Source organism: Winogradskyella undariae (assembly GCF_013285155.1).
Classification (GTDB): domain Bacteria; phylum Bacteroidota; class Bacteroidia; order Flavobacteriales; family Flavobacteriaceae; genus Winogradskyella; species Winogradskyella undariae.
The window spans coordinates 346,029-461,371 of sequence record NZ_JABTEL010000003.1 but is presented as its reverse complement, the minus strand read 5'-3'; the positions used below and the strand labels follow the sequence as shown (position 1 = coordinate 461,371).

104 protein-coding genes, 1 tRNA gene and 3 pseudogenes (2 of these 108 cut by a window edge) are annotated in these 115,343 nt (G+C 32.0%); 53 read left to right on the top strand and 55 right to left on the bottom strand.

Annotation, left to right across the window (positions count from 1 at the left end; translation table 11 throughout):
• Together HSX10_RS06495 and HSX10_RS06490 are read right to left on the bottom strand one after the other, a co-directional pair.
• On the bottom strand, nucleotides 1-949 hold the 5' portion of the coding sequence (locus HSX10_RS06495; protein ID WP_173587387.1) for a type IV toxin-antitoxin system AbiEi family antitoxin. The gene continues 47 nt to the left of window position 1, outside the view; the window shows 949 of its 996 coding nt (coding positions 1-949); it begins with the start codon at nucleotides 947-949; its stop codon lies beyond the left edge, outside the window.
• A 454-nt stretch (nucleotides 950-1,403) separates the two neighbouring features.
• Nucleotides 1,404-1,709, bottom strand: coding sequence for a hypothetical protein (locus tag HSX10_RS06490; RefSeq protein ID WP_173587386.1), 306 nt, complete (start codon nucleotides 1,707-1,709; stop codon nucleotides 1,404-1,406).
• Nucleotides 1,710-2,082: 373 nt separating this feature from the next.
• On the opposite strand from HSX10_RS06490, the gene HSX10_RS06485 reads away from it, so the two are divergent.
• Entirely contained in the window at nucleotides 2,083-2,616 is a 534-nt protein-coding gene (locus HSX10_RS06485; protein WP_173587385.1) for an RNA polymerase sigma-70 factor, read from the top strand.
• Between the two features lie 170 nt (nucleotides 2,617-2,786).
• Here the strand turns inward: HSX10_RS06485 and HSX10_RS06480 are convergent.
• The 23 genes and pseudogenes from HSX10_RS06480 to HSX10_RS06370 all read right to left on the bottom strand — a co-directional run.
• Nucleotides 2,787-3,122, bottom strand: a pseudogene (locus HSX10_RS06480) (DUF5712 family protein); the annotation flags it as partial.
• 4 nt (nucleotides 3,123-3,126) lie between these two features.
• Nucleotides 3,127-3,519 carry a BfmA/BtgA family mobilization protein gene (locus HSX10_RS06475; RefSeq protein ID WP_173587384.1) on the bottom strand — a complete coding sequence of 131 codons (393 nt, stop codon included), beginning with the start codon at nucleotides 3,517-3,519 and terminating at the stop codon, nucleotides 3,127-3,129.
• Nucleotides 3,520-3,916: 397 nt separating this feature from the next.
• Nucleotides 3,917-4,090, bottom strand: coding sequence for a hypothetical protein (locus HSX10_RS06470; protein WP_173587383.1), 174 nt, complete (start codon nucleotides 4,088-4,090; stop codon nucleotides 3,917-3,919).
• Between the two features lie 35 nt (nucleotides 4,091-4,125).
• Nucleotides 4,126-4,506: a DUF6876 family protein gene (locus tag HSX10_RS06465; RefSeq protein WP_173587382.1), complete on the bottom strand. Its 381-nt coding sequence runs from the start codon at nucleotides 4,504-4,506 to the stop codon at nucleotides 4,126-4,128.
• 77 nt (nucleotides 4,507-4,583) lie between these two features.
• Complete coding sequence (locus tag HSX10_RS06460; RefSeq protein WP_034043616.1) at nucleotides 4,584-4,937, bottom strand: single-stranded DNA-binding protein; 354 nt, start codon at nucleotides 4,935-4,937, stop codon at nucleotides 4,584-4,586.
• Between the two features lie 507 nt (nucleotides 4,938-5,444).
• The gene (locus HSX10_RS06455; RefSeq protein WP_173587381.1) at nucleotides 5,445-5,990 is read right to left on the bottom strand and encodes a hypothetical protein; all 546 of its coding nucleotides are present in this window, start codon (nucleotides 5,988-5,990) and stop codon (nucleotides 5,445-5,447) included.
• A 16-nt stretch (nucleotides 5,991-6,006) separates the two neighbouring features.
• Nucleotides 6,007-6,168 (bottom strand): hypothetical protein, encoded by a 162-nt coding sequence (locus tag HSX10_RS06450; protein WP_173587380.1) that lies wholly within the window; start codon nucleotides 6,166-6,168, stop codon nucleotides 6,007-6,009.
• 245 nt (nucleotides 6,169-6,413) lie between these two features.
• The gene (locus HSX10_RS06445) at nucleotides 6,414-8,210 is read right to left on the bottom strand and encodes a ParB/RepB/Spo0J family partition protein (protein WP_173587379.1); all 1,797 of its coding nucleotides are present in this window, start codon (nucleotides 8,208-8,210) and stop codon (nucleotides 6,414-6,416) included.
• Between the two features lie 452 nt (nucleotides 8,211-8,662).
• Complete coding sequence (locus HSX10_RS06440; RefSeq protein ID WP_173587378.1) at nucleotides 8,663-10,615, bottom strand: heavy metal translocating P-type ATPase; 1,953 nt, start codon at nucleotides 10,613-10,615, stop codon at nucleotides 8,663-8,665.
• A 55-nt stretch (nucleotides 10,616-10,670) separates the two neighbouring features.
• A complete protein-coding gene (locus HSX10_RS06435; protein ID WP_173587377.1) occupies nucleotides 10,671-11,087 on the bottom strand; it encodes a Fur family transcriptional regulator in 417 nt (138 codons plus the stop codon).
• 2 nt (nucleotides 11,088-11,089) lie between these two features.
• Complete coding sequence (locus tag HSX10_RS06430) at nucleotides 11,090-12,295, bottom strand: efflux RND transporter periplasmic adaptor subunit (RefSeq protein ID WP_159018049.1); 1,206 nt, start codon at nucleotides 12,293-12,295, stop codon at nucleotides 11,090-11,092.
• 4 nt (nucleotides 12,296-12,299) lie between these two features.
• A complete protein-coding gene (locus tag HSX10_RS06425) occupies nucleotides 12,300-16,634 on the bottom strand; it encodes a CusA/CzcA family heavy metal efflux RND transporter (protein ID WP_173587376.1) in 4,335 nt (1,444 codons plus the stop codon).
• Between the two features lie 119 nt (nucleotides 16,635-16,753).
• Entirely contained in the window at nucleotides 16,754-17,065 is a 312-nt protein-coding gene (locus HSX10_RS06420) for a DUF6660 family protein (RefSeq protein ID WP_147677779.1), read from the bottom strand.
• Nucleotides 17,066-17,128: 63 nt separating this feature from the next.
• On the bottom strand, nucleotides 17,129-18,232 hold the full coding sequence (locus HSX10_RS06415; protein WP_173587375.1) for a DUF4238 domain-containing protein: 1,104 nt from the start codon (nucleotides 18,230-18,232) through the stop codon (nucleotides 17,129-17,131).
• A 7-nt stretch (nucleotides 18,233-18,239) separates the two neighbouring features.
• Nucleotides 18,240-19,922 (bottom strand): hypothetical protein, encoded by a 1,683-nt coding sequence (locus HSX10_RS06410; RefSeq protein ID WP_173587374.1) that lies wholly within the window; start codon nucleotides 19,920-19,922, stop codon nucleotides 18,240-18,242.
• A complete protein-coding gene (locus tag HSX10_RS06405) occupies nucleotides 19,919-21,499 on the bottom strand; it encodes a hypothetical protein (protein ID WP_173587373.1) in 1,581 nt (526 codons plus the stop codon). Before HSX10_RS06405 ends, HSX10_RS06410 begins: the two co-directional genes overlap by 4 nt.
• Nucleotides 21,500-21,758: 259 nt before the next feature.
• Nucleotides 21,759-21,831: transfer RNA gene (locus HSX10_RS06400), tRNA-Met, on the bottom strand.
• Between the two features lie 171 nt (nucleotides 21,832-22,002).
• Nucleotides 22,003-22,839 (bottom strand): leucine-rich repeat domain-containing protein, encoded by an 837-nt coding sequence (locus HSX10_RS06395; protein WP_173587372.1) that lies wholly within the window; start codon nucleotides 22,837-22,839, stop codon nucleotides 22,003-22,005.
• Between the two features lie 130 nt (nucleotides 22,840-22,969).
• Nucleotides 22,970-23,152 carry a CPXCG motif-containing cysteine-rich protein gene (locus HSX10_RS06390; RefSeq protein WP_173587371.1) on the bottom strand — a complete coding sequence of 61 codons (183 nt, stop codon included), beginning with the start codon at nucleotides 23,150-23,152 and terminating at the stop codon, nucleotides 22,970-22,972.
• Between the two features lie 11 nt (nucleotides 23,153-23,163).
• Nucleotides 23,164-24,480, bottom strand: a complete 1,317-nt coding sequence (locus HSX10_RS06385; protein ID WP_173587370.1) for a TolC family protein — start codon at nucleotides 24,478-24,480, stop codon at nucleotides 23,164-23,166.
• Nucleotides 24,470-27,667 (bottom strand): efflux RND transporter permease subunit, encoded by a 3,198-nt coding sequence (locus HSX10_RS06380; RefSeq protein ID WP_173587369.1) that lies wholly within the window; start codon nucleotides 27,665-27,667, stop codon nucleotides 24,470-24,472. Before HSX10_RS06380 ends, HSX10_RS06385 begins: the two co-directional genes overlap by 11 nt.
• Nucleotides 27,667-28,800, bottom strand: coding sequence for an efflux RND transporter periplasmic adaptor subunit (locus HSX10_RS06375; RefSeq protein ID WP_173587412.1), 1,134 nt, complete (start codon nucleotides 28,798-28,800; stop codon nucleotides 27,667-27,669). Before HSX10_RS06375 ends, HSX10_RS06380 begins: the two co-directional genes overlap by 1 nt.
• A gap of 76 nt (nucleotides 28,801-28,876) precedes the next feature.
• Nucleotides 28,877-30,787 carry an ABC-F family ATP-binding cassette domain-containing protein gene (locus HSX10_RS06370; protein ID WP_173587368.1) on the bottom strand — a complete coding sequence of 637 codons (1,911 nt, stop codon included), beginning with the start codon at nucleotides 30,785-30,787 and terminating at the stop codon, nucleotides 28,877-28,879.
• Between the two features lie 112 nt (nucleotides 30,788-30,899).
• On the opposite strand from HSX10_RS06370, the gene HSX10_RS06365 reads away from it, so the two are divergent.
• A complete protein-coding gene (locus HSX10_RS06365; RefSeq protein WP_173587367.1) occupies nucleotides 30,900-31,301 on the top strand; it encodes a DUF983 domain-containing protein in 402 nt (133 codons plus the stop codon).
• Here HSX10_RS06365 and HSX10_RS06360 read toward each other — a convergent pair whose 3' ends face one another.
• The 8 genes from HSX10_RS06360 to HSX10_RS06325 form a co-directional block, all read right to left on the bottom strand.
• Entirely contained in the window at nucleotides 31,302-32,345 is a 1,044-nt protein-coding gene (locus tag HSX10_RS06360; RefSeq protein ID WP_173587366.1) for an NAD(P)/FAD-dependent oxidoreductase, read from the bottom strand.
• A 146-nt stretch (nucleotides 32,346-32,491) separates the two neighbouring features.
• Nucleotides 32,492-33,403 carry a type IX secretion system ring subunit PorN/GldN gene (gene porN, locus HSX10_RS06355; RefSeq protein ID WP_173587365.1) on the bottom strand — a complete coding sequence of 304 codons (912 nt, stop codon included), beginning with the start codon at nucleotides 33,401-33,403 and terminating at the stop codon, nucleotides 32,492-32,494.
• 61 nt (nucleotides 33,404-33,464) lie between these two features.
• A complete protein-coding gene (gene porM / locus HSX10_RS06350) occupies nucleotides 33,465-35,045 on the bottom strand; it encodes a type IX secretion system motor protein PorM/GldM (protein ID WP_173587364.1) in 1,581 nt (526 codons plus the stop codon).
• Between the two features lie 50 nt (nucleotides 35,046-35,095).
• Nucleotides 35,096-35,737, bottom strand: coding sequence for a type IX secretion system motor protein PorL/GldL (gene porL, locus HSX10_RS06345; RefSeq protein WP_173587363.1), 642 nt, complete (start codon nucleotides 35,735-35,737; stop codon nucleotides 35,096-35,098).
• Nucleotides 35,738-35,815: 78 nt separating this feature from the next.
• Nucleotides 35,816-37,162 (bottom strand): T9SS ring complex lipoprotein PorK/GldK, encoded by a 1,347-nt coding sequence (gene porK, locus HSX10_RS06340; RefSeq protein ID WP_455433257.1) that lies wholly within the window; start codon nucleotides 37,160-37,162, stop codon nucleotides 35,816-35,818.
• A 165-nt stretch (nucleotides 37,163-37,327) separates the two neighbouring features.
• Nucleotides 37,328-38,494 carry a formimidoylglutamase gene (locus HSX10_RS06335; RefSeq protein ID WP_173587361.1) on the bottom strand — a complete coding sequence of 389 codons (1,167 nt, stop codon included), beginning with the start codon at nucleotides 38,492-38,494 and terminating at the stop codon, nucleotides 37,328-37,330.
• Nucleotides 38,495-38,500: 6 nt separating this feature from the next.
• Entirely contained in the window at nucleotides 38,501-41,044 is a 2,544-nt protein-coding gene (gene topA, locus HSX10_RS06330) for a type I DNA topoisomerase (protein WP_173587360.1), read from the bottom strand.
• A gap of 324 nt (nucleotides 41,045-41,368) precedes the next feature.
• Nucleotides 41,369-42,157 carry a hypothetical protein gene (locus HSX10_RS06325; RefSeq protein WP_173587359.1) on the bottom strand — a complete coding sequence of 263 codons (789 nt, stop codon included), beginning with the start codon at nucleotides 42,155-42,157 and terminating at the stop codon, nucleotides 41,369-41,371.
• A gap of 213 nt (nucleotides 42,158-42,370) precedes the next feature.
• On the opposite strand from HSX10_RS06325, the gene miaB reads away from it, so the two are divergent.
• The 9 genes from miaB (at nucleotide 42,371) to HSX10_RS06280 (ending at nucleotide 51,554) form a co-directional block, all read left to right on the top strand.
• Nucleotides 42,371-43,816, top strand: coding sequence for a tRNA (N6-isopentenyl adenosine(37)-C2)-methylthiotransferase MiaB (miaB, locus tag HSX10_RS06320; protein WP_173587358.1), 1,446 nt, complete (start codon nucleotides 42,371-42,373; stop codon nucleotides 43,814-43,816).
• A gap of 5 nt (nucleotides 43,817-43,821) precedes the next feature.
• Complete coding sequence (locus HSX10_RS06315) at nucleotides 43,822-45,249, top strand: hypothetical protein (protein WP_173587357.1); 1,428 nt, start codon at nucleotides 43,822-43,824, stop codon at nucleotides 45,247-45,249.
• A gap of 3 nt (nucleotides 45,250-45,252) precedes the next feature.
• Nucleotides 45,253-46,524, top strand: coding sequence for a sigma 54-interacting transcriptional regulator (locus tag HSX10_RS06310; RefSeq protein WP_173587356.1), 1,272 nt, complete (start codon nucleotides 45,253-45,255; stop codon nucleotides 46,522-46,524).
• Nucleotides 46,525-46,641: 117 nt separating this feature from the next.
• Nucleotides 46,642-47,145: an LptE family protein gene (locus HSX10_RS06305; protein WP_173587355.1), complete on the top strand. Its 504-nt coding sequence runs from the start codon at nucleotides 46,642-46,644 to the stop codon at nucleotides 47,143-47,145.
• Nucleotides 47,146-47,149: 4 nt separating this feature from the next.
• Nucleotides 47,150-48,097 (top strand): DUF8458 domain-containing protein, encoded by a 948-nt coding sequence (locus HSX10_RS06300; RefSeq protein WP_173587354.1) that lies wholly within the window; start codon nucleotides 47,150-47,152, stop codon nucleotides 48,095-48,097.
• Nucleotides 48,098-48,099: 2 nt separating this feature from the next.
• Nucleotides 48,100-48,432, top strand: coding sequence for a preprotein translocase subunit SecG (secG, locus tag HSX10_RS06295; protein WP_173587353.1), 333 nt, complete (start codon nucleotides 48,100-48,102; stop codon nucleotides 48,430-48,432).
• Nucleotides 48,433-48,601: 169 nt separating this feature from the next.
• A complete protein-coding gene (locus HSX10_RS06290) occupies nucleotides 48,602-48,877 on the top strand; it encodes a co-chaperone GroES (protein WP_173587352.1) in 276 nt (91 codons plus the stop codon).
• Nucleotides 48,878-48,964: 87 nt separating this feature from the next.
• Entirely contained in the window at nucleotides 48,965-50,593 is a 1,629-nt protein-coding gene (groL, locus tag HSX10_RS06285; RefSeq protein WP_173587351.1) for a chaperonin GroEL, read from the top strand.
• 109 nt (nucleotides 50,594-50,702) lie between these two features.
• Nucleotides 50,703-51,554 (top strand): phosphatase PAP2 family protein, encoded by an 852-nt coding sequence (locus tag HSX10_RS06280; protein WP_173587350.1) that lies wholly within the window; start codon nucleotides 50,703-50,705, stop codon nucleotides 51,552-51,554.
• 34 nt (nucleotides 51,555-51,588) lie between these two features.
• On the opposite strand, the gene HSX10_RS06275 is transcribed toward HSX10_RS06280, so the two are convergent.
• From HSX10_RS06275 to xrtF, 7 genes are all read right to left on the bottom strand, one after another.
• Nucleotides 51,589-52,524, bottom strand: coding sequence for a YeiH family protein (locus tag HSX10_RS06275; RefSeq protein ID WP_173587349.1), 936 nt, complete (start codon nucleotides 52,522-52,524; stop codon nucleotides 51,589-51,591).
• Between the two features lie 73 nt (nucleotides 52,525-52,597).
• Nucleotides 52,598-53,482 (bottom strand): LysR substrate-binding domain-containing protein, encoded by an 885-nt coding sequence (locus tag HSX10_RS06270; RefSeq protein ID WP_173587348.1) that lies wholly within the window; start codon nucleotides 53,480-53,482, stop codon nucleotides 52,598-52,600.
• 117 nt (nucleotides 53,483-53,599) lie between these two features.
• A complete protein-coding gene (locus HSX10_RS06265) occupies nucleotides 53,600-53,956 on the bottom strand; it encodes a heavy-metal-associated domain-containing protein (protein WP_173587347.1) in 357 nt (118 codons plus the stop codon).
• A gap of 97 nt (nucleotides 53,957-54,053) precedes the next feature.
• A complete protein-coding gene (locus tag HSX10_RS06260; RefSeq protein ID WP_173587346.1) occupies nucleotides 54,054-56,294 on the bottom strand; it encodes a TonB-dependent receptor in 2,241 nt (746 codons plus the stop codon).
• Between the two features lie 68 nt (nucleotides 56,295-56,362).
• On the bottom strand, nucleotides 56,363-56,776 hold the full coding sequence (locus HSX10_RS06255; RefSeq protein ID WP_173587345.1) for an HYC_CC_PP family protein: 414 nt from the start codon (nucleotides 56,774-56,776) through the stop codon (nucleotides 56,363-56,365).
• A gap of 50 nt (nucleotides 56,777-56,826) precedes the next feature.
• Nucleotides 56,827-57,255 (bottom strand): exosortase F system-associated membrane protein, encoded by a 429-nt coding sequence (locus HSX10_RS06250; RefSeq protein ID WP_173587344.1) that lies wholly within the window; start codon nucleotides 57,253-57,255, stop codon nucleotides 56,827-56,829.
• Nucleotides 57,248-57,799: an exosortase family protein XrtF gene (gene xrtF, locus HSX10_RS06245; protein WP_173587343.1), complete on the bottom strand. Its 552-nt coding sequence runs from the start codon at nucleotides 57,797-57,799 to the stop codon at nucleotides 57,248-57,250. Before xrtF ends, HSX10_RS06250 begins: the two co-directional genes overlap by 8 nt.
• Nucleotides 57,800-57,913: 114 nt before the next feature.
• Between xrtF and HSX10_RS06240 the strand changes: the two genes are divergently transcribed.
• Nucleotides 57,914-58,369: a GAF domain-containing protein gene (locus HSX10_RS06240; protein ID WP_173587342.1), complete on the top strand. Its 456-nt coding sequence runs from the start codon at nucleotides 57,914-57,916 to the stop codon at nucleotides 58,367-58,369.
• Between the two features lie 14 nt (nucleotides 58,370-58,383).
• On the opposite strand, the gene HSX10_RS06235 is transcribed toward HSX10_RS06240, so the two are convergent.
• Nucleotides 58,384-59,637 (bottom strand): ABC transporter permease, encoded by a 1,254-nt coding sequence (locus HSX10_RS06235; RefSeq protein WP_173587341.1) that lies wholly within the window; start codon nucleotides 59,635-59,637, stop codon nucleotides 58,384-58,386.
• Nucleotides 59,638-59,850: 213 nt separating this feature from the next.
• Here HSX10_RS06235 and purH point away from each other — a divergent pair, with 213 nt between their 5' ends.
• The 6 genes from purH to rodA all read left to right on the top strand — a co-directional run bounded on the left by purH (nucleotide 59,851) and on the right by rodA (nucleotide 67,151).
• A complete protein-coding gene (gene purH, locus HSX10_RS06230) occupies nucleotides 59,851-61,380 on the top strand; it encodes a bifunctional phosphoribosylaminoimidazolecarboxamide formyltransferase/IMP cyclohydrolase (protein WP_173587340.1) in 1,530 nt (509 codons plus the stop codon).
• A gap of 193 nt (nucleotides 61,381-61,573) precedes the next feature.
• Nucleotides 61,574-62,602 carry a rod shape-determining protein gene (locus tag HSX10_RS06225; RefSeq protein WP_173587339.1) on the top strand — a complete coding sequence of 343 codons (1,029 nt, stop codon included), beginning with the start codon at nucleotides 61,574-61,576 and terminating at the stop codon, nucleotides 62,600-62,602.
• Between the two features lie 10 nt (nucleotides 62,603-62,612).
• Nucleotides 62,613-63,434 carry a rod shape-determining protein MreC gene (gene mreC, locus HSX10_RS06220; protein ID WP_173587338.1) on the top strand — a complete coding sequence of 274 codons (822 nt, stop codon included), beginning with the start codon at nucleotides 62,613-62,615 and terminating at the stop codon, nucleotides 63,432-63,434.
• Complete coding sequence (locus tag HSX10_RS06215) at nucleotides 63,427-63,933, top strand: rod shape-determining protein MreD (protein WP_173587337.1); 507 nt, start codon at nucleotides 63,427-63,429, stop codon at nucleotides 63,931-63,933. The genes mreC and HSX10_RS06215 overlap by 8 nt, the downstream gene beginning before the upstream one ends.
• Nucleotides 63,930-65,864, top strand: a complete 1,935-nt coding sequence (locus HSX10_RS06210) for a peptidoglycan D,D-transpeptidase FtsI family protein (RefSeq protein WP_173587336.1) — start codon at nucleotides 63,930-63,932, stop codon at nucleotides 65,862-65,864. Before HSX10_RS06215 ends, HSX10_RS06210 begins: the two co-directional genes overlap by 4 nt.
• Nucleotides 65,865-65,870: 6 nt before the next feature.
• The gene (gene rodA / locus HSX10_RS06205) at nucleotides 65,871-67,151 is read left to right on the top strand and encodes a rod shape-determining protein RodA (protein ID WP_173587335.1); all 1,281 of its coding nucleotides are present in this window, start codon (nucleotides 65,871-65,873) and stop codon (nucleotides 67,149-67,151) included.
• Between the two features lie 56 nt (nucleotides 67,152-67,207).
• Here the strand turns inward: rodA and HSX10_RS06200 are convergent, their stop codons facing one another.
• Nucleotides 67,208-69,838: a valine--tRNA ligase gene (locus tag HSX10_RS06200; RefSeq protein WP_173587334.1), complete on the bottom strand. Its 2,631-nt coding sequence runs from the start codon at nucleotides 69,836-69,838 to the stop codon at nucleotides 67,208-67,210.
• 187 nt (nucleotides 69,839-70,025) lie between these two features.
• Between HSX10_RS06200 and HSX10_RS06195 the strand changes: the two genes are divergently transcribed.
• The 5 genes from HSX10_RS06195 to HSX10_RS06175 all read left to right on the top strand — a co-directional run bounded on the left by HSX10_RS06195 (nucleotide 70,026) and on the right by HSX10_RS06175 (nucleotide 74,301).
• On the top strand, nucleotides 70,026-70,451 hold the full coding sequence (locus HSX10_RS06195) for a DUF1573 domain-containing protein (protein WP_173587333.1): 426 nt from the start codon (nucleotides 70,026-70,028) through the stop codon (nucleotides 70,449-70,451).
• A gap of 120 nt (nucleotides 70,452-70,571) precedes the next feature.
• The gene (locus HSX10_RS06190; protein ID WP_173587332.1) at nucleotides 70,572-71,762 is read left to right on the top strand and encodes a pyridoxal phosphate-dependent aminotransferase; all 1,191 of its coding nucleotides are present in this window, start codon (nucleotides 70,572-70,574) and stop codon (nucleotides 71,760-71,762) included.
• Nucleotides 71,762-72,775: a UDP-N-acetylmuramate dehydrogenase gene (gene murB / locus HSX10_RS06185; protein WP_173587331.1), complete on the top strand. Its 1,014-nt coding sequence runs from the start codon at nucleotides 71,762-71,764 to the stop codon at nucleotides 72,773-72,775. Before HSX10_RS06190 ends, murB begins: the two co-directional genes overlap by 1 nt.
• Before the next feature lie 189 nt (nucleotides 72,776-72,964).
• Nucleotides 72,965-73,498: an RNA polymerase sigma factor gene (locus tag HSX10_RS06180; protein WP_173587330.1), complete on the top strand. Its 534-nt coding sequence runs from the start codon at nucleotides 72,965-72,967 to the stop codon at nucleotides 73,496-73,498.
• 11 nt (nucleotides 73,499-73,509) lie between these two features.
• Nucleotides 73,510-74,301 (top strand): anti-sigma factor, encoded by a 792-nt coding sequence (locus tag HSX10_RS06175; RefSeq protein ID WP_173587329.1) that lies wholly within the window; start codon nucleotides 73,510-73,512, stop codon nucleotides 74,299-74,301.
• 77 nt (nucleotides 74,302-74,378) lie between these two features.
• On the opposite strand, the gene aqpZ is transcribed toward HSX10_RS06175, so the two are convergent.
• On the bottom strand, nucleotides 74,379-75,065 hold the full coding sequence (gene aqpZ / locus HSX10_RS06170; RefSeq protein WP_173587328.1) for an aquaporin Z: 687 nt from the start codon (nucleotides 75,063-75,065) through the stop codon (nucleotides 74,379-74,381).
• Nucleotides 75,066-75,196: 131 nt separating this feature from the next.
• Between aqpZ and HSX10_RS06165 the strand changes: the two genes are divergently transcribed.
• Genes HSX10_RS06165 through HSX10_RS06135 form a run of 7 tightly spaced genes read left to right on the top strand, consistent with a single transcriptional unit; the run spans nucleotide 75,197 to nucleotide 82,508 of the window.
• Nucleotides 75,197-75,400, top strand: coding sequence for a membrane or secreted protein (locus HSX10_RS06165; protein WP_173587327.1), 204 nt, complete (start codon nucleotides 75,197-75,199; stop codon nucleotides 75,398-75,400).
• 6 nt (nucleotides 75,401-75,406) lie between these two features.
• On the top strand, nucleotides 75,407-76,519 hold the full coding sequence (locus HSX10_RS06160; RefSeq protein WP_173587326.1) for a glycosyltransferase: 1,113 nt from the start codon (nucleotides 75,407-75,409) through the stop codon (nucleotides 76,517-76,519).
• A complete protein-coding gene (locus HSX10_RS06155; protein ID WP_173587325.1) occupies nucleotides 76,510-77,055 on the top strand; it encodes an RNA polymerase sigma factor in 546 nt (181 codons plus the stop codon). The genes HSX10_RS06160 and HSX10_RS06155 overlap by 10 nt, the downstream gene beginning before the upstream one ends.
• Nucleotides 77,055-78,299 (top strand): NRAMP family divalent metal transporter, encoded by a 1,245-nt coding sequence (locus tag HSX10_RS06150; protein ID WP_173587324.1) that lies wholly within the window; start codon nucleotides 77,055-77,057, stop codon nucleotides 78,297-78,299. Before HSX10_RS06155 ends, HSX10_RS06150 begins: the two co-directional genes overlap by 1 nt.
• Nucleotides 78,300-78,349: 50 nt before the next feature.
• Complete coding sequence (gene lipA, locus HSX10_RS06145; protein ID WP_173587323.1) at nucleotides 78,350-79,222, top strand: lipoyl synthase; 873 nt, start codon at nucleotides 78,350-78,352, stop codon at nucleotides 79,220-79,222.
• Nucleotides 79,222-80,226: a type I glyceraldehyde-3-phosphate dehydrogenase gene (gap, locus tag HSX10_RS06140; RefSeq protein WP_173587322.1), complete on the top strand. Its 1,005-nt coding sequence runs from the start codon at nucleotides 79,222-79,224 to the stop codon at nucleotides 80,224-80,226. The genes lipA and gap overlap by 1 nt, the downstream gene beginning before the upstream one ends.
• 41 nt (nucleotides 80,227-80,267) lie before the next feature.
• A complete protein-coding gene (locus tag HSX10_RS06135) occupies nucleotides 80,268-82,508 on the top strand; it encodes an ATP-binding protein (RefSeq protein WP_173587321.1) in 2,241 nt (746 codons plus the stop codon).
• Here HSX10_RS06135 and lpxK read toward each other — a convergent pair.
• A complete protein-coding gene (lpxK, locus tag HSX10_RS06130) occupies nucleotides 82,501-83,499 on the bottom strand; it encodes a tetraacyldisaccharide 4'-kinase (RefSeq protein ID WP_173587320.1) in 999 nt (332 codons plus the stop codon). The two genes, HSX10_RS06135 and lpxK, sit on opposite strands and share 8 nt — an antisense overlap.
• Before the next feature lie 41 nt (nucleotides 83,500-83,540).
• Between lpxK and HSX10_RS06125 the strand changes: the two genes are divergently transcribed.
• From HSX10_RS06125 to msrA, 3 genes are all read left to right on the top strand, one after another.
• Nucleotides 83,541-84,635, top strand: a complete 1,095-nt coding sequence (locus HSX10_RS06125; protein ID WP_173587319.1) for a Nif3-like dinuclear metal center hexameric protein — start codon at nucleotides 83,541-83,543, stop codon at nucleotides 84,633-84,635.
• Nucleotides 84,636-84,637: 2 nt separating this feature from the next.
• Nucleotides 84,638-85,423, top strand: coding sequence for a zinc ribbon domain-containing protein (locus tag HSX10_RS06120; RefSeq protein ID WP_173587318.1), 786 nt, complete (start codon nucleotides 84,638-84,640; stop codon nucleotides 85,421-85,423).
• Between the two features lie 151 nt (nucleotides 85,424-85,574).
• On the top strand, nucleotides 85,575-86,237 hold the full coding sequence (msrA, locus tag HSX10_RS06115) for a peptide-methionine (S)-S-oxide reductase MsrA (protein WP_173587317.1): 663 nt from the start codon (nucleotides 85,575-85,577) through the stop codon (nucleotides 86,235-86,237).
• A gap of 175 nt (nucleotides 86,238-86,412) precedes the next feature.
• Here the strand turns inward: msrA and HSX10_RS06110 are convergent.
• A pseudogene (locus HSX10_RS06110) lies at nucleotides 86,413-87,816 on the bottom strand (Nramp family divalent metal transporter); the annotation flags it as partial.
• Nucleotides 87,817-88,128: 312 nt separating this feature from the next.
• Here HSX10_RS06110 and HSX10_RS06105 point away from each other — a divergent pair.
• Nucleotides 88,129-88,818, top strand: a complete 690-nt coding sequence (locus HSX10_RS06105) for a hypothetical protein (RefSeq protein WP_173587315.1) — start codon at nucleotides 88,129-88,131, stop codon at nucleotides 88,816-88,818.
• A gap of 114 nt (nucleotides 88,819-88,932) precedes the next feature.
• Here the strand turns inward: HSX10_RS06105 and HSX10_RS06100 are convergent, their stop codons facing one another.
• Nucleotides 88,933-90,333, bottom strand: coding sequence for a sensor histidine kinase (locus HSX10_RS06100; RefSeq protein WP_173587314.1), 1,401 nt, complete (start codon nucleotides 90,331-90,333; stop codon nucleotides 88,933-88,935).
• Between the two features lie 118 nt (nucleotides 90,334-90,451).
• Between HSX10_RS06100 and kynU the strand changes: the two genes are divergently transcribed.
• The 11 genes from kynU to HSX10_RS06045 all read left to right on the top strand — a co-directional run bounded on the left by kynU (nucleotide 90,452) and on the right by HSX10_RS06045 (nucleotide 100,469).
• Nucleotides 90,452-91,753, top strand: a complete 1,302-nt coding sequence (kynU, locus tag HSX10_RS06095) for a kynureninase (protein WP_254453205.1) — start codon at nucleotides 90,452-90,454, stop codon at nucleotides 91,751-91,753.
• Nucleotides 91,750-92,103 carry a hypothetical protein gene (locus tag HSX10_RS06090; RefSeq protein ID WP_173587313.1) on the top strand — a complete coding sequence of 118 codons (354 nt, stop codon included), beginning with the start codon at nucleotides 91,750-91,752 and terminating at the stop codon, nucleotides 92,101-92,103. Before kynU ends, HSX10_RS06090 begins: the two co-directional genes overlap by 4 nt.
• Nucleotides 92,104-92,199: 96 nt before the next feature.
• On the top strand, nucleotides 92,200-93,597 hold the full coding sequence (locus HSX10_RS06085) for an FAD-dependent oxidoreductase (protein ID WP_173587312.1): 1,398 nt from the start codon (nucleotides 92,200-92,202) through the stop codon (nucleotides 93,595-93,597).
• 309 nt (nucleotides 93,598-93,906) lie between these two features.
• Nucleotides 93,907-94,341: a RidA family protein gene (locus HSX10_RS06080; RefSeq protein WP_173587311.1), complete on the top strand. Its 435-nt coding sequence runs from the start codon at nucleotides 93,907-93,909 to the stop codon at nucleotides 94,339-94,341.
• Between the two features lie 95 nt (nucleotides 94,342-94,436).
• Complete coding sequence (locus tag HSX10_RS06075) at nucleotides 94,437-95,879, top strand: aldehyde dehydrogenase (protein WP_173587310.1); 1,443 nt, start codon at nucleotides 94,437-94,439, stop codon at nucleotides 95,877-95,879.
• An 85-nt stretch (nucleotides 95,880-95,964) separates the two neighbouring features.
• Entirely contained in the window at nucleotides 95,965-96,747 is a 783-nt protein-coding gene (locus HSX10_RS06070) for an SDR family oxidoreductase (protein ID WP_173587309.1), read from the top strand.
• A 196-nt stretch (nucleotides 96,748-96,943) separates the two neighbouring features.
• Nucleotides 96,944-97,480, top strand: a complete 537-nt coding sequence (locus HSX10_RS06065) for a 3-hydroxyanthranilate 3,4-dioxygenase (protein ID WP_173587308.1) — start codon at nucleotides 96,944-96,946, stop codon at nucleotides 97,478-97,480.
• On the top strand, nucleotides 97,473-98,558 hold the full coding sequence (locus tag HSX10_RS06060; RefSeq protein ID WP_173587307.1) for an amidohydrolase family protein: 1,086 nt from the start codon (nucleotides 97,473-97,475) through the stop codon (nucleotides 98,556-98,558). The genes HSX10_RS06065 and HSX10_RS06060 overlap by 8 nt, the downstream gene beginning before the upstream one ends.
• Before the next feature lie 102 nt (nucleotides 98,559-98,660).
• A complete protein-coding gene (locus tag HSX10_RS06055) occupies nucleotides 98,661-99,302 on the top strand; it encodes an O-methyltransferase (protein ID WP_173587306.1) in 642 nt (213 codons plus the stop codon).
• An 8-nt stretch (nucleotides 99,303-99,310) separates the two neighbouring features.
• Nucleotides 99,311-100,090 (top strand): HipA family kinase, encoded by a 780-nt coding sequence (locus HSX10_RS06050; protein ID WP_173587305.1) that lies wholly within the window; start codon nucleotides 99,311-99,313, stop codon nucleotides 100,088-100,090.
• Nucleotides 100,080-100,469, top strand: a complete 390-nt coding sequence (locus tag HSX10_RS06045; RefSeq protein ID WP_173587304.1) for a DUF3037 domain-containing protein — start codon at nucleotides 100,080-100,082, stop codon at nucleotides 100,467-100,469. The genes HSX10_RS06050 and HSX10_RS06045 overlap by 11 nt, the downstream gene beginning before the upstream one ends.
• 8 nt (nucleotides 100,470-100,477) lie before the next feature.
• On the opposite strand, the gene HSX10_RS06040 is transcribed toward HSX10_RS06045, so the two are convergent.
• From HSX10_RS06040 to HSX10_RS06015, 6 genes are all read right to left on the bottom strand, one after another.
• Nucleotides 100,478-100,768 carry a Sec-independent protein translocase subunit TatA/TatB gene (locus HSX10_RS06040; RefSeq protein ID WP_173587303.1) on the bottom strand — a complete coding sequence of 97 codons (291 nt, stop codon included), beginning with the start codon at nucleotides 100,766-100,768 and terminating at the stop codon, nucleotides 100,478-100,480.
• Between the two features lie 99 nt (nucleotides 100,769-100,867).
• On the bottom strand, nucleotides 100,868-103,168 hold the full coding sequence (locus HSX10_RS06035) for a M1 family metallopeptidase (RefSeq protein WP_173587302.1): 2,301 nt from the start codon (nucleotides 103,166-103,168) through the stop codon (nucleotides 100,868-100,870).
• A gap of 67 nt (nucleotides 103,169-103,235) precedes the next feature.
• Nucleotides 103,236-103,739 (bottom strand): DUF6702 family protein, encoded by a 504-nt coding sequence (locus HSX10_RS06030; protein ID WP_173587301.1) that lies wholly within the window; start codon nucleotides 103,737-103,739, stop codon nucleotides 103,236-103,238.
• A gap of 45 nt (nucleotides 103,740-103,784) precedes the next feature.
• A complete protein-coding gene (locus HSX10_RS06025) occupies nucleotides 103,785-104,579 on the bottom strand; it encodes a peptidase associated/transthyretin-like domain-containing protein (RefSeq protein WP_173587300.1) in 795 nt (264 codons plus the stop codon).
• Complete coding sequence (locus tag HSX10_RS06020) at nucleotides 104,566-105,357, bottom strand: carboxypeptidase-like regulatory domain-containing protein (protein ID WP_173587299.1); 792 nt, start codon at nucleotides 105,355-105,357, stop codon at nucleotides 104,566-104,568. The genes HSX10_RS06025 and HSX10_RS06020 overlap by 14 nt, the downstream gene beginning before the upstream one ends.
• Nucleotides 105,344-106,162 (bottom strand): peptidase associated/transthyretin-like domain-containing protein, encoded by an 819-nt coding sequence (locus HSX10_RS06015; RefSeq protein ID WP_173587298.1) that lies wholly within the window; start codon nucleotides 106,160-106,162, stop codon nucleotides 105,344-105,346. Before HSX10_RS06015 ends, HSX10_RS06020 begins: the two co-directional genes overlap by 14 nt.
• Nucleotides 106,163-106,302: 140 nt before the next feature.
• Here HSX10_RS06015 and pepE point away from each other — a divergent pair, with 140 nt between their 5' ends.
• Together pepE and HSX10_RS06005 are read left to right on the top strand one after the other, a co-directional pair.
• On the top strand, nucleotides 106,303-107,010 hold the full coding sequence (pepE, locus tag HSX10_RS06010; RefSeq protein WP_173587297.1) for a dipeptidase PepE: 708 nt from the start codon (nucleotides 106,303-106,305) through the stop codon (nucleotides 107,008-107,010).
• 26 nt (nucleotides 107,011-107,036) lie between these two features.
• Entirely contained in the window at nucleotides 107,037-107,882 is an 846-nt protein-coding gene (locus tag HSX10_RS06005; RefSeq protein ID WP_173587296.1) for a tetratricopeptide repeat protein, read from the top strand.
• 122 nt (nucleotides 107,883-108,004) lie between these two features.
• On the opposite strand, the gene HSX10_RS06000 is transcribed toward HSX10_RS06005, so the two are convergent.
• Together HSX10_RS06000 and HSX10_RS05995 are read right to left on the bottom strand one after the other, a co-directional pair.
• Nucleotides 108,005-108,430, bottom strand: coding sequence for a GNAT family N-acetyltransferase (locus HSX10_RS06000; protein WP_173587295.1), 426 nt, complete (start codon nucleotides 108,428-108,430; stop codon nucleotides 108,005-108,007).
• A 145-nt stretch (nucleotides 108,431-108,575) separates the two neighbouring features.
• A complete protein-coding gene (locus HSX10_RS05995; RefSeq protein ID WP_173587294.1) occupies nucleotides 108,576-108,971 on the bottom strand; it encodes an ankyrin repeat domain-containing protein in 396 nt (131 codons plus the stop codon).
• 261 nt (nucleotides 108,972-109,232) lie between these two features.
• Here HSX10_RS05995 and gpmI point away from each other — a divergent pair, with 261 nt between their 5' ends.
• Nucleotides 109,233-110,750 carry a 2,3-bisphosphoglycerate-independent phosphoglycerate mutase gene (gene gpmI, locus HSX10_RS05990; RefSeq protein WP_173587293.1) on the top strand — a complete coding sequence of 506 codons (1,518 nt, stop codon included), beginning with the start codon at nucleotides 109,233-109,235 and terminating at the stop codon, nucleotides 110,748-110,750.
• Nucleotides 110,751-110,792: 42 nt separating this feature from the next.
• Complete coding sequence (locus HSX10_RS05985) at nucleotides 110,793-111,191, top strand: BT0820 family HAD-type phosphatase (protein WP_173587292.1); 399 nt, start codon at nucleotides 110,793-110,795, stop codon at nucleotides 111,189-111,191.
• Between the two features lie 6 nt (nucleotides 111,192-111,197).
• Here the strand turns inward: HSX10_RS05985 and HSX10_RS05980 are convergent, their stop codons facing one another.
• On the bottom strand, nucleotides 111,198-112,469 hold the full coding sequence (locus HSX10_RS05980) for an acetyl-CoA hydrolase/transferase family protein (RefSeq protein ID WP_173587291.1): 1,272 nt from the start codon (nucleotides 112,467-112,469) through the stop codon (nucleotides 111,198-111,200).
• A 258-nt stretch (nucleotides 112,470-112,727) separates the two neighbouring features.
• Here HSX10_RS05980 and map point away from each other — a divergent pair, with 258 nt between their 5' ends.
• The 4 genes and pseudogenes from map to HSX10_RS05960 form a co-directional block, all read left to right on the top strand.
• Nucleotides 112,728-113,546 carry a type I methionyl aminopeptidase gene (gene map, locus HSX10_RS05975; RefSeq protein WP_173587290.1) on the top strand — a complete coding sequence of 273 codons (819 nt, stop codon included), beginning with the start codon at nucleotides 112,728-112,730 and terminating at the stop codon, nucleotides 113,544-113,546.
• Nucleotides 113,547-113,557: 11 nt separating this feature from the next.
• Nucleotides 113,558-114,331 carry a DUF3050 domain-containing protein gene (locus tag HSX10_RS05970; protein WP_173587289.1) on the top strand — a complete coding sequence of 258 codons (774 nt, stop codon included), beginning with the start codon at nucleotides 113,558-113,560 and terminating at the stop codon, nucleotides 114,329-114,331.
• 116 nt (nucleotides 114,332-114,447) lie between these two features.
• Nucleotides 114,448-114,828: pseudogene (locus HSX10_RS05965) on the top strand (GxxExxY protein).
• A gap of 47 nt (nucleotides 114,829-114,875) precedes the next feature.
• Nucleotides 114,876-115,343: the 5' portion of a class I SAM-dependent methyltransferase gene (locus HSX10_RS05960; protein ID WP_173587288.1), read on the top strand. It continues 297 nt past the right edge of the window; the window shows 468 of its 765 coding nt (coding positions 1-468); its start codon is at nucleotides 114,876-114,878; the stop codon falls past the right edge of the window.

The following is a 115,343-nucleotide window of genomic DNA, read 5'->3' as shown; positions in this document are numbered from 1 at the left end:
CTTTACTTCTTTTATCGTCATTAATCATTAAATCTGTATATACTAACTCCTTTGGTGCTGTCTTATTAAAATTAAGTGTCCAAAACATATCATATACCCATATATCACCTTCGTCATCTGGTAATAATCTATATTTTATCATTAAATCTTTTACAGTTTCTTTGGTATAGAGTATAAACTTTTCTGGTCGTAGATGATTGGTAATTATATCACCCGCTGGTTCGCCACCCCAAACTGTTTTTTCTGTATTAAGTTCTAATTCTCTCCAATCTTGATTTTTATTGTGAAATCTAAAACGTTGCTTAAAAATAGTAGGTCTTAATGTTTGTTGAAATTCTGTAATCCACTTGTTTAATAACTCTTCATAATTGTTGATTACATATTCATTTTTATTTAATTTTAAAATGAACTTGTTTTCTAACAAACCATGTATAATTAATGGGATGTTGCCTAATGCTACATTGGCAATATCCGCAATTTCACGTTGTGTTTCATTTAATAACTGTGGATTCAGCAAAAAATGGAATACGACTTTTAATCCTGTTTTTGTAAAGGCACGATTTCCCTTTTCTTTAGGATTCCCGTTTGTTTTGTTAGTATCTATATATAGAAAAAAATCGTTTTTGTTAATATACACATTACCATTACCTTCTAAATAATTAATATAATTTTCACGAAGTTCTTTCTTTACTTTTGGATATAATTTTTCTGCCACTAATAAAAAGTTTTCAAACCTCCTGTTGCACTCAAAAATATTAAAGAGTTGATGGTTTTTAACATCCTTCTTAATCTCTACAAACATTAGAATTTGTTGGTTATTTATTGTTATAGCCAATTCACCATCGATTCCAGTATCTTTTTTAATGTCTATAGTTTTCCAATTCAAAGTTATTGGAACATCCTTTTCTAAATTATGAATTGCGTTATTTAAAATATCTACATCATTCATTTTTTGTTCATTAATTTTTAATGTTCATTATTCGTGAACACAATATATTCATGAACAAAAGTACTGGTTTTATCTGTCTTAACAAATTATTATACTTGTAAATTATAGTATAATATGAGTAATGGTATAATGTTATCCTTACTTTCATGCATCAACACTTCTTTATCAAAAGTTGGTAAATGAAAAAACTACGATTTTTATGAGTTTTCTCCACAAAGTAACTTTTGTTACCACATAAATTACGAAAAGTATTTAATTTTAGTCAACCAATTTCAGGAAACTAAACTATCAAGATGGATCAGAATCCCTCCCGACTATCTAAATTATTTGTGTTATCATGTCTTGTTTCCATTAGGTGCAAAAGAAGACGACTTTACCTAACAATGGAAAAAGAAGAAGTGAATTCTCTTTTTTTATAAATTTTGAGTTCCATCATTCAATGAATAATGGCGTTCTAAAAGTTCTTAATCTCAGTATCGTTAACTGAATCATATATTTTTGCAAAATCCAGTAAACTATACCCCATTGCTTCAATAATTAAAATTACTGTCGTTGAGTTCGGTCCCGATTTGGATTTTGCATTAAAAGTATCAGAAACTGTGGCTTTCCGAATACCAGCTTCCAAAGCTATTTGATTATAACTATTGATCATTTCCTCTTTAGAATTATTAAATTGTTGCGTCATATTACCAGATTTCAACAATCTATTTAAGCTAATTGCAATTTTAATATTTATATATAAGATTAACTTTTCTTTCATCTATGCAATTAACTATTTCATAAATAAAATATCGGTACGCTTTGACGTACCGAAAATTATTTATATATTTGAATCAGTATCTGTCATTTATGATACTTTTTAAATAAATTTGCGAAAGCATTTCTAAAACATTAGATGCATTCGCTTTGAATCTCGGATTGAAAACTGGTAATTTTTAGACAACGAGATGATAAGCAGATTGCTCACGTTCCCGGGCGTGAGCTCTCTTATCGTTGTCAGGTATACCAGTACCTCAATCCGATAAGTTGAGTTCCACGCCCTATTTTTTCTGCATAGTTTGAAAATTAAAAAAACGCTTGGTACTCTACATTAAAAAGAAATTTTTAGAATTTCCTTTAAATACCAATGCATTATGTCCACAGGCAAAGTACACCCCAAAAGTTTGAACGGGTTTAAGTCACTTTTTGAGACCCTCTACCCTTCGTTGTGCTTATTTGCCAACAAATATCTCAATGACATGGATACGTCTAAGGATATTGTACAAGAGGTGTTTATGAAGATCTGGGAACGAGACACCCCATACCCTAATTTTTATGCGATAAAAGCGTTGTTGTATACATCCGTTAAAAACCGCTGTTTAGACTATCTGAAAAGTAAATATCATAGAAGTATGGTTCAATCTCCTGATGTTGACTTTGACCATATGTTAAGCGAGGAATTTTTCTCTACCCAATTGACGCTAATAGATACTTATGCCCAGCTAGCAACTGCCATACAGCAACTGCCAAAAAAAAGTGAAGCCGTCATTAGGTTAGCGCTAAATGCCTATACTAATAAGGAGATAGCTGAAGAACTCTCTATAAGCAAAAACACCGTTAAATCTCAAAAGCGTATTGCTTATAAGAAGCTAAGGCATGCTCTTGGCAGCCTCTTAAATATTCTTTAATTCTTTTTTACACCCTCTTTTTAACTTTTGTCGTTTTGGTGTTATAACCCAAGGTTTATAATGATAATTTATAGAGACATATTTAAACTCAGTAAGAAGCTATCTAAAGCCTCGCTTAAAAATAGATTTGGAAGCGTCTGATTTGTTTCAGATGAAGCCAAGACGCATATAAGTTCACGCTTGAAGGACTTTGCATAATCAGTCATTAGAGCTCTAGTATATCTTTTTAAATCTTCAGAATTATATTGTAAATTTCGTAACTCTGATGGACTCGGATTTATGGTAATAGAATAAAATTTCGGTTCTTTCTTTTTGAGTTTTGCTGTATTACCATCAATGTCTTTCACGACTTCTTTAGCACCTATTTCATCTCCATATTGATTAAAAAAATGCTCGACATCGTCTTGCTCCAAGCCTTGATTTTCTTTCTCCAGATATGCAACAAAACCCACAGAACTTTGCGAATAATCGCCTCATAATTTTTGAGCTGTGATGGTAATATACATGTTCTTATAATTGAGTATTAGACTCTTTTTTTTCTACAAACTGAATGTTCTTTTGTTTGAGTTCTTTTTCCAAAATGAGTTTCTTTTCTGCTGACTCAAATTCCATAAACAAGGATTGTAACATGGCAGTTGTAGGTTTGTCATGGTGCTTTTCAATGTCTTTTATGATGGCGATTACCGCATTGATTCGTTTCTTGATTTGACTTTCCAAAGTTTTCATATTCGGTCCTAAAGTTTCGTTTGGGGATATCCCATTAGTTTCAAAAAAGTCGAGCATCATTAAAAGTGTCATTGATTTTGAGCGCGACATTTTTTTACAAAATTCATTAAATTTTTGAGCCACTGAAGTTTTAATACTTAGGCTATCAAAGCGTTCTTTTTCATATCCTTTATCCATATTTCCTTGAAAAATTTGTTGGTTTTATTGGGCTAACAGCTTTTTTCCGTGAAAAACGATGCTAAAACTTCAAAAACTAAAACAATCAATCGCTGTAAACTATTGAGTTCACTAGGGTTTTAGAAAAACTTAAAATTGAAACATCGCGCTAGCGTGTTACCCTCTTGCTATTCCTTTTCGTCCAGCTCGCTGGACAAAAAAAATACCATTACATCCAAAAATGTAATGGCTTTTTAACGATTGCTAATTGTAATTCGATTTTTTAAGAGTGTTATTCTTGAAGTTTAAAAGTATCTTTAAGGAATGGCTCTTTTTGTTGCAGAATATAAAATAACATGACAAAAAAAAACCTCTAAATAATTAGAGGTCCTGGGTTAATAATTCAATTATAAATCTTCTAAATGTTAAAAACATAACTATAAGTGTATAAATTTTTAATCATTTCTTCGTCTATCAGGCTATTATAATCTGCGCCAGTTTCGTCAACATACTTTTTAATGGAATCTCCATAAAGATATGTAACGTGCTCTCTTGAAACTTGTAAAAGTTCCTCTTGCTTTTCCGAACTCAAATCTTGAAATTTAATATAAATCATATCTCGAAAATTTAATATTCACTTGGAAGCATCAGCGTATTATTTACAAAAAATAATCGCAATTCATCCAAAGGAAAATCGGTTACATTATATCGGTGCGTTTCAAAAATTTTATCATTTCCATCGCTGTAATTAATGATGGCTTCGCATTGCTTTTCAAACTGTTCCTTTTCAGAAAGTCGTTTAAAATCGATGGTAATAAATTCACTTCTGTTCGATAAACTTTTTGCAATTACGGATGCATCTGTAATCAACCAAAAGCATTCCGCTTCGTTGGCTAAATATTTTAATCCATCTGTAAAACGAGTTCCAATTAATGGAATTTTAAAGAACATTTCTGTACCACAAAAATGTTGCAAATCGGCTTTTATTTTGTTAACTTTATCATTCATTGTAATTCTATTTAATAAGATTAATAATGAAAAAGAGAGCGCATCTTTCCACAGGAACGCTCTCTTTTAATTTTCAATTATTCCGTAGCGTTATCGCCTTTGATTCCCAAAAGCAAGATTTCATCTACGACCACTTCGGTAACATATCTTTTTTCTCCCTCTTTAGTTTCATAAGAACGTGAAGTCAATTTTCCCTCAAGTGCTACCTCTTTTCCTTTGCCTACATATTTCTCTACGATTTCGGCAATTTTTCCCCATGCTACAATATTGTGCCATTGGGTGTTTGTTACTTTCTCTCCCTTAGAATCTTTGTAAGATTCATTGGTTGCGATTGAAAATTTTGCAACTTTCTTTCCGCTTTCAAGGTTTGTGATTTCTGGCTCGTTTCCTACGTTGCCAATTAACTGTACTTTGTTTCTTAGAGTACTCATAATTAAAAAATTTAAAGATTAATATTTACCTATCTGAACTATTCAAAAAGGCTTTGTTATTGATTTACTTATTATATCCAGAGCGTTTTCCTTTTTTTGTTTTTTTAACTTTTGTTCCGCTTCCTTTTTATTGATTTTGTAAGATTTCATAAGATTCATTTTAGATTTACTTCCCATAGAGCCGACGCTGTTACCTTCTTTTTGTTGCTTAGTGCTTTCGATATTCAGCTTTGTTTAGACATATAAAAAGTGCGAGGTACGAGCCTGGTTATGCTGTCGTTCAAAGCTGAATGTTGTTATTTTGCTGTCAAAAAAAGGTATGACGGTGTTGGATTACGGAAGTGATTCTAAAGTTTTTGTGAAATACCTAATCATAGGAAGTGGAACAAAATGCAAATACATTTTCCTTATTTAGCGGACTTGATTCACGCTTTTTACTAGGAATGGAAGGAAATGTGCTGAATGGGATAGTGAGATAAATTCCCCTCGTAAATTGAATATTTATTTTTAAAACAGCTTCTCTTGAATATCTAGAATACCATCGTTTTTTGAAACTTTATTCTTTTTCAAAATGTCTTTTAGAGCTTTTCTTCGCTTATCATAAATCCATTTTCTAAGATTATTCAACATACTCATTTCATAATCTGAAAGTTCTTTTGGTGCTATTTCAATCATAGCTTCTAATTGGTCTTTACTTTTGTTCTGCATTGCATATTGAAGCCCTAGCCATGTGTAAATGTTTGCCCATTCTGTTTGCATGGGTGCTTCATAAGTTCTTGGCATCATGTAGGCTAAAGTCTCTGTAAGTGATGCCGTTTTATCTCCAGTCATTGAACAAATTATTCGTGATAATTTGATTCTACCAAGTATATCTTTTGGTATAGTATCTTGCCATGCAGATTTAAAAACTATGATTGGACTTGCAAGACAATCCATAAAATCGAAAACGAAATCACTCTTATCCTTTTTAGTTGGTTTTACAACTTTATCTTTTGCTGATATCGGCTTACATTCAAAACCGAAATCGAACTGAACTACTTTTAAATTTTCCATGATGTGAGGTTTTAAATTAAACACTATCTAATAATACTTGATAATTTGAAGGATGCTTATCTCTGTAATACGCTAAATGACTTTCTCCACTATCTACATCGTACTTTTCACTACTTGATTGATAATGTTGTTCTGCTTCTTGTAATGACATGTTGGGTTTTTCAGATACTTGTTTCATAATTCTAAATTTTTGATTAAACAATATTTGAGCAGTACACAAACGGAAGCTAAAATCACAGCTCAAAAGGAAACGGAATAAATAAGCGTTGGATGATGCGTAGGCTTTATGCCGTAGTCTTTTGATGGGTGTATTTTACGAGTTTACCTTTGCGCTAATATTGATTGATGACTTTCTCTTCTTGTAACTTCAATAAAAAAAGAAGAGCCAGCACGAATGCCGACCCTTCCTTCCAACAACAAAAGCTAATCGTTTAGTTCTTGAACTTGTTTTTCAAGACTTGCTATTCGCTCTTTCAAACGTGTTTCACGCTTGTTTCTCTCTTCTGCATATTGCTTTTCAATATTGGCAATTTTAGTTTTATAGTAGCCTTGCATTGCATTGTAGAATGAAATGTTCGTCAAGTTATTAACGTGATTACTTTCTCCAAAATGCACTTGTTTGGTAAGGATGTATCTAATCAACTTATAGAAGATTTCCTTTTTGAAGTTCTTCTTGAAATTCTCGACAGTTTCCACATCGGTCATCTTGGATGTGTTGCCCAATAATTTTGAAAAGTATTTTTGTCGACCTACATAATCCACATTATTTTCAAATAAGGTAAATGAGAAAGCCACCATCTCATCTACCGAAAGTGCTTTCTTCTTTTCAATATAATCGGTTTGGCGAATCATCTGAACCATGTCCTCAAACTGCTTGTTATGTTCGATATGCCTTTTACGAATTTCTCTTTCGTTAATTTTAACGATTTGCTCTTCAGGCGAACACTCTGCCATTTTTCTATTTGCCAAAGGTTCCGAATATGTAGAATTTTCAGTTTTTGAATCTTCTTTTATCTTCACAAAAATTACTTTATCTAGGTACGTTTTTGGATGAAACATAACACCATCTACAAATCCATTTTCCATTGCGGAATTATATGTTTCCAACTCTTCATCGTAATTCTGAATGGCTTCTTCAAGTTCAGAATTTAGCTCATCTTCAGAATAGTCATAATGTTGGTATTCTGTCTTAATTGCTTCTATTGTAGGCTCAATTGGCTCTTCGATTATTTCAACATCATCCAGAAGGTAAACTTTCAATCCGTTTTGTTCCAATTGCGATATAATAAGCTGATTGTTGTCGTCATCCGCCCAGTATTTGCGAATTTCAGGAATCAACAACACATTCTCTTTCTTCGATTTATCAATCAAGTTCAAAAACGACTTACTTTTCTTCGTTTCATAACAAGCTGATTTTGTACACACCATTTTACCATCGCCAAACAAATTGCCTTGATTTGCTGCATTGAACGGACATTTTACACATGCACCAACTTTGGTAATTAATTTTTCATCGTTTACATCAAAAGGTGCTTTTTCCAAATCGTAAGTCTGGTTTTTAATCATCTGATTAATTTGATGTGCACTAAAATCCTCTCCCATTGTTTCCAGCATCATTTGCTGTTCCTCTGGCTCGAAAAGTGCAACACCTACTCCTAACGAAATAGTCATTTCGCCATTACGAACAAACACTTTAAAACCTTCAATTAGACCTGATAATTTTAAACGTTGCCTTACAAAGTTTTCTGTTCTTCCCAACCGTTTTGAAATCTCCGTTGGCAAATATTTTTCGCTTAGGTATGCAATTGCTTCAGCTTCTTCAGTAGGTTCAACATCTTGTCTTTGCAGATTTTCGATAATTTGAATTTCAAGAACATCATTATTAGCATATTCCCTTACGATACTCGGAATTGTCTTCCTCTTTGCCAATTTGCTTGCGCGATACCTACGCTCTCCCATTACGATGATGTAATCTTTTCCAGATTTTCGGACTGTAATAGGTTGCAGAACACCATGCTCTTCGATGCTTTCAGACAATTGCTTAAGAGCTTCCTCGTTAAAGGACTTTCTTGGTTGCATCGAGTCTGGAATAATCCTGCTGATACTTAGCTCTTGAACTTGAAGTCCAATGGCGCTTTGTGTCAATTTCTTCTTGACTTCATTTTTAACGGTGGCTGTTGCCTCTCTGTTTTTGCTTACAGTACTTGCTTTTGTTGTCATAATACTTAAATTTTAGATTAAACAATATTTTTGCAGAACCCAAACGGAAGACAAAATTTCTGCTCAAAAGGAAACGGAATAAATGAGTTGTTGGCGAAGCGTTGGCTTTATGCCGTAGTCTTTTGATGATAATATTTTGCGAGTTTATCTTTGTACCAATATTGATATAGATATCTCTCCCTCTTTTAAGCGGACGCTATTTCAAAATTTTATATTGGGAATGTAGTGTTCCTGCTCCCAAAGTTTCGGGATTAGGCAGGATCTAGCGAAGTGGAAATCTAAAACTTTGGAATTGTGTCCAAGACCTTTGATAGTGAAGCTCTTTTCCTGTAATGAAGAGCAACGGAATGAAAGGGAATGTGCTGAGTGAGGTTATATCAGTATTATTCAAACTAAATAACCCCTGCAAAAGCAGGGGTTAGAATTAAATATATAAAAATATATTCTATTTATTATTTCCATTGCATCTTCTGCAACCTCACAGCATTCAAAATGGCTAATAAAGCTACACCTACATCAGCAAATACCGCTTCCCACATTGTAGCCAAACCACCTGCTCCCAAAATCAGAACTATTACTTTTACTCCAAATGCTAAACCAATGTTTTGCCAAACTATTTTTCGGGTGGAACGACCTATTTTAATTGCTCTGACCACTTTTGAAGGTTGGTCAGTTTGAATAATAACATCTGCTGTTTCAATCGCTACATCACTACCTAATCCGCCCATTGCGATTCCTACATCGCTTGCTGCTAAAACTGGTGCGTCATTAATCCCATCTCCAATAAAAGCAATCTTATTATTAAGGTTCTGTTTTAAAATTTCAACTTCATTTAATTTATCTTCTGGTAGCAAACCTCCTTTGGCATTTTCAATTCCTAATTCTCTTGCTACTTGTTGAGTGATGGAATCTTTATCGCCAGAGAGCATCATAATGTTTTTAATACCTACTTTGTGCAATGCTGTAATTGTTTCTTTTGCATCCTCTTTTAATTCGTCTGCTATCACAACATAACCAGCGAACTTATTATCTATTGCTACTAATACTATGGATTCTACAATAGAATCAGTTTCAGTTGGAACATCTATATTATTGGCAAGCATTAAGGCTTTGTTTCCAACTAAAATTGTTTTACCATTTACAATCCCTTTTAAACCTTTACCTGCGATTTCAGAAACGTCTTTAGCTTCAAAATCTTCTCCGTCTTCCTTATACTCCATTATGGCTTTTGCGATAGGATGTGTGGATTGCTCTTCCATAGCCATTAAGTACTTCATAAAATCAGATTCTTCCCAACCAATAGCCTTTACTTCTTTAATTTTAAAAACGCCTTTGGTAACAGTTCCAGTTTTATCCATTACCAACGTGTTAATTTTGGTCATTGCATCTAAAAACGAAGCTCCTTTGAACAAAATTCCATTTTTTGAAGCTGCTCCTAATCCGCCGAAGTAACCCAACGGAATGGATATAACCAAAGCACAAGGACAGGATATAACCAAAAATATTAAGGCACGATACAACCAATCTCTAAACACATAATCATCTACAAAAAAGTATGGTAAAAATGTAACAGCAATAGCCAAAAACACTACGATAGGTGTATAAACTCGTGCAAATTTTCTAATGAACAATTCGGTTTTAGATTTTCGCGCTGTGGCATTCTGTACCATATCGAGAATTCGAGCAATTGAGCTATCCTTAAATTCTTTGGTGGTTTCTATTTCTATAACACCATCCATGTTAATACTGCCTGCAAATACTTTTTCGCCTTTTGCAATCGTATCAGGTTTGCTTTCGCCAGTCAAAGCTGCTGTGTTAAATGAACCTTTTTTGGAAAGTAGAATACCGTCTAAAGGAATTTTTTCTCCCACACGTACTTGAACTTTTTCTCCAATTTCAACCGTTTCCGGACTTACAGAAATGTAATCATTATTCCGATATACTAAAGCCTCATTTGGTCTTACGTCGAGCAATGCCTTAATGTTAGATTTCGCTCTGTTGACTGCTGCGTTTTGAAATAATTCGCCAACTGCATAAAACAACATTACTGCAACGCCTTCAGGATATTCGCCAATAATAAATGCACCAATTGTGGCTATCGACATCAAGAAAAATTCTGTGAAAACGTCGCCTTTTTTGATACTTTCCCAGCCTTCTTTTACAACAGGGAATCCTACTGGTAAATAAGCGATGCTATACCAAATAATGCGAATCCAATCTTTAAAAAATGCAACATCAAAGTAATCTAAAGCAATACCAACAATAAGCATTATGAAGCTTACTATTGCTGGAATATATGCCTTAAAATTATTCGGTTTACTTCCGTGATTATGACCATCATCGTGACTGTGTTCTTTTTCAGAATTTGGATTTAGGTCTTTTAAATTAAGTTTTTTCTTTTTCATTTATATTCAATTATAGTGTAAAGATGCTTAAAAAATAGGTGCAATGGAAGTGCATTTATTGACCACTACATTTATCGCAAATACCTTTTACTACCAAATTTATATCTTCGGAAATAAACCCGTTTGGCACTTTAATCTGTGGGATTTTATGTTCTGTTAAACAAACGGTTTCATTGCAATTATTGCAATGGAAATGTAAATGTAAATCGGTTTCAATTTCGCAATTACAACCTTTTTCGCAAAGTGCATATTTGGTAATTCCTGTGCCATCATCTATTTGATGAACGATTGCTTTTTCTTCAAATGTCTTAACCGTTCTGTACAAAGTTGTTCTATCTGCTTTTTCAAAAGCGTTTTCAATATCGCTTAATGTTACCGCTACTTGCTTTTGTGCAAGAAACTTATAAATAAGTAATCGCATTGCCGTAACTCGTATATCTTTTGACTCTAATAATTGTTCTTTTGTTTGCATAATTAATGTGCGTGTTCTGCTTCGCCCTTTTTCATTTCTGCAATTAGGTAGTACGCATTGTTATAAGCAAACTTTGTATTTGTTGCTATTTCTTCGGGAAATTGAATTGCTACCCAATCGCTATCTTTATCTCCCAAAATAACCTCAATTGGTTTAAAACTCCAATCCACATTTTCTTTTTCAACTGAAAACACATAAAATTTGTCGCCTTCTTTTACAATAGCACTTTCTGGTAATGCCATTGTTTTAGTGCTTTCTGTCTGTATTCTTCCTTGAATGTACATTCCTGGAATTAAATTTCCTTTTTTGTTTTCAATTTCTGCGTGAACGTGAACCGCTTTTGGGTTATCCTCAAAAGTTTTGCTTACGGAATATATTTCTGCACTCAATTCATCATCTTCAATAGATTGTATATTAAAGGTAACTTTTTGACCTTTTTTTACTTTGTAAACATCTTTTTCAAAAACCATTAAATCTGCGTGAACGTGATGCGTATCTACAATTTCAAAGAGTTCGGTTTGTGGTTCAACATATTGTCCTGTTTTCACTTCCACCTTTTGCACATAACCTTCAATGGGACTGCGTAATGCCACACGTTGCGCTATCGTACCATTTGCGACTGAATTTGAATTAATATTCAACAATTTTAACTGTGCTGCCATTCCATTAACCATAGCTTTTGATGCGTCATATTCTGCTTCTGCTTTTTGAAAATTTGCACCAGAGCCTACACCTGCATCATATAATTTTTGTTGTCGTTCATAGTTTTTCTTTAGAAAAGTGCTGTTGCTATACGCATTCAAATAATCGGTTTGCATTTGTATAATATTGGGATGTGAAAGGTATGCAACAACTTGACCTTTGTTTACTTTGTCGCCTTCAATCACTTCAATAGAAACAACATTTGCACCAACAACCGAAGTTATGGCAGCTTCATTTTGTGGTGGCACTTCCAAAGTTCCGTTTGCTTCTACATAGCCACTCATATTGCGTGAGGAAATGGTGTCAATTTTCATTTTTAAGGCTTCAAATTGTTGTGATGATAACATAACTTCTTCTCCTTCGTGATGTTCTTCTTTAGGATTAGTATTGGTTTCCTTGTCGTGCGCGTGTCCATCTTCTTCATTGTGGTTTTCTTTATTGCCACAAGAGGTTGCTGAAAATGAAAGTATTAGAACTGTCAATATGATATATAATGTGTTTTTCATAATCTTAATTTTTAAAATATTGTAATTCGAAAGTGCTTTCTAAATAATTTGCCAAAGCTGTCTGTGCTTCAATTTCGCTCTGAATAGCTTCTTTTATAAGTTGTGTAAATGCCGAATAATCAATCTCGCCTTCTTTGTAAGCGAACAATGCGCCTGTTTTTTGGTCTTTTGTAAGTGGTAATACTTGTTCTTTATAAAAGAGCCACGATGTTTTCCACTTTAGATAGTTTTCTTTGGCTTGAATAAATTTAGATTCAACTTCGTTTTGTCTGAATTGAATAGTAGTTTCGGCAATTTGTTTGTCAATTTTTGCAGTTCTAATATTCGCTTTTGTTGTGCCAGATAGAAATGGAATTGATATACCAGCTTGATAGGTGTAAAAACCAGAATTACCATTTACGTTTTGCAAACCACCTTGAAGATTGAATTTGGGTAGATTTTCGGCTTTTGCAACTTTGTAATTTGCTTCTGCTTCATCTATTTGAATTTGTGCAAGGTTATATAAAGGATGTTCTTTTGCATTGAAATCGTTTATATCAATTTCATTAGTGATATCCAATTCGTCTGGTACGTTATAAAATTCATCCGAAACGAGCCATAGATTCAACTGCTGTAATGCAATTAGATAGTCACTCTTTGCTTGCAAAAACTTGTTTTGAATTTGCAATGCTTGGTTCTTTGCTGCGGAATATTCCAATTTTGAAATGGCTTCAACTTCATAATTTAATTCCACCGCTTTTTCAAAATTGGTGTAAATGGAATCCAATGCTGCATACAGATTATAATTTCGTTTACTCTGAAAGGCATTTGACCACGCTTTTTTAACTTCCAATTCCAATTCTAATTCTGAAAGTTGAAAGGCTTTTTGCGCTAACTGAATGCGTTGCTCCTGTAATTTTCGTTTTGGTGCAATACCAAAAACATCAATGTTAGATTGCCCAAGGCCAATGGTTGTGTAAATTCCTGTACCATTATTTAGTTCCTCGCCACCCGTGAAAATTTGAGTTGTGCCAAAATCATAAGCAGTACTTTTTAGCTGCTGTTGTTTTTCAATTTCCAACTGTCGTTGTTTTAAACTTGGATAGTTTTGCTTTGAAATGTTAACAGCTTCATTCATTGAAATAATTGGTAACGTATCGTTTACCTGCTGGGCATTTCCTGTTAATGGTAACAAAAATAAAAAGGCTATCATCGCAGTAACAATACTAACTTTTTTGTTGGGTCTAAACGTGAAGGATTTATTTTCTACCCAATGATATAAAATAGGAAGAACAAATAAAGTTAAAAGAGTAGAAGTCAACAAACCACCAATAACAACTGTTGCTAAAGGTCTTTGTACTTCAGCACCTGCCGATGATGAAATTGCCATAGGTAAGAAGCCCAAAACATCTGTAAAAGCGGTTAGCATAATAGGTCTTATTCTTCGTTTTGTACCTTCTATAATTCTATCTTTAAGATTAGTAACGCCTTCATCTTTTAGTTCATTCAATCCGCTAATCATTACCAAGCCATTTAAAACAGCAACACCAAACAAGACAATAAAACCGACACCTGCCGAAATACTGAAAGGCATGTCCCTTAACCATAATGCAAAAACACCACCAATGGTTGCCATTGGGATTGCTATATAAATCATTAAGGTTTGTGGAAGTGATTTTAATGCAAAATAAATGAGAACAAAAATTAGCAATAACGCAATTGGTACAACGGTCTGTAAACGGTTGCTTGCTCGTTCCAGATTCTCAAAAGCACCACCATATCTAATGAAATAACCAGAAGGTAGTTCGAGATTGGCATCTAACTTTTCTTTGATTTCAGTTACCAAAGATTTCACATCACGACCTCTCACATTGATACCTACATACGTTCTTCGGTTGGTGTTATCCCTGCTTATTTGCATTGGGCCAGATTTAAAGCTAATATCTGCAACTTCGCGAAGCGGAATTTGAGTGCCAGATGGCAAATTTATATACAGATTTTGTACGTCTGAAATGTCCTTACGATTTTGGGAATCTAATCGTACCACTAAATCAAAACGTTTTTCGCCTTCAAAAATAACGCCTGCTGTTCCACCTGCAAATGCAGATTGTACAATTTGGTTTAACGTATTTATTTGAAGTCCGTACTGTGCTAATTTACTTCGGCTATACGTTATTGTCATTTGCGGTAAACCTGTGGTAGCTTCCGCTTTCATATCTCCAATACCTTCCGTTCCTGCAATTATTTTTGATATTTCTTCTGCCTTTTGGGAAAGCACATTTATATCTTCTCCATAAATTTTAATTGCAATATCTTCTCTAACACCTTCGAGTAATTCATTAAAACGCATTTCGATGGGTTGGGTAAATTCATAGTTTACACCGGGAATTATTTCAACCGCTTCTTTCATTTCTTCAATGAGTTCATCTTTAGTTGCAACGGTTGTCCACTCGCTTTTAGGTTTCAGAATTACAAAAATATCTGCAATATCCATAGGCATTGGGTCGGTTGGGATTTCAGCAACACCAATTCGACTTACAATTTTTTCAACTTCTGGAAACTTTGCTTTTACAATTTGCTCGATTTTAGTAGTTGTTTCGATAGTTTCGGTAAGTGAACTACCTGGTTTTAAAATGGCGTGAAATGCAATATCTCCTTCATCGAGTTGTGGAATAAATTCGCCACCCATTTTGCTGAAGGTAACCACAGCAATTCCGAATAGAACTACCGAAATACCAATGATAAGTTTTCCTTTTTTTAAGGATTTTTCTAATAAAGGTTGGTACTTGCGTTCTACCCAATGTACAAATTTGTCTCCATAAGATTTTTTGTCATTTTTTGGTGCTCTTAAAATCAAGGCAGACATCATTGGAACATACGTTAAACAAAGCACCATTGCGCCAATCATTGCAAAAATGAACGTCAATGCCATAGGTTTAAACATTTTGCCTTCAATACCTTCGAGAGCTAAAATGGGCAGAAATACAATCAAGATAATAAGCTGACCGAAAAAGGCAGCATTCATCATCTTTTTTGAAGCGTTTGAGGCGATGCCATCACGTTCTTTGGAAGTCAATTTTTTCTTCTTGTAGAGTTGGGAAGCGATTAGGAAAACGGTACTTTCTACAATAATTACAGCACCATCGACAATAATCCCAAAATCTATTGCGCCCAAACTCATTAGGTTTGCCCAAACATCAAAAACATTCATTAATATAAATGCAAATAATAAGGATAGGGGAATAGTGGAAGCCACTATTAAGCCACCTCGCCAATTTCCCAATAAGAAAATAAGGACGAAGATTACTATTAATGCACCTTCAATAAGATTGGTTGCAACTGTTGAAGTGGTTTCAGCAATTAGTTTACTTCTGTCTAATAATGGTTCGATAATGACACCTTCGGGCAAAGATTTTTCAATTTGCGCCATTCTTTGCTTTACATTCTCAATAACATCGTTAGAATTTGCGCCTTTAAGCATCATTACTAAACCACCTACAACCTCACCTTCGCCATCTTGGGTCAATGCGCCATAACGGATTGCAGCACCAAATTGAACTTTTGCAATGTCTCCAATAGTAATAGGAATGTTATTTGTGTTTTTTACCGTAATGTTTTTAATATCGTCCAAACTGCGCACCAAACCTTCTCCACGAATGAAATTGGCTTGATGGTTTTTTTCAATATATGCGCCACCTGTGTTTTGGTTGTTCATTTCCAGCGCTTCAAAAACATCTGTGATTGTTATACCAATCGCCTTTAATTCGTTTGGGTCAACAGCAACTTCGTACTGTTTTATTTTACCGCCAATTGCGTTTACTTCTACAACACCTTCGACCATCGCCATTTGACGTTGTACAATCCAGTCTTGCATTGTTCTCAAATCGGTAACCGAATATTTGTCTTTATATTCTGGTTTTACTTTAAGTGTGTATTGGTAAATTTCTCCCAATCCCGAAGATATTGGTCCCATTGTAGGTGTACCAAAACCACTCGGAATTTGTTCTTTTACTTCGTTCAATTTTTCAGATACTAATTGACGAGGTAAATATGTTCCCATATCGTCGTCGAAAACGATGGTAACGACAGATAAGCCAAAGCGAGAAATGGAACGGATTTCCTTTACATTTGGCAAGTTGCTCATTGCAACTTCTACAGGATAGGTTACAAATTGTTCAATGTCCTGCGTTCCTAAATTTGGTGCTTGTGTAATGACTTGTACTTGGTTGTTGGTAATATCTGGAACAGCATCGATAGGCACTTGGGTCATACTCCAAATACCAGCTGCTACAATGGTTAGCGTTAGCAAACCAATAATGAATTTGTTATTGATTGAAAAATCAATGATTTTATTAATCATAGAAAATGTGTTAATTCAGTTAAACATATCATTTTGCGCGAAGCGCAAAATAAAAGCGAAGCAACGCTTGTATAAAAAGGCGTTACGTTTGGATATAGCTATCCTTAAAAAAAACTGAATTATGCCCTTGGTGGCTGTAAAATGGAAGTGGTAAAATCTTTTTCTGTACCGTTTAGGTAAAGAAAATCTTGAGTAGATATATAAGGAAAATTAAATTTTAAATCTGCAAATTGAAAATATGTTGCATTTATATGGCAACATTGACAAATACAAAAAGGCGAACATAAATCTGAATCTTGATGTTGATGATCATTGTCCATTCCTTGTGAAATCTCAGTTTGCACCTCATTATCAAGCGTAGCATTATCTTCGCAAGGTGCTAAATTAAGCGCGAAAATATAAATTGATAATATGAAGGCTAAAAATTTCATCGTAACAAAGATATACATTATTTAATGCAATGGTGTTGCAAATAAATATACAAAACCAATATTTTACCACTTACCCATTTTTGATAGCACCTTTTTGTACTTCAACATTTGTATATCGTCTTTACAATATGGATGCTCTAAAAGTTCTTTAAGTTTACCTATAAATTCTTTTGAAACAAACCCTTTTTTCTTTAGAATATCAAATAAAACAAGAGCTTGTTCTACTCTATATTGAGCTTTTTTTAAAAATTCATCTCCATTTTCTGGATTTTCATAATGGTTTTGAATATCAAAATGTTTATCAATATCTCCTTTGTATGCTACTAATAAGTTTTCAGCATTTTGTTGTGTTACTCCATTTGTAGTAAACACATAGTCTCTGTCTTGAGTAAGTCTATTAATTCTTGTTTGACCATCTGCATAGTCATTAGGATGTATCTCTAAATAATGTGAACGATCCAAGGGTAATGTAATAACTGCTTTAGGGTCATATAAACCTTGAAATTTATTTGTTTCAAAATGTCTAATTGAAACGGGATTATCAGACGTAATTATTGGTGCATCGGTGTCATTAATTTTAATCACATTTATTGTACAATCGTATTTGAACTTTACAAAATTCCCCCATTGTTCTAAATGATTTACTAAAAAAGCTGTTCTTGCACGTTCATTGTATTCTTTTTTAACTACTTCAATATCATCTATATGAAATTCCATTTTTTCTCCATACAAATTCATTTTAATAATACCTTCTTTATTTACTGTATGTGAAGCAGTATCAAATATTTGGTTATTAAAACTTTTTTGATGATTTAAAATCCGTGGTGTGCGGAAATATAATGATAGACATACATAAAGTATTTGGATTTTTTGCTCTTGCGTAACCGTCAGCAGTTTTTCGTCAATAAGTAACTTATATACTTTTGGAAACTCACTATCAACATTCTCAGCATAGTGTTTTTCTAAGGCATATTTTATTTCATCTGATTCAGCTGGTATTGTATAAATATTCTTTTCAAAACAAATATCTTTAGTGCTAATTTGCTCTAATAGCATATCATTATCCATTTTGTAAACATCCACAAAGTGATTTCTTTTTCTTCCTTCAACTGCAAAGTTCTTTAAATATGAACGTGGTATATAATGTTGTTTTATTGGATTTGACATTATTCTATTATTTTGTTGAGACTTCTTGCTTCATAAAAACACGCCAAGTTAAAGGAAAAGGTTGGCTTTTATAATGCCTGCTTGCAACGTGTGCTACAATATCGAAACTGTGCTTAAAAATTTTAAAATCCTTTTCTAATCCAAAGAGTTCCATTTCTGATACCATTTCTTTTTTGTATTCTTCAGCATCTTCATAGAGCGTTACTGAATGTTTTGTTGTGCCTTCGCCATGACTATAATCTTGAATACAAATTTTATTTTCCATTTCTTTAAGCGGAAACCAAATCTGTAAATTTAAGTCTGTAAAAAGTTCCATAGAAATCTTCCTTACGAACTTGTATAAATCTTCATCATTAAATACTAAAGCATATTCAGCCAAAATAGGAATTATCATAGATGATTGGACATCACATTCTTCTTCGCCATTGTGAATATCTACCAGCTTTTCATAACTTTTTCTAAACAACGGAAAAAACTTATTAAGCTTATAATTATTGTTAAAACCTAAAGTCATTTCAGAAATCCATTTTTTGGCTGGGTCGAAGTTTCTTGTAAAATTCATTAGATTAAGTGCTAATGCAATTTCAATACTATGGACATCGTATTCTGGATATTTTGAAGGTGGATTGTTCTGAATAAACAGACATAATCCATTACTAATTGAAAGTGCGCTTTGGTAATAGGTTTGTGCTTGTTCTTCATTTCCTTCTCGATAATGGATTCTAAACTCTTGTATTTCGGTTAAGCCTATGATTGCTATTATTCCTATTTCCTCCCAAACATTCAAGCTATATTCTAAACTATTTCTACTGTACTTGTATATGCTGTGTTCAACTTTATAGTGTTCAACTACTTTATTGAAATAATTGACACCTATTGTTCTTTTTAATGAGTGAATTTTGTAAAATTCTTCCCTGACATAGCTTTTCTCTAAATGATTACCTTCTTGTATAAAATGCCATGTAAAAAGCAAACTGCGCTCACTCGCATATATTGAAGGCTTTAAATTATTATTGTCTTGTGACCATTTGTATAAGATGTTTAAACATAATCTTACCAGCCTCAACTTTTTCAAGATATGTCGTTTTTGTTTGGGTTGTTTCTCTAAAATTTGCTGAATAAGCGCATAGAAATGTTGTAAATCATAATCTGGTAATTCTAGAAATACTAAGGACTTTCTTAACAGCGATTGGTACTCCTGCGGAAATAGTTTTTCGTTTATAAGATAATCATCAAGCATAGCGCTTATTTCGCCTGTTCCCCAAAAATCGTACTCAATAGTCTCTGTTGTGTTTTGTTCGACATATTGTGTCCAATCGCTAAGTACATTTTGATTTCTTACTCCATTTGTACTAACAATTATTTTTATAGGAAGTTTTTTGAGATTTGTTGTTAAAGAAATAGGTATATAAGTATCCTTTATTTGGTTTAAAGTAGAGCGAATTGCATTTACATTTCCATCCCAAGTTGTTCTGGTTAGATTGCCTTGTTTCACAGCTAACAAAAACACTTTTTTAATACCATCTTCTGGATCTATACCAACAGCAGAAATATCCACACCAAATTGACGACCTTTCATTGGTTTTGAAATGGTTGTGAATTTCATTCCAACTAACAAATCAGTCAGTAAAGTATCAAGCTCTTTATCCTCTTTTAAAAGATTTATGTATTCGCTTAATAAAAATCTCATTGTCTTCTTTTAAAATTTTGCCAATACAATCTTTCTTGTGCTTGACCTATTGGGTCTATAAATTCGCCTCTTGGCATTTCGCCAGAATGAGATATAAGTCCTGGTGTCATTTTTTCGGTGTATTGGTTTTCATATTTTGAGAATATAGATTTACCTGTTCTATAATTAATTGTTGTTATAGAACTAAAAAAGGAAGGACCTTCTGCTTCACTTTCCTTAAATGATTTACTGAATTTTTTACCTTCGATTTTATTATAGTAAATAAGTCTTCGTTCTGAAGGTGCAAACTCTTTTAAGTTTTCTAAATCTGAATATGCCTTATATTTATCTTCGCCTTCTTTTACAATATCGTTAGTTATTTTTTTGAGCTTTCTACTTGCAGTCTTCTTTTTTAAGTTTAAAAACTCTATCGCAGAATAATAATTAAAGATGATATGGTTGATAAACAAATCAGCCAAAAACGGAACGACTTCTTTATTATCTGCTTTATGTTCCAATATAGAATACACCAAGGAAATTGAGGTGTCCTTGTCATAAACGAAAGCGAGTATTTTATAAGTAATATATTCAATGTCATAATCTGAGAGACCATTCAATACTTCTTCAGAAATCGTTAATCCTGATAGATTCCTCATATATCTGGCACTATTCATTTCAAAAATGGCAATATGAAAATTGGGATTATCTTTATTTAACCAGTTGGTGTATAGCTTTTGGAAGTCAGAATAAAAATTATCACAAAGTGTATTTAGCAAATGACTGAAATATTCAATCTTTCTAGCATTATCAGGACTCATCGCTACCCAATCTGTTATAAAATCAACAACTAAGTTTAAATTAGTTTTTGCTACATTTTCTAATCGATATGCCAATTGATTATATGCGCCTGCGTGTTCAATATCAACATGAAGTAATACTGGAAGGTATTTTTTAAACAGATGTAATTCCTTTTCTAAATCTATATTATAATCTAAAAAGTAAATGAGCTCTAATTGAATATCGATAGTCTCTATACTTGATAACCTATCTATAATTGTATCTGCACTTTTTATCTCAGTTCTTTTATTTCTAACTGTAAAAAATATTGCCGACCAAAGATCCAAATGATTTTCGGACTTGCTTATGGTATCAAACTGCTTTTCAATCCAATTCACAAATGCTTTTGGTGTAGTTTTAGCTACCAAATCAATTTTCACGATAGATTGTATTCCAATTTTATTTACGTCTATATTATCATCTTTAATTAGACGTTTAATTTCATCTATTGTAAACTTTTGGTCTGAATGATATAATCCAGAAAGAATGTCCATCAATGTAAAATATGAATCAGGATTATTTGCTTCAAGTGTTTTCAAATACATTTCTTTACCAAAAGAAGCATTCATTTTTGCTTCGCGTTCTAATGCGACCAGAAGGTTTCTGGTTGGATAGTTACTTTTTAAATTTTTCAGTAATTCAGGTAGTGCCTTTATATAAAGGTTTATATCAATATTTTTAATATTGTCACAAAAGATTCTATAATCCTGCCAGCGATTAGCAGGCTCTCTATTATCTAATAAGTCTTGTAGAAATTGCAAATGAAAAGAATTAAATTTTTGACTAAAGTTAAAAAAGTATAGAAGCGAATTAGAAAAATTGTAAGGTATTTTTAATATTAATTCTCTATTCTTCAATTTTCATAGAAAAATATAGTTTAAATTTTATTTCACATACTAAATGAAATCAAATTAAATCAAATACTATTTAGCAGAAGATAAACAGCTAAATTCTGTACTTATTCTGTACTATGTGAAATAAAAAAGCCTTTCAATTTCTTGAAAGGCTTGTTTTTACTAGTAGCGGGAACTGGACTCGAACCAGTGACCTTCGGGTTATGAGCCCGACGAGCTACCTACTGCTCTATCCCGCGATGTGTATTCAAAAAACAATATCTTTAGCTTTTAACTTTCGGTTCATAATGCCGATGTATTGTTTTGGGACTGCAAAGATACAACTTATTTCCAATTGACAAAGAAAAAAACAAAAAAAATACTCAATAATTTTTATTGAGCACTTTTTTTATAATTATCATGGCTAATAATTAATCCTCTTCAGCATCTAATGTTGCTAATGAACCCTTACTATTACTGTCTTCCAAGTCAAAGTCAACAATATTTGGCAACTTAGATCTAAGGACTGCAAAGTTTCCTTTAAATTGATTTTGACCTAATAGTAATGTCTTTAAATTTGTAAGTTGTGCTAATTCATTTGGTAATTCACCGTAAAAAGCATTATTAGATAATACTAATTCTTCAAGTTTAGATAATCCTCCAATAGACGAAGGAATCGTTCCTAACAAGTTATTATCGAATAGACTTAATACCTTTAACGAATTTAAACTTGATAGACTTGATGGTAAGCGACCTTGTAATTGGTTACTACTCAACATTAATTTTTCTAGTTTAGGTAGCTTTCCTATAGAAGAAGGTATTTCTCCTACAAAGTCATTATTATATAATTCAATAGATACTAACTTTTTTAAATTTCCTATTTTGGAAGGTATTTCTCCACTAAATCGATTAGAAAATAGTTTCAATTCTTCTAAATTAATTAAACTAATTAAAGCATCAGGTAATTCGCCTTCTAAATTATTGAAAGCTAAATTAAGATTTTTTAAACTTGTTAATTCTGAAATTGACTCAGGTAAATATCCAGTTAAATTATTAAACATTAAATCTATAGATACAACTTCTTCATTTTCTATGGCTATTCCATACCAATCTGATACAGGTTGATCTAAATCCCATGAGTTATTCCATGCATCGCCATTGGTAGCGTTGTATAAATCAACAAGTGCAGATTTTTGTTTTTGTGAAACTTCTGCAAATGAGAATACAGAAATTAGGCAGAATAATAAGGTTATTTTTAGTGTCTTCATAGTGATTGATTTTTGTGGAGGGACACAATAACAGCACGAATATAAACTCAAACACTATTAAAAGCAAATTTATTCGACGAAATACATAAATTATATTGAAGTTAGAGAATTATTAATTACATGAACCATACTATTGCTCTATATTTTCTGCTTGAAAACTTGTGATTTCTTGGTTTTCGATATGTACAGTAATTTGTATAGGATTACAGCAGGTCTTACAATCTTCAATATAACTTTGAGTTGTTTGAGATCTATCAATAAGCATTGAGATCCTTTCCCAGCAATATGGACATTGAAAAAAATATTCAACCATATTTTAATTATCTATAATTGGACGTTTAGTAATTCACCGCTTATTTGAAGCACATCTAATTCTGATAATTTAGCATCAAATTTAGCAGTATTTCTACTTAACTCTACACTTAATAAATTAAGTTGTGCTTGTCTAAACTCTATTGAATTAACCTGACCTATATTAAATTTTTCACGAGTACGCTCAAAATTATTTTCAGCAGTTAGTATATTTTTCTCTTGAATATTATAGATTTCTAACTTGTTTAAATAATTATCCCAAGCATTATTGAAATCACGCTCTATACTCAATAAAATATTTTCCTTCTCTAGTTTTTGAGTTTCTAAATTCACTTTGGCATTTCTAACGGTTGTAATCGTAGATCCTCCATCAAACAAATCCCAACTTAAATTTAAACCTCCTGATAAACCTGTACTGGTAGAAACAGACACAAAGGAAGCTGCGTTATTATTGTTCTTATTCCAACCGTAAGAACCAACTAAACCAATTGTTGGTAGATATGCTGATTGACCAGAATTAATATCTAATTGACTTATTGCTATATTTCTTTCAGTTTGCAATAAGGCTACATTTCTAGACTTTGCTTTTTCAAATAAGCTATCTTTTTGAAATTGTAGGGTAAACTCTACTTCTGTTTCAACATCGTAATCTGTAGTATAAGTTTCACCTAAGACGAGTTTTAAATCGCGTTTCGCATTTTTTATTTCTTGTTTAATATTAATGATATTGATACTATCGCTATTAATATCAACTTCGGCATTTAAAACTTCTAATTTTGTGTTCTGGCCATATTCGAATTGATATTCTGCTCTAATCAATCTGTCTTTAGTAATATTTAAAGTCTCCTCTAGCGTATTTAAATTATCGGTCAATTGCGCCACATTATAATACACAGCAAACAACTGTAGCATTGTATTCTCTATAGTTTCTCTTGCTTGAAGTTCTGATAACTGATACTGCTCTTTTAACCGTTTATAATTATAACGTCTTCCTAAACCGTCAAAAAGTGTATAATTCAAACTTACGCTAGCATTGTAATTAGAGCTCTCTACACCGTTTAATACTGTTGTAGACCCATCAGAGAATTCGACCTCTGTGTTATCTAAATTATAGTTTGCGCCTGCACCACCTGTAACAGTAGGTAAAAATCCTGTGTTAAGAATACTAGTATTATTCTCAGCAACGGTAACGGCATTTTTTGCGATTTTTACTCCGTAATTATTTTCTAATGCTAATGCTACTGCTTCTTCTTTGGTTAAAACTTCTTGCGCTTCAATACCTAATCCAAACAATAGAAATAAGGCTATCAATTTATATTTAGTGCTCATTTTCTTCTTGTTTTTCTTTAATTGCACGTTCTACTTCTTCTTTTGTTACCTCTTTTCCTGTCTCTAACCATTTACTTTTAGCTTTAATAGTATTACTAAATGATAAAAATAATGGTAATACTAATAATGTTAAAATCGTAGCATAAGCTATTCCGAAAGAAATAGATATTGCCATTGGTTTTAAAAATTGTGCTTGTCTACTTTTCTCTAATAATAAAGGTGCTAAACCTGCTATTGTTGTTAATGAGGTTAAAAATATAGCTCTAAATCTAGACTTACCTGCTTCAGATAGTGCTAAATCAAAGGCCATACCTTCTTTTAAATTACTATTAAATTTACCAATGAGTACTAAACCGTCATTAACCATAATACCAATCAAGGCTATAATACCTAATAATGATAAAACATTAACCTGAAAATCTAATAACCAATGTCCCCAAGCTACTGCTGTTAAACTAAATGGAATTAATAGCAGTAACAAAAACGGTTGCGAATAACTTCTAAAAGTAAAGGCAATTGTAATATATATTAATATTAAAATAATTGGACCTGCTAACTTTAATGAATCAGTTAATTTAGTTGCTTCACGATTTTGACCTTCATATGATGTATTGATCGTTGGGTATTTAGATTGTAATTGTGGTATAAAATCTGTTTTTATATCTTCAATAATATCAGTTGCACTAGAACTCGGATCTTTTAAATCTGCATAGACTTGAATTTCACGCTTTCCCTCTAAGTGATTAATAGCCACATCTCCTCTAACAATAGTATAATTAGCAATATCCTTAAGAGTTACACGCTCACCTGTTGGTGTTACAATTCTCATAGCATCTAAATCGTTGATAGAACTTCTATTGGTTTTATCGTAACGTACCCAAACTTTAATTTCATCTTGACCACGTTGAAACCTTTGTGCTTGAGCACCAAAGAAACCAGAACGTATTTGAGACATTACAGTTTGTAAGTCTAACCCTAACAAATAAGCGCTTTCTTTTAATTCTAAACGAATCTCTTTAATACCTGCAGGATCATTATCTCCAATATCTTTAAGTAGTGGATTTGTTTGCATGTACTTTTTAAGCTCTAGTTTAGAAGCTTTTAATTCTTCTATATTATTACTTAATAAAGAAACCGATACTGGACTACCACCAAAATTCCCACCAGAACCATAAATAAGACGTTCTGTACCAATTACAGGACCTACTAATTCTTCTAATCGATCTGTAATTAAATTAGATTTTATAGCGTCTGGGCGTTCTTCTCCTGGTAACAAATTAATTCTAAGTCTTGCGCTAGAACTACTACTAATATCTACAATCGTATTTTCGAAGAGTTGTTTACCTGTTCCTTTTAAATATTTTTCAGTTAATTCTTGATTTACAATAAACGATTTTTCCTCTATTAAAGAAATAATAGAATCTGTGATTTTTACGTTAGTACCTGCTGGCATAACCAATTCTATATTTGCCGCATCACTTGCTACTCTAGGAAATATAGTTACTCCGATAACTCCACCACCTAGCGAACCTAATGTTAATACCAATAAAGCTATGAAAACACCAAGTGAAAACAATTTAAATCTTAAAACAAGATCTAAAATTGGTGTATAAACCCTATCTCTTAAAAAAGACATAAGCATATCACCTCCTTTATTTATATATCTCATAAAAGAGAAAAACTGCTTAATTTTTGAAGGATTCTCATCAACCTTCTGAGCTCTCAAAGCTTTAGAATGTGCTAAATGCGCAGGTAAAATAATAAGTGCTTCAATTAAGGATACTATTAATGTTAATATAACTATAACGGCGACTTCACTAAAAAACTCTCCTATCCTACTGTCTAAAAAGAAAAATAATGAGAATGCTAAAAGTGTTGTTATAATTGCTGAAACTACAGGTGGAATAACTTCAATTGTACCATCAATAGCAGCTTGAATAGGACTCTTACCTTTTTCGTAGTGTTGGTAAATATTTTCGGCAATGACAATACCATCATCTACTAAAATACCAATAACAATAATCATCCCGAAAAGAGACAACACGTTAATAGTAACATCAAATTGAGCAGCAAACATAAACATTCCTAAAAAAGAAATAGGTAATCCGAAAGCAACCCATGCCGCTAATCGCATGTTTAAAAATATAGATAGAAATAATAATACTAACAACATACCCACAATAGCATTTTCTGTTAAGAGTTGCGTACGTTGCATAAGTGTTATGGATAAATCCCTAACAACATCTAAGCGTATATTGGAATGTTTCTGATTGTATTCTTCTATGTAAACATTAATCTTATCTGCAGAACTAATTAAATCTTCATTATTAGTACTCGTAATAGCAATATCTACTGCTAATTCTTGATTAAAATAAGTTGCATTTGGCGTTTCTGAAAATCGATCTCTAATAATGGCCACATCTTTAAGTCGAATTACTTTTCCGTCTGAAGAAGCTCTTACTACAATATTAGAAAGCTCACTTCCGAAGTATTGTTTATTATTTGCTCTAATTAAATACTCTTCAGTATCTGTTTTCACATTACCGCCTGTCACCAAAATATTAGCGTTAGTTACCGCTTCTGCAACTTCGTTAAATGTAATATTATAAGCTAATAAATCTATTTCATTTACTGCAATCTCAATTTCTTCCTCAGGAAAACCAGACAATTCTATTTGAGAAATGCCATCTATTGCACGCAGATCTGTTTCTACCTGACGAGCCAATTCTTTTAAAGTTACTAAAGGAATGTTTTTTCCGCTGATAGCAAAAGAGATTGTTTCTCTAACAATTTCTTGTTTAGAAACCACTAAAGGTTCCATACCTGTTGGAAAGGTTGGCACTCTATCTACCGCATTTTTAACTTCGAGAAGCATGAAATCGATATTCTCACCTTTTTCAATCTCAACGGTAATAGAACCACTATTTTCTTGTGATGTAGACGTTACACGATCAACACCTCTAAGACCTTTTAAGTTATCTTCAATTTGAAGCACAATACCTTCCTCTATTTCCTGTGGAGATGCACCAGGATAAGCAATAGTAATATTTATAATCTTGGTTTCTGTAAGTGGAAAGTAAGATGATTTTAGAGATAAAAGTCCTATTATTCCGAAAACAAAAAATGCTATAATTAAAATGTTGACAGCAACATGATACCTGATAAAATATTCAATTAGTTTTCTCATTATGGAATAGAATCAGTATTTGTAGGATTAGTAGCTGCCTTAACATGCATACCAGCATAAGCACCAGGTACTGGTTTTCTTAAAATTATAGTACCATCTGGTACATTCTTTAAAACAACCTTTTCATCAGAAAAATGAACTGGTTTTACAGAAATCACATCTAATAGGCTATCTCTAACGACATAAACCTCTTCGCTATCTAATAATAAGTTTCGATCTATTTCTATTGCATCTTCTACTTTTTCAGCATTAAGTTGTGCTTCAAGATACATACCTTCTTTAAGGTCATCATGTTTTACTTCAATATAAACTGTAATTGTTTGTGTCGTTGCATCAATGCTTCCATTAACACGAGACACTTTAGCTTCATATTGCTTGGTGTTATCTAAGCTCGTTAGCGTTACGCTTTCTCCTTCCTTTAAAATATCTGCAAAAGATTTACTTATTGCAACTTCCATTTCATAGACAGAAGGATTAATGAACTCACCCAACTGCTGACCACTTCTAACAAAAGTTCCTTCAGTAATTAAGGCTTCTGTTAAAATCCCTGAAAAAGGGGCTATAATTCTATATTTTGTTAAACGTTGTTCTAAGTTTTTTACATTGTAATAAGCGCTTACAATGCCACGACCTGTTATAAAATAATTTTCTTTCTCTTCTACAATTTCAGGTAGTTTCGGTGTTGTTTTATTTAAATTATACCCATTTAAATAGTCCTGCCATTTTTGAAATACTTCAGGAAAGTCTAATCTTAAATCTGGCATAATAGCAGCGATACTATTATATAAATCACTTTTTGCAGATTGAACGCTTGCATAATATTCAGAGGCATCTATGCGAATAAGCGCTTCACCCTTATTAAATTTCTGACCTGGTTTAAATAATTTAGACCCCGTTTTAAAAATACCTTGAACTTCAGAATATAATTCTACCCGTTGTTTAGCTACCAAATTACCATTTGCAGAAATCACTATAGGAACAGTTTTGTTCTTTACGGTTTCTACAAGTACTGTTTTAACAACCTTTGGTATTACAGGTTTTGGTTTGTGCTTATTATCAATTAGATAATTAGCTACTAAAAATGCACCAACAATTAATGCAACTCCGATAACGGATAAAATAATTTTTCTCAACATAAAGCTTAAAGTCGTAAGTATTTTACAAAACTAACTTTATAGTGAAGTGCAAACGTTAAAATAATCTTAATACTTAAGAAGAAAACTTATCTAAATCTGCTTGAACCAACTCCCAATCATTTAATAATTTATCTAAAGATTTTTTCTTTGTTTGATAAGCATCAAAAAATTTAGGGTCTGAAGCTGTCTTATCGTAATCTGAAGCAAGCTTAGCGTCATCAGCTTCTATATCTTTTTCAAGTTGATTGATTTTAGATTCAATATTACTCAACTTGTTATTTAAAGATTTTAATTTCTTTTGGTCTTCGTAATTCTGCTTATTGCTTTCTTTAGGCTTATTTGCAATTACCGTCCTTTTTTCAGCTTCTCTTAAATTCTCAAGATTACGTTGTTCTAAGTAAAAATCAATATCACCTAAGTATTGTTTAATATTTTGATCTTTAAATTCGTAAACTGTATCTGTTAATCCTTGTAGAAAATCCCTATCGTGAGATACTAAAATTAAAGTCCCTTCAAAATTCTGTAGAGCTATTTTTAAAACATTTTTAGATTTAATATCTAAGTGATTGGTTGGCTCATCCATTATAAGCACATTTAAAGGTTGCAACAATAATTTAGCCAAAGCTAAACGGTTACGTTCACCACCCGAAAGTACTCTAACATATTTTTCAGCCTCAGATCCTCTAAATAAAAATGATCCTAAAATATCTCTAACCTTACTTCTATTGGTTTCATTAGCGGCATCTATCATCGTATCTAAAACAGTTTTGTTACCGTCTAAATATTCTGCTTGATTCTGTGCGAAATAACCAATTTGTACATTATGCCCTAGGTTTAAATTTCCTTCGTGCTCAATATCACCTACAATAATCTTAGCCAATGTAGACTTCCCTTGACCATTCTGACCAACAAAAGCTGTTTTCATATTTCTAGGAACCGCTAAGTTTACTTTATTTAAAACCTGTAAATCACCATATTTTTTGGATATGTTATCAATTTCAACAACCACTTTTCCTGGTGTTACAGAAACAGGAAAACTTAAAGTCATTACACTATTATCATCTTCATCAACTTCAATACGATCAATCTTATCTAATTTTTTAATTAAAGATTGTGCCATTGTTGCTTTAGAAGCTTTAGCTCTAAATTTCTCAATCAACTTTTCAGTTTGCTGAATTTGTTTTTCTTGATTTTTTTGAGCTGCTAATTGTTGTGTTTTCATTTCCTTACGTAACACTAAAAATTGTGAGTAAGGCTTGCTATAATCATAAATACGTCCTAATGAAATTTCAATAGTACGATTGGTTACATTATCTAAAAACATTTTATCGTGAGATACAATTACAACGGCTCCGCTGTAACCTTTTAAAAAGTTCTCTAACCAAATAATCGATTCGATATCCAAGTGGTTAGTAGGCTCATCTAATAAAAGTAAATCATTATTCTGTAAAAGAAGCTTTGCTAATTCAATACGCATTCTCCAACCACCAGAAAATGTATCGGTAAGTTTATCAAAATCTTCACGCTTAAATCCTAAACCTTGAAGGATTTTTTCCGTTTCTCCTTGATAATTATAACCTCCTAATATTTCGTATTTATGCTGAATATCGTTTAAATCGATCATCAATTGATGATAAGATTCACTTTCGTAATCTGTTCGTTCTGCTAATTGAATATTTATCTCTTCGAGTTTCGTTTCACATTCTTTAATTTCTTTGAATGCTTCATATGATTCTTCTAGAACCGTTTTCCCTAAATCGAAATCAATATCCTGTTTTAAGAATCCGATTCGCATATCTTTATCTGCAGCAATTTGCCCCGTATCTGGTTCTTGTTCTTTAGATAAAATTTTAAGCATGGTAGATTTACCAGCTCCATTTTTACCGATTAAACCAATACGATCTCCAGGACCTAGTTTAAAAGTGATTTCTTCAAATAGATATTCTCCTTGAAATGATATAGAAAGATTGTGAATGTTTAGCATAAGTTTTATAAATAATTCAATTGCTTTTTGAGTTACAATTGTTACAGTGAGTAAGCAATAAAATTTTATCTTTGCCTTGCTTGTAAAAAGCGCAAAAATAAAGGTTTTAGTTATGATTAGAAAAGGAATGAAACTTTATAGTATTCTTTTTGGTGCTTGTCCTAAATGTCACCAAGAATCTATGTACATTAATAAAAATCCTTATGTACTTACAGATGTTGTTAAAATGCACAAAGAATGTTCTCATTGTCACACAAAATATGAAATAGAACCTTCTTTTTTCTACGGCTCTATGTACGTAAGTTATGCAGTAGCAGTAGCATTTGCAGTTGCAGCTTTCATTATAACTTTTGTAATTCTAGAACTTTCTTTAACCACAGCATTTGTTGCAATTGTAGTAACATTAATTGCTTTTATGCCTGTTATTATGAGGTTATCTCGTAATATATGGATAAACATTTTTATGAGTTACGATAAGGATTTAGTCGAAAAATCAAAAAATAAAACGCTTTAATTAATTAAAGCGCGAAATATCTATTTCATTTTCTAAGTCTTCACCATGTTCAATTAACCTAAATAATTGATTAGAAACATAAGGTGCAATCATAACGCCTCTTGTTCCTAAACCATTAAGTACATATAAATTTTTATATTGAGCATGTCTACCAACTAAAGGTCTACGATCTTTAACCGTTGGTCTAACACCTGCGATGTGTTCTATAATTTCGAAATCGCAAGTGATAAAGGTTTTTAATTTAGAAATCAGCTCTTCTTTAGCTAATTCTGTAGGTGTATTTGTTTTATCTTCATTATTATACGTCGCACCAACATTATACAAATCATCACCTAATGGAATTACAAATACTGAGGATTTTATAGCATAATCAATTTTTAAATCTGGTGCTTTTATCTTTAATATTTCTCCTTTAGAACCCGCAAGTGGTATATTATGAAAATAAGGGTTATTCTTTACTCCAAATCCTTCTGCAAATACAATCTGCTTTGTTTTTATGTTTTCATAATGAATCTCTTCATCTACAAACTCCATCTTATCATGAACAAAAGAAGTGCCAATAAAACTATCGTTAGTTATTAAAAAATGTCTATAATTTGTAATGAGTGTTTCTGTATCTAAACGTCCTGCATGCAAAACTTCACCGAATCCAAAGTTAGCATCTACAAAAGAATTGTTATTTTTTACAAGATTAGTAGATAGATAAAGCTCTAATAACGGTTTATCTGAAGCACTAAACCATTTATTTTGTTCTTGAATAGAAGTAAAACGTCTTAAAATAGGTAACCTATAATCGAATTTTATATTTAAATCGTTCTCAATTTTAGCATAACGTGGAGCAGACAATGCTAATTGTTCTTTTGCTTTCCAAACGGCTGAAAAACGTTTTAAAATAACAGGATTATATAAGCCTGCTGCAACTACAGAAGATTTCTGTGATTGATCATCAAACACAATAAAAGTCTTGTTATTGGCTCTTAATTCTTCACAAAACGATATGCTAGCTAAACCACAGCCTACAACAATATAATTAACTTCTTTCATAGTTACAAAAGTAAATAAATGTTAGTCATTACTGTACAGGTGGTAGTCTATTTTTGTTTTATAATTAAAAAAATATGACTGAAATATTTATAAATAAAAAACGCCCACTTAAAAAGTGGGCGTTTATATCTTTTATGTTAAGCTAATTAATAGCTCCACATATCTTGTTCAAAGTTTCTAATTCTATCCTTGATACGTTCAGATTCTAATAGTTGCATTAATGAATTTTCTGCAACATAATCCTTTACTTCTCTATCACCATAAATATTAGCTTCTTTGTAGATAACTCCACTGAAACGTCTACTATTTAATAAATGATCGAAAGATAATGGCACAGCGCTATTCTTATTGTTGAATGCTTTAGCATCATGAAGAATCTCTCTTATTTCTGGATAAAATACCCAAAATAATCCGATAGGTTCTTTATTAGCTTCATCATCAGAATCAATAAAGTTAACATCTGGTGCTGCAGGAGCAATACCTAATATACGATATTTTAATTCACCTTGACGTTTATCAAAATACCATAATCCTTTTATTAAATAAGAATTAATATCTGCAGGTCCGATCTCTCTACGAATCACATACTCTTCAGGAATTAAAGATGTGTCTGAAACACCTTCGGCGTTCATCCAATCAATTCCTTCATTAGTAATTTCCTCTTTCCTTAATGAAGGAGCAAGATCTTCCATAGTACGTTCTTCTGTAAAGTATGGATCAGCATATACCTTTGGTATAATACCGTCATTAATACTTTGCATTAACACCATGTATAAAGACTTTCTATCTTCACCTAAATTATCTTCTATTGGAAAATATAAAGGAAAGTTAGCGCGTTCATCTAAAACAATCTTTTCCCAAGTCATTTTAGAAAATAAGATATCTCTATCTCCAACATATCCATATTCTAAAGGCTTGTCGTTATCTAGAAGTAACTGGGCTTCAGTTTTCATACCTATTTCTTCAGGTATTTTTGCATTTAGGATATTAGCTTGAGCAAACATAGTGTTTGCGGCTAATACACCTATTCCTATACATAAAAAGCTTTTTAAATTCATCTTATTTTTTATTATAATTTGGGATTTTCTTTTAAGGATAATAACCTATTAAATATTTTAATTAGTTAGAAACCTCTACAGCTATAGGTGATACACCTTTTAAGTTATAACTAGAATTACCTGTAATCTTAGCTTTAATATCAAAGATAGTAACAACATCACCAGAACGTGCTCTACCAATTGCTGATTTAGCTTGGCTATTCATTTTAGTACCTGCAACAATAACTGTTGGTTGACCAGGAACCTTAACTTTAAATGAAGTTACACTTATAGGTAAATCGAATACAAAATCATCCAATTTAGCACCAATTGTACCTATTTCTAGGTTACGTTTAGGTAATTTAACTAAACCATCTTTACCAGAAATAGTACCAGTAGGTTGAGGGATATCTTTAATTCTAAATGTCTTTTTATCACTTGCTGGAGATCCATCGTCTAATGTAGCAGTAACACTAATTGTTACTTCTCTACCAGAACCAGGGTTCATAAGATATTTACCATTACCTGCTGGCTTAAGACCTGCACCTGATGCTCTTACTTTATTGTCAGGAACACCTGCAAAAGAAATAGTCATTGGGTTAGCAACACCACGATAAACAACGTTCATCTTATCTGCAGAAATAGTTGCAGAATTTGGTCTTGGTACCACTACGTATTGACCTGTAAAATCGATTGGTAAATCTTGACCTTTTTCTGAAAAAGTAAACTGACCTTTAATATCATGCTCACCAACATTACCTACTTTAAATTCGATACGTGCAGCTCCTGTAGAGTCAATTGCATTTTCTCTATTTAAATCTAATTCGTCATCTCCAACTTTTAATTTAGTTGGGATTACGTTAGCATACTTACCAAGAACAACTCTACCTGTAAATGTTTCACCTGCAAAAAAAGCATTTTTATCTGGAATTACAATAGCTGTATAGTTCTTCAAAGATGTTACTTCATCTACTGTGTTACCTAAAAACACATTGTAAAGGTTAGCTTCAGTACTTTTAATATCATTCTGCATAGCCGTAAGCTTAGTATATGATGCTACAGCTGGAAAATTCTTAAAATTATACTCTAACCAACTTTGGTTATTACCGTCCTTGTCTTTCATTTCAGCAGTAGTAAAACGGGCTTCAAGTGTTTCTTTCGCTGGATTAAAAGCTACATCTTCACCTAAAACATTTCTAATATCTGATTTATACTTTTCAATTCTAGCAACAAACTCATCACCGTTTTTTGTTAAACGGTCTCCAGTAAACCACGCTTCATCTAATACAGTACCCTTATCCATCTTTTCAGCTGGCAATAGTCCTTTTTCTTTATACTCTTCTGCATATCCGCCTTTGTCCAAAATCATTTTCTTTTGAACTTCTAAAAACGTGTAAAATTCATCAGATAAAGAACTGATCTTTTTCGCATTATTATACGTTACACCAAATTCATTTGGTTTTTCTTCTGCTTGTTTTTCTAAACCTTTTAATAAGGTTGTATTTGAATTTACAGCTAATTCATTTGCGTTTTCAAATTTCTTATCAAAAAGACTAAATGCTGATAATATTTCCTTACTTGCAGTCATTGCAATCATTGCAATAAATACCAAATACATCAGGTTAATCATTTTTTGTCTTGCGGACTGTTTTCCTCCTGCCATTTTCTAATTAGTTTTTAATTATTATTAATTAATATGATTATAAAAACCAATTAGTTTTTGTTCATTGCAGTTAACATACCTCCATAAACACCATTTAAAGATGATAAGTTAGACGCTAATGATTGCATTTGCTCTTTTAATTTAGTTGCATTTTCTACAGCTTCTTCATTAATTGCAGCTTGACGGTTTGCACTATCAACTTGTACTTTATAAAGACTATTTAATGATTCCATTTGTGCAGCAGCTAAAGTCATTTCTTCACTATATTTCTTTTGTGCAGCCATTGAATCTACTGTTGGAGAAATACCTTTTGCAGCACCTTCGAAGTTTTTAATACTATCTCCTAAGCTTGCCATAAGAGCACCATCAATTTTAGCATCTTTTAATAAATTATCTAATTTTTTAGATAACATACCATCAGCTTCTTTTGGCTCTTCAATTGCTTTAACGCTCTTTTTACCTCCTAAAGATTCACCTCCTGCTAATTCTGGGTATACTAATGACCAATCTAAATCATCTCCTTGCTTTTCAAAAGCAGATATAATAAATACAAGCGCTTCTACAACCATACCTAATGTAAGGATAGCTGAACCGTAAGGCCAGTGTTGAATTTTGAATAATGCACCTACAATTACAATTGCTGCTCCTAGTCCATAGACCATATTCATTACTGATAATTTCTTTTTTGCCATGATTTTAAGTTTTTTTGTTTTCTAATGAGCTTGGTTAATTAATACTCATTATGGATTAATATTTAAGTTAAAGTTAAGTTAGTTTGTTGCTGCGTTTTGAGTTACTTCAGTTCCCATATAATCTTGTACGGTTCTGAATCCAATGTAACTTCTTGCAGAATCTGCATATTCGTAATCTCTTGAGCTTACTTGTAAGTAATAAGCAACATCTTTCCAAGATCCACCTCTAACGACTTTACGTGCATTATCAGGATCATTTACATTTGGATTTATTGATGAAGCATATTCATATGATGCAGGATCGTATGAACCATTTACCCATTCTGAAACGTTACCAGCCATATTATATAAATTGAAATCATTAGGATCATAAGAATCCGCTTCAACTGTATATAATGCTTGATCAGCTGCATAATCACCTCTCATTGGTTTAAAGTTTGCCATAAAACAACCTCTGTCATTTTTGGTGTAAGGTCCACCCCAAGGGTAAGTTGCTCCTTGTAAACCTCCACGAGCAGCATACTCCCATTCTGCTTCAGATGGTAATCTATAAGAGTTTACAGCTTGTTGTCCTCTTTTCTTTCTATCTGCATTATGATATTGTGTTCTCCACTGACAAAAAGCTTGTGCTTGTTTCCAAGATACACCTACAACAGGATAATCTCCATAAGCATCATGCCAGAAATAATCATTATGCATTGGCTCATTATAAGAATAAGCAAAATCTCTAATCCAAGCAGTTGTGTCTGGATAAATTTCAACTTCTTGTTGAACAATAACCTCAGAACGTTTTAAACCTCTGTCTTTCGCTGCTTTTTGAATATCCATGTAAGTATACTGGAATTTAAATTGCTTAACATCCCAAGTACGTTGACCATTATAAGATTCTTCTAATGGTAAGTACATACCGTCCATTACTTCTGCATATAATTCATCAGGATACTCATCAGTATTGAAGATTAAATCTGCGTCACGATTAATTTTCCTTTGCTCGTTACCATAGGTATTAACCATATAGCTTTCATAAGCATTAAGATTTTCTGGATCAGCATCTAAATAAGCAAACTCTCCAATATCACCACTACCTGGTGTTTTACCTTCTAAGTCAGCCATTTCAGCTAATTTTAATCTAAGCGTTGAATCTCTTACCCATTCTACAAATTGGCGATACTCGCTATTTGTAATCTCAGTTTCATCCATATAAAATGCACGAACTGTAGCTGTTTTTGTTGGGGCATCTTGTACTCCAGCTAAATCATCATCTGATTTACCCATAATAAATGCTCCTCCAGGTACCAATGTCATTCCATAGGGCTTTTCTGGGTGCCACTGCTTACCTTGTACGCCTACTAATTGTCCACGGTCTCCAGAATTACAACTGGCTACCATAAGTAGTACTGCGGTTAGTAAAATAAACTTCTTAATATTCATAGTAACTCTAGGTTAAATTAGTCCTTATTATTTTTGAGGTCGTAAACATATTTATATATTTCCGAATAAACAACTTTTTTTAAATTTTTTTTGCACTTTACCCTAAAAATAAGCATTTCGTCGATTCAAAAAGTGTTAAAGTCCGACAAAGCGTTTATTTTAGAAGCTATTTTTCTGATATGCCTTATACCAACGCTCTGGAATTTCTCCGTGAGTAGCATTTATATAATCTGAATGCATGCAAGGTAATAACGTATGCTTTTTTAATTTATTATTAACATTTGGCAAAAATGGAATTTCAATCCACCAACGTCCAGTTTTTAGGCTTTTGAAGAAAATTAACTCATCATTCTCAACCAAAACGTTAAATTTCTGATAATGATCTTGATTATGAAAATCATCATCTTTCACACGACAATTAACTCCTTCTATAAAATACCAGATCATTTGAGCAACTAGCATCGAAGTTGCACTGTCATTTTTAGACCCATTGTATTCATAAATCCCAAATGAAGAGACTTTGTTACTTATACCCGCGTATCTACTAATAGCACATATCTCTTTGCCGGAAAAACCATTTGGTGAATATTTTTGGCTGTCACTAACCTCTGAAGCTCTAATAGACTTTAAATCTACGGAAACAATGTGAGCATCTCGCATTAACGGCTCAACTTTACTAATATCTCCAGAAATCTCACCTAAACGATAGGCCTCAAAGTACAATTTTTCTAAAAGATCTATTTCTTCTTGAGAATTAAAATAGGTTTGATAACCAATAGCTGTGTAATTAAAGAGGTTATATGGCTCTTCTACAATCACTTTACCAATGTAACTATTATTTTTAATAGGAAGATTAGCATCCCCTAAATCGAAGTTTGTATCTACACTAACAACGTTTACCATTGGTAATAATTCATCGTAAGCACGATAAGTTGGATAAGTAAGATCTTGACTACCTCCTATGATGATAGGGATAACTCGATTCTCTACCAAACCAGTAATAGCTGTTCGGATAGCAAAATAGGTATCTTCTACAGTTTCTCCTGGTTCTATATCTCCAAGATCGGCAAGTGTGGTATGCCAATTCCCAGGAAATAACGTATAAAGTGTTTTTCGAATTGAATCGAGATTAATAGGATTCCCTATATAATTTACGTCATTTCTATTTTCTAAAACACCTATAATAGCCATCTGTACACCTTCTAAATCAGGTATTCCATTTTGGCGAGAATGGACTTTTATTTTTTTTCCTAGCGCCTGCTGTGCAGTTAGTTCATTATGAGCCAAAACTGCGTCTGACACGGGCTTAAGAAAACTAAAATTCATATCCAATTATTTCTTTTTTACAGTTGTTTTTTTCTTTGCTGCAGTCTTTTTCACCACTTTCTTCTTGGTTGCTTTCTTTTTAGCAACCTTCTTTTTAGGTGCATTTTTTTCGAGTAAAGCAAGCGCTTTATCTAATGTCATTTTAGTAACATCTACCGTTTTAGCTAACTCTAATTTTTGCTTCCCTTTTATGATATTGTGTCTTCCCCATCTTGCTTTCTCAACTCTAACACCTTCATCTTCCCAATTATGGATAACCTTATCAATTTCTTTTTGAATTTTGTCTTCAATTAAAGTTACAATGTCTTCATCAGATAAATTATCCCAATCATATTTTTTATTCACATTGATAAACATATTGTTCCATTTTATAAATGGTCCAAAACGTCCTTTACCTTTAATAACTTCTAAATCTTTATAGATATAAATTGGAGCATCGGCTAACTCTTTTTCTTTAATATAGATTAATGCTTCATCCATTTCTACACTTAAAGGATCAACGCCTTTTGGTAATGAAACAAATTTCTCACCAAATCTTACATAAGGTCCAAAACGGCCATTATTAACTTCAACATCTTCATCTTTATATGTTCCTAAAGCTTTTGGAAGTTTGAATAAATCCATTGCTTCTTCGTAAGTAATAGAATTCAATTGTTGGTCTGGTGACAAACTAGCAAACTTAGGCTTGTCTTCATCGTCCATAGTACCAACTTGCACCATAGCACCAAATTTACCTAAACGAACACTTACTTGACGCCCTGAAACGGGATCAGTACCTAAAATACGTTCTCCTGATTCTCGATCTGCATTTTCTTGAACATCTTTAACATGTGGATGAAAATCCTTATAGAACTCTTTCATCATTTCTCGCCAGTCCTGCTTACCGTCTGCGATATCATCAAAACGATCTTCAACTTTAGCTGTAAAGTTATAATCTAAGATACTTTCAAAATGATTGACTAAGAAATTTGTTACAATAATTCCAATATCGGTTGGTACTAATTTTCCTTTATTAGAACCTGTTTGCTCTGATAATGTATTGTCTTTTATCTTTTGATTTTCAAAAACAAGTTGCTTATATTTTCTTTCATCACCCTCATGCGTTCCTTTTTCAACATAATTTCTATTTTGAATGGTAGAAATTGTTGGTGCATAAGTAGACGGACGTCCAATACCTAGTTCTTCTAATTGCTTAACTAACGATGCTTCTGTAAATCTTGCTGGTGGACGTGTAAAACGCTCCGTTGCTGTGATATATTTATTCTGAAGTGCTTCACCAACTTTTAAATCTGGTAAAATACCTTCTTGTTCTGCATCTTCATCATCTGTTCCTTCTAAATAAACTTTAAGAAAGCCTTCAAAAGTTATGATTTCACCATTTGCAGTAAACTGTTCGCTAACTTTCTTTTTAGCATTAATTTGAACCTTAAGATTGGTACGCTCTAATTTTGCATCACTCATTTGTGAAGCAATAGCACGTTTCCATATTAAATCGTATAATCTTGCTTGATCACGCTCGGCTTTAACGGTATGGTTTGAAAAATCAGTAGGTCTAATCGCTTCGTGAGCTTCTTGAGCCCCTTTTGTTTTTCCTTTATAATTTTTTGGATTACTAAATTCTGATCCGTAAGCTGAAACAATTTCATTCTCAGCTCCTTTTTTAGCTTCATCAGATAAGTTAACACTATCTGTTCTCATGTAAGTAATGAGACCGGCTTCATACAAACGCTGCGCATTAGTCATCGTTCTACTCACCGAATAACCTAATTTACGTGAAGCTTCCTGTTGTAAGGTCGACGTCGTAAATGGTGCTGCAGGTGATTTTTTAGCAGGTTTTTTTTGCAAATCTGCAACCTGATATGAAGCGTCTACGTTATTCTTCAAAAACTGTAAAGCTTCTTCTTCTGAATTAAAATTCTTAGGCAATTTAGCTTTAAATGAATTTCCTTTTTCATTTGTAAATTCTGCATCAACTCTATAAGTAGCTGTTGCTTTAAAAGCTTGTATATCACTCTCGCGCTCTACAATTAAACGTACAGATACAGATTGAACTCTACCAGCCGATAAACCGCCTTTTACTTTTCTCCATAATACAGGAGACAACTCGTAACCTACAATACGATCTAAAACACGTCTTGCCTGTTGTGCATCCACTAAATTATAATCGATACTTCTAGGATTCTCAATAGCTTTATTAATCGCCGTTTTGGTAATCTCATGAAATACAATACGTTTTGTTTTTTCTTTATCTAATTTTAACGTCTCTGCTAAATGCCATGCAATAGCTTCTCCCTCGCGATCCTCATCACTCGCTAGCCATACAATGTCTGCTTTCTTCGCTAAATCTTTTAGTTTTTTAACAACATCCTTTTTATCCTTGGACACTTGATACTTGGGCATAAAATCACCTTCTACATCAACTCCTAATTCTTTAGAAGGAAGATCTGAAATATGTCCAAAACTAGACTCTACTTTATAGTCTTTTCCTAAAAATTTTTCAATAGTTTTAGCCTTTGCAGGTGACTCAACAATAACAAGATTTTTTGACATTCTTAAAATTTTACGTTTACAAATGTATATGAAATTTAAGATACAATCCTAATTTGGTCTTAAATACCATACATTTTATCGTAATTTTTTTTGTTTCAAAATAAAAAAGTCTTTCAAATTAGAAAACTTCAAAATATTGCTTCTCAATATATAATTCATTAATTGAAGTATACGTAATCAACCCGAAACAGCAAAAACACAATTAAATATTATACCCATAGATTAAATTTATTCAGCCTAATAAAATAAACATAGAACTGCATCAATCTATTAATTTTCAATTTTAACAGCACAACAATAGACTAACCCTTATAAAAATATAGGTTATGAAATAGACAATTCATTAATACGTCTTAGCTGCTCATCTTCATCATCGAAACCAACGACTCCTTTATATATAAAATAAGATGGTAGCTGACCGAAAGAAGACGTTATATAAACTCCAAAACCACACATTAAGAATCCTATAACCATAGCTAAAAACCCAGATATAAACATAAGCCCAAATGATAACAGCCATTTTTTATTCCCAAGATCGAAAGCTAATTTTATAATATCTTTAATTGGTAAATCTGGATTAAACGCATAGATAACAACAATAAATGACAAAGGAACTAAAGCATATATTAAAGGAATAAAACACATCATAGCAGATAGTATTGCTATACCTGAAAATGCTAAACTTAATTTAATGGTTTTTCCTAAATATGCTTTTTTCAGAAAATAGAAATAATCGTCTTTTCCTAATTCCTCAAAATCTCTAAGTTTACAAATCCTATAAAATGCCGCTTTTAAAGCAAGCGCAATAGTACTCATTGCTACAATTATAAAAATATAGAAAACAAATATTAGAAGCATCATTAATACACTAAATCCAGTCTCATTGAAAGAATCATAATTATTTGCGGATGTAAAAGCACTCGCAATACCCAGAAATATCATTGGTATATAAATAACCATTATAACAGGAATAGCTAAAACAACATTAAGCAAAAGTGTAACCAATCCTTGCACCCAAACTTTTTTAAATAATTCAATGGATTGATTAAATAGAGTACCAAAATCTAATTCACTTGCTTTATCAATTCTGTTTTTTATTTCTGTAGCGTTCATTTTACCATTTATAATTAAGACTTCAAAAGAACTCTATTTTTTACAGATATTCAAGAAAAAGATTTTACTCACCTGTAATAATCCCAACGGTATTAAAAAATCTTAATTAAATTACAACTGCCACTTTGTCATAATTCACAAAATAGTACTATCTTTGCAATCTTAAATTAGAATTACAAAAAGAAGCTATTCTGTTTTCACAGAACACTAAAGATGGAGAAAATTATAGACGAAAATAAACAAGGTGAATCCTTAATTTTAGATAATAAAGAAGGTAATAAGCGTAAACTTTTTATTGAAAGTTATGGTTGCGCCATGAATTTTAGCGATAGTGAAATTGTTGCTTCTATTCTATCAGAACAAGGATTTAACACCACACAAACACTTGAAGAAGCCGATCTTGTATTAGTAAATACTTGCTCTATTAGAGATAAAGCCGAACAAACTGTTAGAAAAAGATTACAAGAATACAATGCTATAAAACGTATTAACCCCAAAATGAAAGTTGGTGTTTTAGGCTGTATGGCAGAACGTCTAAAAACTAAATTCTTAGACGAAGAAAAGATTGTAGATTTAGTTGTTGGCCCTGATGCCTATAAAGATTTACCTAATTTATTAGCTGAAGTAGATGAAGGTAGAGACGCTATAAACGTTATACTTTCTAAAGAAGAAACTTACGGAGATGTTTCGCCTGTAAGATTAAACAGTAACGGAATTACAGCTTTTGTTTCTATTACACGGGGTTGTGATAATATGTGTACATTCTGTGTTGTTCCTTTTACAAGAGGAAGAGAACGCAGTAGAGATCCACAAAGTATTATTGAAGAAGTAAACGATTTATGGTCTAAAGGATTTAAAGAAATTACACTTTTAGGACAAAACGTTGATAGTTACCTATGGTACGGAGGTGGTTTAAAAAAAGATTTTGATAACGCTTCTGATTTCCAAAAAGCAACAGCTGTTAGCTTTGCTAATCTTTTAGAATTATGTGCTAAAGCACAACCAAAAATGCGTATTAGATTTTCAACCTCTAATCCTCAAGATTTCACTCTGGACGTTATTGAAACCATGGCGAAATATGATAATATTTGTAAACACATTCACCTACCTGTACAAAGTGGTAGCGATCGTATTCTAAAAGAAATGAATCGTTTACATACACGAGAAGAATACTTTGAACTTATAGATAATATTAAACGTATAATTCCTGAATGTTCAATTAGTGTCGATTTAATCGCTGGTTTCCCAACTGAAACTGAAGAAGATCACCAAGATACGCTATCTTTAATGGATTACGTAAAATATAATTTTGGTTACATGTTTACCTATTCTGAACGTCCTGGAACTTTAGCTGGTCGTAAAATGGAAGATGATGTACCAGAAAACATTAAGAAACGTCGTCTTAAGGAAATTATCCTATTAGAACGAAAGTATAGTGAAATGAATACGCGAGCACACGTTAATAAAACCGTAGAAATTTTAATTGAAAAAGCATCTAAAAAATCCGATTTACAATGGTCTGGAAGAACCTCTGATAATACGGTTGCTGTCTTCCCAAAGGAACATTATAAAATTGGAGATTTAGTTAACGTACTTATTACAGATTGTACAAGTGCTACGCTTATCGGAAAAGCTATTGATTATTCAAAGCATAATTAAAAGACATGAAAAAAATAGTTTTATTTTTTTGCCTACTGATGCTAGTCACAGCTTGTCAAACTGATGATTCTAATGAAGGTGTAGAGCAAATAAACCCAGATGATCTAGATGGAGATGGTGTAACAAACCAGCAGGAAGCAGTAGATAATACCGACCCTAATAATCCTTGTGATTTTTTAATGAATAGTCAATATTATCCTTCTGTCTCAAATACATGGAAGAATCATGACTGTGATGGAGATGGTGTAAGCAACTGGAAAGAATTAGACCCAGATGGAAATGATACTGTTGAAGATAATGGTACAAGTCCTCTTCAAGATTGCTCATTTATTTTTGAAGATCAAACCTTAGAACCTTCTTCTAATTGGCTAAATAGCGATTGTGACTTTGATGGAGTAACTAATGCCCAAGAAATTATTGATGGCACTGATCTACTTAATCAATGTGATTTCGTTTACGCTAATCAAGATTCAGAGCCTGCATTATCATGGTTACTATATGTAGATTGTGACAATGACGGCATAAACAATGGTAGAGAGATTGAAGATAATACAGATCTATTAGACCCGACTGATTTTAATGGTGCAGGGACTAAATTAAAAGAAGTATTCACAGGAACTTATGGTACTTATCATAGAAAATTTTCTTTCACCAATGAAGGAGAACGATTTAATGAAACTACATTCCCTTCTAATGGTTTAGTATATCACAAGCATTATTACGATAATGAAGGATATCTAACACAAATATTTATTGCAGACGATCAAGATATAAATATATATTACACCTATACGAATAATAAAATTTCTAATGTTTTAAAAACCCAAACATATCAAGATGACTACAGCTATAGTGTTGTTTACGAAGAAAATATAATTTACACATATGATGGTACACAACCACCAGGTCTTTTTACTAAAAAACTTATTTTAAATAACGAAGGTGTCCTAGTTTCAATGGAACGGTATACAAGAGTAAATGACAATACTGCACATTATACCTTACAAGTTTTTGAGTATGATTCTAATTTTGAAAACTTATTATCCACTAGTTCAGAAAGAATTTTAGGTTATAATATTGACACAGAACAAACTTATTCTTTAGATCCAAATAATTATATCATTTCTGAAACAACATTTACTTACAATCAAGAAGGTGTTTTAAACCCATTTGATGACTCATATCAAAATATTTATACAAATATGATTTTAGATTATGGAGATTCAATATATACTGACTTAAGTAATTTTTTCTTTTTTGGAAAAAAATTAAGGACTTCTTTTAGCACTACCTCTGAATTTGGTTCGATTACCGAATCTAGTGCTAGAAATTATGAAGCTACTTATATACAAGAAAATGGTCTATCAACAAGAATAACGAACGAAAACCCATATAACCCTGGCATTACGTCAATGGATTTATATTATGAATAGCATATGGAAAACATACAAGCCATAAAACAACGTTTCGGCATTATAGGAAACGACCAAAAACTTAATCGCGCAATAGAAAAAGCGATACAAGTATCTCCTACTGACATTTCCGTACTTGTTACTGGAGAAAGTGGTGTGGGTAAGGAAAGTATTCCTAAAATAATTCATCAATTATCACATAGAAAACACGGTAAATATATTGCTGTTAACTGTGGAGCTATACCAGAAGGTACAATTGATAGTGAATTATTTGGGCATGAAAAAGGAGCTTTTACAGGTGCCACATCTACCCGATCTGGTTATTTTGAAGTTGCCGATGAAGGAACTATTTTTTTAGATGAAGTTGGAGAACTTCCATTAACAACACAAGTGCGTTTACTACGTGTTTTAGAAAATGGCGAATTTATAAAAGTAGGTTCTAGTAAGGTTCAAAAAACAAATGTTAGAATTGTAGCAGCTACAAACGTTAATATGTTTGAAGCCATAAAAAAAGAAAAATTTAGAGAAGATCTATATTATAGACTAAGTACTGTTGAAATCAATTTACCACCACTAAGGGATCGTAAAGAAGATATTCATTTATTGTTTAGAAAATTTGCTAGCGACTTTGCTCTTAAATATAAAATGCCAACTGTAAAGTTAACAGACGAAGCAGTTGTTTCACTTTTAAAATATCGCTGGAATGGTAATATTCGTCAATTACGAAATGTAGCCGAGCAAGTTTCTGTTTTAGAACAAAACCGGACCATTAATGGTGTTACACTTCAAAATTATTTACCAAATAACAACAATAACCTACCCGCTGTAGTTAATAACTCAAAATCTGAAAGCGACTTTAGTAGTGAGCGAGAAATTTTGTATAAAGTTTTATTTGACATGAAGAGTGATCTTAATGATCTAAAAAAACTCACCATGGAACTCATGAAAAAAGGAAGTGATACTGATGTCCAAAAAGAAAACGAGCATTTAATTCAGAAAATTTACGGTGAGGAAAAAGATGAAGAATTTGAAGCAGCTGTTGAAGATTTAGAAGTTTTATCAATACCAGAACATACACATACAGACAGATCTGAAGAAACTATTTCAAGTTTTGAGGACAAATACGATTTTGCTGAAGAAATTGAAGAAGAGGAAACATTATCCTTGCACGATAAAGAGCTAGAGTTAATTAAAAAATCTTTAGAACGCCACAGCGGAAAACGTAAATTAGCAGCTGCTGAGTTAGGCATAAGTGAACGAACTCTTTATAGAAAAATTAAACAATTTGATCTTTAAGATAAGTTTACAATCTTAATAACACTAAAAAAATCTTAATTCAGTTTAATATAAAGTTGATTTAAGAAACAATAAAATTCTTAAGCATATATCTCTAAAAGATTAAATACATAAAGCATGAATACTTTCAAATACATTATAATAACTGCCATTTGCCTTGCATGCATTAGCTGTAAAGTCAACTATTCATTTACAGGAATAACAGACACACCAGAATCATTTCAAGTCAATTTCTTTCAGAATACCGCAGATATTATAGAGCCTGGTTTAGACCAATTATTCACTAATTCACTTCAAGATTATATATTAAATCAAACAAGTGCAGGTTTGGTATCATCAGGTGGCGAGGTTATATATGAAGGTGAAATTGTAGAATATCGTATTTCTCCAATGACAGCTACAGCAGATAACACAGCTGCCCAAAACAGACTTACTATCAGCGTTAATGTACGTTATATAAACACTAAAGATGAAGAGAAAGATTTTGAACGCAGATTTTCATTCTATTATGATTATCCTGCAGCAGACCAACTTTCAGGTAGCATAAAAGCTACAGCTTTTGATGAAATATTAGAACGATTAACTCAAGATATTCTTAATGCTTCTTTAGCAGATTGGTAATATTATGCAGCTTCAAGAACTTACATATCTATTACAGCACCCAGAAGCCGTTACAGCATCTCAAACCGAGGTACTTGCTTCGGCAATTAAAGAACACCCTTATTTTCAACCTTTAAGAGCATTATATCTCAAAGGTTTAAAGCAAAAAGAAAGTTATAAGTACAATAACACTTTAAAAACAACAGCTGCACACACCACAGATCGTAGCATTTTATTTGATTATATTACATCTGAAGTTTTTAATCAGAATGCAATATCAGAACAGATTAAGAAAAATATTGAAGACATTAAGTCGGTTGAAGTCAACACTATTGAAGATATTTCGGTTCATAAAAGTGTAACTATAGATGATGTTTTAAAAGAACAAATTAAAGCAACCGAAGGTGTTTTAGACCCTAATTTATTTGAAGTAAAACCAATGCCTCCAATAAAATTAGAAGTTAAAACAGGAAGTATTGAAGATTCAATCATCACTAAGAATGTTAAAAATAACACTCTAGAAAAAGAACTCAACATTGGTAAGCCCTTAGAGTTTGATAAATCTGAAAATCATTCTTTTTCTCAATGGTTAAAAATTACAAGTTTTAAACCCATTGTACGTGAAGAAGCAGAAACAAAAGTAGAGAATAAACCTAAAAATGAAGAGTTAAAACAAAAAACACAGACTCCTCTACAAAATAAATTAGCCATTATAGACAAATTTATAAGTGATAATCCTAAGATTAAACCAGTGTCTAAAAATGCTCCAAAACCCAAACTAGTTAACAATGACAGCGACATTTCAGACAGTTTAATGACTGAAACTTTAGCTCGGATTTATTTAGAACAAAAGAACTATGATAAGGCAATTCAATCTTACAAAATTTTAAGTTTGAAATATCCAGAAAAAAGTAGTTTCTTTGCACACCAAATAAAATTGGTAAAAGAATTAAAAGATAATAATACAATATAAAGATGAGTGCATTTACAATATTCCTAGTCCTAATCGTAATCGTTGCCTTTTTACTTATCGTAGTAATTATGGTACAAAACCCTAAAGGTGGAGGATTATCATCATCATTTGGTGGTGGTGGAACTCAACAATTAGGTGGTGTAAAGAAAACAGGTGACTTTTTAGATAAAAGTACATGGTTTTTAGCTACAGCATTAATTGTTTTAATCTTAACATCTAATTTAACTATCGGATCTGGTGGTGGAACTGAATCTAAAGCATACGATGCAGATGAAGCTACAGAAATGCCTGTAACACCAACTGCACCAGTAACAAACGATACTACTGCAGAATAACTAAAACGTTACTCTTCAAAAAATATTTAGCCAACTTATTTAAGTTGGCTTTTTTTATGCCCACAAATTTCGGCAGACGTATCTGAAACTTTGTCAGATATTCTCTATTGGCATAATTTTCGAATATTATTAATTACAAATAAAATAATTAACTAAAAAACATATAGTAATGAGTTTAAACATTAAACCTTTAGCAGATCGCGTTCTTGTAGAACCTATGCAAGCTGAAACAAAAACAGCTTCAGGTATCATTATTCCAGATAATGCAAAAGAAAAACCACAAAAAGGGACTGTTGTTGCTGTTGGAAATGGTAAAAAAGACGAACCTTTAACGGTAAAAGTTGGAGATACTGTACTTTACGGAAAATATGGAGGAACTGACCTTAAATTAGAAGGAACAGACTATTTAATGATGCGTGAGAGCGATATTTTAGCAATTATTTAATTGCAGAATCTCAAAAAGCATAATTAAATTCTCTAATTAAAAATAAATTGATTTCTGCAATAGTAGAAATTACAAATAAAATAAATTATGGCAAAAGATATAAAATTTGATATTGAAGCACGCGACGGTTTAAAACGTGGTGTTGATGCTTTAGCAAATGCAGTAAAAGTAACTTTAGGCCCAAAAGGTCGTAATGTAATTATCGGAAAATCATTTGGTGCACCACAAGTCACTAAAGATGGTGTTTCTGTAGCGAAAGAAATTGAGCTTGAAAACGAGCTTGAAAACATGGGAGCGCAAATGGTAAAAGAAGTTGCTTCTAAAACTAATGATTTAGCTGGTGATGGTACAACTACTGCTACCGTTTTAGCACAAGCTATTGTTAAGGAAGGACTTAAAAATGTTGCTGCTGGTGCAAATCCAATGGATTTAAAACGTGGTATTGACAAAGCTGTTGAGGCTATCATTAAAGATTTAGAAAAACAAGCTGTAAAAGTTGGTAGTGATTCTGATAAAATTAAACAAGTTGCTGCAATTTCTGCAAACAACGATGATACTATCGGTGATTTAATCGCTAAGGCTTTTGGTAAAGTTGGTAAAGAAGGTGTTATCACTGTTGAAGAAGCTAAAGGAATGGAAACTTACGTTGACGTTGTGGAAGGTATGCAGTTTGACAGAGGTTACTTATCTCCTTACTTCGTTACAGATTCTGATAAAATGATTGCTGATTTAGAAAATCCATACATTTTATTATTCGACAAAAAGATTTCTAACTTACAAGAAATTCTTCCAATATTAGAACCTGTAGCACAATCTGGTCGTCCATTATTAATCATAGCAGAAGATGTAGAAGGACAAGCCTTAGCAACTTTAGTTGTAAACAAATTACGTGGTGGATTAAAAATAGCAGCGGTTAAAGCTCCTGGTTTTGGTGACAGACGTAAAGCAATGTTAGAAGATATCGCTATCTTAACAGGTGGTGTTGTTATCTCTGAAGAAAGAGGTTTTTCTTTAGAAAATGCAGATCTTTCTATGTTAGGTACAGCAGAAACAGTAACAATCGACAAAGACAATACAACAATTGTTAATGGAGAAGGTAAAGCTGAAGATATCAAGGCTCGTGTGAACCAGATTAAAGCTCAGATTGAAACGACGACTTCTGATTACGATAAAGAAAAACTTCAAGAACGTTTAGCTAAATTAGCTGGTGGAGTTGCTGTACTTTATGTTGGTGCTGCATCTGAAGTTGAAATGAAAGAAAAGAAAGACCGTGTTGATGATGCTTTACATGCTACTCGTGCTGCAGTAGAAGAAGGTATTGTTGCTGGTGGTGGTGTTGCTTTAGTGCGCGCTAAACAAGTTTTAGAAAAGATTTCAACTGAAAACTTAGACGAAACTACAGGTGTACAAATCGTAAACAAAGCAATTGAAGCTCCATTACGTACTATTGTAGAAAATGCTGGTGGTGAAGGTTCTGTTGTTATCAATAAAGTATTAGAAGGTAAAAAAGATTTTGGATACGATGCTAAATCTGAAACTTACGTAGATATGCTTAAAGCTGGTATCATTGATCCTAAGAAAGTAACTCGTATTGCTTTAGAAAATGCAGCTTCAGTAGCTGGTATGATCTTAACTACAGAATGTGCTTTAATAGATATTAAAGAAGATGCACCTGCAATGCCAATGGGCGGAGGCGGAATGCCAGGCATGATGTAAGCGTAACACTTATTATAAATAATTGACTTTGTACAATTATAATTTAAAGCCTTTGATGAAAATCAGAGGCTTTATTATATTTGTCCTTTTTTAAACACTAATAAATATTATGACTGAAGTAATAAATAAGATCACAATTTTATGTTTATTCTCATTAGTATCCTTATCGCTCTTTTCTCAAACTGATTCTACCTCAACAATTTCTAAAACAGGTAAAGCTTGGAACAATTTAAAGTACGATGCTAAAATAACAGCCAAAGGTATTGGGCATTCTTTTACGAGACCTTTAAGCTGGAAAGGTAAAGATTTTGCTACATTAGGTGGTGTGGTTGCTGGTACCAGTTTATTATATTTAAGTGATAAAGAAGCTAATCGTATTTTTTATAAACAAGGCGTTGGTGCTCCACAAGTCTTAAAAGACTTTGGTTGGTACTTTGGGAGTCCACAAAACTTCTTTATGGTTTCTACAGGTATTTATGGCTTTGGTCTATTAACAGATAATGAAAAAGTAAGAAAAACTGGTGTATTAATCTTTTCGTCTGCAATTACTACAGGAATTATTCAATCTATTTCTAAAACGGTTGTTGGTAGAGCAAGACCAAACAGTGGTGACTATAATGAGTTTGAACCATTCAGTAACAAACCTGGTTTTCATTCATTTCCATCTGGACATAGTGTTTTATCATTTACCATGGCACACTCTATAGCCAAACAATTTAGTAATATTTGGGTTAAATCTGGTATTTATGCTATTGGTTCTATCGCTCCTATTTCAAGATTATGGGAAGAAGCACATTGGTTAAGTGATGTTGGTTTAGGTATGGCTATAAGTGTAATCGTTGTAGATAGTATTGATAATTTTATGACTGGAAATAATTCTTATTCAGACTCGAAACCAAAAACTGTAAGCTGGCGTATTAGTGCTGGCATGAGTACTATTGGTGTTGTTGGTACTTTTTAAATCGATCTTTTCAACTCTAAAAAGATTAAATACTTTATTCATAAATATTCAAATTCAGAATATAAATTAATGAAAATATTGAGATAAAAATCCATAATGAAGAAGCTAAAATAATTGGTTTAACTCCTGAGGATTTTAAATCTTTCACTGAAATTGTAGCCCCTACAAGAAACAACGTAGCAATTAATAAACGTTTAGACATTGTAACAATAAAATTTGTTGCTGGTTCAGGTAAAATATGATAACTATTTATTATAATAGCTCCGATAAACAGGATAATAAAGTAAGGTATTTTAATTTTTTCTCCTTTCGTTTTAAAAAGGAACATTGAAAAAATTGATAATGGAATAATCCATAAAGTTCGCGATAACTTTACTGTTGTTGCTATTCTTAGAGCTTCATCACCGTAACCTATTGCAGCGCCTACTACAGAACTGGTGTCATGTATAGCAACGGCACACCATAACCCAAATTGCTCTTGCGTTAAGTTTAATAAATGTCCCAACGCAGGAAAAACAAATAAAGCTATAGAGTTTAATAGAAATACAATTCCTAAAGCAATACTAATCGTTTTACTTTTCGCCTTAATAACCGGTGAAATTGCAGCTATAGCACTACCTCCGCAGATAGCGGTTCCTGAAGTAATAAGGTGACCCAATTTTAAATCTACTTTTAATATTCTTGTAAGAGACAAACCTAACCCTACGGTTAAGAAGATTGAAAATGCTGTTAACCCTAAACCTTCTTTACTTGTTTCTAGTGTTTCTTTAAGTAACATTCCAAAACCTAAACCTACTACAGAAATTTTCAGCAGATAATTTATCGCTTTGTGACTAAAAGATTGAAATGGATTATTAAAAATCAAGGTAAATACAAACCCTAAAACTAATGCCGTAGGACTATTTAACCATCCTAAAAGGGCAGATACAATTAATAGGGCGTAAATTATTTTTGAAAAAGAAGTTTTCATATCTTTTATTATTTGATACAAAAGTAACTTTAAGAAATAACTATTAAGGACATTAATTTGTTATCACAAATAACTAAAAGTTATAGTTGTTTCTAATGAAATTTTCAAAAAACAGAATATTACTCGATTGATACCCTGTTCGCTTCACAAAGTAAAACCAACGTTCTATACTTAGATCTGTAATGTCTATTATTTTTAATTTATTATGCAGTAGATCATTATTAATAGCACTGACTGAAAGCAATGCGTAATGATCTGAGTGGTATAAATAATTTTTTATAGCTTCTGTACTACTTAGAGAAACAACAGTATTCAACGTTTTTATGCCGTTTTGTTTTAAAAACTCTTCAATTACAGCTTTTGTACCCGATCCTTTTTCGCGCTCTATTAAAGGAATTGTTTGTAATGTTTCAATATCAATACTTCCTTTTTTAAATGTATTATTATTCACATTGGTTACTAAAACAATTTCATCTTTTATAAATTTTTCAAAATGCAATTTAGAATTGTTAGTTCGGCCTTCAGTAATACCAAAATCAATATCTTCATTCAATAACAAATCTTCTATATGAGATGAATTATCACTAATAATCTCAAATTTAGTTTGAGGAAACTGAATTCTAAACTTGGCAATTACTTTTGGTATAATATAGTTTGAAAGCGTTGTACTAACTCCGAAGCTTACAAAATCTGGGAATATCTCTTTCTTATGAAGAAATTGTTCTTCCATTTCAGAATAGATGGCTAATATTTTATTGACATATAACAGAAACGACTTTCCTTCTTCTGTAAGCTCTATTGAATTGCGTTTTCTTACAAAAAAGGTTGTTTTATATTCTTCTTCTAAATTCTTTATGGACTTTGAAACCGCAGGTTGAGAAATAAATAATTGCTCCGCTGCCTGGGTAAAACTCAAATGTTTAGCTACAATTTTGAATATGTGTAATTTAGTTTTCATAAGCGATATTCAACTTTTAATAAATGAGTATTTCAAAGGTATTGTTTAGTAACAACACTGCATAAAAAAGCCCGAATTTAAAATTCAGGCTTTTTTAAAATTATTGATTTTATTCTATTACTCGTCTTTATGGTCGTCAATTACCGCTTCATCACGATAGCGACAACAAGGGTGAACAGAGTTATATTGTTCTTTTGTTGCTTTTATTTCTTTGGTATCATGACCAACTGAAGCAACTTGCTTGGAAATCGTCTCTAAATCTGTTTTACGCGCATCGTAAATTAATTTTAACTCATGTGTTTTAATAGTCCAAACTGCAGACTTTACACCTTTTGTTCTTATCGCTGCTTTTTCGATACGTTCTTTACACATCCCGCAAACACCATCTACTTCAATACTTGCCTTTGCATTTTTATTTTGAGCAAATGCTATTGTTGTTAATAATAGCGAAAAGATTAAAATTACTTTTTTCATATTGTTTTGTTTTTTGTTAGTCCTGAGAAGACAGGAAACTAGTTCTTTTTAAATTGATTTTTTATTTATAAACTTTTTCTGCAATCACAGAGATATACTAATTCATTCTAAATCGCAACCCTGCGTAATACATACTTCCATAAATTGGACCATACACAAAATTACTATCAAAATTAGAGCCAAATGGATTATCTGCACTTATAACAGGATTATCTTGTCTTACGTTTGTTACATTTTCTCCACCTAAATATAATTCAAACTGAGGAGAAAATACCTTAGTAACTTGTAAATTAAGAGTTCCTATTGTTGGTGTTTTATCTGATACTTGGTATTGAGAAGGACTTAAATCTGTACTAGAAAAACGCTGTGCACTTAACCAATTAAAAGTCGTATCAAACTTCCAATGTGCACCATTTGTTTTAACCTCTGTTTCGTAAGACGCATTAGCAAACACACGATGCTTTGGTATTAATGGTTTTTCTAATTCACCTGAGTTATAATCTGTTTTAATATCATAGAACTTATATGCGGTCCGTATGTCAAAACCTTTAAACACATTATAATTAAATTCAAATTGAAAGCTATTAGCGTAACTATCTCCATCTAAATTATAGAAATTAACTTCATAAGGATTTTCCCAATCTACAACCACTTGATTCTGAAAATCTGTTCTGTAAAAATCGAAAGTAACATCTGCTTTTCTATCAAATAAATTGAAGCCTTGCAAATAACTTATACCGTAATTCCATGCGATTTCTGGATCTAGTCCATAAATTTCACCACCAGAGCTTAATATATTAATCTGCCTAGAGCTTGAAAACATATTTTGGTTTTCAGCAAAAATATTAGCACTTCGTTTCCCTCTTCCTATAGACGCTCTCAAAGCTGATTTTTCCCAAGGTGTATAACGAACATGTAAACGCGGCGTTACAAAAAAGCCTAATTTATTATGCTGATCTACCCTTACTCCTGCCGTCATGGTTAGCTTATCTAAATTATCGTAAGCATATTCAAAAAAACCACCAACTGAGTTTTCTGTTCGTTCGTAAGCAGTTGTGTTTACCAATTCATCATAATGATCGTATGTAAAGCTTACACCCGTTTTCACTTTATGGCGCGAATCTGAAATAATGGTATTGTAAACTATATTAGAATAAAAGCTATTATGCTGAATATCATATAAGTTTAACCCAAAATAAGAATCTTGTTTATGATGACTAAAAGCGGTTTGAAAACCAATACTTTGGTAAGGAATTTCAGGGTTTACATACCCTAATTTTGTTGTAACCTCAAAACGTTCAGTATCTATTTCACTTCCCCAAAAGTTAGTCGTTCCTTTATCTGTTTCAGGATCAAAATCAACTTGTCCGGCTTGTTTTTCGTCATTTAAGTATCTTAAATTAATAAAACTTACCAATCCTTTTTCGGGATTAGTATACTGCCAACGGTTCATTACATTTATCTGATTATAGATGGGCATATCCATAAATCCATCATCATTTACATCATGTTTTTCTTGATGTGTGTTACCGTGTAAGTACAAACCTGTACTCCACTTATCCGATACCTTTGTATTGAAATGTGTATTTAATTCTAATCGTTCACTAGATGCCCCATAAAGATTTACAAACAATTTATCATCTGTAGTTGGCTTTACTAATTCAGCATTAATCTGGCCTGCAATACTTTCAAAACCATTAACAACACTTCCTGTTCCTTTTGTAATTTGAATACTTTCTACCCAAGTACCAGGAATAAAACTTAGCCCATAAGCTTGAGAAGCACCTCTAATTGCAGGAATATTTTCGGTAGCAATTAATATATAAGGTGATGTTAATCCTAACATTTTAATTTGTCGTGTCCCAGAAACGGCATCTGCAAAATTAACATCAATAGAAGGATTGGTTTCAAAACTCTCTGCAAGATTACAACAAGCTGCTTTTAATAATTCGTCACTCGTTACGGTAAATGTATTTGTAGCTTGTAAATAAGATTTACGTGTAGCTTGTTTACGAGATGAAATTTCTACAGCATCTAATTCTTCACTTGCCTGAAGTACGTGTCTAATGTTTTTATTTTCATTTATAGTAATCGTATCGGTTTTAAAACCAACATAACTTATAACTAATTTGTTATAAGAAAACTTATAGGGTAACGAAAATGTTCCGTCCTCTGCTGTGATAGCTCCAATAGACGAATCTAACCAATATACATTGGCGCCAGGTAGCGGCATTTCTTTTGTACTACTTGTTTCTAATATAGTACCTGTTAATTGTTCTTGTGCAATTGCCACGTAAGACAATAACACAAAACTTATAATAAAATATGTTTTTTTCATTTATTTGATATGTATGTATAACTAATAGCACATAAGTATGTGCCTCCTTTTTTAAGGGTTATACACTATCAAATAAGGTAAGTTTCATCTAAAACATATATGTCTTTGATGAGTTTGGGTGGTGAATAGTTTTTATGAGGAATTACAGCATTAGGTAACTCTTCAAAAAGATTAATGTAAGAATAACTATAAGCTATAAGCACTAGCTTTTGTACATCATGAAAGTCGTCAAATGATTTTGTAACTAATTTATTGACACCTTTAATAACTTCTTTCTCATTTTTACAGCATGATTTTTCTACCATGCCATCTTGATCCATCTTCATATCTTGCATTCCACATATTTCAGCTTCTGAAAATATGGCTACATCGATTAAAGTATCTCCACAGAAATGCTTCTCAATCGTTAATGACAACGTTGAAAACAATACCAAAAATGATAAAGCAATTGAAAAAATTTTATGTGTGTTTGAAAATTTCACAGTGTAAAATTACAAAATTCTTGAATACAATATAATCAAATATTAGAGTATTAACGATTCTGTCTGTAATAATAAAATGCTGGCAACAATAAAATAACACCTAAAGGTTGAATTAAAAAGCGTCTGATATTAAAAAACAAATAGTAATCTTCTTGGCGTGGATTAATAACAAAGTATAAAAAAGGAATTAGCAATAACACATAAGCAACGGTATATATTAAAACTGAAAATTTAATAATACTAGCATCTCTAAAAATAACAAATAAAATACCTAAAGAAATAATTGTATTCAATAAAAAACGAAATGTTGTAGACAAAACAAGTTTTGCTATTTCTCGTCTTGGACTATCTAAATACAAATAATCGTTTTCAAAAAAAGTTAAGTACGGATCGTAAAATAACACATCTTCAAAAGCTCTGATTAATACTAAGAGTAAGACTAGAATTCCGATTAATAATAGTTTTAAAAAATTACTCATCTCTTTTTTTATTATTTGAAAATCGATTTACCCAAATCATCCAAAGTAAAAAAATTGCTCCATAAATAAGCATTGGAAATATTACAGTATGTAAAATATCTCGCCTCCAAGGATAGTGATACAATCCTATAGATAAAATTACGATCCTTATGAGATTGAAAGCATATATCATGATGCTTCCGGCTAAACCAAATAATATAGTTGTTTTTAATTTTCCTGAAAAAGCAATAATAAAAGATAAAAACAATATAATAACACTTACACCATTACATCCTTCAATGATTCTTGCTATATATTTCCCATTGATTATAACTTTCATTGAAGGTTCGTCAGGATGTGGTAAAACCTGAGAATCGTAGCCTATGGTATTCATTACAGAATTAGTTTGCTCAGCAACTAAATTTGTTAAATAATCTGGATAGTACCTACTACCATCAGATATATTTAAATACAAATTATATCCGACAATCAAGACGCCATAGACAAGTAAAAACTTGACTATAAATCGAATAACTGACTTATATTTCCTTAAAAGTGCTTTCAAAATTACCCTGTTATTAGTTTGGTGATAAATTTATAAAAACGGTAATTTAAAATAGTGTATTTTAGATACTTTTGCAAAAAGTTTTTATTTAATTAAACATTCATCAATTTTACTATGACATTTCAAAACTTAAAATCAGAAGTTAAATCAATTATTTCTCAAGAAAACCTTAGTGTTGATCAACGTTTATTAAAAATCTGTGAAGCTCTAGAATCCAACATAAGCTATTACAATTGGGTTGGCTTTTACTTTAAAAATGGAAATAAAGACGAATTAAAGTTAGGACCTTACGTTGGTGAACCTACAGATCACGTTATAATTCCATTTGGAAAAGGGATTTGCGGCCAAGTTGCTATAAGTAATCAAAATTTTGTAGTTCCAGATGTCGCTGCTCAAAATAATTACATTGCTTGCAGCATTAGTGTAAAAGCAGAGATTGTTATCCCAATTTTTGTAAAAGGTGAAAATGTTGGACAAATAGATATTGACTCTAGCACTCCAGATCCTTTTACTGAGGCTGATGAACGCTTTTTAGAATATGTTTGTAAGAAGGTTGCTTCTTTATTATAAACCTTTACTAAAACTTACATTCCTGTTCTAATAGCTTCAACCGGATCTAAACGAGAGGCTCTTAAAGCAGGAATCACACCTGAAACAAGACCAATTATAGAAGAGATAAAAAATCCAAGTAACATGTTTTGTATTGAAAGTACAAACTCAAAATCTTCGGTAAGACTACTTCCTATTAAAGTTCCTATCCAAACCAGAAATAAACCTACGACGCCTCCTACAACAGCTAAAATTACAGCTTCAAATAAAAATTGAAATAATATAAATTTATTCTTAGCGCCTAATGATTTTTGGATTCCAATAAGATTGGTACGCTCTTTAACACTTACAAACATAATATTAGCAATACCAAAGCCTCCAACTAAAAGAGAAAAACCACTTATTACCCAACCTATTAAGTTTAGCATTCCTAACATTTCATCAATAGCACCTTGTAAACCTGCTATAATGTTTATAAAAAAGGTATCTATATCATCTGGTTTTAAACCTCTTTTATATCTCATAATTTGAGTTATCTCAGCTTTTAACCCTTCTATATCTGCATCTTTTTTAGGTTTAATAATTGCCATATACATTGTATAAGGATTATTATCACCATATCTATTTCTATAATAGTTAGCTGGTAGAAAAATAGAAATATCATTACTATCACCAAATAAGCCAGAACCTTCTTTTTTAACAACTCCGATAACCGTAAACTTCTGCCCGTATAATCTTACTTTCTTTCCTATAGGTTCTAATTCTCCAAAAAGAGATTTAGCAATTTCAGAACCTATAACAACAACGGCTTTACCAGAATTAGACTCCGATTCATTATAAAATCTTCCTTTTTCAAATTCTAAAACCTGAATATCTGTAAACTCACTTGAAACAACAACAGTATTTACACTACTAACTAATTCAGATTCATATCTAATATTTTCACGTTTTACGCCTAATTGTAAAGCCACATGATCTACTTCTGTCAATGAAGACTTTAAACTTTTATATTCATTATAAGAGACCTGGTCAAAAGTTTCTCTTTGCCAACGTGGTACATCTGATGGCCCAAAAGAGCGATTAACAACATACATTGTATTACTATCTAAAGAACTTAATTGTGAGCTTATGGTCTTATCTAAAGAATCTACCGCTGCTAACACAGCTATAATGGAAAATATACCAACAGTTACACCTAAAAGAGACAAAAATGTTCTGAGTTTATTGTTCCGAAGTGCATTTAATGCAAATGAAAAACTCTCTTTTAGTAAACGTAAATAGACCAGCATGTAAAAGTTGTTTTTTATGATAAACTTATCTCAATTTACTCTATTTCTTATGAAATAAAAGCACAAATAAATTCAACATTTTAAATATAGGACGTTTTCAACAATTTATTGTTACAAAAAATTGAAAGAAACTCGTTTTTCGTCAAAACTATAACTCTGAATATGCGTATTTTTGCGCCTTCGAAATCACAATACAACATACAACACAACATTATGAGTAACAAAACCATTTCATCGGCACTAATTTCTGTTTTTAGTAAAGAAGGATTAGAGCCTATTGTAAAAAAATTAAACGATCTTAACGTTACAATTTATTCCACAGGTGGAACAGAAAAGTTCATTAAAGATTTAGGTATAAATGTCGTACCCGTAGAAGATGTTACATCTTACCCATCAATTCTTGGTGGTCGTGTAAAAACATTACACCCTAAAGTTTTTGGAGGTATTTTAAATCGTCAAAATCACGAAGGTGATGTTGCTGAATTAAAAGAATTTGAGATCCCACAAATCGATGTAGTCATTGTAGACTTATATCCTTTTGAAAAAACGGTAGCTTCAGGTGCAAGCAACCAAGATATTATTGAAAAAATTGATATCGGAGGAATTTCTTTAATTAGAGCTGCTGCTAAAAATTATGCAGATGTTACTTGTGTTTCTTCTGTTGATGATTATGCTGAATTTTTAGAGTTATTAGAAACTAAAAACGGTGAAACATCTGAAGATGATAGAAAACAATTTGCTGCAAAAGCATTTAATGTTTCTTCTCATTATGATTCAGCGATTTTTAATTATTTCAACAAAAATCAAGAAATACCAACTTTAAAAATTTCAGAAAATAACGGAAAAGTTTTACGATATGGTGAAAACCCACATCAAAAAGGATTTTTCTTCGGTGATTTTGATGAGATTTTTACAAAATTACATGGTAAAGAATTAAGTTACAACAATCTTTTAGATGTTGATGCTGCTGTAAATTTAATGCTAGAATTTAAAAACGATGCTCCAACATTTGCGGTATTAAAACATAATAACGCCTGTGGTTTAGCACAACGTGATACGTTACACCAAGCCTATGTAGATGCATTGGCAGGAGATCCTGTTTCTGCTTTTGGTGGTGTTTTAATTAGTAATACTGAAATTGATGTTGCTACTGCAGAAGAGATTCATAAATTATTTTGTGAAGTCGTAATTGCTCCTTCTTTTTCAGATGAAGCATTAGAGATCTTAAAAGGAAAGAAAAACAGAATTCTTTTAATCTTGAAAGATATTGAAATGCCAAAAACAAATGTAAGAAGTTGTTTAAATGGTGTTTTAGTTCAGGATAGAAATAATATTACAGATACACTTGAAGGTTTAAAAGCTGTAACAAAAACAACGGCAACTGCAGAAGAATTAGATGACTTAATATTTGCTTCTAAAATCTGTAAGCATACTAAATCCAACACTATTGTTTTAGCAAAAAACAAACAATTATGTGCTAGTGGAACAGGACAAACAAGTAGAGTTGATGCTTTAAACCAAGCCATCCATAAAGCACAATCTTTCAAATTTGATTTAAAAGGAGCTGTAATGGCGAGTGATGCATTTTTCCCTTTTCCAGATTGTGTAGAGATCGCTGATAACGCTGGTATTACTGCTGTGATTCAACCAGGAGGATCTATAAAAGATGAATTAAGTATTAGCTATTGTAATGATAATGATGTTGCTATGGTATTTACCGGAACACGTCATTTTAAGCATTAAAAAACATAAAAAAGAAGTTATTTTAGAACCTAGAATCACATTTTTGATTCTAGGTTCTTTTTAATTTTAAATAAAAAGAAAAAAAGTATATCAATAAGTGTCTATTATCATAGAAATATCGTATAATTCACTACATTTACGAATAGTCTCATTAATTTAGACACAAATAACCCAAATAATTTAAGAATAGCACATGGGATTTTTTGATTTCCTTACAGAAGAAATAGCCATAGATTTAGGAACAGCAAATACATTAATTATCCATAACGACAAAGTTGTTGTAGATAATCCATCGATAGTTGCCAGAGACCGCATTAGCGGAAAAATCATAGCAGTTGGTAAAGAGGCCAACATGATGCAAGGAAAAACTCACGAAAACATAAAAACGATTCGTCCTCTAAAAGACGGAGTTATTGCTGATTTTGATGCTTCAGAGCAGATGATAAGCATGTTTATTAAAAATATACCTGCATTGAAAAAGAAATTTTTCAATCCTGGTTTACGTATGGTAGTTTGTATTCCTTCTGGTATTACAGAAGTAGAAATGCGTGCTGTAAAAGAATCTTGTGAACGTGTTAACGGAAAAGAAGTCTATTTAATACACGAACCTATGGCAGCTGCTATTGGTATTGGTGTAGATATTATGCAACCTAAAGGAAATATGATTGTTGATATCGGAGGTGGTACCACCGAAATTGCAGTTATTGCTCTTGGAGGAATTGTTTGTGATAAATCTGTAAAAGTTGCAGGTGATGTATTTACAAACGATATTATTTATTATATGAGAACCCAACATAACTTATATGTTGGAGATAGAACTGCTGAAAAAATAAAAATTCAGATTGGTGCTGCAACTGAAGATTTAGAATTACCTCCAGAAGATATGAGCGTTCAAGGACGTGATTTATTAACAGGTAAGCCTAAACAAGTTCAAATTTCATTCCGTGAAATTGCTAAAGCTTTAGATAAATCTATTCTAAGAATTGAAGATTCTGTAATGGAAACTTTATCTCAAACACCTCCCGAATTAGCCGCTGATATTTATAACACCGGAATCTATTTAGCTGGAGGAGGATCAATGTTAAGAGGTTTAGACAAACGACTATCTCAAAAAACAGATCTACCTGTATATATTGCAGAAGACCCTTTAAGAGCCGTAGTTAGAGGTACAGGAATCGTACTTAAAAGCCTATCTAAATACAAAAGCATATTGATTAAATAAGAAGTAAATAATGCAACAAATATTCAATTTTGTTATAAGAAACAAAACCTTTCTGTTGTTTTTATTGCTTTTAAGTATAGCCTTAACGCTAACAATTCAGTCACATTCGTATCATAAAAGTAAATTTATAAACTCAGCTAATGTTTTAACTGGCGGAGTCTATGGTACAATGAATTCTGTTGATCAATATTTTAACTTAAAAACAGAAAACGACATTCTTGCTGAAGAAAACAGAATTTTAAGAGAACAACTGCTTAATTCATCTGTTGTAAAGGATTCATCTTTTATAGATACAACGTATCAAAAATCTAAATATCGTGTTACAACTGCTGAAGTCTATAAAAACAGCTATTCATTAACCAATAATTATTTAACTTTAAATAAAGGTAAAAATGATGGTGTAAAACAAGATTTTGGTGTTATAACCTCTAACGGTATTATTGGTATTATTGATAATACCTCTAAAAATTACTCTAGAACACTGTCCATATTAAATCATAAAAGTCAAATTAACGCACAACTTAAATCTTCTAACCATATTGGGTCATTAACATGGAATGGAAAATCTCCTGTTTTTGTACAACTAGAAGATGTGTCTCAATTTGCACCTATTAAAGAAGGCGATACAATTGTAACAGGTGGTGAATCTTCAATTTTCCCTAAAGGCATTGGCATTGGTACAATTGATAGTTTTAAAACAGACATCAGTGGAGACACTTACACAATAGAAGTTAGACTGTTTAATGACATGACTAATGTTGGAACTGTTTACATTTTAGAAAATTTAGACAGCAATGAAATTAATTCATTAGAAAACAAAAGTGATGAATAATGTTACTGGTACAAATATCGCTCGGTTTATTTTACTCCTTCTAATTCAGGTGATCATATGTAATCATATTAACTTTTTAGGATACATAAACCCTTACATATATATTATTTTTATATTTCTATATCCTGTTAAAGATGAACGACTACTGTTCCTTTTTATAAGTTTTTTACTTGGTTTATTAGTCGATTTATTTTCAGACTCTGGAGGTGTGCATGCAGCAGCAGCTGTGAGTTTAGCTTATGCACGCCCCTTAATTTTAAAAAGTTCTTTCGGAATGCTCTACGAGCATCAATCTATAAAATTTAATGCTACAGAAATCGGAATCTTAATTAGTTATATTACGATAGGTACAATTCTTCATCACTTAATTCTATTCTCTTTAGAAGTTTTTAACGTTTCTGAAATACTATTAATCTTGAAGAAGACGTTATTCTCTAGTATTTTCACTATAATACTTAGTGTATTAATTATAATTTTATTTAGTCGAAACCGAAAATGAGAAAACTGTTATTAATCTCCACTGTTATTCTTGTTGGCCTTGTTTTTATAGCACGTTTATTTTATCTTCAAGTTTATGATAATTCTGCGTATAATATATTTGAAGATATTGCCATCAAAAAAGAATACAACTACCCAAAACGCGGATATGTTTACGATAGAAATGGAGAACTTTTAGTTGCCAACCAGCCATCTTATGATGTTATGGTTATCCCTAGAGAAGTGGCCCCTTTAGATTCATTAGAAATTGATGAATTTTGTAAACTTTTAAAAATAACAAGAGAAGATTACGATAATAAACTACAAAGAGCCACAACGTATTCCCCTAGACTTCCATCTCCTTTTGTACCTCAGCTTTCAAAAAAAGATTATGCTGTTCTTCAAGAGAAAATGAGAAAATTTGAAGGGTTTTATATTCAAAAACGTTCACTTCGTTCTTATCAAACAACAATTGGAGCTAATGTTTTAGGGGATATCGGAGAAGTTAATCGCTCTATAATTGAAAAACAACCTTACTATAAATTAGGAGATTTAATAGGAAACCAAGGTGTCGAAAAAACCTATGAAAATGTATTGAGAGGTGTTAAAGGAATTAAGTTTATTCAAAAAGACAGATTTAACAAAAATATTGCCCCATATAAAGATGGTATCTATGATACCTTACCAAAACCAGGAAAGGATATTACAATTACCATTGATGCAGAATTACAAGCTTATGGTGAGTTGTTAATGAAGCACAAACGAGGTGGAATTGTAGCCATTGATCCAAGTACAGGTGAAATATTAGCAATGGTGACAGGTCCTAGCTATAACCCAAATGATTTAGTTGGAAGAAATAGATCTAAAAACTACACAAAACTACATTACGATACTATTGCAAAACCTTTATACGATAGAGGATTATTAGCTCAATATGCACCAGGTTCGCCTTTTAAAGTAATAAATGCGCTTATTGGCTTACAAGAAGGTGTTATTGATGTAAATGACACTTACACTTGTAGAATGGGCTATTATTATGGTAGCAGAAAACTAACAGGTTGTCACCACCACAGCAATCCTACAAATATGAATTGGGGTATTTCTCAATCCTGTAATGGCTACTTTGTTCATGTCTATCGAAAAATCATAGATAAATATGATGATGCAGGAGTTGGAATGAACGTTTGGGCTAACCACGCTAAAAGTTTTGGTTTAGGTAACTTTTTAAATAATGACTTGTCTGTTGGTCGAAAAGGAAGAATACCTGATGGGGATTATTACGATAGAGCTTATGGTGATAATCGTTGGGGATCAACGTATATAGTTTCTAATGCTATTGGTCAAGGAGAAGTTGAAACAACACCTATTCAACTCGCTAATATGACAGCTGCAATTGCTAATCGCGGGTTCTATTATACTCCCCATATTATAAAAAATATTGAAGGAGATACTATCCCTAAAAAATATACAACACCAAAATACACAACGATAGATAAAGAAAATTTTGAACCCGTTGTACAAGGAATGTTTGATGTTTATAATTACGGAACAGCACAATCTTTAAAAGTACCAGGCATAGATATTTGCGGTAAAACAGGAACTGCAGAAAACTATATAAAAATAGACAGTGTAAAAACACAACTTACAGATCATTCTATTTTTGTAGCTTTTGCACCTAAAGACAATCCTAAAATCGCACTCGCTATCTTTGTAGAAAATGGCTATTGGGGAAGTCGCTTTGCTGGTAAAATGGCAACTTTAATGATTGAAAAATACATTAATGGTAATATTACACGAACAGATTTAGAAAGTTGGATTTTAACTCATAGTCTTGAGAACGAATACAAAAAACCTTATTCTGGTGAACCTTTTCAAATTAATAGAGGCTCACAACTTCAGGTTATTGACAATTATGCTGTAGAACTACCAGAAACAAGCGACTTAAAATTATAAATTTACATGCTAAGAGCAAATCAAAGACACTTTAAGTTCGATTGGATTACTATTATTCTATTTTTATTATTAGTAGGTTTTGGGTTTCTTAATATTTTATCGGCTTCACATATAGGTGAAATTACGAGTTATTTTGATACCGATCAGCTTTACGGTAAACACATGATGTTTATTGGACTAACCTTTGTTCTTATTGTACTAATCCTTTCGGTAGAAGCTAAATTTTACGAACAATTTGCGAGCGTTATTTACCTGGTCGCCATGCTTACCTTAGTTGGTTTATTCATTTTTGGAAAAGAAGTTAATGGAGCGCGCTCATGGTATGGTATTGGTAGTATGACTATTCAACCTAGTGAGTTTGCTAAATTTGCAACAGCTCTTGCTGTTGCAAGATATATGAGTGATCTGCAAACTAACATGCAGACCATTAAAGATCAAATTAGTGTCGTTGCAATAATCTTCACTCCTGCGCTATTAATTTTACTTCAAAATGATGCAGGTAGTACAATTGTATATTTATCTTTTTTCTTTGTCTTTTATAGAGAAGGCTTACAACAAGTATATTTAACGATAGCTATAAGCCTAATTATACTTGCTGTAGTTGGATTAAAATTCGGTGTTTTAATTACTGCAATTATCGCTGCAATTATCATCTTCACTTCCTATTTTTTAAGAAAGAGAAAACGAGGTTCACTTATTAAACATATTGCTATTCTTGTTGCTTGTGTAGTATTTTCTTATGGTGTAAAATTGTTTTACGAACATGCCTTACAGCCACACCAACAAAATAGAATTAGTCTTTGGTTACGTTTAGAAAAAGACCCTACCAAGCTTGAACGAATGAAAAAAGTAGAAGCCTACAACCTTATTCAGTCAGAACACGCTATTAGTTCTGGTGGTCTTACAGGAAAAGGATTTCTTCAAGGCACAAGAACTACAGGTAAATTTGTACCAGAACAACACACCGATTATATTTTTAGTACCGTTGGTGAAGAATGGGGATTTATGGGTACAAGTTTCGTTGTACTCCTATTTGTAATGCTTATTGTTAGAATACTATATCTTGCAGAAGCTCAGAAATCACAATTTAGCCGTGTTTATGGTTATGGTGTGGCTTCAATCTTACTTGTCCATTTTACGATTAACATTGGTATGGTTATGGGCTTAATACCAACTGTCGGAATCCCACTACCCTTTTTTAGTTATGGTGGCTCAGGACTTTGGGGCTTTACTATTCTGCTCTTTATATTCGTAAAGTTAGATAGTAATAAGATTAATGAGTGGTAAATAAAAAAGACCACCTTTACGGCAGTCTTTTTTATATAAAATATTTCAAATAAATATTATTTCAAACTCGCTAAACTCGCTTTAATTGTTTCAATCTTAGCTAAAGCATCAGCCTCTTTCTTTTTCTCAGAAGCTACAACTTGTTCTGGTGCACCTGCTACAAAACGCTCGTTAGATAGTTTCTTTTGTACAGACTTAAGAAAACCTTCAGTATAACTTAGCTCTTCAGTAAGCTTAGCTATTTCAGCTTCAACATCTATACTTCCTTCCATAGGAATAAAGTATTCGTTAGATTTTACTCTATAAGTTAAAGCGCCTTCTACAGCTTCCGTTACATAGTCATAACTCTCTAGGTTACCCAATTTCGAAATTACAGCATCAAAAGTCGTTGTTGCATTTTCGTTATTAACCACAGAGAAACTAATGGCATCTTTAAAAGCAATATTCTTTTGTTTTCTTATGTTTCTAATTCCTGAAATAACTTCTGAAGCAAAATCGAACTCAGAAATTAAAGTTTCATTAATAGGTTTCGCTTCTGGCCATTTTGCGATAATTAAAGCTTCTTCTGGTGAACGCTCTTTAATATATTGCCAAATATCTTCCGTTAAGAAAGGCATAAAAGGATGAACAATCTTTAAGTTATCTTCAAAAATAGACATTACTTTGTTGTAAGTTGTTCTATCTATTGGTTGTTGATAAGCGGGTTTAACCATCTCTAACATCCAACCACAGAAATCATCATAAATCAATTTATAAATAGACATTAAAGCATCGCTTAATCTGTATTTACTAAAATGATCTTCTATTTCTACTAATACAGACTGAAACTTAGCTTCGTACCATTCTAAAGCAATTTTACTAGAGTTTGGTTGTTCAATATCTGCAACTTCCCAAAGGTTAGTCAATTGAAAAGCATTCCATATTTTATTACCAAAACCTTTTCCTTGTTGGCATAATGTTTCATCAAACATTAAATCGTTTCCGGCTGCAGAACTTAATAATAAACCTACTCTTACACCATCTGCTGTATATTCTTCAATAAGTTTTAAAGCATCTGGAGAATTACCAAGAGATTTAGACATTTTTCGTCTTTGTTTATCTCTAACTAACCCTGTTAAATAAACATTTTCAAAAGGCTTTTCGTCTTTATATTCATAACCAGCAACAATCATACGTGCCACCCAGAAAAATAAAATATCTGGACCAGTTACTAAATCATTCGTTGGGTAATAATATTTTATTTCTTCGTTTTCAGGATTACGAATACCATCAAAAACACTCATTGGCCATAACCAAGAACTAAACCAAGTATCTAAAGCATCTGTTTCTTGTCTTAAGTTTTCTGCTTTTAAATCTAAATTCTTTGTTTTCTCTTGGGCTAATTTTAAAGCTTCTTCTATAGTTTCTGCAACTACAAAATCCTCTTTTCCATCTCCATAATAAAATGCAGGGATTTGTTGTCCCCAAAGTAATTGACGAGAGATGTTCCAATCACGAATATTCTCCATCCAGTGTCTGTAGGTGTTTTCAAACTTCTTAGGAAAAAGTTTAATATCACCATTCTTTAAAACAGCATCAATAGCAGGTTGTGCTAAATCTTCCATTTTTAAAAACCACTGATCACTTAAACGTGGCTCAATAACAGCTTTGGTACGCTCAGAAGTTCCTACTTTATTAATATGGTTTTCAGTTTTAACTAAAATACCAGCTTCTTCTAATTCTTTAGAAATTGCTTTTCTAACCACAAAACGATCTTGACCTTCGTAATGCATTCCGAAGCTATTTAAACTCGCATCATCATTAAAGATATCAACCACTTCTAAATTATGTCTATCTCCTAAACCTTTATCGTTTTCATCGTGTGCAGGTGTTACTTTTAAACAACCTGTACCAAATTCAACATCTACATATTCATCTTCAATAATAGGAATAACACGTCCACAAATAGGAACAATAGCTTTCTTTCCTTTTAAATGCGTAAAACGCTCATCATTTGGATTGATACAAATTGCTGTATCACCAAAAATTGTTTCAGGACGTGTAGTTGCAATAGTTAACTTTTCGTCACTACCTTCAATTTTATATTCTAAATAATAAAGCAAGCCTTGTTTTTCAACATGATTTACTTCTTCATCAGATAACGTTGTTTTTGCTTCAGGATCCCAATTCACCATTCGGTAACCTCTATAAATTAAGCCTTTATTATATAAATCAACAAACACTTTAATTACAGCTTCGGACATATCATCGTCCATGGTAAATTTAGTTCTGTCCCAATCACAAGAACATCCTAACTTTTTAAGTTGGTCTAAAATAACACCACCATATTCTTCTGTCCACTCCCAAGCATGTTCTAAAAACTCTTCGCGAGAAAGGTCATTTTTATCAATGCCTTGCTCTTTTAGCTTAGCCACAACTTTTGCTTCTGTAGCAATAGAGGCATGATCAGTTCCGGGAACCCAACACGCATTTTTCCCCATTAAACGCGCACGACGAATCAATACATCTTGAATGGTATTGTTCAACATATGCCCCATGTGAAGTATCCCTGTAACATTTGGAGGAGGAATAACAATCGTATAAGGCTCTCTTTCGTCTGGCACAGAATGAAAGTAGTTATTTTGCATCCAGTAGTCGTACCACTTATTTTCTACTGACTGTGCATTATATTTAGAAGGAATTTCCATTTTTTGGTATTGTTTTTGTAATATAGCTGTCAAAAGTACTTATAATTCCTATTTCGAAAAATTATTAATGGAACTATATGGTGTAAAAAAGCAGAAAATCTGTTAAAAGCCATGTATTACAACTAATAAATTTTGATTGAAACGAAAAAGTACCTAGTTTTGAATAATCAATTTTAAAATTAAAATGATGAAAAATTTATTAGCAATCTTATTTGTAGGACTAATTAGCTTTGGTTCTTTCGCTCAAGAAAAAGTAGCAAAAATCGAGTTTAAAACAGATGTTATTGACTACGGTACTATTGAAAAAGGTGCTGATGGTGTAAGAGTATTTGAATTTACAAATACAGGAGATGCTCCTTTAGTAATTTCTAATGTAAAATCTACTTGCGGTTGTACTGTACCAAAAAAGCCAAAAGATCCTATTATGCCAGGTGAAACAGGTGTAATTGAAGTAAAATATGACACTAAAAGAGTAAACCCTATTAGAAAAACAATCACTGTTTTTTCTAATGCGGAAACACCAACTGTAGCTTTAAAAATCAAAGGTTTAGTTGTAGACTCTAGCAAGACTAGTGTTTTAGAAAAGAAAAGCAAAAGCATGTTAGAGCAATAATTTAGCTTGCTTTCTAAAGTTTAAAATGAGTTCTCATATCGAGGACTCATTTTTTTATGCTTTTTTAGCATATAAACCTTAATAAATTTCAGAACTTAGCACTTTAAAACTCATATTAATATGCCAATAATATCAAACAAAGGCATCAACATGCCAGAATCTCCAATTAGAAAATTGGTACCGTATGCCGAAGCTGCACATAAAAAAGGTAAAAATGTTTATTACCTTAATATCGGTCAGCCAGATATAAAAACCCCTCAGGTCGCTCTTGATGCTGTTAAAAATCAGAATTTAGAAACTATAGCCTATAGTAGATCTGAAGGTTCTGAAACATACAGAATTAAAATTGCAGAATATTATAAGCGTAATTCTATTAACGTAACTCATAACGATATCATTGTTACTACAGGAGGAAGTGAAGCACTTTTATTTGCTTTTGGTAGTATAATGGATAAGGATGATGAAATAATAATCCCAGAACCATTTTATGCTAACTATAACGGATTTTCTATAGCTTCTGGCGTAAATGTAGTACCGGTAATTTCTAAAATTGAAGATAATTTTGCTTTACCTGCAATTGAGGAATTCGAAAAACTTATTACTCCTAAAACTAAAGCTATATTAATCTGCAACCCAGGAAACCCTACAGGTTATTTATATTCTAAAGAAGAAATAAAGCAATTAGCTGCCGTTGTAAAAAAGCATGATTTGTTTTTAATTGCTGACGAAGTTTATAGAGAATTTGTCTACGATGGTATTGAGCACTACTCTATTTTACAAGAACCAGGTATAGAAGAGCATGCTATCATTATAGATTCTGTTTCTAAACGTTACAGCATGTGTGGCGCAAGAATTGGATATTTAGTTTCAAAAAATAAAGAATTTATAAAGACAGCTTTAAAATTTGCCCAAGCAAGATTAAGTCCTCCAACATTTGCTCAAATTGCTAGTGAAGCAGCTTTAGAAACTCCTCAGAGTTATTTTGATGATGTTAAAGATGAATATGTAAAACGTAGAAATACGCTAATTACTGAATTGGAAAAAATTGAAGGTGTAAAAGTTGCAAAACCTAACGGTGCCTTTTATTGTATTGCAGAATTACCAGTAAAAAATTCGGACGATTTTGCAAAATGGTTATTAGAATCTTTTGATTATAATAATGATACTGTAATGGTAGCACCTGCTGCTGGCTTTTACTCTACGCCAGGCGTTGGATTAAATCAAATTAGAATAGCATACGTATTAAACGAAGAAAGTCTAATAACTGCAGTTAAAATATTAAAAGAAGCATTAAAAGTTTACAAGGACTAATGACTATTATTAACAACGCTTCATTAAAACCTTTTAACACCTTTGGTATTGATGCTAATGCACAATCTTATTGTGACATTAGCTCAATAGAAGCACTTAAAGACATTCTTAAAGCGCAACATTCTAAACCTCTATTTTTTTTAGGAGGAGGAAGCAATATGCTATTAACTAAAGATATTGAAGCACTTGTTCTTCATATTAATTTAAAAGGTATTGAAGTCGTTAGTGAAACAGAAGACACCGTCATAGTTAAAGCTATGGCAGGTGAAAACTGGCATAATTTTGTCCTTTGGTGTTTACAGCATAATTATGGAGGGATTGAAAATCTTTCTTTAATACCTGGTAATATAGGAACAGCACCTATTCAAAATATTGGAGCATATGGAGTTGAGCTTAAAGATGTGTTTTCGAGTTGTGAAGCTATAAATGTAGAAAATCAAACCTTAAAAACATTTTTAAAACCGGATTGTAATTTTGGCTACAGAGAATCTATTTTTAAACAAGATTTAAAAGGCGACTATATTATTACAAGTGTTAATCTTCAATTAACAAAAACGAACCACCATTTACGAATAGATTATGGTGCTATTAAAAATGAATTAGAGGATTTACAAATAGAAAACCCTACAATTCAAGATGTTTCAAAAGCAGTTATAGCCATTAGACATAGCAAATTACCAGATCCAAAAGAAATTGGTAATAGCGGTAGTTTTTTTAAAAACCCAATTGTAACAGCTGCAACTTTTAAAGCATTAGAAGCTAACTTTGCAGATGCACCATCTTACGTCGTTTCTGAAGATGAAATTAAAGTACCTGCAGGTTGGCTGATTGAAAAAGCGGGTTTTAAAGGAAAACGTTTTAAAGACTATGGGGTCCATGATAAACAAGCTTTGGTTTTAGTCAATTATGGCAATGCTAAAGGCAAAGACATATTTAAATTAGCACAACTAATTCAAAAAACAGTAAAACGCTTATTTAATATCACCATAGAAACTGAAGTGAATATTATATAAAACAAAAACCACAATTAAAATTGTGACTTTGGGCCTTAGATTGATTAAACACTATCAATCAATCGCTTAAGAAGACAAAACCATTCTAGCACTTTATATAGAGCACCATTAAGGTGTATTTAATTATATTTACGCTTATAAATTCATTTTGGACATTTAAAAAAATCAACTAAACAAGATTTTAGCATTTTGAGTATTACACCTACAGAACAAAAAATTATCGTTTATCTCCATAAAGGAGATAAACGGGCTTTGAATTTACTTTATGAAAATTATTCAAATAGTCTTTATGGTGTAATTTTAAAAATTACAATAAATGAAGAAATTGCCCAAGACGCTTTACAAGAAACTTTTATTAAAGTCTGGAAAAATCATTCAAAATACGACCAGAAGAAAGCCAAACTATTTACTTGGTTATTCCGTATTGCAAGAAATACAGCTATAGATAAACTAAGAAGTTTTAATAATAGATATCATAAAGAAGTCCAAATTGAAACTTCTAACGTATATATTCTACCAACAACAAATTTCAATGAAGATGTCATGGACATTAAGAAACATGTTGGAACACTAGAAGAAAAATATCAAATTGTGTTAGATGCTTTATTTTTTCAAGGAATGACACAACAAGAAGCCAGCGATGAATTAGATATTCCGCTTGGTACAATTAAATCTAGATTAAAAATAGGATTGAGAGAGCTGAAAAAAGTTTATAATCCATAAATTATTTGATCATGGAAAAGAAATTACACACCTTTTTAAATTCCGATCTACTTCAAAAGTATTTGATTGGAGAAACCTCTACAGCAGAGTCTAAAGAAGTAGAATACTTTATTTCAAGTTACCCAGAGGCTACTGAAGCTTATGAAAAACTTCAAGATAATTTAGAAATCATAGCAAAAGCTGGAGCTGTTGATTTGCCTAAAGATTTCTTAAATGACATTTTAGAGTCTTTAGAAGAAACTACTGAACCAAAAGTGATTCATATAACACAAAACAGAAAGACACCGTGGTATAGTTTTGCGGCGAGTGCTGCTGCTGTAATATTTGCGGTAACATCTTTTATGTTTTATCAAAAAAATGAAGAGCTTAAAAACGAAAATAATGTTGTTGTAGATGAAATTTTTGATTTACGTGGTGATATTGAAAGTAACAATTCTAAATTAGATGAACTATCTAGAGAATTATTAAAACTCAATAATCCAGATTCAAAGAAATATGTTATTAATGGTAATGATCGTGCTAAGAATTTAAAAACTGTAGCCTACATTAATCCTATTGAAAAAACATCTATGATTGATGTTATTACACTCCCTCAATTACCAAAAGAACAGCAATATCAAATTTGGGCTGAATTACAAGACAGAATGGTTAATCTAGGTATTTTAGATGAGTCTGACCGTAAGTTAAAACAGATTCCATATATGGAAGATGCCTTAGCTTTAAGTATTAAAATTGGAACAAAAGGAGATAACGCAAGTGAAAATGACACTGAAGTTGCTGAGATTTCTTTAAAAGATAACTAAACAAGTATTAGTTAATTAATCCAAAAAGAGGCGCAATATATATTGCGCCTCTTTTGTATTCTTTAAATTTAATAACATTATTCTTTTTCGAAGAATGATTTATGAATAATTCCTCCAATAATAGCACCTGCAATTGGAGCTACCCAGAACAACCATACTTGAGATAAATAAGCCCCATCAGCAAATATTGCTTGACTTAAAGATCTTGCGGGGTTTACAGATGTATTTGTAATAGGTATACTTATAAGGTGAATTAAAGTTAAAGCCAAACCTATAGCAATAGGCGCAAAACCTTTAGGTGCTCTAAAATTTGTACTTCCTAAAATCACAATTAAAAAGAATGCTGTCAATACAACTTCTGTAACTAAAGCAGATATCATACTAAAACCACCTGGAGACAAAGCATCATAACCATTAGCAGCAAAACCTCCTACACCATTAAAATCAGATTTACCCGAAACAATAAGATATAATACCGCAGCAGCTGTAATGGCTCCTATAACTTGAACAACAATGTACCCTAATAAATTTTTAGCTTCAAACTTTCCACCTGCCCAAAGACCTATAGATACAGCAGGATTAAAATGTCCACCAGAAATATGACCAACAGCAAAAGCCATAGTTAATACCGTAAGTCCAAACGCTAATGCAACACCTAAAAAACCAATTCCTAATTCAGGAAACGCAGCTGCAAAAACAGCACTACCACAACCTCCAAAGACAAGCCAAAAAGTTCCAAAAAACTCTGCAAATAATTTTTTCATAATTCGTTATTTTAATATAATTAGTTATATCTATTGTCAATAAGACACAAATAAAACTGTTTAAGTCACACTAAAAGAAACAAGGAAATAAATGGAAAAGCCTTATCTTTGCATCAAATTTAAAAATTCAAATGAAATTATTATTACTTACATTAGGATTATTAGCTTTAGCAGTAGCAGGAATTGCAATAAAAATTTGGGCTAAAAAAGATGGTAAATTTGCAGGCACATGTGCGAGCCAAAATCCAATGCTTAACAAAGATGGAGAAGCTTGTGGTTTTTGTGGAAAAACGCCAGACGAATATAAAGACTGTAGCGAACCTCAACATTCTTAAGCCTAAATGACAATTATTTTAATGCTGTTTTATGCATTTATAGCAGTAGTCTGTGTTCAAATTATATATTATCTAAGTTTCCTCTTCTCTTTTGGAGTAAAAAAAGCAGAAGCTCAATTAAAAAAACACATCCCAATATCTCTTATTATTTGTGCTAAAAATGAAGCCGATAATTTAAAAAAAAATATTCCTCTAATATTAAATCAAGATTATTCTAATTTCGAAATTGTATTAGTCAATGATAGCTCGTTTGACAACTCATTAGAAATAATGGAAGAGTTCGCTTCAAAACACAACTCAATAAAACTTGTTGATGTTAAAATAAGCGAAGCTTTTTGGGGAAATAAAAAATACGCACTTACCTTAGGCATCAAAGCCTCTAAAAATGATTATTTAGTCTTTACCGATGCAGATTGTACGCCAAATTCTGATCAATGGCTAAGTCAATTAACCAGTCATTTTTCAAATGAAAAATCTATTATTTTAGGCTATGGAGCTTATGCAAAAAAGAAATTTTCTATTTTAAATAAGCTTATCCGTTTTGAAACTGTAATGACGGCTTTACAATACTTTTCTTATGCTAAAATGGGGATACCTTATATGGGCGTTGGTCGCAATTTAGCCTACAAGAAAAATGTATTCTTTGACAACTGTGGTTTTAACAGCCATATGTCTATTAAATCTGGTGACGACGATTTATTTATTAATGAAGTATCTAACACCTCAAATACAGCACTTTGCTACACTAAAGAAAGCTTCACCATTTCAGAACCAAAAACATCTTTTAAATCTTGGATACTCCAAAAACGAAGACACATCAGTACTTCAAAGCATTACAAATCAAAGCATAAAGTTTTATTAGGCTTATTTTACACCACACAATTATTATTTTGGATTTTAGGTATTTCACTATTAATCACTAAATTTTCATGGCCTTTGGTTGTTTCTTTAATTGCCTTAAAGTATGTAATACAATGGATTTCTTTTGGGTTTACAGCTAAAAAATTTAAAGAAACAGACTTACTTTTACTGATGCCAATTTTAGAAATACTATTAATTACTTTTCATTTAAGTATCTTTATAGTTAATTTGATATCTAAGCCAAAACATTGGAAATAAAAGAAGCTATAAACAAAGCAAAAAACAACAATCAAATTGCATTCAATTTCCTTTTAGATACATATTGGAATGATGTTTATGCGTTTCAACTAAAACGAACAATGAATGAGAATGATGCTGAAGACATTACCATTCAAACATTTTCTAGGGCTTTTGGTAAGATTAACACTTATAATGAAGATTATAAGTTTAAAACTTGGCTGATTACTATTTCTAAAAATATTCATATAGATTTAGTTAGAAAACAAAAACAATCTATTAGAAATACTTCAAAAGATAACGACGAAAACTATTTTTACATCGTTGACGATTCTCCCACACCTGAAGATAAAATTATCACAGAACAAAATCTCGCAAAACTTTTACGAGACATTAAAAAGCTAAAGCCTCACTATCAAGAAGTCATTAATCTAAGATATTTTCAAGAATTGAGTTACAAGGAAATTTCTGAAAAATTAAATGAACCGATAAACAATGTAAAAGTTAAACTCCTGAGAGCTAAAAAATTATTAGCAGCTATAATTACAAAAAGTTAGTGTTTTCAATATTTAAAAAATTAGGTCCAGGACTATTATTTGCAGGAGCCGCAATAGGAGTTTCTCACATTGTACAATCTACAAGAGCTGGTGCTGATTTTGGTTTAGGATTGCTTTGGGCATTATTACTAGTCCATATTTTTAAGTATCCTTTTTTTCAATTTGGAGCAAAGTATGCTGCAGCTACAGGAGAAAGTCTAATTCATGGCTATTATAAGTTAGGAAAAGGTGTATTAATCACCTATTTCATTCTTAACATTGCCACTATATTTACAATACAAACTGCGGTAACCATCGTCACCGCAGGCATAGCCAATACACTTTTTGGTGATATTAGCTTTTTAAGCTATGGAAACTCAAAGGTTTTAAGTATAGAAACTTGGACCGTAATTATACTTTCTATTTGTCTTTTTATTCTTTTTGTAGGAAAATATAAAGCCTTAGATAAAATAATTAAAGTTATTATTTTAATACTTACTGCGAGTACGCTTATTGCTGTGTATTTTGCTTATGACAACTTTAATGAGACACTTAACTTTAGTCAAATTCTACCAAAAACACCAATAGAAATTGCTTTCTTGGTAGCCTTTATGGGGTGGATGCCGGCACCTTTAGATGTTTCTGTTTGGCAATCTATATGGTCTGTAGAAAAGAGAAAGGAAAAAGAATCTTTCACTCCTAAAGTAGCATTATTAGATTTTAATATTGGCTATTTTGGAGCTATGTTTCTCGGTATCGGGTTTATATGCTTAGGTTATTTTGTAATGTATGATTCTAAAGAACCTTTCAGTACCCAAGCAACGTTATTCGCAAGTCAATTAATAGATGTTTACACTTCTAGCTTAGGGCAATGGTCTTATGTCATTATCGGTATTGCCGTATTAACAACTATGTTTAGTACCACATTAACCACTCTAGATGCTTCACCTAGAGCAATGGCAACAAGCATTGAAGTCTTAACTCAAAAAAAACATAAAAACGGGTATCTATTTTGGATCTTAACCCTGACTATTGGGACTTTAATCATCTTTTTCGCTTTTGCTTCAGAGATGGGAGTTCTTATCAAAATAGCAACCATTCTCTCTTTTATAACAACCCCTTTTTATGCTTACATCAATTACAGATTAATCTGTAGTGAACATACACCACCAGAATGGAGACCAAAAATAGCGCTCCGCATTTTATCTTGGGCAGGAATTGTTTTTCTTATTGGATTTAGTGCTTGGTACCTCTCTATACTTTAAATTATTTTATTATTTACTTCGTATCTTTGCAACAAGAAATTGATAATTACATGGAAACCACAGTTGCTTCGAATATTTTACCAGAAAGAAAACCAAAATGGTTAAGAGTAAAGTTACCTACAGGAAAAAAATACACAGAACTTAGGTCATTAGTAGATAAGTATAAATTAAATACAATTTGTACATCTGGAAGTTGCCCTAACATGGGTGAATGCTGGGGAGAAGGAACAGCTACATTTATGATTTTAGGAAATGTATGTACACGTTCTTGTGGTTTTTGTGGTGTAAAAACAGGAAGACCAGAAACGGTAGATTGGGATGAACCAGAAAAAGTAGCACGCTCTATAAAATTAATGCAAATTAAACATGCCGTTTTAACAAGTGTAGACCGTGATGATCTTAAAGACATGGGGAGTATTATGTGGGCTGAAACTGTGAAAGCTGTCCGACGTATGAATCCTGAAACAACACTAGAAACTCTTATCCCTGATTTTCAAGGTGTAGAAAAACATATCGACCGTATTATTGATGTCGCTCCAGAAGTCGTTTCTCATAATATTGAAACTGTAAGACGTTTAACTCGTGATGTAAGAATACAAGCAAAATACGACCGTAGCCTTGGTGTTTTAAAATACTTAAAATCTCAAGGACAACGCAGAACTAAATCTGGTATAATGCTAGGTCTTGGAGAAGAACGCGAAGAAGTTATACAAACGCTTCACGATTTACGAGATAATGATGTTGATGTTGTTACTATTGGGCAATATTTACAACCAAGTAAAAAACACTTACCTGTAAAATCTTTCATCAACCCTGATCAATTTAAAGAATACGAAGAAATTGGTTTAAAACTAGGATTTAGACACGTAGAAAGTAGTGCATTAGTAAGGTCTTCTTACAAAGCTCAAAAACACATTAATTAATGATTACTGTAGCTATTAATGGTTTTGGAAGAATAGGTCGCCGTGTGTTTAGATTAGCTTTACAGCATCCTGAAATACAAATTGTAGCCATAAATGATTTAGCAGATACAAGAACCTTAAGCCATTTATTAAAGTATGATAGTATTCACGGTGTTTTAAAGGATCAAATTTCTTCTGATGATAATCATATTATTATAAACGATATTTCAATTCCTTTATACGGTAAATCACACCCTAAAGATTTAGATTGGTCTCAAGTAGCTCCTGATTTTGTTATTGAATCTACTGGGAAATTTAAAACTAAAACGGAACTCCAATATCATATTTTAAACGGAGCTAAACGTGTTATTCTATCTGTTCCAGCTTTAGAAGATGACATTAAAACTATTGTTTTAGGAGTTAACGATGATACAATTGATGGTACAGAAACCATTTTATCTAACGCCTCTTGTACAACTAATAACGCTGCTCCAATGATTGCTTTAATAAAAGAACATCTTGGTATTGAGCAAGCTTATATAACAACAATACATTCTTATACAACAGACCAAAGTCTGCACGATCAACCTCACAAAGATTTAAGAAGAGCAAGAGCTGCCGGACAATCTATAGTACCAACAACAACAGGCGCTGCTAAAGCATTAACAAAGATTTTTCCGGATTTAGCAGACGTTATTGGAGGTTGTGGTATTAGAGTCCCTGTTGCTAATGGCTCTTTAACAGATATTACAATTAACGTTGAAAAACCAACATCTACAGAAGAAGTTAATTTAATTTTTAAAAATGCAGCACAAAACCAATTAAAAGGTATTCTTGAATATACAGAAGACCCAATCGTTTCCATTGATATTGTAGGTAATCCTCATTCATGTATTTTTGATGCTCAAATGACCTCAGTAATAGGTAACATGGTAAAAATTATTGGTTGGTATGATAACGAAACTGGCTATAGCTCAAGAGTTTTAGATTTAATTTCCAATTTATCAGGCAAAAAACGACCTTAGTCGAATAAATATTTATATTTGTTTAAATTAAATCTAGCTAAATGTCTCAAATCAAATATTATATATTTGTTGTTTTTGCATGTGCTTGCAGTTTTGTTTTTGCACAGCAAGCAAGCATGGCTAATGAAGATATGCTTCCTTTATGGCTTAACGAACACTTAAACCAAGCCAAATTAGATAGTGACAGAGGAAAATACTACAATGCTTTAGATAACTTAGATCAAGCATTAAGCATTGCTATAAAAATTGACGATAAAACCAGCCAAGGTAAAATTCACACCAAAATCTCAAAAGTCCAATTCTTAGTTGGAGAGGAAGATAAAGCCAATATTTCTATTGGTAAGGCAATGCACATTCAACGCGAAATTGAGGATTATGGTAATCTTGCTATTGCTTACAATATTAAAGGTGTAATGCATAGTAGCAAAAAAGATTATGATGAAGCCTTAGATTATTTCAATTCAGCTAAAAATTTATTCGAGCAAGAAGATTTAGAAGAATACACTTCAGATGTTTTTCTAAACGAAGCTAAAGTTTATATTGAGCAAAATCGTTATGAAGAAGCAAAAATAGACTTAGAAAAAACCATCATTTTAGCTAAAAAATACAATCAACCACGTCGTCTTAGTAGTGCATTAATTCATAGTGGAAAAGTGTATTCTGCTCTAGATAATGATGAAATAGCTTTAACTCAAACTGAAAAAGGATTATCTATTGCGCAAAAGCATAAAATTTCAGAAGATAAAAATGAAGCTTTCTTAACTCTAAGTAATATTCATGAAAAAAATGGCGATTATGAAAATTCGCTCGACTATATCAAAAAGCATATTTCTTTATCTGATTCTATTTTAAATGTAACAAGAAAAAACTTAGCACCTGGAATATCTGGTCAAACGATTAATAATTACAAAGACGCACAAAACAAGCAATTAAAAGAACAAATGGAAGAAGTTACTGCTGCAAGTGCTTTTTCAAAAATAACAACCATCTTAAGTATTGCGTTAATTACCATACTATCTCTGTTAACATTATCGTTATACAAAAACAATAATATTAGGCTGAATTCTAATACGATGCTTCATAAGAAAAATGACGAACTTATAATCGCAAAAGAAAAAGCCGAATTAGCTTCTAAGACAAAAGCAAACTTCCTATCTACAGTAACTCACGAGCTACGGACACCGTTATATGCCGTAACCGGACTTACAGACATGTTATTAGATGAAGATCCTAAACCACATCAATTACCACATTTAAAATCCTTAAAATTTTCTGGTGATTACTTACTTACCTTTATAAATGATATCCTTCAGATTAATAAAATTGAGGCTAATAAAGTTGAAATAGACCCTGAACATTTCAACCTTAAACATAAGTTAGAAAATGTAATTTCTGCACTTAGTAATTCTGCTAACGACCAGGATACAAAAATTCATTTTGACTATGAAAATGAGTTACCAGAAACATTTATTGGAGATCAATTAAAAATTTCTCAAATCTTAATTAACCTGTTAGGAAATGCTATTAAATTCACAAAAGATGGAGACATTTGGGTGAGAACATATAAAATTGACAAGAAGGATAAGATGTATAGTCTTCGCTTTGAAATTGAAGATAATGGGATTGGTATTACAAAAGAAAAACAAGAACACATGTTTGAGAGTTTCTCTCAGGGTTCAGTTCAAATTAATAGAAAGTATGGTGGTACTGGCTTAGGTTTATCAATTGTAAAAGGGCTTATTCAAATTCTGAAAGGTAAAATTTACCTAAAGAGTGAACTTGGAAAGGGCACAACATTCATTTTTGAAATCCCTTTAGAATACGATAAAAGTGTAGACAAACCTGAAGTCGTAGATGTTAAAAAAACAAATAAGATGGAAAGTTTAGATTTAAGCAATGTTAAAATCCTCATTGTTGAAGATAATAAAATCAATCAAATGATCACAAAAAAGATTCTGAACAAAATGAATCTAAATTGTGATGTTGTAGATAACGGCGAAGACGCGGTAGAGATTGTTAAAACAACAAAATATGATGTTGTATTAATGGATATACATATGCCTGGGATTAGTGGTTTAGAAGCTACTAAAATCATTAGAACCTTTGATAAAGAACTAACAATATTTGCTTTAACTGCTGTAACTCTTGAAGATAAAATGCACGAATTTGGTGATGCTGGTTTTGATGACATCATCTCTAAACCATTTAAGCAAGAAGATTTTGAAGATAAATTACACGCTGCACTTTCTGGAGAAAAAATAATCTCTAGCTTCTTTAGTTAACAAATTTAGTTATAGCACCCTTAAATTGAGTAGCCTTATCTATCTTAATTTCAATAGGTAAATAAAACAATTTACCGCTTAAACTTTTATAATCCCTTAACCTTACATAATCTTTCTCTGTTGTAATAATCAGTGTTTTTGACTCTAAATTCTTAATATCAGAAGCTTTAAAATCATAATGATCATTAAATTCTAGATGCTCGAATTCTAACTCCTTTTCTTTTAAAAAACCAACCAAAGGTTTTGCATTGGCAATACCTGTAACCAATGTAAATTTTGGAAGCGTAGTTAATTCTAATTCTTCGAGATCAGATTTTACTTGAAGCGCATAATCTACATAACTAAAAAACAATTGTTGATTTGCTTTTAATTTTAATCTTGAAGTAATCTTTTGCTTTTCACTTTCAGAAATAGATTTATCACACTTAGTCACCACAATTAAATCTGCACGATTAGCACCTGATCTTGGTTCACGCAAATTACCTGTTGGCAAAACGATATCTTTGTAGTATAAATTATTATAAGCCGTTAAAAGAATATTAAGTCCCGCTTTTACTTTTCTATGCTGATAAGCATCATCTAACAAAATTACTTCTGGTTGTTTCTCTAATTCTCTAAGTTGATCAATTCCATTCTGACGATTAGCATCTACGGCCACAGTAACATCATTAAATTTTCTATGAAACTGAAAAGGTTCGTCTCCAATAGTATCTGCATTTGCGGTTTCATCTGCTAAAACAAAACCTTCTGTTTTACGTTTATAACCTCGACTTAGCGTAGCTAACTGCTTTTGGTCTTTTAACAAACGAATTAAATATTCAATCATAGGAGTTTTCCCAGTACCACCAGTACTCAGATTACCGACACAAATCACAGGAAAATCATAAGATTTAGACGTTTTTAATCCAACATCAAACAACCAATTACGAAACCAAGTAATGAGGTAATAAATTGGTACTATAGGAAACAATATGATGCGGATAAACTTCACGATGGCTAAATTATATTATTTTTGAAAACAAATATACACTTATGATTATACAAGACGTCATTAATCACTTACACAACTTAGCTCCTTTAGCTTATGCTGAAGATTTTGATAACGTTGGACTACTAGTTGGTGATAAAAACGAAAGCGTTACAGGTATCCTTGTTACATTAGACACACTTGAAGAAGTTGTAGATGAAGCTATTGAAAACAACTGCAACCTTATTGTCAGCTTCCACCCTATTATTTTTAAAGGTTTAAAAAAACTCACCGGAAAAACTTATGTAGAGCGTGTTGTTATTAAAGCTATTCAAAATAATATTGCCATATTTTCAATTCATACAGCTTTAGATAATGCTTTTCAAGGTGTTAATTCTATCATTTGTGACCAATTAGGTTTATTAAATAAAAAAGTTTTAATCCCGCAAAAAGGTACGATTAAAAAACTTCAAACTTATGTTCCTAAAGAAAATGCAGAGGCATTAAGAACAGCTTTATTTGAAGTTGGAGCAGGAAGTTTAGGTAATTATGAATCTTGTAGTTTTAATATTGAAGGGCAGGGTACCTACTTAGGTAATGAAAATTCAAATCCTGTGATTGGTAAAAAAGGGCAATTACACACAGAAAAAGAAATAGCTATTTCTATAACTTACGCAAAACATCTTGAATCTAAAATTTTAAAGGCGCTTTTTGAAATACATCCTTATGAAGAAGTTGCTTACGAAATTTCAACCTTAGAAAACACCAATCAACATATTGGTATAGGCATGGTTGGAGAGCTAGAAACAGCTTTAGAGACCAAAGATTGTCTTCATTTTATTAAAACTAGAATGAATACAGAGTGCATTAGACATTCTAAATCATTAAACCAACCTATAAAACGAATTGCTGTTTTAGGAGGTTCTGGGAGTTTCGCTATTCCGGCTGCAAAAGCTATGAATGCTGATCTTTTGATTACTGCCGATCTAAAATATCATGATTTTTTCAGTGCAGAAAAAGAGATTGTTTTAGCCGATATTGGTCATTATGAGAGTGAACAGTTCACAAAATCATTTTTAGTAGAGTATCTCTCGAAAAAAATCACTAATTTTGCAATCATTTTATCAAAGACAAATACAAATCCGATAAAGTATTTATAATTATGGCAAAAAAAGCTGAAGTTTCTGTTGAAGAGCGATTGAGAGCACTATATGATTTACAATTAATTGACTCTAGAGTAGATGAGATAAGAAATGTCAGAGGTGAGCTTCCTTTAGAAGTGAGAGATTTAGAAGACGAAGTTGAAGGACTTAACTTAAGGATGGACAAGCTGAATGATAGTTTAACTACTATTGATGAGGACATCAAAGGAAAGAAAAACTTAATTGAAGAAGCAAAAACTTTAATTAAAAAATACACTGAGCAACAAAAGAATGTTAGAAATAACAGAGAATATAACTCATTGACAAAAGAAATTGAATTTCAAGAATTAGAGATTCAATTGGCTGAAAAAAACATTAAAGAATTTAAAGTTCAGATAGAGCAGAAAAAAGAAGTTATTTCTGGTACTAAAGATCGTTTAAAAGATCGTGTAGCACACTTAAAGCATAAAAAAGGTGAGCTTAACGAAATCTTAAAAGAAACTGAAAAAGAAGAAGAAGCTTTAAAAGGAAAGTCTGAAGATTTTCAAAAGAAAATTGACGACCGTTTAGTTAAGGCATACCAAAGAATTAGAAACAATGTTAAAAATGGTTTAGCTGTTGTTGCTATTGAGCGTGGTGCTTCTGGAGGTTCTTTCTTTACAATTCCACCACAAATTCAAGTAGAGATTGCTTCTCGTAAAAAAGTAATTACTGATGAGCATAGTGGACGTATCTTAGTTGATGCTGAATTAGCTGAAGAAGAAAAAATAAAAATGAACAAATTATTTGCTAAACTTAGCAAGTAATTTCTCAACACTTTATAAAAAAAGCCTTTGCATTAGCAAAGGCTTTTTTTTGTGACTTAAAAGTAGAACATTGTTCTTAACATTATTTTACAATAATTGACATTTAGGTTTTATAACTTCACACGACTAAGAAGGAAAGAAAAATTAAAAGATGAAAAAGTTACTTACTATTTTAACCATTGCCTTATTATTTAGTTGCCATAATCAGGCACAAGTTAACCCCAAACAACAAGCTGTTATAGATGCAGAACCTGTAACTGTTCCTTTAAAAGACGGAAAAGCCAAAGCTTATTTTGCAAGCGGATGCTTTTGGTGTGTTGAAGCTATTTTTGAAAGTGTAAAAGGAGTTGAAGAATCTATATCTGGATATTCTGGTGGGTTTACAAAAAATCCTACGTACGCAGCTAGCAATACAGGTAAAACAGGACATGCAGAAGCTGTAGAGATTATTTACGATCCAGAGATTATAAGTTTTAAAGAACTAGTTGATGTATATTTTGGTTCTCAAATCCCAACGCAAGTTAATGGACAAGGACCAGATCATGGGTCTCAATATCGCTCTATTATATTTTACCAAAATAAAGAGCAAAAGAAAGTTATTGAAGACAAGAAAGCCGCATTATCAAAAGAATTAGATGCTAAAATTGCTGCAGAAGTATATCCTTTTCAAAAATTTTGGGTAGCTGAAGATTATCACCAAAACTATGAACGTCTTCATCCTAATCAAGGTTATATTCAAGGGGTTTCTATTCCGAGACTAAACAAATTTAAGGCTAAGTTTCCTGAGTTATTAAAAAGTGACTTAAAACATTAGTATAAAGCAAACAAAAGACCTGTAACGTTATTTAAACATTACAGGTCTTATTTATTTACTTCTATAAGAGATATTCAACCTCAACATCTATCATTGGATTTAATATTCCAGTTTTAATAGGTTTGAGGTTTTTCATATTGATTCATTAACCATCTCCTAAAGGTAATTCTGGTTCATTATTTGATTTCGACTTTAAAAACGGATGTATAAATACATAAATTAACAACGCTAAAGCAGCCAAAGTAATAGGTACTACAAGAGCATAAATTAAAATAACCCCATCAGGCGATGCTTCACTTATCCATCCTTTAATTTCTGTAACAACCAAACTAATATTAAGGAATACAATAATGGCCGTACTAATCCAAGCTAAAATTTTAACCCATAATTTTATGGCAAATTCCTTCATCATTTTTTTATCTGAATTAAAATGAATAAGAGGAATAATAGCAAACCCTAATTGTAAACTTAAAACAACCTGACTCAATACTAAAAGGTTTCCTAAAGCAGATTCACTAAAATATAATATGGTAAACAACGCTGGGATTATAGCCAATAAGCGCGTTATTAAACGTCGTAACCACGGTTTTATACGAAGATTTAAATGCCCTTCCATAACAATTTGCCCCGCTAGTGTACCAGTAATCGTTGAACTTTGTCCGGCTGCAATTAAAGCAATCGCAAAGAAAGCTGGAGCTACACTTCCAAAAAGATTATTTAATAATTTGGAAGCATCTTGAATTTCAGCAACATTATAATAGCCATTAACATAAAAGGCAGATCCGGCTAAAACTAAAATAGCAGCATTCACAAAGAAAGCTAGGTTTAAAGCTATTGTAGTGTCTATAAAATTATATTTAATAGCCTTTGTTATCCCTTTAAAGGTTCGGTCAATCTTTCTTGTTTGTACTAATGAAGAGTGTAAATACAAGTTATGAGGCATTACAGTTGCACCAATAATCCCAATAGCAATATAAAGTGCGTCATCAGATAAACCTGTAGGCATAAGTCCTTTTACCACATCCGTATAAACAGGACCTGTAATTAGCATCTCGACCACAAAAGATGCTCCTATGATAAAAACAAGACAAACTATAAACACTTCCATAGTCCGCATTCCTTTTTTTAACAAGTATAAAAGTAAAACAGTATCTAAAGCAGTTAGACTTATGCCCCATATTAAAGGAAGACCAAAAAGTAAATTTAACCCGATGGCCATACCTATAATTTCAGCTAAATCACATGCTGCAATAGCTATTTCTGCCAAAATATACAAAGGTATATTAGCCCAACTAGGATAGGCATTTCTAGAAGCTTGAGCAAGATCAAGCCCTTTTACAATTCCTAATCTAGCACTTAAAGACTGTAATAAAAGGGCTATAAGGTTAGACATTAAAAGCACCCAAATTAATTTGTATCCAAATTGAGAACCTGCTGCAATATCGGTAGCCCAATTTCCTGGATCCATATACCCAACGCTAATAAGGTACGCCGGTCCTATGAAAGCTAGTATTTTTCTCCAGCCATTTTTATTTGTGCTAACTGAAGAATTTACCTCACTTAAGGATTCTAAACTCATAAGTATTTAAAATTTTTCATCATAAACTAATTATAACTTAAGGCTACAAAACTACAACGGAAATCTGAGGAATAGCACTTCTAACACCAAACAAATCTCATTAGTAATAAATAATAAATATATTTCAATATTTAATGTACTGAATTACATATTTCAACATTACGTATAGAATTAATCAGAATAAAGCAATAGTAAATTGAAGAGCTTTAATAGGAGATTCTTTTAGCAAGTAATCGCTTTTTTAACTTCAAAATAATTAGTCTCATTATACATCGTTGATTAATTTTGTACTGAATAAAAATCACTTTTACTATGAAATCATTATATCTTGGCTTAATATGTTTAATACTTGTTTCAAGTTGCAAATCGGATAACAAAGAAGAAATTGCAGTAGAAACCAAGAAAGAAATATCATTAGCAGAAAAAATTGCCAATGCCCATGGTTTTGAAAATTGGAAAAATGTTTCAAAGGTAAGTTTCACATTCCAAGTAGATAAAGATACTATTAAAGGAAAAGGAAGAACTTGGACTTGGTTTCCTAAAGAAGACAAAGTCCTTTTAAGAGATAACGACACGACTTATAATTATATAAGAAGCCAAGTAGACAGCACAACGATTGCTAAAGATAAAGCATTTATTAATGATAAATTTTGGTTATTAATTCCTTTTCAATTGGCTTGGGATACATCAGCTGACATTACAGAGTCTAAAAAAGCAGAAGCACCAATTAGCAAAGAAGAATTAAATATGATCACTCTCACCTATTCTAATGAAGGAGGTTATACTCCTGGTGATGCATACGACATCTATTACAACGATAATTATATCATTAAAGAATGGACCTATAGAAAAGGAAATTCTGAAGCACCTTCACTTTCTACAACATTTGAAAATATTAAAAATTTTAACGGTATTAAAATTGCTACAGATCACAAACAAGAAGGAGGAAACTGGAATCTTAATTTTACAGATGTGAGTATTACTTTGGACACCAAAAAATAAGCACTTACATTTGCAGTCTATAATGTAAGTTTCACGCAGATAGTTTCTATCTAAGGCGTATAGCTTACATTTTCCGCCATATGGCGCCTATTATATATTAAAGCATCTCTTCTTTTAAGATTGAGATGCTTTTTCTTTTAAATCAATATCTATATTAAATAAAAAGGTAGTCCCTTCTCCTACTTTACTTTCTAAAATCAAATCCCCTCCCAACATTTCAACATAGGCTTTAGATATTGAAAGCCCAATACCAGATCCATGTAACGCGTTTTTATTATCAACGTCTACTTGATAGAAAGGATTAAAAATAGTTTCTATCTTATCTTTAGGAATACCAATCCCTGTATCTCTTAACATAAACTGTACTTGAGTCTCATCACTATCTAAATTACAACTTAGTACAACATTACCACCTTCAGGAGTATATTTTATAGCATTTTCGACCAAATGTTCTAAAGCTACTTTAAATTTATCAAGATCAGAATTAACAATACTTCCCCACTTAGGAATAAAATTATTTAAGATAAAATGTATTTTTTTTGATTTCGCCTCAGGTAATAATGATTTATATATCACCTCTACTGTCTCATTAATATTAAAAGTTGATATTTTTGTGGTCACCAAGCCTGCTTCAATCTTAGATATCGTCATGATATCTGTCATAGAATCTAATAATTCTTGCCCACTACCTTCTATTACACTTATGTATTCTTTAAAATCACCGTCATTAATATCATAAGATTTTAAAAGACCTGCACACCCTAAAATACCATACATAGGTGTTCTAATCTCATGACTTATATTGGCTAAAAACGCCGTTTTTAATCGATCCGATTGTTCCGCATTCTCTTTAGCTGCAATTACTACTTTATGCTTTTCAATGAGCTCTTCTTGTAAGTGATTTTCTTTTAAAAGAGCATTGTGTAAATGTCGTATTAAAAATGACACTGAAAAAACAGTCATTAAAATAAAAAGAGTATTATTAATAAATACGATGACTAAAACTTCAAATCGTTCTCCTATATAAGCTTTTAAATCAAAAAGCTTAAAATAAAAAATTATAGCCATCATAAAGTATCCAAACGCTATAAAAATCACGGTTTTAATTCCTGCTTTTCGTCCACTAAACAACGTTACCAATATAGAAAGCATAAATAATAAAAGTCCACTACTACTTTTTAATCCTATGTAAAAAATGAGAGCAAAAGACAATAAAAACAAATTAACAGAAAACACTTTCTTCTTTGTATTTATACCCATTTTATTATTAAAAAACAAGAAAGCAATTATACATATAGCCAAAGTATCAGCAAAAAAAACAAACCACTTACCTAAAAGAATAGCAGTTATAGCACTTGGAATATAAGACATTACCCCCAATGGAAGAATTAATATTAAAATTGAAATAAATAATTTATCTCTAAAATAAGATAACTCATCCTGTTCGCTTTTTCTAGAAAAACGAATATACCTTATATACCATTGATGGTAAGAGGTCCATAATTTATTTAGCATCTATATAATTGATTGATATCACTAAATTTAATGAGAAAAATTCAAAAAAACTACTTATATCCTTTTAATTCAATAAATTATACTCCATTCTTATCTATTATTAAAATATCATATAATTATGCTATTTTTGTTAGCAACCGAAAAACAACTCACTTTGCTCAACTACAAGCTAGGTCTTGACTACGCTAAACAACAAGACAATTTAGACGAATTATCTCACTACAGAGAACAATTTCATATCCCAAAAGATAAGAATGGCAATGAACTCATTTACCTCTGTGGAAACTCTTTAGGCTTACAACCTAAATCTACAAAAGCTTACATTAATCAAGAGTTAGACGATTGGGCCAACCTAGGTGTCGAAGGACATACTGATGCTAAAAATCCTTGGCTACCTTATCATGAATTTTTAACGGAAGCTACTGCAAAATTAGTTGGTGCAAAACCAATTGAAGTGGTAACCATGAATTCCTTAACTGCGAATCTTCACTTCATGATGGCTTCATTTTACAAGCCAACCAAAGAACGTTATAAAATAGTTATTGAAAGTGACGCTTTCCCTTCAGATAAATATGCTGTAGAATCCCAATTACGTCATCATGGTTACGATGATAAAGAAGGTTTAATTTTATGGTCTCCAAGAGAAGGAGAAGAATTATTACGTTATGAAGATTTAGAAGCGATTCTAGAAAAACACGGAAACGAAGTTGCCTTAGTGATGGTTGGTGGCGTCAATTATTACACAGGGCAGTTTTTCGACTTTAAACGCATTACCAACCTTGGACATCAATACGGCTGTAAAGTTGGTTTTGATTGTGCTCATGGCGCAGGAAATGTAGATTTAGATTTACATAATTCCGGTGCAGATTTCGCGGTTTGGTGTACTTATAAATATATGAATTCTGGTCCAGGAAGTTTATCGGGTTGCTTTGTCCATGAGCGTCATGCTTATGACAAAACCTTAAATAGACTTACCGGTTGGTGGAGCCACAATAAAGACACGCGTTTTAATATGCGTCATGAATTTGATGTTTTACCAGGTGCCGAAGGTTGGCAATTAAGTAATCCACCCATTTTATCTATGGCTGCCATTAAAGCGTCTTTAGATATGTTTAATGAAATTGGAATTAAAAAACTCATTGATAAATCAAAAAAACTAACTGGTTATTTCGAGTTTCTACTAAAAGATTTAGGAGAAGATACCATCAGAATCATTACACCCGAAAATCCTGAAGAACGCGGTTGCCAACTATCCATCCAAGTTTTAAACGCAGATAAATCCTTACACAATAAATTAACTGAAGCCGGAGTCATTAGCGATTGGAGAGAGCCCGATGTTATTCGTTGTGCACCAACACCTTTGTATAATTCGTTTGAAGATGTGTATTTAATGGTAGAGAAATTGAAAGCACTTTTATGAATAAAATTTTTTCCATTATAAAAGATGAAAACATACTTTTAAAAATCAGAAAAAAATCAGAAACGAGTTTTTCAGAATATCACTTTTTAGGATTCCTCTCTTTTTTCTACAACTTAGGGCATGATTACTTAATAATTACAAATAAAAGAATCGTAGTTATTATTAAAGATGAATTGATAAAGAATGTAGAATATCAAGTATTTTCTAGTCTCGAATTCAATTCTAATAACAATAATTTACAATTCAAGAATCATCAAGGTCAAACGCAAATTATTAATTTAAATAGATTTAGACCTTCATATGAAGAAATTCAGAACATCAAAAAACTATTGAATAAGACAAGTGTTTAATCTGAATTCTAAAATATCAACACTTCAAATATAGCATTAGCAACAATTTGAAGCCATAAAACTGATTTCTGCCTTTGTAGAAATAACAAAAACATTATGAGTAACAAACAACAAAATATACTGATAATCGGAGCAGGACTCTGTGGAAGTTTACTCGCATTAAGATTAGGGCAAAGAGGTTACAACGTTACCGTTTACGAAATGCGTCCCGATTTAAGAACAACAGATATTTCTGCAGGTCGTTCTATTAACTTAGCTTTTTCTAACCGTGGTAATAAAGCCATGAAACTCGTTGGTTTAGAAGACAAAGTAAAAGAATTGTGTATCCCCATGAATGGCCGAATGATTCACGATAAAGAATCGAACACGTTTTTATCTAATTACAGCGGAAGAGATCACCAATACATTAACTCTATTTCTAGAGGAGAACTTAATGCCCTACTCTTAACGGAAGCCGAAAAGCATGAAAATGTAAAAATTCACTTCAATAAGAAATGTAAATCTGTAGATTTTGAAAACACAACAGCATTATTTCAAGATTATAACTCTAAAGATGAATTTGCAGAAGACGCAGATATCATTATCGCAACAGATGGCGCTGGCTCTGCACTTAGAAAAAGTTATTATTTAGGAAAGAAATTCTTATTCAGTTTCTCTCAAGATTATTTAACTCATGGTTATAAAGAATTAAGCATTCTACCCACAGAAAATGGTGATTACAAAACCTATAAAAACGCTTTACACATCTGGCCAAGAAGCAGCTTTATGCTCATTGCACTACCAAATTTAGACGGTAGTTTTACCGTTACTCTATTTTTAAGTTATGCTGAAGGTGAATACAATTTCAATAATTTAACAACCCCAGAGCTTGTTACAGAATTCTTCCAAAAAGAATTTCCAGATGCCTTAGAAATAATGCCCAATTTGGTTGATGATTTTTTTGAAAACCCAACCGCAGCATTAGGAACTGTAAAATGTTCCCCTTGGCATTATAAAGGCAACACTTTACTCATGGGAGATTCTGCTCATGCTATTGTTCCTTTTTATGGACAAGGCATGAATGCCTCTTTTGAAGATGTTGTAGAATTCGATAAAGTTTTAGACCAAAATTTAGAAAATTGGGAAGCTACTTTTACAGCTTACGAGAAAAACAGAAAGAAAGATACTGATGCCATTGCAGATTTAGCTATTGACAATTTTCACGAAATGAAAGGCCACGTATCAAATCCCATTTTTCAAGAAAAACGCAAAATTGAAATGGCACTCGAAAAAGAATTTCCAACAGCATACAATTCTAAATATAGTTTAGTAACTTTCAAGGAAACGGTTGGCTATAGAGAAGCGATGCTAAGAGGAAGAGCCCAAGACAAAGCGATTTTAAATATGCTTACAGATGGAATTATTTCCGTAGAAGATAATTTAAAAGATATTTTAGAAAAAGTAAAAAAAGAAACCGAAGCTATTTTAGAAGACGATAGGATTGCTGGGTTGTAGTAAGCAGTAAGCAGTAAGCAGTAAGCAGTAAGCAGTAAGCAGTAAGCAGTAAGCAGTAATCAGTAATCAGTAATTAAAATATAAATTGGGAATAAAACAAAATTCAACAAAAATTAATGTCCCAAATTTCGACGCAGTCGGAAACAACGATTTTAAGAAATAATGAGCGAAGAAGCGGAACTGCGAAGCGAAGCTTCAAGCATGTAGCTTCGAAAGCGAATGGTGCTTTAGCAATTTCCTGATAAATCGTTTTGAATTTTTGGTTCGTTTTGTTTCAAGACAAAATGAACATTAACAATAAAGAAGAAAATGAGTAATACAAAAAATGAGGTTCCTACTTCCGCAGGAACTGGCGTAACACCAAGAGGAGCCTATCCACACGTAAAACAAGTAGGCGACTTCATCTTCGTATCAGGTACAAGTTCTAGACGTGCAGATAACACTATTGCAGGCGTTGATCTCATTGACGACATGGGAACAAAACGTTTAAATGCTTACACCCAAACCCAAGAAGTCATAAAAAACTTAGAAAAAAACTTAGCTAAAGTTGGAGCAACATTAAAAGACGTGGTTGATGTCACTTCATTTTTAGTCAATATGAACGACTTCGCTGATTATAACAAAGCCTACGGAGAATTCTTTAAAAAAGAAACAGGACCAACGAGAACAACGGTTGCTGTACACCAATTACCACATCCAGATTTGGTGGTTGAGATAAAGGTTATGGCTTATAAGAAACAATAACTGTCATTCCTGCGAAGGCAGGAATCTTATCATGCAATTCCTCAATCATTCCGCTTTTAGAAATAACAAAAGAACAGAATAAAACCGTAAAACCTTTGGCAACTATAAAAAACTACATCAACGGAGAATTTTCGCTTCCCATTGCTAATGAGTGGATCGACAACTATAATCCCGCTAACGGAGACATTTACGGACAAATTCCAAATTCAACAAAAGAAGACGTAGAAGAAGCATATAAAAGTGCCAAATCAGCCTTTAGGCTGTGGTCGCAAACCACATTAGAAGAACGCAGCAGAATTCTTATAAAAATTTCAGAATTACTAGAAGCGAACATAGACCGTTTTGCAGAAGCTGAAAGTAAAGACAATGGCAAACCGGTTCGTTTAGCAAAAGCAATTGACATTCCAAGAGCCGCAAGTAACTTTAGATTCTTCGGTAATGCCATCACACAATTTGCAAGTGAAAGTCACGAATCTATTGGGCAACAAGCTATAAATTACACCTTGCGTCAACCCATCGGTGTTGTAGGCTGTATTTCACCATGGAACCTTCCACTCTACTTATTTACTTGGAAAATTGCACCTGCACTAGCTGCAGGAAATTGTGTCGTTGCAAAACCAAGTGAAGTCACGCCAATGACAGCTTATTTGTTAGGCGAAATCTGTAATGAAGCTGGCCTACCCAAAGGTGTTTTAAATATTGTTCATGGTTTAGGAACCACCACAGGGCAAGCCATCATTGAACATCCAGATATTAAAGCCATAAGTTTTACTGGAGGCACAGCAACAGGAGCACATATTGCCCGAGTTGCTGCACCAATGTTTAAAAAATTATCTTTAGAATTAGGTGGAAAAAATCCAAATATCATTTTTGCAGATTGCGATTATGAAGATATGTTAACGACAACGGTTCGATCGTCATTTGCTAACCAAGGGCAGATTTGTTTATGTGGTAGCCGCATTTTTGTAGAAGCTTCTATTTATGAAAAATTCAAAACCGATTTTGTTAAAAAAGTAAACGCATTAAAAGTCGGTCATCCTTCACATGAAGACACCAATATTGGGGCTTTAGTTTCAAAATCTCATCTAGAAAAAGTAAAAACATACATAAACATCGCTAGAGAGGAAAAAGGAACGGTTTTATGTGGAGGCAATGAAGTGGTTGTTAAAGGTTTTGAAAACGGTTATTATTTAGAACCTACAGTCATCGAAGTTCCTAATGATGAATGTCGTGTTAACCAAGAAGAAATTTTTGGACCCGTAGTAACGATCATGCCATTTCACACAGAAGATGAGGTTTTAAAAATGGCTAATAAAGTTAAATACGGTTTATCTGCCACACTTTGGACGAATGATTTAAAACGCACCATGAAATTAAGCAACCAATTACAAGCCGGAATTATTTGGGTAAATACTTGGATGCTGCGAGATTTAAGAACCCCTTTTGGAGGCACAAAAGCTTCTGGTGTTGGCCGAGAAGGCGGATTTGAGGCCTTGCGCTTTTTTACGGAAGCTAAGAATGTTTGTATAAAGTATTAAAAAAGAACCAAGAGTATAGATAAAAGAAAATAGACTAACATAAGACCTCTATTTTCTTTATTCTTTTCTCTTTTATCTCATAAAAATGAATCTAGAATTAAACAATAAATACGCATTAGTTTGCGGAAGTACAGCAGGAATAGGAAAAGCAACAGCTATGGCGTTAGCTGCAGAAGGTGTTCAAGTAACTTTAGTCGCTAGGAATGAAGACAAACTGAAGGCAACGTTAGCTGAATTACCACAACAAAATCAGCATGATTACATTGTTGCAGATTTTTCAAATCCTGAAGATTTAAAAGCAAAAGTTTCTAATTATGTTATCGAAAATCATGGGTTTCATATTTTAGTAAATAACACTGGCGGACCGGCTGGTGGACCTATTTTTTCTGCGGAAGTCAATGAATTTGAATCGGCTTTTACGCAACATTTAAAATGCAATCATGTCTTAGCGCAAACTGTTGTTCCTTTTATGAAAAGTGAAGGTTATGGAAGAATAATCAATGTAATTTCTACTTCTGTAAAACAACCTTTAGACGGTTTAGGTGTTAGTAATACCATAAGAGGTGCGGTTGCAAGTTGGAGCAAAACTCTAGCAAATGAATTAGGGCAATTTGGCATTACTGTGAATAATGTTTTACCTGGTGCTACAGGAACAGATAGACTTGCTGAGATTATTAAAAATAAAGCAACAAAATCTGGTAAAACAGAAGAAGAATCTGCTAATGCTATGAAAAGTACAGTACCAGCCAAACGTTTTGCTAAACCAGAAGAACTTGCAGATGCCATTACGTTTTTAGCGAGTGAACGTGCTGCTTATATTAACGGAATTAACCTTCCTGTTGATGGCGGAAGAACAAAATCTTTGTAATCCTAAGATCTATCAGGTTTTAAAAACCTAACAAGTTTGTGTAGTAGAATTTCGATTTTTTATTACTAATTTTATTGCATTGATGAATCTGCGTTAAGGATTGCAACGGCATCCTTTTTTTGCTGCCATATATGGCAAAAAAAGATAGAGTGTAAAGCCTGACCCTTTTTAAGGGTAACGCCCAAAACATAAAATAATGAGCAAAATATATCCACCAATCAATTTTAAAAACTGGATTGACGAAAATCGTCATTTATTAAAACCACCTGTAGGGAATAAAGTGGTTTGGAAAGATGGAGACTATATTGTTATGGTTGTTGGAGGTCCTAACAGCAGAAAGGATTATCATTATAATGAGACACCAGAATTTTTTCATCAGATTGAGGGTGATATTATCCTAAAAATAATTGATGAAGGTGTGCCTAAAGATATTCATATTAAAGAGGGTGAAATTTTTCTTTTACCACCTAAAGTGCCGCATTCACCTCAGCGTGGTGCTAACACGGTCGGTTTAGTTATTGAATATCCTAGAGAAGAAGGTGTAAAAGATGCGTTATTATGGTTCTGTGAAAATTGCACCACAAAATTATATGAAGAGGACTTTACCGTAAAAAATATAGAGACGGATATGCCTAAAATTTTTGATCATTATTACAATGACAAGGAAAAACGCAGCTGTCCTAATTGTGGAGAAATAATGGAGCCACCTAAAAAAGTACAAATTGATGAGTAAACGCAAACTTAGAATAAACGGCCATTCACATCTACTTCCTTATCCTGAAGAAATCCCTCAGTTTATGAAAGATAAAGAAATCTTTTGGGTGGATAAGGACCGTAAGTTTATGCTTCAGAAAGATTGGAACCGTCCGATTACTGATTCTAGTTTTTTCTTGGATGAAAAGTTAGAATGGATGGAACGCAATAAGCTAGACCATGCTGTTGTGTTAAATTTATCGCAACTCTACGGAAATGGTTTAAGGGTTGAAGAAATGAAGCAAGCCTTACGTTTTCAGAATGATTTTAATGCCAAAATTCAACATAATCATCCTAGTAAATTCACTTGTGGTTTTGTGGTTCATCCGGGTTTTGTAAGAAGTGCTTGTTGGGAAATTGAGCGCTGTGTAGAAGTATTAGGTATGCAACTTTTGTGTTTACCTACACATTACATGGATTCTATTGGAACTTGGCGCTGTATTTTTGACGAAGAAAATGAACCCATTTTTGAAATGGCCAATAAGTATAATTTAGCGATTGAAATTCATCCTTACGATGGTGAGAAATTTATAAAACTTGAAAACACGTCTTGGCGTTTTCATTTAATTTGGATGTTAGCACAATGTGGAGATGCATATCATTTTTTAACGTTAAATGGTTACCAAGATAAATACCCAAATATGCGTACTTGTTTTGCTCATGGCGGACAATTAGCTCAGATTAACTTAGGGAGACGTATTCAAGGATTTGATGGACGCCCCGATTTATTTGAAGGCAAAAGTCATCCTAGAAAAGCGGTTGGTCATAAAAACATATTCTTTGATACACTAGTACATGATACTGGCGGATTAGAATTATTAATAAGAAATCAAGGTTCTAAACAGGTCATTATGGGCTTAGATGATCCTTATCCTTTGGGTGAAATGGAAAGTGAACAACAATCCTCTTATCCTGGTAAAATCATTGATTTAGCCATAGACAGAAAAATTATAACGGAAACTGAAGGTGATGCTATTTGGGAAGACAATGTTATTCAATGGCTTTGCGGAGATGATGAGGCTGCAAAACAAAAATTAGTTTCTCGTATTATGTCGTAACGATTTCTAATTGGTTTATTAGTTTTGCATTTAGGATTTCTAATACACACGAAGTTCAAAAAACGATAGACTAACGATATCTCTTTTAAATAAAAATATTCTATGTATTTCTTACCCGAAGCCTTAGACAATTATGTTGTAGAACATTCTGAGCAAGAGCCCGATTTATTGCAACAACTAACAAGAGAAACGTATCAAAAAATATTACAGCCTATTATGCTAAGCGGACCTTATCAAGGCCGTGTGTTAAGTATGATTTCTAAATTAATGCGACCTAAATCTATTTTAGAATTAGGAACATTTACCGGTTATGCGACTTTATGTTTAGCCGAAGGCTTACAAGAAGATGGTGAATTACACACTATAGATGTTAATGAAGAATTGGTAGATTTTCAGCGTAAATATTTTGACAAATCTAATTACGGGGCTCAAATTACGCAACATACAGGAAGTGCTATCGATATCATTCCGACGTTAGAGAAAACATTCGATTTAATATTTATTGATGCCGACAAACCTAATTACAGTAATTATTTCCACTTAATTATAGACAAATTAAACCCTGGGGGCATTATACTTTCTGATAATGTGTTATGGCACGGAAAAGTAGTAGAACCTGTTGGAGCAAAAGACATTTCTACACAGTCTATTTTAGATTACAATACGCTTTTAAAAAATGATGAGCGCATTGAAACGGTTGTATTACCTATTAGAGATGGCTTAACGATTAGTCGAAAATTATAACCACAACTATGAGTAAAATTGAAATAAGAACTGTAGATGTGGTAAAATACATCACACCTTTGCGAGAAGGTGGTTCGTTACCCGCAATTGTTGAGGCTAGTGATGGTTTTCTCTATGTTTTAAAATTTAGAGGTGCAGGACAAGGTAAAAAAGCATTAATCTCTGAGTTTATTGGAGGAGAATTAGCACGAGCTATTGGTTTAAAGGTTCCGGAGTTGGTCTTTATGAATTTAGACGATTCCTTTAGTAAAACCGAGCCAGATGAAGAGATTCAAGATTTATTAAAATTTAGTGTAGGTCTTAATTTAGGCTTACATTATCTAAGTAGTTCTATTACTTTTGACCCTTTAGTTTCTGTTGCAGATGCAATGACGTCTTCTAAAATAGTGCTTTTAGACAGTATTATTAGCAACATAGATCGCACTGTAAAAAACACCAATTTACTAAATTGGAATAAAGAATTATGGGTTATAGATAATGGTGCTAGTTTCTATTTTCATCATAATTGGAGTACTTGGAAAAATCACCTTACAAGAACATTTCCTTTGATTAAAGATCACGTTTTATTAGAACGTGCTTCGCTTTTAGATGAAGCTTCTAAGGCTATTATTTCAGCTTTAAATTCAGACACTATAGAAGATATTGTTTCTAAAATTCCTGAAGATTGGTTGATAAATGAATCTGACACATTATCATTAGATGAAATGCGAAATGCTTATATAGAATATCTAAATTCTAGACTTTCAAAAATTGATTTATTAGTTAAAGAAGCTAAAGATGCCAAATAAAGTTACTTTTGAATACGCTATAATTAGACTCGTACCAAGAGTGGAACGCGAAGAATTTTTTAATATTGGAGTTATTTTATTCTCAAAACGAAAAAAATATCTCGGTGTTAAATTTAACGTCAATGAAAATAAATTAAAGGCTTTTTCTTGTGAATTAGACTTAGATGCGATTAACAACTACTTAAAATCTTGGGAATTAATTTCTAAAGGAGAAGTTTCTGCTGGAAAAATTGGTCAATTTGAAATTTCAGATAGGTTTAGATGGTTAGCCGCTTCACGAAGTACCATTATACAAAGTTCTAAAACACATTCTGGTTTAACAGATGATCCTGAAAAAGAATTGAATTCTATTTTTAAAAATTATGTATTAGAAATATAATCGAATGATTATTTATCACGTTTTAACGATCCGGTAAAGTCTTCTAAATCATCCTTTACTTTTTTAATTTCGTCATTGATGTTTTTAGTTACATCTGTGTCTATAATATTATTTTCTCTTGCACTTTTTGTGACTTCATTCTTAATATCGTTGGTAGCATCTTTAATTTGACGCATTCCTTTACCTAAGCCACGTGCGATTTCTGGAAGTTTATCGGCACCAAAAACTAAGACTACAATAAATAGTACAAATACTATTTCTGTGCCTCCTATAAATAAAAATGTTAGTTGCTGTATCACGTTGCAAATATAAAGTGAGTTTGTGAATAATACGACTTCAAATAAAGAAATAAAAAAGCCGACTTCAAAAGAAGTCGGCTTAAAGTTATGTTATAATTATTAGTTTCTTACTTTTTCCTTAAACTTATCGAAATCACTTTCTTTAACTTCTTTTGGCCAAACGTTGTTAGATGTATCTACATCAGCTGTTTCTAAATCCGGATCCACCATAACCCCAACGATTTCTTTATTACTAGCTATAGCTTTGCTAACTTCTTTATCATTAAGTCTCCAAATTTGAGCAGGGTATGTTTCTCTTTTCTTTGTCCCATCGGCATAAGTGTACTCTACAATAAGCGGCATTACCAATCCTCCTGGCTTGTTAAAAGTCACTTCATAGAAAAACTTAGGAGTTTCATTCATTTCTTTTTGCTCTGCAGGTGTAAAGTTATCCATAATATATTCTTTTACCGTAGGTAAATTATCTATAGCAACTCCATTTTTAATACTCTCATCATAACCTTCAGATCCTTCTTCTATAAAATAAACTAAATCTTTAGGATCTATATTATTACGTTTTGCGATTCTATTTCCACTTTCGTTAGGCGTAGATGTTACAGCAAACTTTTTCACTTCTTTAATTCCTATATCGGTGTAGTCTGTACTATAAAACCAACCTCTCCAAAACCAATCTAAATCAACTGCAGATGCATCTTCCATAGTACGGAAAAAATCTTCTGGTGTTGGATGTTTAAACTTCCATCTATTAGCATACTCACTAAAAGAGTAATCAAATAAATCACGCCCCATGATAGTCTCTCTTAAAATATTTAATGCTGTTGCTGGTTTACTATAAGCATTATTACCAAATTGGTAAGTATTTAAACCTTTAGTCATAATAGGTGCAATGTAATCTTGATTACCGCCCATATATCTCACAATATTTTTAGCAGGCCCTCTTCTTGAAGGATATGCTTTATCATTTGGAGACAAAGCACCAGGATGCCATTCTCCAAAATCTTGTTCTGCAACATATTGCGTAAAAGTATTTAAACCTTCATCCATCCATGTCCATTGACGCTCATCGCTATTTATAATCATTGGAAACCAGTTGTGGCCAACTTCATGAATAATAACACTAATCATTCCGTATTTTGTTCTATCAGAATAGTTTCCTTTTTTATCTGGACGACCATAATTCCAACAAATCATTGGGTATTCCATACCTTGCTGTTTAGCATGAACAGAAATTGCTTTATGATAAGGATAATCGAAAGTCATTCTAGAATACGACTTTAATGTACTCGCAACTGCTTTAGTTGACCATTGCTCCCATAAAGGGTTTCCTTCTTTAGGATATAACGACACAGCCATTACATCTTTATCTCCTAATTTTACAGCCATCATATCCCATAAAAATTTACGAGAAGTTGAAAAACCAAAATCACGAACCATTTTAGCTGATAATTTCCAAGTTTTTTTCTTTTTACTTTTAGACTTTTCTGCTTTTTCAGCTTCATCTTGTGTAACGATCATTACAGGTTCGTCGTATGATTTCTTCGCTTTATTATAACGTTTCATCATGTCTTTTGTAAAGACCTCTTCTCTATTAGTTAAGACACCTGTTCCGTCTAAAATATGATCTGCAGGTACAGTTATATTTACATCAAAATTACCAAATGGTAACGCGAATTCATCACGTCCCCAAAACTGAGAATTTTGCCATCCTTCTACGTCATTATAAACAGCCATACGGGGGTAGAACTGTGCAATTACGTAGGCACGATTATCATTTTCCTCAAAATACTCGTAACCAGAACGTCCGCCATCCTTAACGTGATCATTTATATTGTACCACCATTTAATCTGAAAAGAAAATTGGTCTCCAGATTGCATAGGCTTAGGTAATTCTACACGCATCATTGTACGATTTATCATATGAGCTAAATCTTTACCTTTAACATCTTTTACCTCATCGATATGAAACCCTCCATCGAAAGATTCTTTTAAATATGATGTAACAGCATTAGAAGACGTAGTTACAGGACGTACAACAGAATTACTAATTAAAGGTGTTTTAGAATCTTTAGCACGCACATTCTGATCTAACTGTACCCAAAGGTATTTTAATTCGTCTGGAGAATTATTTGTATAGGTAATCGTTTCTTCACCATATAACTTGGCTTTGTCATCATCTATTTCGATGTCCATTTTATAATCAGCTTGCTGCTGATAGTATCCTGGACCTGGCGCACCCGATCCTGTTCTAAACATATTTGGAGTCGAAAACTCTTCATACAGTTGCTTAAATTTGTTCTGATTGGTGTGACCTTGCTCGCGTTCTGTAGTTACATCGTCTTGTGCAAAAGAGTTAAATGATGTAAACAGCATAGCACATAATAAGTACTTAAATAATTTCATAGTTGTAGTTAGTGTTATTAAATATGATGCCTAAAATAATAATTTATGATGGCTTTTAGCCTTTTCACTAAAAGTTTAACAAGCAAGTGTCATTTTCTGGCACGAGTAGAAAGCTCTTGTTTTTGTTTAGAAGTTTTAATCTAACAATATTCTGTTGACTTGGCAGAACATCAAATAATACTTGATTAGTGATTTCTATAGAATTCACTTTTGATACATTTTCTATTTCTAAATAACAGTACACAATATCATCTTTGTATTCTTTGCCTAAAAAATTAAAACTTACCCCACTCCCATTGACTTTAACTTTAAATTTATCCGTTAGATAGCGTTCTATATAGTCGTCCACCAACCTAGATTCATCTTCTACATCTAGTGTAATACTTTCGTCATAACGTTTACGTATTAAAGTTTCTAAATCGTTAATAAAAATTTGAGTTATAATTTGAAGTGATTGCTGTTCCTTTACGTATTCTACCTCTGTAACACTGACATAATATTCGTGTTTATGACTGTTACCTATTAAAACAGGAAAAATTAAAAAGGCAATTAAAAAATGTAGTAGCTTCATATTTATAGTGTGAATTCATTTTTTTAGCAAAAACACAGTCCAAAATTAATCTTTAATAACCGATATTCTATTTTGTAGATATAATTTTAATTTTGCTTGTAGAAATTCGATTAAAGCAAACTCATCTTCTTGTTTACATAAGCCTAAAAAGCGAGCATCCTCTTCACAATACAAAAAATACTCTGCTCGTATAGCTGGAGTTAAAGTATCATTTTCAAAAAGAAAAGATTCATAATCGCGTTTTAAACGCTGAATACATTCATCCCTATTATCTAGTTCTACTATGGCTTTTAATTTCTTTGTTCTTCCGCTAACAGTATTTAATAACTTAAAAAAATTAACATTAAACCCTAAACCAACTCCTCCCCAAGAACCACCATCAGCATCAAAAAGTTTACGTTCATTTTGAGTAAGTGGTTTCCCTGTGTAACCAGGAATTCCTAAATCGTAAAAATTGACTTCGGGTTTAATCTTTAAGTTTTCTAAATCGGACTCTAAACTTCCTGTAAAGATTTTACCGACTACAACTTCGTTTAGCGCGCTTACATTTTCTATTAGTTGCACCCTTAAATAGCCTGAATTTATAATTGAATCTGTAATGACAATTTCTTTTAATTGATATTGAACCCCTGAAATCATCAATGTATCTGAAACCTTTGCAGGAATTATAAAACTTCCATCCTCTTCTGAAATTGTATATTTCACTGCTGTTTTATTAAGTATATGAAGTCCTTCTACTTCATCATTAGCTATGAGCTGACCATTGATTTCTTTGGTTTGCGCCTGAAGGTTAAGACACAAAACAAATGTTAAAACAAGTATTCTTTTAATTACCTTCATCTAATTGAATTTTAAACATATTTAATTTTTCTAAAAGAAAATGAACTTTATTTATTTTATTTTCATCTTCACAAATCACACTAAACTGAATATCTTCTAAACAATATTGAAAAAATTCGTTTTTATGTTTTTCAGGAATTGAAATCGCTTCAAAAATAGTACTCGAGTACTCGGATTGTAAGAAAGAGATACAAGCTTCATTAGATTCCATCAAAACTCTTACTTTATATTCTTTTGTATCTCCATTAATTCTATTCAATATTTTATGAACATTTATAGACAACCCTATGCCATAATAATATACAAATTTACCATGGTCGGCATCATACAAACGTTGTTCGTTCTGTGTTGCGGGTAAATCTGTTGAGCCTGGAATTCCTAAATCGTAGAAATTAATATCTGGTTTAATATTTAAATTTTCTAAATCTGATTGTAAACTACCGGTTAAAATTTTACCGACAACAACTTCATTTAGTTCATTTACCTTTTCAATAAGCAATACATTAAATTGACCTAAATTTATATTTGAAAGAGAAATAACAATCTCTTGTTTTTGATATTTTACACCTGAAACAATAATGGTATCGGATACTTTTGCAGGAATCACAAAACTTCCATCCTCATTAGATATCGTGTATTTTAAACCTGTTTTGTTAAGGATATGAAGTCCTTCGACCTCATCACTAGCTATGATTTGACCATTTAAGTCACTTCGTTGCGCATTAATAAAACCAGTAATTAAACAAATAATGATTAAAACAGGTTTACTCTTTTGCATTATTTTCTTTTAAGAATGCTTTACTCAATTGAGAAACACGCTCTAAAAGTTGCATTTCTTTACCCTCTTCAAATAATACCTCATCTACACCTTCTTTTTCTACAAAGTCTGTAAATGCTTCAACTTGCTCTAAAGGAATATCAAAATTATTATGAATATAATTTACACTATAGGTATCTAAAGCTTGTTTAAAAGGAGTAAGTTCTTCTAATTTTCCTTTTTTAGATTTTGGTTTTTTAGTATCTAAATCGACAACTTGTTTTAATAAAAAGCCTGCTACATTAACCAAATCTAACATATTACCAACGTACGGATTGTACTCATTAAACGCCAAATTATCAGCTTCTGTCTTATAATCTGCAGAAAAATCAAAATCTTCAATATGGTCTAAGCCGAAATAGACATCATCTAAATTAACGTTGTAAGTTCTTACATTTTCTAAATCCGCATACAAATTCCCAGTAAGATCAAAGGGTAATAATACAACTTCATCTAATTTATTAATCTCTTCAACAAGGATTACAGTAAGCTTTTTAGACAAAATAACTTTATCTGTTATGGTGACTTTAAAATCCTGAAACTGCAGCGCTCCAATTTCAATAACATCATTAATAGCAACCTCTATTACAAAATTTCCATCTGCATCTGTATAAGTTCCTTTATTAGATGAAGAGTTAAAAACAGCTACTCCTTCCTTTTCATCGGTAGACACCACTATTCTACCATTTACAGTAATTCTTTCAATATCTTGGCTATAAATGGTTAATGTAAAAATTCCGAATAATAAGAGTAGTGTTTTTTTCATAATCTAATTCTTTTAATAAATTTCGGTTTTATTCTTGACTTACCATAGTAATTGAATAGTAAATATTTGTTAAATGATAAAACTGTTCTTTAAAAAAGTTTGATTTCCTTTGCAATATTAAAGACCTAAAAACATAAATTTTGAAATCAATTATAATCGCAAGCACTTCTACTATTCATGGTAGTGGCTATTTAGAATATTTATTAGAAGAACTTAAAATTCATTTTAAAGCTACGGATACTATTTTATTTATTCCGTATGCTAGACCAGGTGGAATATCTCATGACGAATACACAAATACAGCCACTAAAGCTTTTGCCAAAATAGATAAAACAATAAAAGGTATTCACGAATTTGAAAATGCAGAAGAAGCTATAAAAAATGCAAAAGGTATTTTTGTAGGTGGTGGTAATACTTTTGTTTTAGTCTCTCAACTCTATAAAAACAATGCATTATTAGCTATTAAAGATGCTGTTAAAAATGGCACTCCATATTTAGGCACAAGTGCTGGAAGTAATATTTGTGGCTTAACGATGCATACCACTAATGATATGCCAATAGTATATCCTCCTAGCTTTAAAACTTTAGGATTAGTGCCTTTTAATATTAACCCACATTACTTGGATCCGATTGAAGGAAGCACACATATGGGAGAAACCAGAGAAACTCGGATTAAAGAGTTTCATGCTTACAACAGCCAACCTGTTATTGGAATTAGAGAAGGGAGTTGGATTGAGGTCAAAGATAAAAAATTAACATTAAAAGGAACTTTAAAAGCTCGCGTTTTCGAATACAATAAAACTCCTTATGAAATAGCAACAAATTCTGACTTAGAATTTTTAAAATAAGCTAACCAAAATTGCGGAAACTAATTATGCTCAAAGAATTAAACATTACAAAATTAGCTTTTGAAGCAATTACAGAAGTTTCCAGAAAAGAAGAATTGACAGAATATTATAAATCACTTATTCTTGAAGCTGAAGAAAATGTGGATTATGGATATTTAGACGAAGCATTGATAAAATTTAATGAAATCATTGATTTTTTTCCGAAAATTGAACTAGCAAAATTATTAAAAGCTCTTATTTTGATTATGCAGAAAAAACATCATCAATCTAATAAAACTATTGAAAATATTAATATAGCTGATTTAGATGTTTTTGAAATTTCTTATTTTTATTTAATTAGAGGTTGTAACTATTTTTATACGAGAAACTATCAAGAATCGCTTAAAAATTCTAAAAAAGCTATTGATTATAATAAAAGGTTTTATATCGCATTCTTAATTCGAGGATTTGCAAATGCGGAATTAGGAAATCACAAACAAGCAATATGTGATTTTAAAAAAGCCCTAAAAGAAAATTTTCAGAAAGACGCTATTAAAGCTAATTTAGCATATAGCTATTTGCATAATAAAAATACGTTTAGAGCATATTTAATTTATAGAAGAGTAGCTAAGAAATTTAATGATAATTGGAAAGTTCAATACAATGCTGGATTATCGTGTTTCAGATTAAAAAAATTTAATCAAGCAATAATTTTTTTAAATAAAACAGAAGAATTAAATCCTAAATTTAGCGGAACTTATATTACTAGAGGCTATATTTTTTTGAGACAAGGTCTAAAGTATAAAACAAAGGAAGATTGGGATAAAGCGAAAAATTTAGGCGAAAATAAAAAAGTTGAAATTTTAATGAAACGCTATTATTCAAAATACTAACTATGATTAACTCAAGACGTATATAATTTATTACCTGCTTATTTCCTACTTTTATAAGCCCTATTGAATTTTCGATTCTTTTTTACTTATCTACTTAATTATTTGTCCACATAATAAATATTTTAGATTTTCTTCAAAAAATGATAACCTAAAACTTGAAACCCTTCATTATAATAAAATTTATGTGAAGGGTAATTTTGCACATAAGTATTTAATTCAATGGAATTACAACCTTTTTCTTTTACATAGGTATTAACCCAAGCCATAAATTGTTTTCCTAAACCATTTCCTCTATGCTCAGATTGAATATACACATGATCTAACTCTACAGATTTCCCCATATAGTGACGTGTACAGAACCACATACCTGCAACCCCAATTACGTCTTCATCAATTGTAATAACAGCACATTCGTAATTCTGATCTTTCATTTCGTTAAAACGAGATTTCAGAATATCTAAACTTATTTTAGCATTATTAAGTTCATAAACTAAAGGGACAATCTTTTCTAATTCTTCGTTTGAAAGAATTTTAAACTGATAATTCATAAGTTATAAATAAAGGGATAAAAGTAAATCATTTTTACTCCTCTTTATCACTACTAGCTTGTTGTCGATGTTAAAATATTTATAAAATACAAAAAGCACCCAGTGGGTGCTTTTTAAACTAACTAACTTAAATGTTTATCTACTTCTAGACATTTTTATTTTTGAATCGCATAAGAAACAATTCTGCTTCTTTAGCGTTAGATTTTTTAGCATAATTTAAAGCTGTATAACCCATATCACAAGGTTTATGAATCTCTGAACCTGCTGTAATTAATACTTTAATAATTTCTACACGATTATATTTTGCAGCATAATGGATTGGCATTAAACCGTTAGACTTTTCATTAACATCTACCCCTGATTTAATCAGCTTATTTACTTCTTCTAAATTACCTTTTGCAACAGCTTTACACAAAGCAGCTATATCTCCTTTTTTATCAATAACTTCATTTTTATCTAAAGGTTTAATTTCATTAAATGCATTTAAATTTGAAACTGAAAAACCTATTGCTAAGGTCAATACGACTAGTAATTTTCTCATGATGAAAGTTTTTATTAATTAATTTATTTTTTAACTATACTAAATAGACGATAAAATACTGAAAGTGTTACAGTAAGGCTTAATTTACAACAATTATTTAACACTATGAAAATTAATTTGTTAACATTCTATAAAATTTTAAACAAAAGGTTACCAACAAGTTACAAAAACTTAAAATAACTTTAATATGTTAAATTTTTTCTTGTTACAGATTTGTAATAGCGTTGTAAGTGTTATCTTTGAGGAACAAATTTTATACAAATGAACAAGAAGGTTATTTTAATGATTTTAGACGGTTGGGGAAAATCACCTGATCCTAAAGTTTCGGCTATTGACAATGCACAAACTCCATTTATTGACTCGTTATACACGAAGTATCCAAGTGCAAGTTTAAGGACAGACGGTTTACATGTTGGTTTACCTGAAGGACAAATGGGAAACAGTGAAGTTGGACACATGAATTTGGGTGCAGGTAGAATTGTATACCAAGATTTAGTAAAAATTAATCTTGCTGTTGAAAATAAAACACTCCGAGAAGAAGCTGTTTTAAAATCAGCTTTTGAATACGCAAAAACTAACAATAAAAATGTACACTTATTAGGTTTAGTTAGTAATGGTGGTGTACACTCTCATATTAAACACCTTTACGGATTACTAGATGCTACTAATGATTATGGTTTAGAAAATGTATTTGTACATGCCTTTACGGATGGTAGAGATGTAGATCCTAAATCTGGAGCTGGTTTTATTACTGACTTAGAAAAACATTTAGAAAACAATTCTGCAAAAGTAGCAACTGTAACAGGTCGTTATTATGCAATGGATAGAGATAAACGTTGGGAACGTGTAAAATTAGCTTATGATGCTTTAGTACATGCTGAAGGAGATAAAACTCAAAACATCGTACAGTCTATTAAAGATAATTACGAAAATGACGTTACTGATGAGTTTATTAAACCTCTAATCGCTACAGACGCTAACAACCAACCTCTTACTACAATTAAAGATGATGATGTTGTTATATTCTTTAATTTTAGAACAGATCGTGGACGTCAGTTAACAGAAGTGTTAACTCAAAGTGATTTTCATGAATTTAATATGCATAAGTTAAATCTTCACTATGTAACTTTAACTAATTACGACGATAAATACAAAGGTATCAACGTTGTTTTCAATAAAGATAATTTAAAAGAAACATTAGGTGAGATTTTAGAAAAACACAACAAAAAACAAATACGTATTGCTGAAACTGAAAAGTATCCTCACGTAACATTTTTCTTTTCAGGTGGACAAGAAAAACCTTTTGAAGGTGAAACTAGAATCCTAAGAAACTCTCCAAAAGTTGCGACTTACGATTTAATGCCTGAAATGAGCGCTTACGAATTAAGAGACGCTTTAGTACCAGAGTTAGAAAAAGGTGACGTAGATTTTGTTTGTCTTAATTTTGCAAATGGAGATATGGTTGGCCATACTGGTGTTATGGAAGCTGCTATCCAAGCCTGTGAACATGTTGACAAATGTGTAACTGATGTTGTAACTACTGCTTTAGAAAATGGTTATACTACGCTATTAATTGCTGATCACGGAAACTGTGAAACAATGATAAACCCTGATGGTTCTCCAAATACAGCTCACACAACAAACCCAGTACCTATTATTTTAATCGATAAAGATTTAAAAGAAATAAAAGATGGTGTTTTAGGTGATGTAGCTCCAACTATTTTAAAATTATTAGATGTACCTCAACCAAAAGCAATGACAAGACATAGTCTTATATAATTTTTATTATATTGTAACTTTGCATTTGAATTAATAAACAGCATGAATTTTCAGAATAGATTAATAATAGCCGTAGATTTTGATGGCACCATAGTAGATGATGCCTATCCTAAGATTGGTAAAACACGCATATTTGCATTTGAAACTTTAAAACGTCTTCAAGAAGATGGTCATAGACTAATTCTTTGGACCTACAGATGTGGTGTTAAATTAGAGGAAGCGGTAGTTTTTTGCAAGGAAAACGGCATAGAGTTCTATGCCGTTAACGCTAGTTTTCCTGAAGAAATATTTGATGACAGCAGAAGTCGGAAAATTCATGCTGATTTATTTATTGATGATAGAAATATAGGGGGAATTCTAGGTTGGGGAGAAGTTTATCAACTTATCACCAACGAAGAACCCAAAATCACAACTCCCCCAAAAAAATGGTGGCATCTTTAAGTATCACTACTTTTTAATCATATCATAGTAAGCTCTATCAATAGATTCTCTATGATCTGGATGCGCTATTTCAACTAATGCTTTAGCTCTTTTCTCAATTGTTTTACCAAATAAATTAGCAATTCCATATTCTGTAACCACATAGTGTACGTGTGCTCTAGATGTTACAACTCCTGCGCCTTGTTTTAATACAGGCACAATTCTACTTATTCCACTTTTTGTCGCTGATGGTAACGCAATAATTGCTTTACCGCCTTTACTCAATGATGCTCCTCTTATAAAATCTACTTGTCCTCCAACTCCTGAGTACATATTAGACCCTATAGAATCTGCACAAACTTGCCCTGTTAAATCAATCTCAATTGCTGAATTAATAGCGACCATCTTAGGGTTTTGCTTAATATATGAAGTGTTATTTGTATAATTAGACGCCCTCATTTCTACAAATGGATTATCATCTACATAATCGTATAAACGCTTAGAACCGATTAAAAATGTAGACAATGCACGCCCTCTATTTATCTTTTTATAATTTCCTGTTATAACATTATTAGTAATTAAATCTATTACTCCATCTGAAAACATTTCAGTATGAAGTCCTAAATCTTTATGATTTGTTAAGCGTGTTAAAACAGCATTTGGAATAGAACCAATACCCATTTGCAAAGTACTTCTATCTTCAATTAAACTCGCAACATTATTACCTATAATATTTTCAATAGCACTTGGCTCTGCCATATGATGTTCTGGAAGTGGCTCATCTACCTCAACAAAATAATCTATTTCCGAAACATGAATAATACCTGCTCCATGAGTTCTTGGCATTTGCGGATTAACCTGAGCAATCACAGTCTTAGCATTATCTACTGCTGCCAATACTGCTTCTACAGAAACACCTAATGAACAATAACCATGACGATCGGGAACAGAAACATGTATCAATACGACATCTAAATCTAAAACACGTTCTTGAAAAAGTCGTGGTAATTCACTTAAAAAAACTGGAGTATAAGAACCATTACCTGCTTTTAAGGTATGTCTTACATTTTTTCCTATAAAAAAAGAATTCACATGAAAACTATCTCTTAATGCCGGATCAGCATAAGGCGCTACACCTTCTGTATGTAAATGGCACACTTCTACATTTCTAAGTTCCTCATGTCTTGCGGACAATGCTTTAACTAACGTCTGCGGAGCTGCTGCTGCTGCTTGAATATAAACACGATCATTAGACTTTACAACTTTTAAGGCTTCTTCTGCGGTAACGGTTTTGTACATAATAAATCTATTTTATAGCACAAATTTAGAATACAAAACGCATTAATAAACTGTTATATATCATATTTTAGAAATATTTTAAACCCGATATTATTACGCTTTCAAACTTAATATTATCAAAAAAAGAATATTTCATATTTTCTTTTGGCTGAATAACTTTTAATTCTAAAATTCTAATTAAAAAAACGTCAATTTCTTGTGCTGTATCTCTAACAAGAAAATGGGAATACCTATCTTTGCAACTCAATAATATGAATCATGATTATAGTAAAAACAGCAGAGGAAATTGAATTGATGCGTATAAGCGCACTTATCGTATCTAAAACTTTAGGTATGTTAGCAAAAGAAACAAAAGAAGGTGTTACCACCAATCATTTGGATAAAATTGCAGAAGAATACATAAGGGACATGGGTGCAATCCCTGGTTTTAAAGGACTTTACGATTGTCCTTCTACTCTATTATGTAGCGTAAATGATGCCGTAGTACATGGCTTACCTACAGATATACCATTAAAAGACGGAGATATTGTTTCTATTGATTGTGGTTCTATAATGAATGGCTTCTATGGAGATCATGCTTACACTTTTGAAATTGGAAATGTAGCTGAAGAAACTAAAAAATTAATTCAGATTACTAAAGAATCACTTTACAAAGGAATCGAACAATTAAAAATCGGAAACCGTGTTGGAGATGTTGGTTTTGCTATTCAACAATATACAGAAGCTGAAGGTTATGGTGTCGTTAGAGAGTTAGTTGGTCATGGAGTTGGTAGAAAAATGCACGAAGATCCAGAAATGCCTAATTATGGTAAAAGAGGTCGTGGTAAGAAGTTTATTGAAGGTATGGTAGTTGCTATTGAACCTATGATAAATTTAGGAACACATAAAATAAAACAACTTAGTGATGGTTGGACGATTGTAACCCAAGACGGAAAACCTAGTGTCCATTTTGAGCACGATGTTGCTATTGTAGATGGAAAACCAGAAATCCTTTCTACTTTTGGATATGTTTATGAAGCTTTAGGTATTACATCTACAGAAGAAGACCAATTTAGACAAAAAGCATTAGTCTTATAAAAAACTTATTTATGACAATTGAACATTTAGAAAAAGAGTTAACGCTTTTAAGAACTGAACTCAACGACCATAAACTATATAGCGCCTTATCTTCTATTGAAGATATAAAAATCTTTATGGAGCAGCATGTATATGCTGTTTGGGATTTTATGTCTTTACTAAAAGCTCTTCAAAATCATTTAACAAACACAGCAGTTCCTTGGACACCGGTTAAAAATCCATCGACGGCTCGTTTTATAAATGAAATTGTACTTGGAGAAGAAAGCGATATTAATGAGTTAGGTGAACCTAAAAGTCATTACGAAATGTATTTGGATGCCATGCATCAAATTAATGCCAGTACAACACAAATTGAAAATTTTGTATGTCATATCCAAAATGGCTTTTCGGTAAAAAACACAGCGAATAAAGTGGAGTTGAATGCTGAAACTTCAAAATTTGTAGACTTTACTTTTGATGTTATTGCAACTAACGAACCTCATAAAATTGCTTCGGCTTTTACATTTGGTCGTGAAGATGTGATTCCGGATATGTTTTTTCAAATTATAAACCAATCTAAAACTAGCGACAATACGTATAGTAAATTAACCTACTATTTAAAACGTCATATAGAGTTAGATGGTGATGAGCATGGACCACTTTCTTTAAAAATGATTGAAGAATTATGTGGTAATGATCAGCAAAAATGGAATGAGGTTTTAGAAGTTGCTAAAGAAGCTTTACAGCATAGAATTGCGCTTTGGGATGGTATTTATAATTTAATTTCTAGCCAAATAGAAGCTTAGTTATTTTTATTTATTAATATAATTTTCATTGAGTTAACTTGTTTTTATTATTTTACAGAGATACTTAGAGGTTACACAGAGGTGCCCGGAGAGAGAATTTTGCTCAATTAAAATATATGGTTTACAATGAGATTACAGAAAATATTATTGAAGCTGCTATTGAAGTGCATAAAGCTCTTGGGCCAGGATTGTTAGAATCTGCTTATCAAGAATGCTTGTTTTATGAATTAAAAAAAATGTGATATTCAGTTCAAAAAGAAATTACTCAACCCATTACTTACAAGGACATAACACTAGATCACGGCTATAGAATTGATTTGTTAGTCGAAAATAGTATTGTTATTGAGCTCAAAACAGTTGAAAAATTCACAGATGTTCATACGGCTCAAATATTGACTTACATGAAATTAGGAAATTACCCTATTGGACTATTACTCAATTTCAAAACTAAACTTTTAAAAAATGGCATAAAAAGATTCATCAATACTGTCACGTAAACCCTCTGCGAAACTTTGTGAATCTCTTTTAGCTCTGAGTAATAAAAATGAAAAAACTCTTTAAACTTATTCTAAACACTATACCAAGACCTTTATTAATAAGGCTTAGCTATGTGGTACGTCCTATTTTGGCATTCTTTTTAAAAGGAAACACATTTACGGATCCTATTGATGGTAAAAGTTTTAAAACGTTTTTACCGTATGGTTATGGTAATCAGAGAAACAATGTATTATCACCTTCTACATTAAGTTTAGAGCGACACAGATTACTATGGTTGTACCTAAATAAGGAAACAACCTTCTTTTCTGCTGAAAAAAGTGTGCTTCATTTTGCTCCTGAACAATGTTTTTTAAAACGTTTTAGAAGTCTTAAAAACTTAAAATACACCACTACAGATTTACTATCACCTATTGCTGATGTAAAAGCGGATATTTGCGATTTACCTTTTGAAGATAACAGCTATGATGTTATTCTCTGTAACCATGTTTTAGAACACATCCCAGATGACACTAAG

Bases quoted from the DNA above. Each gene is read 5' to 3' on its own strand.
- HSX10_RS06490 (WP_173587386.1), bottom strand. From the start codon at position 1,709: ATGAAAGAAAAGTTAATCTTATATATAAATATTAAAATTGCAATTAGC.
- HSX10_RS06485 (WP_173587385.1), top strand. From the start codon at position 2,083: ATGTCCACAGGCAAAGTACACCCCAAAAGTTTGAACGGGTTTAAGTCA.
- HSX10_RS06475 (WP_173587384.1), bottom strand. From the start codon at position 3,519: ATGGATAAAGGATATGAAAAAGAACGCTTTGATAGCCTAAGTATTAAA.
- HSX10_RS06465 (WP_173587382.1), bottom strand. From the start codon at position 4,506: ATGAATGATAAAGTTAACAAAATAAAAGCCGATTTGCAACATTTTTGT.
- HSX10_RS06460 (WP_034043616.1), bottom strand. From the start codon at position 4,937: ATGAGTACTCTAAGAAACAAAGTACAGTTAATTGGCAACGTAGGAAAC.
- HSX10_RS06455 (WP_173587381.1), bottom strand. From the start codon at position 5,990: ATGGAAAATTTAAAAGTAGTTCAGTTCGATTTCGGTTTTGAATGTAAG.
- HSX10_RS06450 (WP_173587380.1), bottom strand. From the start codon at position 6,168: ATGAAACAAGTATCTGAAAAACCCAACATGTCATTACAAGAAGCAGAA.
- HSX10_RS06445 (WP_173587379.1), bottom strand. From the start codon at position 8,210: ATGACAACAAAAGCAAGTACTGTAAGCAAAAACAGAGAGGCAACAGCC.
- HSX10_RS06440 (WP_173587378.1), bottom strand. From the start codon at position 10,615: ATGAAAAAGAAAAAACTTAATTTAAAAGACCTAAATCCAAATTCTGAA.
- HSX10_RS06435 (WP_173587377.1), bottom strand. From the start codon at position 11,087: ATGCAAACAAAAGAACAATTATTAGAGTCAAAAGATATACGAGTTACG.
- HSX10_RS06430 (WP_159018049.1), bottom strand. From the start codon at position 12,295: ATGAAAAACACATTATATATCATATTGACAGTTCTAATACTTTCATTT.
- HSX10_RS06425 (WP_173587376.1), bottom strand. From the start codon at position 16,634: ATGATTAATAAAATCATTGATTTTTCAATCAATAACAAATTCATTATT.
- HSX10_RS06420 (WP_147677779.1), bottom strand. From the start codon at position 17,065: ATGAAATTTTTAGCCTTCATATTATCAATTTATATTTTCGCGCTTAAT.
- HSX10_RS06415 (WP_173587375.1), bottom strand. From the start codon at position 18,232: ATGTCAAATCCAATAAAACAACATTATATACCACGTTCATATTTAAAG.
- HSX10_RS06410 (WP_173587374.1), bottom strand. From the start codon at position 19,922: ATGAGATTTTTATTAAGCGAATACATAAATCTTTTAAAAGAGGATAAA.
- HSX10_RS06395 (WP_173587372.1), bottom strand. From the start codon at position 22,839: ATGAAGACACTAAAAATAACCTTATTATTCTGCCTAATTTCTGTATTC.
- HSX10_RS06390 (WP_173587371.1), bottom strand. From the start codon at position 23,152: ATGGTTGAATATTTTTTTCAATGTCCATATTGCTGGGAAAGGATCTCA.
- HSX10_RS06385 (WP_173587370.1), bottom strand. From the start codon at position 24,480: ATGAGCACTAAATATAAATTGATAGCCTTATTTCTATTGTTTGGATTA.
- HSX10_RS06380 (WP_173587369.1), bottom strand. From the start codon at position 27,667: ATGAGAAAACTAATTGAATATTTTATCAGGTATCATGTTGCTGTCAAC.
- HSX10_RS06370 (WP_173587368.1), bottom strand. From the start codon at position 30,787: ATGCTAAACATTCACAATCTTTCTATATCATTTCAAGGAGAATATCTA.
- HSX10_RS06365 (WP_173587367.1), top strand. From the start codon at position 30,900: ATGATTAGAAAAGGAATGAAACTTTATAGTATTCTTTTTGGTGCTTGT.
- HSX10_RS06360 (WP_173587366.1), bottom strand. From the start codon at position 32,345: ATGAAAGAAGTTAATTATATTGTTGTAGGCTGTGGTTTAGCTAGCATA.
- porN (WP_173587365.1), bottom strand. From the start codon at position 33,403: ATGAATTTAAAAAGCTTTTTATGTATAGGAATAGGTGTATTAGCCGCA.
- porM (WP_173587364.1), bottom strand. From the start codon at position 35,045: ATGGCAGGAGGAAAACAGTCCGCAAGACAAAAAATGATTAACCTGATG.
- porL (WP_173587363.1), bottom strand. From the start codon at position 35,737: ATGGCAAAAAAGAAATTATCAGTAATGAATATGGTCTATGGACTAGGA.
- HSX10_RS06335 (WP_173587361.1), bottom strand. From the start codon at position 38,494: ATGAATTTTAGTTTTCTTAAGCCCGTGTCAGACGCAGTTTTGGCTCAT.
- topA (WP_173587360.1), bottom strand. From the start codon at position 41,044: ATGTCAAAAAATCTTGTTATTGTTGAGTCACCTGCAAAGGCTAAAACT.
- HSX10_RS06325 (WP_173587359.1), bottom strand. From the start codon at position 42,157: ATGAACGCTACAGAAATAAAAAACAGAATTGATAAAGCAAGTGAATTA.
- miaB (WP_173587358.1), top strand. From the start codon at position 42,371: ATGGAGAAAATTATAGACGAAAATAAACAAGGTGAATCCTTAATTTTA.
- HSX10_RS06315 (WP_173587357.1), top strand. From the start codon at position 43,822: ATGAAAAAAATAGTTTTATTTTTTTGCCTACTGATGCTAGTCACAGCT.
- HSX10_RS06310 (WP_173587356.1), top strand. From the start codon at position 45,253: ATGGAAAACATACAAGCCATAAAACAACGTTTCGGCATTATAGGAAAC.
- HSX10_RS06305 (WP_173587355.1), top strand. From the start codon at position 46,642: ATGAATACTTTCAAATACATTATAATAACTGCCATTTGCCTTGCATGC.
- HSX10_RS06300 (WP_173587354.1), top strand. From the start codon at position 47,150: ATGCAGCTTCAAGAACTTACATATCTATTACAGCACCCAGAAGCCGTT.
- secG (WP_173587353.1), top strand. From the start codon at position 48,100: ATGAGTGCATTTACAATATTCCTAGTCCTAATCGTAATCGTTGCCTTT.
- HSX10_RS06290 (WP_173587352.1), top strand. From the start codon at position 48,602: ATGAGTTTAAACATTAAACCTTTAGCAGATCGCGTTCTTGTAGAACCT.
- groL (WP_173587351.1), top strand. From the start codon at position 48,965: ATGGCAAAAGATATAAAATTTGATATTGAAGCACGCGACGGTTTAAAA.
- HSX10_RS06280 (WP_173587350.1), top strand. From the start codon at position 50,703: ATGACTGAAGTAATAAATAAGATCACAATTTTATGTTTATTCTCATTA.
- HSX10_RS06275 (WP_173587349.1), bottom strand. From the start codon at position 52,524: ATGAAAACTTCTTTTTCAAAAATAATTTACGCCCTATTAATTGTATCT.
- HSX10_RS06270 (WP_173587348.1), bottom strand. From the start codon at position 53,482: ATGAAAACTAAATTACACATATTCAAAATTGTAGCTAAACATTTGAGT.
- HSX10_RS06265 (WP_173587347.1), bottom strand. From the start codon at position 53,956: ATGAAAAAAGTAATTTTAATCTTTTCGCTATTATTAACAACAATAGCA.
- HSX10_RS06260 (WP_173587346.1), bottom strand. From the start codon at position 56,294: ATGAAAAAAACATATTTTATTATAAGTTTTGTGTTATTGTCTTACGTG.
- HSX10_RS06250 (WP_173587344.1), bottom strand. From the start codon at position 57,255: ATGAGTAATTTTTTAAAACTATTATTAATCGGAATTCTAGTCTTACTC.
- HSX10_RS06240 (WP_173587342.1), top strand. From the start codon at position 57,914: ATGACATTTCAAAACTTAAAATCAGAAGTTAAATCAATTATTTCTCAA.
- HSX10_RS06235 (WP_173587341.1), bottom strand. From the start codon at position 59,637: ATGCTGGTCTATTTACGTTTACTAAAAGAGAGTTTTTCATTTGCATTA.
- purH (WP_173587340.1), top strand. From the start codon at position 59,851: ATGAGTAACAAAACCATTTCATCGGCACTAATTTCTGTTTTTAGTAAA.
- HSX10_RS06225 (WP_173587339.1), top strand. From the start codon at position 61,574: ATGGGATTTTTTGATTTCCTTACAGAAGAAATAGCCATAGATTTAGGA.
- mreC (WP_173587338.1), top strand. From the start codon at position 62,613: ATGCAACAAATATTCAATTTTGTTATAAGAAACAAAACCTTTCTGTTG.
- HSX10_RS06215 (WP_173587337.1), top strand. From the start codon at position 63,427: ATGAATAATGTTACTGGTACAAATATCGCTCGGTTTATTTTACTCCTT.
- HSX10_RS06210 (WP_173587336.1), top strand. From the start codon at position 63,930: ATGAGAAAACTGTTATTAATCTCCACTGTTATTCTTGTTGGCCTTGTT.
- rodA (WP_173587335.1), top strand. From the start codon at position 65,871: ATGCTAAGAGCAAATCAAAGACACTTTAAGTTCGATTGGATTACTATT.
- HSX10_RS06200 (WP_173587334.1), bottom strand. From the start codon at position 69,838: ATGGAAATTCCTTCTAAATATAATGCACAGTCAGTAGAAAATAAGTGG.
- HSX10_RS06195 (WP_173587333.1), top strand. From the start codon at position 70,026: ATGAAAAATTTATTAGCAATCTTATTTGTAGGACTAATTAGCTTTGGT.
- HSX10_RS06190 (WP_173587332.1), top strand. From the start codon at position 70,572: ATGCCAATAATATCAAACAAAGGCATCAACATGCCAGAATCTCCAATT.
- murB (WP_173587331.1), top strand. From the start codon at position 71,762: ATGACTATTATTAACAACGCTTCATTAAAACCTTTTAACACCTTTGGT.
- HSX10_RS06175 (WP_173587329.1), top strand. From the start codon at position 73,510: ATGGAAAAGAAATTACACACCTTTTTAAATTCCGATCTACTTCAAAAG.
- aqpZ (WP_173587328.1), bottom strand. From the start codon at position 75,065: ATGAAAAAATTATTTGCAGAGTTTTTTGGAACTTTTTGGCTTGTCTTT.
- HSX10_RS06165 (WP_173587327.1), top strand. From the start codon at position 75,197: ATGAAATTATTATTACTTACATTAGGATTATTAGCTTTAGCAGTAGCA.
- HSX10_RS06160 (WP_173587326.1), top strand. From the start codon at position 75,407: ATGACAATTATTTTAATGCTGTTTTATGCATTTATAGCAGTAGTCTGT.
- lipA (WP_173587323.1), top strand. From the start codon at position 78,350: ATGGAAACCACAGTTGCTTCGAATATTTTACCAGAAAGAAAACCAAAA.
- gap (WP_173587322.1), top strand. From the start codon at position 79,222: ATGATTACTGTAGCTATTAATGGTTTTGGAAGAATAGGTCGCCGTGTG.
- HSX10_RS06135 (WP_173587321.1), top strand. From the start codon at position 80,268: ATGTCTCAAATCAAATATTATATATTTGTTGTTTTTGCATGTGCTTGC.
- HSX10_RS06125 (WP_173587319.1), top strand. From the start codon at position 83,541: ATGATTATACAAGACGTCATTAATCACTTACACAACTTAGCTCCTTTA.
- HSX10_RS06120 (WP_173587318.1), top strand. From the start codon at position 84,638: ATGGCAAAAAAAGCTGAAGTTTCTGTTGAAGAGCGATTGAGAGCACTA.
- msrA (WP_173587317.1), top strand. From the start codon at position 85,575: ATGAAAAAGTTACTTACTATTTTAACCATTGCCTTATTATTTAGTTGC.
- HSX10_RS06105 (WP_173587315.1), top strand. From the start codon at position 88,129: ATGAAATCATTATATCTTGGCTTAATATGTTTAATACTTGTTTCAAGT.
- HSX10_RS06100 (WP_173587314.1), bottom strand. From the start codon at position 90,333: ATGCTAAATAAATTATGGACCTCTTACCATCAATGGTATATAAGGTAT.
- kynU (WP_254453205.1), top strand. From the start codon at position 90,452: ATGCTATTTTTGTTAGCAACCGAAAAACAACTCACTTTGCTCAACTAC.
- HSX10_RS06090 (WP_173587313.1), top strand. From the start codon at position 91,750: ATGAATAAAATTTTTTCCATTATAAAAGATGAAAACATACTTTTAAAA.
- HSX10_RS06085 (WP_173587312.1), top strand. From the start codon at position 92,200: ATGAGTAACAAACAACAAAATATACTGATAATCGGAGCAGGACTCTGT.
- HSX10_RS06080 (WP_173587311.1), top strand. From the start codon at position 93,907: ATGAGTAATACAAAAAATGAGGTTCCTACTTCCGCAGGAACTGGCGTA.
- HSX10_RS06070 (WP_173587309.1), top strand. From the start codon at position 95,965: ATGAATCTAGAATTAAACAATAAATACGCATTAGTTTGCGGAAGTACA.
- HSX10_RS06065 (WP_173587308.1), top strand. From the start codon at position 96,944: ATGAGCAAAATATATCCACCAATCAATTTTAAAAACTGGATTGACGAA.
- HSX10_RS06060 (WP_173587307.1), top strand. From the start codon at position 97,473: ATGAGTAAACGCAAACTTAGAATAAACGGCCATTCACATCTACTTCCT.
- HSX10_RS06055 (WP_173587306.1), top strand. From the start codon at position 98,661: ATGTATTTCTTACCCGAAGCCTTAGACAATTATGTTGTAGAACATTCT.
- HSX10_RS06050 (WP_173587305.1), top strand. From the start codon at position 99,311: ATGAGTAAAATTGAAATAAGAACTGTAGATGTGGTAAAATACATCACA.
- HSX10_RS06045 (WP_173587304.1), top strand. From the start codon at position 100,080: ATGCCAAATAAAGTTACTTTTGAATACGCTATAATTAGACTCGTACCA.
- HSX10_RS06035 (WP_173587302.1), bottom strand. From the start codon at position 103,168: ATGAAATTATTTAAGTACTTATTATGTGCTATGCTGTTTACATCATTT.
- HSX10_RS06030 (WP_173587301.1), bottom strand. From the start codon at position 103,739: ATGAAGCTACTACATTTTTTAATTGCCTTTTTAATTTTTCCTGTTTTA.
- HSX10_RS06025 (WP_173587300.1), bottom strand. From the start codon at position 104,579: ATGAAGGTAATTAAAAGAATACTTGTTTTAACATTTGTTTTGTGTCTT.
- HSX10_RS06020 (WP_173587299.1), bottom strand. From the start codon at position 105,357: ATGCAAAAGAGTAAACCTGTTTTAATCATTATTTGTTTAATTACTGGT.
- HSX10_RS06015 (WP_173587298.1), bottom strand. From the start codon at position 106,162: ATGAAAAAAACACTACTCTTATTATTCGGAATTTTTACATTAACCATT.
- HSX10_RS06005 (WP_173587296.1), top strand. From the start codon at position 107,037: ATGCTCAAAGAATTAAACATTACAAAATTAGCTTTTGAAGCAATTACA.
- HSX10_RS06000 (WP_173587295.1), bottom strand. From the start codon at position 108,430: ATGAATTATCAGTTTAAAATTCTTTCAAACGAAGAATTAGAAAAGATT.
- HSX10_RS05995 (WP_173587294.1), bottom strand. From the start codon at position 108,971: ATGAGAAAATTACTAGTCGTATTGACCTTAGCAATAGGTTTTTCAGTT.
- gpmI (WP_173587293.1), top strand. From the start codon at position 109,233: ATGAACAAGAAGGTTATTTTAATGATTTTAGACGGTTGGGGAAAATCA.
- HSX10_RS05985 (WP_173587292.1), top strand. From the start codon at position 110,793: ATGAATTTTCAGAATAGATTAATAATAGCCGTAGATTTTGATGGCACC.
- HSX10_RS05980 (WP_173587291.1), bottom strand. From the start codon at position 112,469: ATGTACAAAACCGTTACCGCAGAAGAAGCCTTAAAAGTTGTAAAGTCT.
- map (WP_173587290.1), top strand. From the start codon at position 112,728: ATGATTATAGTAAAAACAGCAGAGGAAATTGAATTGATGCGTATAAGC.
- HSX10_RS05970 (WP_173587289.1), top strand. From the start codon at position 113,558: ATGACAATTGAACATTTAGAAAAAGAGTTAACGCTTTTAAGAACTGAA.